The organism is Rhodopseudomonas palustris, from assembly GCF_003226555.1.
In the GTDB taxonomy this organism is placed as follows: Bacteria; Pseudomonadota; Alphaproteobacteria; order Rhizobiales; family Xanthobacteraceae; genus Rhodopseudomonas; species Rhodopseudomonas palustris_I.
This window is the reverse complement of record NZ_QKQS01000012.1, coordinates 133,491-222,867: the sequence shown is the minus strand read 5'-3', so window position 1 is coordinate 222,867 and position 89,377 is coordinate 133,491. Positions and strand designations below refer to the sequence as shown.

82 protein-coding genes and 3 pseudogenes (1 of these 85 running past the window's edge) are annotated in these 89,377 nt (G+C 64.9%); 67 read left to right on the top strand and 18 right to left on the bottom strand.

The features are described 5' to 3' along the window. Nucleotides 1–447: 447 nt before the first annotated feature. Genes DNX69_RS07685 through DNX69_RS07680 form a run of 3 tightly spaced genes read right to left on the bottom strand, consistent with a single transcriptional unit; the run spans nt 448 to nt 4,518 of the window. Entirely contained in the window at nt 448–1,461 is a 1,014-nt protein-coding gene (locus DNX69_RS07685) for a hypothetical protein (protein ID WP_110785420.1), read from the bottom strand. After that, the gene (locus tag DNX69_RS26070) at nt 1,461–3,317 is read right to left on the bottom strand and encodes a hypothetical protein (RefSeq protein WP_133255987.1); all 1,857 of its coding nucleotides are present in this window, start codon (nt 3,315–3,317) and stop codon (nt 1,461–1,463) included. Before DNX69_RS26070 ends, DNX69_RS07685 begins: the two co-directional genes overlap by 1 nt. Continuing rightward, on the bottom strand, nt 3,310–4,518 hold the full coding sequence (locus DNX69_RS07680; protein WP_110785419.1) for a metallophosphoesterase family protein: 1,209 nt from the start codon (nt 4,516–4,518) through the stop codon (nt 3,310–3,312). Before DNX69_RS07680 ends, DNX69_RS26070 begins: the two co-directional genes overlap by 8 nt. Nucleotides 4,519–5,179: 661 nt before the next feature. Here DNX69_RS07680 and DNX69_RS07675 point away from each other — a divergent pair. The 15 genes from DNX69_RS07675 to DNX69_RS07610 all read left to right on the top strand — a co-directional run bounded on the left by DNX69_RS07675 (nt 5,180) and on the right by DNX69_RS07610 (nt 20,112). Further along, entirely contained in the window at nt 5,180–6,166 is a 987-nt protein-coding gene (locus DNX69_RS07675) for a hypothetical protein (protein WP_110785437.1), read from the top strand. After that, the gene (locus DNX69_RS07670; RefSeq protein WP_110785418.1) at nt 6,108–7,340 is read left to right on the top strand and encodes a DNA-packaging protein; all 1,233 of its coding nucleotides are present in this window, start codon (nt 6,108–6,110) and stop codon (nt 7,338–7,340) included. The genes DNX69_RS07675 and DNX69_RS07670 overlap by 59 nt, the downstream gene beginning before the upstream one ends. Before the next feature lie 248 nt (nt 7,341–7,588). Further along, nucleotides 7,589–8,362, top strand: coding sequence for a helix-turn-helix domain-containing protein (locus DNX69_RS07665; RefSeq protein WP_110785417.1), 774 nt, complete (start codon nt 7,589–7,591; stop codon nt 8,360–8,362). Nucleotides 8,363–9,004: 642 nt separating this feature from the next. Further along, nucleotides 9,005–9,700: a hypothetical protein gene (locus DNX69_RS07660; protein WP_133255986.1), complete on the top strand. Its 696-nt coding sequence runs from the start codon at nt 9,005–9,007 to the stop codon at nt 9,698–9,700. Nucleotides 9,701–10,135: 435 nt separating this feature from the next. After that, the gene (locus tag DNX69_RS07655; protein WP_234826893.1) at nt 10,136–11,509 is read left to right on the top strand and encodes a phage portal protein; all 1,374 of its coding nucleotides are present in this window, start codon (nt 10,136–10,138) and stop codon (nt 11,507–11,509) included. Further along, nucleotides 11,478–13,337 carry a prohead protease/major capsid protein fusion protein gene (locus DNX69_RS07650; RefSeq protein WP_110785414.1) on the top strand — a complete coding sequence of 620 codons (1,860 nt, stop codon included), beginning with the start codon at nt 11,478–11,480 and terminating at the stop codon, nt 13,335–13,337. The genes DNX69_RS07655 and DNX69_RS07650 overlap by 32 nt, the downstream gene beginning before the upstream one ends. A gap of 5 nt (nt 13,338–13,342) precedes the next feature. Then, nucleotides 13,343–13,567 carry a phage head-tail joining protein gene (locus DNX69_RS07645; protein ID WP_110785413.1) on the top strand — a complete coding sequence of 75 codons (225 nt, stop codon included), beginning with the start codon at nt 13,343–13,345 and terminating at the stop codon, nt 13,565–13,567. Nucleotides 13,568–13,569: 2 nt separating this feature from the next. Then, nucleotides 13,570–13,914 carry a DUF2190 family protein gene (locus DNX69_RS07640; protein ID WP_110785412.1) on the top strand — a complete coding sequence of 115 codons (345 nt, stop codon included), beginning with the start codon at nt 13,570–13,572 and terminating at the stop codon, nt 13,912–13,914. Nucleotides 13,915–13,969: 55 nt separating this feature from the next. Beyond that, a complete protein-coding gene (locus tag DNX69_RS07635) occupies nt 13,970–14,293 on the top strand; it encodes a hypothetical protein (RefSeq protein WP_234826892.1) in 324 nt (107 codons plus the stop codon). Nucleotides 14,294–14,527: 234 nt separating this feature from the next. Further along, complete coding sequence (locus DNX69_RS07630; protein WP_133255985.1) at nt 14,528–14,851, top strand: hypothetical protein; 324 nt, start codon at nt 14,528–14,530, stop codon at nt 14,849–14,851. Next, nucleotides 14,838–15,194 carry a phage tail assembly protein gene (locus DNX69_RS07625; RefSeq protein WP_110785409.1) on the top strand — a complete coding sequence of 119 codons (357 nt, stop codon included), beginning with the start codon at nt 14,838–14,840 and terminating at the stop codon, nt 15,192–15,194. Before DNX69_RS07630 ends, DNX69_RS07625 begins: the two co-directional genes overlap by 14 nt. Continuing rightward, the gene (locus DNX69_RS26290) at nt 15,191–15,337 is read left to right on the top strand and encodes a hypothetical protein (protein WP_165825208.1); all 147 of its coding nucleotides are present in this window, start codon (nt 15,191–15,193) and stop codon (nt 15,335–15,337) included. The genes DNX69_RS07625 and DNX69_RS26290 overlap by 4 nt, the downstream gene beginning before the upstream one ends. Before the next feature lie 4 nt (nt 15,338–15,341). Beyond that, complete coding sequence (locus tag DNX69_RS07620; RefSeq protein WP_110785408.1) at nt 15,342–17,696, top strand: phage tail tape measure protein; 2,355 nt, start codon at nt 15,342–15,344, stop codon at nt 17,694–17,696. Nucleotides 17,697–17,804: 108 nt separating this feature from the next. Next, on the top strand, nt 17,805–18,314 hold the full coding sequence (locus tag DNX69_RS07615) for a DNA packaging protein (protein WP_110785407.1): 510 nt from the start codon (nt 17,805–17,807) through the stop codon (nt 18,312–18,314). After that, complete coding sequence (locus DNX69_RS07610; protein WP_110785406.1) at nt 18,307–20,112, top strand: phage terminase large subunit family protein; 1,806 nt, start codon at nt 18,307–18,309, stop codon at nt 20,110–20,112. The genes DNX69_RS07615 and DNX69_RS07610 overlap by 8 nt, the downstream gene beginning before the upstream one ends. Nucleotides 20,113–20,141: 29 nt before the next feature. On the opposite strand, the gene DNX69_RS26065 is transcribed toward DNX69_RS07610, so the two are convergent. Then, nucleotides 20,142–20,381 (bottom strand): hypothetical protein, encoded by a 240-nt coding sequence (locus DNX69_RS26065; protein WP_133255984.1) that lies wholly within the window; start codon nt 20,379–20,381, stop codon nt 20,142–20,144. Between the two features lie 42 nt (nt 20,382–20,423). After that, nucleotides 20,424–20,648 carry a hypothetical protein gene (locus DNX69_RS07605; RefSeq protein WP_110785405.1) on the bottom strand — a complete coding sequence of 75 codons (225 nt, stop codon included), beginning with the start codon at nt 20,646–20,648 and terminating at the stop codon, nt 20,424–20,426. An 811-nt stretch (nt 20,649–21,459) separates the two neighbouring features. On the opposite strand from DNX69_RS07605, the gene DNX69_RS07600 reads away from it, so the two are divergent. From DNX69_RS07600 to DNX69_RS07565, 8 genes and pseudogenes are all read left to right on the top strand, one after another. Next, nucleotides 21,460–21,705 carry a hypothetical protein gene (locus DNX69_RS07600; protein WP_133255983.1) on the top strand — a complete coding sequence of 82 codons (246 nt, stop codon included), beginning with the start codon at nt 21,460–21,462 and terminating at the stop codon, nt 21,703–21,705. A gap of 150 nt (nt 21,706–21,855) precedes the next feature. Beyond that, nucleotides 21,856–22,380, top strand: a complete 525-nt coding sequence (locus tag DNX69_RS07595) for a hypothetical protein (RefSeq protein WP_110785403.1) — start codon at nt 21,856–21,858, stop codon at nt 22,378–22,380. Between the two features lie 154 nt (nt 22,381–22,534). Continuing rightward, a complete protein-coding gene (locus DNX69_RS07590) occupies nt 22,535–23,137 on the top strand; it encodes a hypothetical protein (RefSeq protein WP_110785402.1) in 603 nt (200 codons plus the stop codon). A 4-nt stretch (nt 23,138–23,141) separates the two neighbouring features. Further along, nucleotides 23,142–23,474, top strand: coding sequence for a hypothetical protein (locus DNX69_RS07585; RefSeq protein ID WP_133255982.1), 333 nt, complete (start codon nt 23,142–23,144; stop codon nt 23,472–23,474). A 9-nt stretch (nt 23,475–23,483) separates the two neighbouring features. Continuing rightward, nucleotides 23,484–23,768: a hypothetical protein gene (locus DNX69_RS07580; RefSeq protein WP_207803124.1), complete on the top strand. Its 285-nt coding sequence runs from the start codon at nt 23,484–23,486 to the stop codon at nt 23,766–23,768. Nucleotides 23,769–23,858: 90 nt separating this feature from the next. Beyond that, on the top strand, nt 23,859–24,050 hold the full coding sequence (locus tag DNX69_RS07575; protein ID WP_207803123.1) for a helix-turn-helix transcriptional regulator: 192 nt from the start codon (nt 23,859–23,861) through the stop codon (nt 24,048–24,050). Nucleotides 24,051–24,153: 103 nt separating this feature from the next. Beyond that, entirely contained in the window at nt 24,154–25,119 is a 966-nt protein-coding gene (locus DNX69_RS07570; protein ID WP_234826891.1) for a tyrosine-type recombinase/integrase, read from the top strand. 23 nt (nt 25,120–25,142) lie between these two features. Continuing rightward, nucleotides 25,143–25,280 (top strand): annotated as a pseudogene (locus DNX69_RS07565) (ATP-binding protein); the annotation flags it as partial. A 107-nt stretch (nt 25,281–25,387) separates the two neighbouring features. Here the strand turns inward: DNX69_RS07565 and DNX69_RS07560 are convergent. Both DNX69_RS07560 and DNX69_RS07555 read right to left on the bottom strand, forming a co-directional pair. Further along, nucleotides 25,388–25,696 (bottom strand): hypothetical protein, encoded by a 309-nt coding sequence (locus DNX69_RS07560; RefSeq protein WP_110785398.1) that lies wholly within the window; start codon nt 25,694–25,696, stop codon nt 25,388–25,390. 73 nt (nt 25,697–25,769) lie between these two features. Further along, entirely contained in the window at nt 25,770–26,537 is a 768-nt protein-coding gene (locus tag DNX69_RS07555) for a S1 family peptidase (RefSeq protein WP_110785397.1), read from the bottom strand. Nucleotides 26,538–26,602: 65 nt separating this feature from the next. Here DNX69_RS07555 and DNX69_RS07550 point away from each other — a divergent pair, with 65 nt between their 5' ends. From DNX69_RS07550 to DNX69_RS07495, 11 genes are all read left to right on the top strand, one after another. Beyond that, the gene (locus tag DNX69_RS07550; RefSeq protein ID WP_110785396.1) at nt 26,603–27,169 is read left to right on the top strand and encodes a head-tail connector protein; all 567 of its coding nucleotides are present in this window, start codon (nt 26,603–26,605) and stop codon (nt 27,167–27,169) included. Further along, entirely contained in the window at nt 27,166–27,486 is a 321-nt protein-coding gene (locus DNX69_RS07545) for a head-tail adaptor protein (RefSeq protein WP_110785395.1), read from the top strand. The genes DNX69_RS07550 and DNX69_RS07545 overlap by 4 nt, the downstream gene beginning before the upstream one ends. Beyond that, on the top strand, nt 27,483–27,893 hold the full coding sequence (locus tag DNX69_RS07540; RefSeq protein WP_110785394.1) for a DUF3168 domain-containing protein: 411 nt from the start codon (nt 27,483–27,485) through the stop codon (nt 27,891–27,893). Before DNX69_RS07545 ends, DNX69_RS07540 begins: the two co-directional genes overlap by 4 nt. Nucleotides 27,894–27,905: 12 nt before the next feature. After that, nucleotides 27,906–28,313: a phage major tail protein, TP901-1 family gene (locus tag DNX69_RS07535; protein ID WP_110785393.1), complete on the top strand. Its 408-nt coding sequence runs from the start codon at nt 27,906–27,908 to the stop codon at nt 28,311–28,313. Nucleotides 28,314–28,321: 8 nt separating this feature from the next. Further along, the gene (locus DNX69_RS07530) at nt 28,322–28,639 is read left to right on the top strand and encodes a gene transfer agent family protein (protein ID WP_110785392.1); all 318 of its coding nucleotides are present in this window, start codon (nt 28,322–28,324) and stop codon (nt 28,637–28,639) included. Beyond that, complete coding sequence (locus tag DNX69_RS07525; protein WP_110785391.1) at nt 28,636–28,839, top strand: rcc01693 family protein; 204 nt, start codon at nt 28,636–28,638, stop codon at nt 28,837–28,839. The genes DNX69_RS07530 and DNX69_RS07525 overlap by 4 nt, the downstream gene beginning before the upstream one ends. Further along, the gene (locus DNX69_RS07520) at nt 28,836–29,426 is read left to right on the top strand and encodes a phage tail tape measure protein (RefSeq protein WP_110785390.1); all 591 of its coding nucleotides are present in this window, start codon (nt 28,836–28,838) and stop codon (nt 29,424–29,426) included. The genes DNX69_RS07525 and DNX69_RS07520 overlap by 4 nt, the downstream gene beginning before the upstream one ends. 153 nt (nt 29,427–29,579) lie before the next feature. Then, nucleotides 29,580–30,218: a TIGR02217 family protein gene (locus DNX69_RS07510; RefSeq protein WP_110785388.1), complete on the top strand. Its 639-nt coding sequence runs from the start codon at nt 29,580–29,582 to the stop codon at nt 30,216–30,218. Nucleotides 30,219–30,415: 197 nt separating this feature from the next. Then, nucleotides 30,416–33,091, top strand: coding sequence for a DUF1522 domain-containing protein (locus DNX69_RS07505; protein WP_110785387.1), 2,676 nt, complete (start codon nt 30,416–30,418; stop codon nt 33,089–33,091). A gap of 65 nt (nt 33,092–33,156) precedes the next feature. Continuing rightward, nucleotides 33,157–33,711 carry a flagellar biosynthesis repressor FlbT gene (locus tag DNX69_RS07500; protein ID WP_110785386.1) on the top strand — a complete coding sequence of 185 codons (555 nt, stop codon included), beginning with the start codon at nt 33,157–33,159 and terminating at the stop codon, nt 33,709–33,711. Between the two features lie 139 nt (nt 33,712–33,850). Next, nucleotides 33,851–34,597, top strand: a complete 747-nt coding sequence (locus tag DNX69_RS07495; protein ID WP_110785385.1) for a response regulator transcription factor — start codon at nt 33,851–33,853, stop codon at nt 34,595–34,597. A 230-nt stretch (nt 34,598–34,827) separates the two neighbouring features. Here DNX69_RS07495 and DNX69_RS07490 read toward each other — a convergent pair whose 3' ends face one another. Then, a complete protein-coding gene (locus tag DNX69_RS07490) occupies nt 34,828–35,820 on the bottom strand; it encodes an AraC family transcriptional regulator (RefSeq protein ID WP_110785384.1) in 993 nt (330 codons plus the stop codon). A gap of 150 nt (nt 35,821–35,970) precedes the next feature. Here DNX69_RS07490 and DNX69_RS07485 point away from each other — a divergent pair, with 150 nt between their 5' ends. The 7 genes and pseudogenes from DNX69_RS07485 to DNX69_RS26585 form a co-directional block, all read left to right on the top strand. Continuing rightward, nucleotides 35,971–37,656: an AMP-binding protein gene (locus tag DNX69_RS07485; RefSeq protein WP_110785383.1), complete on the top strand. Its 1,686-nt coding sequence runs from the start codon at nt 35,971–35,973 to the stop codon at nt 37,654–37,656. Between the two features lie 18 nt (nt 37,657–37,674). Next, nucleotides 37,675–38,442, top strand: coding sequence for a 3-hydroxyacyl-CoA dehydrogenase (locus DNX69_RS07480; protein ID WP_110785382.1), 768 nt, complete (start codon nt 37,675–37,677; stop codon nt 38,440–38,442). Nucleotides 38,443–38,500: 58 nt separating this feature from the next. Then, complete coding sequence (locus DNX69_RS07475; protein WP_110785381.1) at nt 38,501–39,688, top strand: acetyl-CoA C-acetyltransferase; 1,188 nt, start codon at nt 38,501–38,503, stop codon at nt 39,686–39,688. Between the two features lie 7 nt (nt 39,689–39,695). Continuing rightward, on the top strand, nt 39,696–40,823 hold the full coding sequence (locus DNX69_RS07470; RefSeq protein WP_110785380.1) for an acyl-CoA dehydrogenase family protein: 1,128 nt from the start codon (nt 39,696–39,698) through the stop codon (nt 40,821–40,823). A gap of 126 nt (nt 40,824–40,949) precedes the next feature. After that, a complete protein-coding gene (locus tag DNX69_RS07465; RefSeq protein ID WP_110785379.1) occupies nt 40,950–41,861 on the top strand; it encodes a DUF2163 domain-containing protein in 912 nt (303 codons plus the stop codon). A 39-nt stretch (nt 41,862–41,900) separates the two neighbouring features. Next, nucleotides 41,901–42,377, top strand: a complete 477-nt coding sequence (locus DNX69_RS07460; RefSeq protein WP_110785378.1) for an NlpC/P60 family protein — start codon at nt 41,901–41,903, stop codon at nt 42,375–42,377. Continuing rightward, a pseudogene (locus tag DNX69_RS26585) lies at nt 42,332–42,457 on the top strand (GFA family protein); the annotation flags it as partial. The gene DNX69_RS07460 and the pseudogene DNX69_RS26585, both read left to right, overlap by 46 nt. A gap of 39 nt (nt 42,458–42,496) precedes the next feature. On the opposite strand, the gene DNX69_RS07450 reads toward DNX69_RS26585, so the two are convergent. Then, nucleotides 42,497–42,964, bottom strand: coding sequence for a hypothetical protein (locus DNX69_RS07450; protein ID WP_110785436.1), 468 nt, complete (start codon nt 42,962–42,964; stop codon nt 42,497–42,499). A 154-nt stretch (nt 42,965–43,118) separates the two neighbouring features. On the opposite strand from DNX69_RS07450, the gene DNX69_RS07445 reads away from it, so the two are divergent. From DNX69_RS07445 to DNX69_RS07350, 20 genes and pseudogenes are all read left to right on the top strand, one after another. Beyond that, complete coding sequence (locus DNX69_RS07445; protein ID WP_110785377.1) at nt 43,119–43,592, top strand: MarR family winged helix-turn-helix transcriptional regulator; 474 nt, start codon at nt 43,119–43,121, stop codon at nt 43,590–43,592. After that, nucleotides 43,593–44,046, top strand: a pseudogene (locus DNX69_RS07440) (hypothetical protein). A 181-nt stretch (nt 44,047–44,227) separates the two neighbouring features. Further along, the gene (locus DNX69_RS07435; protein WP_110785376.1) at nt 44,228–48,100 is read left to right on the top strand and encodes a baseplate multidomain protein megatron; all 3,873 of its coding nucleotides are present in this window, start codon (nt 44,228–44,230) and stop codon (nt 48,098–48,100) included. 10 nt (nt 48,101–48,110) lie between these two features. Next, nucleotides 48,111–49,478: a DUF2793 domain-containing protein gene (locus DNX69_RS07430; protein ID WP_110785375.1), complete on the top strand. Its 1,368-nt coding sequence runs from the start codon at nt 48,111–48,113 to the stop codon at nt 49,476–49,478. Nucleotides 49,479–49,608: 130 nt separating this feature from the next. Then, nucleotides 49,609–50,373, top strand: a complete 765-nt coding sequence (locus DNX69_RS07425; protein ID WP_110785374.1) for a glycoside hydrolase family 19 protein — start codon at nt 49,609–49,611, stop codon at nt 50,371–50,373. Nucleotides 50,374–50,375: 2 nt separating this feature from the next. Further along, a complete protein-coding gene (locus DNX69_RS07420) occupies nt 50,376–50,948 on the top strand; it encodes a 3TM-type holin (protein WP_110785373.1) in 573 nt (190 codons plus the stop codon). 118 nt (nt 50,949–51,066) lie between these two features. After that, nucleotides 51,067–51,741, top strand: a complete 675-nt coding sequence (locus DNX69_RS07415) for a response regulator transcription factor (RefSeq protein WP_110785435.1) — start codon at nt 51,067–51,069, stop codon at nt 51,739–51,741. 15 nt (nt 51,742–51,756) lie between these two features. Further along, nucleotides 51,757–53,148 carry a sensor histidine kinase gene (locus tag DNX69_RS07410; protein WP_110785372.1) on the top strand — a complete coding sequence of 464 codons (1,392 nt, stop codon included), beginning with the start codon at nt 51,757–51,759 and terminating at the stop codon, nt 53,146–53,148. Nucleotides 53,149–53,330: 182 nt separating this feature from the next. Next, complete coding sequence (locus DNX69_RS07405) at nt 53,331–53,615, top strand: hypothetical protein (RefSeq protein WP_110785371.1); 285 nt, start codon at nt 53,331–53,333, stop codon at nt 53,613–53,615. Nucleotides 53,616–53,627: 12 nt separating this feature from the next. After that, entirely contained in the window at nt 53,628–54,023 is a 396-nt protein-coding gene (locus tag DNX69_RS07400; RefSeq protein WP_110785370.1) for a hypothetical protein, read from the top strand. Between the two features lie 119 nt (nt 54,024–54,142). After that, entirely contained in the window at nt 54,143–54,607 is a 465-nt protein-coding gene (locus tag DNX69_RS07395) for an RT0821/Lpp0805 family surface protein (protein WP_110785369.1), read from the top strand. A gap of 217 nt (nt 54,608–54,824) precedes the next feature. Next, nucleotides 54,825–56,228: a hypothetical protein gene (locus DNX69_RS07390; protein ID WP_110785368.1), complete on the top strand. Its 1,404-nt coding sequence runs from the start codon at nt 54,825–54,827 to the stop codon at nt 56,226–56,228. Nucleotides 56,229–56,390: 162 nt separating this feature from the next. Next, nucleotides 56,391–57,497: a c-type cytochrome biogenesis protein CcmI gene (gene ccmI, locus DNX69_RS07385; protein ID WP_110785367.1), complete on the top strand. Its 1,107-nt coding sequence runs from the start codon at nt 56,391–56,393 to the stop codon at nt 57,495–57,497. Between the two features lie 113 nt (nt 57,498–57,610). After that, entirely contained in the window at nt 57,611–58,114 is a 504-nt protein-coding gene (ccmE, locus tag DNX69_RS07380; RefSeq protein ID WP_110785366.1) for a cytochrome c maturation protein CcmE, read from the top strand. Further along, entirely contained in the window at nt 58,111–60,093 is a 1,983-nt protein-coding gene (locus DNX69_RS07375) for a heme lyase CcmF/NrfE family subunit (protein ID WP_110785365.1), read from the top strand. The genes ccmE and DNX69_RS07375 overlap by 4 nt, the downstream gene beginning before the upstream one ends. 13 nt (nt 60,094–60,106) lie before the next feature. Further along, nucleotides 60,107–60,586, top strand: a complete 480-nt coding sequence (locus DNX69_RS07370; protein ID WP_110785434.1) for a cytochrome c-type biogenesis protein — start codon at nt 60,107–60,109, stop codon at nt 60,584–60,586. Between the two features lie 117 nt (nt 60,587–60,703). Next, on the top strand, nt 60,704–61,009 hold the full coding sequence (locus DNX69_RS07365) for a hypothetical protein (protein ID WP_110785364.1): 306 nt from the start codon (nt 60,704–60,706) through the stop codon (nt 61,007–61,009). A gap of 324 nt (nt 61,010–61,333) precedes the next feature. Further along, nucleotides 61,334–61,813 (top strand): transposase, encoded by a 480-nt coding sequence (locus tag DNX69_RS07360; protein ID WP_110785363.1) that lies wholly within the window; start codon nt 61,334–61,336, stop codon nt 61,811–61,813. Nucleotides 61,814–61,869: 56 nt separating this feature from the next. Then, nucleotides 61,870–66,312: an RHS repeat-associated core domain-containing protein gene (locus tag DNX69_RS07355; protein ID WP_110785362.1), complete on the top strand. Its 4,443-nt coding sequence runs from the start codon at nt 61,870–61,872 to the stop codon at nt 66,310–66,312. A gap of 62 nt (nt 66,313–66,374) precedes the next feature. Beyond that, nucleotides 66,375–66,890, top strand: coding sequence for a hypothetical protein (locus DNX69_RS07350; RefSeq protein WP_110785361.1), 516 nt, complete (start codon nt 66,375–66,377; stop codon nt 66,888–66,890). 527 nt (nt 66,891–67,417) lie between these two features. On the opposite strand, the gene DNX69_RS07345 is transcribed toward DNX69_RS07350, so the two are convergent. From DNX69_RS07345 to DNX69_RS07325, 5 genes are all read right to left on the bottom strand, one after another. Further along, the gene (locus DNX69_RS07345) at nt 67,418–67,693 is read right to left on the bottom strand and encodes a hypothetical protein (protein WP_110785360.1); all 276 of its coding nucleotides are present in this window, start codon (nt 67,691–67,693) and stop codon (nt 67,418–67,420) included. Nucleotides 67,694–67,769: 76 nt separating this feature from the next. Continuing rightward, nucleotides 67,770–68,792, bottom strand: a complete 1,023-nt coding sequence (locus DNX69_RS07340) for a formamidase (protein ID WP_110785359.1) — start codon at nt 68,790–68,792, stop codon at nt 67,770–67,772. Between the two features lie 117 nt (nt 68,793–68,909). Beyond that, nucleotides 68,910–70,148 carry a GTP-binding protein gene (locus tag DNX69_RS07335; RefSeq protein ID WP_110785358.1) on the bottom strand — a complete coding sequence of 413 codons (1,239 nt, stop codon included), beginning with the start codon at nt 70,146–70,148 and terminating at the stop codon, nt 68,910–68,912. Between the two features lie 270 nt (nt 70,149–70,418). Continuing rightward, nucleotides 70,419–70,907: a ferritin-like domain-containing protein gene (locus tag DNX69_RS07330; protein WP_013503258.1), complete on the bottom strand. Its 489-nt coding sequence runs from the start codon at nt 70,905–70,907 to the stop codon at nt 70,419–70,421. Between the two features lie 53 nt (nt 70,908–70,960). Continuing rightward, the gene (locus DNX69_RS07325; protein ID WP_110785357.1) at nt 70,961–71,869 is read right to left on the bottom strand and encodes a 2Fe-2S iron-sulfur cluster-binding protein; all 909 of its coding nucleotides are present in this window, start codon (nt 71,867–71,869) and stop codon (nt 70,961–70,963) included. A gap of 353 nt (nt 71,870–72,222) precedes the next feature. Here DNX69_RS07325 and DNX69_RS07320 point away from each other — a divergent pair, with 353 nt between their 5' ends. The 5 genes from DNX69_RS07320 to DNX69_RS07300 all read left to right on the top strand — a co-directional run bounded on the left by DNX69_RS07320 (nt 72,223) and on the right by DNX69_RS07300 (nt 80,934). Further along, nucleotides 72,223–73,788, top strand: a complete 1,566-nt coding sequence (locus DNX69_RS07320) for a DegQ family serine endoprotease (RefSeq protein WP_110785356.1) — start codon at nt 72,223–72,225, stop codon at nt 73,786–73,788. Nucleotides 73,789–74,068: 280 nt separating this feature from the next. Next, nucleotides 74,069–74,749 carry a response regulator transcription factor gene (locus DNX69_RS07315; RefSeq protein WP_110785355.1) on the top strand — a complete coding sequence of 227 codons (681 nt, stop codon included), beginning with the start codon at nt 74,069–74,071 and terminating at the stop codon, nt 74,747–74,749. A 256-nt stretch (nt 74,750–75,005) separates the two neighbouring features. Next, on the top strand, nt 75,006–76,292 hold the full coding sequence (locus DNX69_RS07310) for a methyl-accepting chemotaxis protein (RefSeq protein ID WP_110785354.1): 1,287 nt from the start codon (nt 75,006–75,008) through the stop codon (nt 76,290–76,292). Nucleotides 76,293–76,516: 224 nt separating this feature from the next. Continuing rightward, the gene (locus DNX69_RS07305; RefSeq protein ID WP_110785353.1) at nt 76,517–77,965 is read left to right on the top strand and encodes a sensor histidine kinase; all 1,449 of its coding nucleotides are present in this window, start codon (nt 76,517–76,519) and stop codon (nt 77,963–77,965) included. After that, nucleotides 77,962–80,934: a bifunctional [glutamine synthetase] adenylyltransferase/[glutamine synthetase]-adenylyl-L-tyrosine phosphorylase gene (locus DNX69_RS07300; protein ID WP_110785352.1), complete on the top strand. Its 2,973-nt coding sequence runs from the start codon at nt 77,962–77,964 to the stop codon at nt 80,932–80,934. The genes DNX69_RS07305 and DNX69_RS07300 overlap by 4 nt, the downstream gene beginning before the upstream one ends. Nucleotides 80,935–80,991: 57 nt before the next feature. Here the strand turns inward: DNX69_RS07300 and DNX69_RS07295 are convergent, their stop codons facing one another. Together DNX69_RS07295 and DNX69_RS07290 are read right to left on the bottom strand one after the other, a co-directional pair. Beyond that, nucleotides 80,992–81,249 (bottom strand): hypothetical protein, encoded by a 258-nt coding sequence (locus DNX69_RS07295; protein WP_110785351.1) that lies wholly within the window; start codon nt 81,247–81,249, stop codon nt 80,992–80,994. Between the two features lie 79 nt (nt 81,250–81,328). Further along, a complete protein-coding gene (locus DNX69_RS07290; RefSeq protein WP_110785350.1) occupies nt 81,329–82,351 on the bottom strand; it encodes a helix-turn-helix domain-containing protein in 1,023 nt (340 codons plus the stop codon). Nucleotides 82,352–82,824: 473 nt separating this feature from the next. On the opposite strand from DNX69_RS07290, the gene DNX69_RS07285 reads away from it, so the two are divergent. Then, complete coding sequence (locus tag DNX69_RS07285) at nt 82,825–86,229, top strand: autotransporter domain-containing protein (RefSeq protein ID WP_234826888.1); 3,405 nt, start codon at nt 82,825–82,827, stop codon at nt 86,227–86,229. Nucleotides 86,230–86,506: 277 nt separating this feature from the next. On the opposite strand, the gene DNX69_RS07280 is transcribed toward DNX69_RS07285, so the two are convergent. Together DNX69_RS07280 and DNX69_RS07275 are read right to left on the bottom strand one after the other, a co-directional pair. After that, entirely contained in the window at nt 86,507–88,816 is a 2,310-nt protein-coding gene (locus tag DNX69_RS07280) for a PAS domain-containing sensor histidine kinase (RefSeq protein WP_110785349.1), read from the bottom strand. A 214-nt stretch (nt 88,817–89,030) separates the two neighbouring features. Beyond that, on the bottom strand, nt 89,031–89,377 hold the 3' portion of the coding sequence (locus DNX69_RS07275; protein WP_110785348.1) for a cation-efflux pump. It continues 1,033 nt past the right edge of the window; only the last 347 of its 1,380 coding nucleotides appear in the window; the start codon falls outside the window, past its right edge; its stop codon occupies nt 89,031–89,033.

Genomic DNA, 89,377 nt, shown 5'->3' with positions numbered 1-89,377 from the left:
CTGCCAAAATCTGAATCTCAATAGATACTTGAGTCCTACCTCACAGGCCCGCGACCTTGTGACTCAGTACAATTAGGCGCGTAGCGCCGTAACCCACCGACAACGTCTCTACCGAGTTGCCTGAGCATCGCAGCCGCCGTCCGCTTGAGCGCTCGATCAGGAGCGGCCTTGATGTCGGCGATGAGGCCTGGCAGCTTTCGTCACTGAACAACAGGGCTGCTCGATCGGTGGTATTTGGAACGAAGGTGGAGCGCTGATAAGCTGCCGGCGAGTTTCCCCTCAGCCGAAGCGAGGGTGCGCACAGCCTATGGAGGCAGACCGCCGCCGGAGGTCGGAGCCATGAGCAAGCCGGATCTGCACGGGATGGCGACGCCCGACCTTGTGGCTCTGTTTGCCAAAGTCACGGTCGAATAGGAATGTCAGCCCATTCGAACACGCGGTCGTATATTAGAGGGTCACCAGCAGATTTTCGATGGTCACAACATCGAACTGTCCAGATGGCGGAGTTGGACTTTCCTTGTACGCCGCCGGGATACGAACGTAAAAATTTGCGTTCTTGTAGGTTATTGCTGTCAAACACAACGCCAAGCTATGAAGTTTGTTTCCCGCGCAAATAAGAGATATGTCGTGTTCATTGTTCGCCTCTACGATTTCGCGCGCAATGGTGATTACCATCTCAACGTCGCGAACAGGAGCGCGATGTATATCTGAATCGGGTATCTCGAATACAGCCTTGATTCTCTCCGTGGTCCGATCGGCGAAGCGGGTATAGCTGTCAGTAAATCCAGGGCTGGCAGAGATTATGCTGTTGTGGTCCGGGTCGTGTCTATAGATGATGGCCTTCAGCTGATCGTATTCGAATCCGGTCGAGATGATGTTGGTTTTGTAAAGGCCATTTCCAAAGGCGAGTGGGGCGAAGGGTACGTCGCTAAGCGACCACTCTCCAAGAGTGTGTTCATAATAAGTGTTCCTGTATTCGTCTTCACTAAAAATGTACTTTGGGTGAGAGTAGTAAAAATGCAGAGTACGAATCGAATCGATTCTGTCGAATAAAAAGAGAAGTGAGCACCAGAGCCGGCGCGGCATCGACGAGATGTCAATAATCCATGGTTCTTTCGAGCTGCTTATCGCTGAGGCCAAAGAGTAAGCTGTGTTGTAGTAATGGCTAAAAGTCTCTCCGATTGATCCAAATTCGACCTCGGTAAATCGAATTCTGTGCTTCTTGCAGAGGTCTTTCACTCTATTGCGTATGTTGCCAGAAACTTGTGTCTTTCCTCGGTTTTCATATCTTATGAGGATGACTCGTCGAACCTTGGTGAAGTCAATTCGGTCGAGGATTGCTTGGCTGCGAATCTCCCAGCTCGCGCTAATCAGTAAGCTACCATTGAAGTCGATAAGTGGATGTTTTTCGGTAGCTTCGCTGCTGTGTTGTGTGATTACATATTTGTGGTTGAGCAACATCAGGATTCTCGATCATCAAAAAAGGATGGGCCGAGCCCCTTCTTTGCTTGCCAATCTCGATAGACTCGATCGGCCCAAAGCCGTGGATCGGTTGTCTCGACGTCTAAGATGTGTCGAAGTTGGTGAGTCGGAATCTCGAAGATGTAATCGTACGATTCTCTGTATGAGATGTTGAATTCGGGTGCGAACTGTCGGTGCAAGCGAAAGCAATATGGCCGAGTTTTGTGGGGGAGGTCGACGTCAACGTGCCGCAAGTATCCGTCTACTTCGCCGTCCTTGATCAATTGAAATTCACGGTGAGTTGAATATTGGTCGCCCAGTAAGACACCGAATATGGATCTTTCAGGATTTCGGAGTGGTTCAGGTGTGTCTTGGTTAGTTTGAATTAAATGCGCTAAGGTTCCTATAAACCGGACAAGCTTCTCAAGAAGGAGGCCGTGTCTTTCTGTGTAGTCTCGAATTGAGATTAGCTTGCGTGTCGATGCGTCTCTGCAACCCTCATCTTGTATGTCCACCGGAAGCGGGTTCGAGCTAAAGAAGTCTAGGTTGTTCTTATCGCATTTTGTGACTTCGTAGATCGAGGACATCATTTCGAGGAAATCGCGGATGCAGCCATCACTAAGTGCTGAGACAACCCGTTCTCCAGCGTATTTTGGTTGTACACCGTAGCGTCTGCAAAGCGAGATGTAGGATGCAACATTTTTCCGTCGCAGTGCGTCGCGCGTCAGGGTGTGTTCTTCGAAGCCTCGTTCTCGAAGGTGCTGTTCATAAAAGGGAGGGGCTCCGCTTGTGTTTCCAGTCTTGTTGCCGCGGAGTGATGCTCTTTCGATGAATTTTATCGCCCGAGACTTTGTTGTATTTTGAAGACTGGAAAGGGCGAGGGTGTTTGTGTCGAAGTGAGACAGCTTCATATTTACAAGAAAGTCTGTATACACCTTTGTCGCGCGCTCCACTCGAAGGCGTATTACTTCCGTGTAAAATTTGCGGTACTTGTCAGATTCTTGATTGTCGAGATATATTACGGTCCGTTCTTCTCTGCCGAGAGTTTGGTTATTTATCGTCGTGTTCTTAGGGTCGAATTTTCCAAGGACGTATGCGATCGACCAGCATACGGGTAGGCCCTGTGGTGTTCGCACAAGTGTGTTCAGCGCTCTCTGATAGGCCGGGCCGAACACCTCTCCGTCATCAATTAGAATTCGAATGAGGGAGACGTCATTGTTCCTTCGGAGGCATTCGATGATGCCCGCCATCACGGGGTGGAATGAAATCTCCAACCGAGATTCGAAGGCGAGTGGTTCTCCAATGCCTCTCGATGCGTCGATCATCTTGATCAAACGCTGCTCGATGCTAATGAGGAGTACGTCAATGTTCTCAGCGGCTAAGAGTTTGTAGGGTGTTGTGGTTGCGGCGCATAGTTGCTCTTCATCGCGCTGGGTCAGTAGGATGCGGCTGCGTCGCGCCAAGCGTACGAGCGTATTCAGGGTTGCTCGAAGAATGAGAAGCTCGATAAATTCTGAGGTCAGCTGCTCTTTAGCGGCGACAGATTTGGAGAGAGTCTTATTTGCTCCTGGAATCATGCCCTCAAAATCCGGAATCACGCGATTGTTGAGGTTAAGGTAGACTCCGAGGGTCTTGCGCGCCAACGAGTCGTAAAGGCTTTGATTGGAGGCGGAGTCTTTCAGCTGGAATTCAGTATCGGCTATTTTGAGGCACGTAGTTTTTCCGCATCCCCGCTTTCCCGTAAAATAAAAATTACCGTGTTCGAACTGTCGCTTTGCCTCTTCAGAAACATATAGCAGAGGACGTTCCTCATCTTCGAATTTCACGGGCTTGAATGGGTTGCGAGTCTCAATCATAGGAGCACCTCACTCGCCAAGTTGAGCAGGAGTTCAGCGTTGGTCGGGTGATGGAAATAAGTCCGGCGATTTCAAGTTTGTTAATTTGATCGGAACCATGAAGTGCTATGCTGTTGTCGTAACGGTCGCCTCCGGATAGTTGTAGATCGTCTAGGTAGCGCTTGGTCGGCTCTGGTAGCATTGAAAGAACGTGGGTGCGGCCGTAAAGCTGAATGCAGGTCTCCTGCGGCCTAGCCATTGAGACTTTGTCGATGCGTTTTTGTAGTATGTTGACTGCAAGTGGAGTGTCGTCGTCGGCGGTCAGTACGCGAACTTGAATATAGCCGTCGGTGGCAAGAGGTGCTGAAACGGTAACCAAGCCAACTTGGGCGTGATTTGTGGGGTTTGCTATCACGTCAATAGAGTCGTCATGAACATGCCCGTGAATATAGACGACTGGTGGGTTGGTAGAGGCGAGTGTGTGTCGCACGAAGCCTGCGTTCAGCATTTCTGGAAAGATGGCAACCCGTGGGATTTTTTGCGGCAAGATGTTGTGATGAGCGAGTAAAATTGGCAGCTTGATACCGGCGCCATCGAGCTTCGAGACGAGCGAAGTGATCGAATCTGTCTCGAGGAAGGGGGCGTCGAAATAGTCGTAGAGCTCCTCATCTGGTACGGTGAGGTGCATTCCGCTTATGTAATTTGCCAGTGCTTGCTTTGGAGTGGATTGCCAAAGTTCGAGACAATTAGAACAGGAGTTCAGGGCGTAAATGACGGCGTTGCTGGAGTTGAGCACGTTTGGAAATTCGCGCAAGGCACTATAGGCGAGGAGAATTTTGTTCTCGGGGTCCAGTATTGCTCTTTCAAATTCTATCGATTTTTCGGAGTTCTCAGAAAAGGACTGAGGTTTTTTTAGGTCGTGATTTCCTGGGACTCCGATTAGCGGCACGTTTAGTGATTGAAGTGCGCGGCTGAAGTAGATCAGCGCGTCTTTGAAGTCCGGCAGACTGCCGCCGGTGGTGAAATCTCCTACAAATAAGATCGCATCGAAAGGTTGTTGTTTGCTTGTTTTGATGAGGTCGTCAATCAGTATGCTGAGGCGCGGTTTTCCAAGTGCTGCCACGACACCTGGAGGGGAGAAAATCTTATCGTCGAGAGCGTTAGACAATCGAGCGAGGGGGTAATGAATGTCCCCGATGACGGCCAAATTGAAAGCGTGCATTCAAGATGTTCCTGCAACCGAACGGTGAATGTATAGTGACGTTCCGAGGCGCCGACAAGCGGAATGCTGAGTTACTGTGAGGCTGTCGAGAATGATGACGCGTAGTCAGTTGATAGGCCTTCGCAAGCGGTGCACTGTCGGGCTATCCGTCGCGCGTTCGCAGCGCACGACGCGGATCAACCTGTGAAAGCTAACAACACTCGGTCGGACTGGCTGCAAAGCTTCTCGACGCCTCTCGGACCCACGGGTCTGCTGATGCGGGACAGGACGCGTCGGGCGGTTGGATACTCATTATGCCGGATCTGTCCGCACCTTGAACGAGCCTGATTAGGGCGCCCGCGTGTCGGCGACTTCGCTGTGGAAGATCCCGGCGTCGGGGTCGTATTCGACCGTGGCGATGTATCCCTTGTAGGTCATTTTGGTCATGGCTGGCGCCGAGTTCGTGCGTGCCGCTGCGGTCGCCTCGACGGCGGCGCGGCCGGGTGCAGCATGGCAACGCTTTTCGGCTGTGGCAACCGATGCTCACTTATCCGCCGGTTGGCGCTGCAAGGCGTGGATGCCCGGCACAGGGCCGGGCATGACGGCAGAGCCGGTGATCGCCGGAATGCATGGCGGCTTGCTCGGCGGCGCGAGCCGCTATCCACCGGTAGGGAGCTCTCTCATGACCGACGATCCCCCGCCACCCCGCTATTTGCCGCGCGGGCTGACACCCGAGGCGGTCGCGGAGCTGAAACGGCTGTATGAAGAGACCGACGAGCCGCTGACCGCGGTGGCGGCCCAGTTCGAGATCTGTCGGCACACGCTGCGCAAGGTGGCGGAGGCCGAGGGCTGGACGCCGCGGCTGGAGCGCCCCCGGGTCGGGCCGCGGCCGCCGCTGCCGGTCCGCCAGGCGCGCGGGTTTTCGCAGCGGGCGCTCGACGATCTGCGGCGGCGCTATGTCGAGACCGAAGAGCCGGTGCAGCGCATCATCGAGGACTACCACATTCATCGCAACACGCTGGAGCGGCTGGTGATGCAGGAGGGGTGGCCGCGCCGCAAGGATCGGCCGCCGCGCGACATGCCGGTGCTGCTGCAGATCAATCGCGAAGCGACTGCGGCGCTGCAGCAGGCCCGCGCGATCGCCGCCGGCGCGCCGCCGCCGGGGTTGCCGCCGCCCGCGGTTGACGCGAAGGCCGCGGTCGACACGGAGGCCGCGGCGCCTGCGCCCGAGAGCGAGGCCGAGATGGCGCCTGTGCCCGAGGCAGCGTCGGCGGCCGAGGCCGTGACCGAGGCATCGGCCGCAACGCCGGCCGACCAGGTGTCACCCGAAGCTGTGCTGTCGCTGGCGCGGCGGCTGGAGCGCGCGGTCGAGACCCAGCTTCGCAAGGTCGAAAACCTGCGCGAGGACACCACGCTCGGCGGCCACCGCGCGGTCGAGGCCGAGCGGATCGCCCGCACGCTGGCGGCGCTGACGCAGACGCTGTTCAAGGTCCGCCAGCTTCGCGATCCCGAACGCGCGCTCAGCGCCGCCGATGACGAGATGCCCGCCGATGCCGATGGATTCCGTCTGGAGCTTGCGCGCCGTATTGAGACGTTTGTCCGCGGCGGGGATGACCGAGCCCTTCCTGCGCCAGGCCAGCCTCCGGACGCTGGCTCGGCTGCAGGATGATTTCGCCGTCTTCGCGCATCCGCATCAGGAGTTTGCGGAACCCGGCAATGACGGCGCGCCGTGGACCACCTGGCTGATGCTCGGCGGCCGCGGCGCCGGCAAGACCCGCGCCGGCGCCGAATGGGTGCGGGCGATGGTGGCCGGCACGCCGCCTTATGCGGAGCGGCCGCACGGCCGGATCGCGCTGGTCGGCGAAAGCTGGCACGACGCCCGCGAAGTGATGGTAGAAGGCGAATCCGGCCTGCTGCGGATCACGCCGCGCCGCGAGCGCCCCGAATGGATCGCTACCCGCAAGCGGCTGGAATGGCCGAACGGCGCGGTCGGCGAGGTGTTCTCCGCCGACGATCCGGATAGCCTGCGCGGCCCGCAATTCGAAGCGGCGTGGTGCGACGAGCTGGCGAAATGGCGCTACGCCGAAGCGAGCTTCGACATGCTGCAATTCGGGCTGCGGCTCGGCTCCCGGCCGCGGCAACTGATCACCACGACGCCGCGGCCGCTGCCGCTGATCAAGCGGCTGCTCGCTGATCCGCATACCCGCGTGACGCGGGCGCCGACCCGCGCCAACGCCGCGCATCTGTCGCCGGCGTTTCTCGAAACCGTGGTGGCGCGCTATGCCGGCACACGGCAGGGCCGGCAGGAGCTCGACGGCGAACTGATCGAGGACCGCCCCGGCGCGCTGTGGTCGCGCGACAGAATCGAGCGCGCCCGCGTGCCGGCGGCGCCGCCGCTGGTGCGGATCGTGGTGGCGATCGATCCGCCGGGCTCGTCGCGGCCGGGCGCGGACGCCTGCGGCATCGTCGCGGCGGGGCGCAGCGCGGCCGGCGATTACTACGTGCTGGAGGACGTCTCCAGCGACCGGCTGTCGCCGGCGGCCTGGGCGGCGCGCGCGATCGCGCTGTATCACCGGCTCGAGGCCGATGCGATCATCGCCGAGGTCAATATGGGCGGCGAGATGGTGCGCGCGGTGCTGCACGAGACCGACGCGGCGATCCCGGTGCGCGAGGTCCGCGCCAGCCGCGCCAAATTCGTCCGCGCCGAGCCGGTCGCGGCGCTGTACGAACAGGGCCGGGTCAAGCACGTCGGCTGCTTTCCGCTGCTCGAAGACGAGATGTGCGAATTTAACAGAAGTGACCTTTCACGCGAAAGATCAGTTACTTACGCTTTACAGCGATAGGCCGGAAAACCGTGAACGCCGCGGGAACAAACCGTGTGATTGTAAATCGCCAAGGGCGCCGCTGTGAGCAAGCAACAACGCCCCTCAAACCGGTCGACTTCTTCTGCCGATCTGGAAGCCATTCGGGCTCTCCGGCGCGCTTGGATCGCCGCGAGCCCCTGGGCCCGAAAACGCTTCATAAGCGAGCTGATCGATCCTGTTTGCCTTAGCGAAGTGGAGCCGCTGACGATCGACGTCGAGGCTCCCATATGAGCTGGCAGGCGACGGCGTGGGCCGCAAAACAGGTGACTGGATCTCCGGCTCGCAAAGCGCTTTTGCTCGCGCTGGCGAACTACGCCGACGCCGCCGGCATGTCGTACCCGTCTCAAGACACGCTCGCGCGCGACACCGAACAGAGCACCGACACGGTGCAGCGGCAGATGAAGCAGCTCGCCGCGCTCGGGCTGGTGCGGATCGAAAAGCGACCCGCGGTGAAGGGGCAGTGGCCGGGGTTGGTCTATTTTCTTGCCCTACCTGTTGCGGAAATGACCGAGCCGCAAATTGCGGCCCGGTCCGCACCGCAAAGCCCTGCGGCCCGGAACGGCCGCGACCGTGCCGCAAAAGCCACCCCCGCCGTGCCGCAAAACACCCCTTCACCGTGCCGCAGCTATGTGCGGCATGAACAGAAGGAACAGATAGAACAGCGCGGGCGCGCACGCGCGAGCGCTCCAGCGCGCGCTGTGCCCGCCGAGCGGCCGCAGGCGATCGAAGGGAGCGAGCGGGAGCGCAGCGCCTTCGCTGGCCCGCTGGGGGCCGGAGGCGAGGCACTGAGACGGCGGATCGGTGATGACCGATTCGCCGCATGGTTCTCCAAAGTGACGCTGCTAAGCGATGCCGACGGCGAGATCGTGCTCTCCGCGCCGACGTCGTTCGTCCGCGACCACATCGCAGCGCAGTTCGACGCCGACCTCGACGCCGCCTGGCGCGGCGTGATGGCCGACTTCCGGAGCGTCGTGGTGGTGCAGCAGCGAGGCGAGTCATGACGGTGGGTCTGCCGGAGCTTGGGAGGTTTGCGCCACGGTGGCGCAAACCTCCGCGACTAGTGATCGCGGACGATCGGGCCATGGCGTTCCGACCGGAGGTTTGCTCCATGGTGGAGCAAACCTATCGTCGCACCGCCGCGATCACCGCCCCCGCTCCCCCGCGCAGCGGCGCGGCGACGGCGCGAACCCTCTCAGGGCGACAACGACCGCCACCAACTACCGATCGCCTGCCACATGTTGCAGATCGGCAACCGATGGTCGCGGGGGTTTGCGGTAGTACGCAACTAACTGTCTCACGGCGAATATCGTTGTGGTGCAATGGCTTCTCTCATCGTTGCGATAGTGGAGATAGTCTCTCGCGCGCGTATACGCATGAGAGGAGGCGAGGAGAGAATGATATCGCCGTTCATGGCTTCGACAACAATTTCTCATGCGCGTTACGGAAAAACTATCTCTACTCGCTCTACTATCTCCCGATCATAAGTAAGCAACTGACTTATCTATCAAACTACTTTCTTACCACAACAACAAACTATCTCCAAACTATCGCAAACTACTGCAAGAGGCTGACGAGGCCTCCCTAACAGAAGCGAATCTGATTTTGTCGATGAGCTGACAACTGGCTGCTTGGGTGGGTGTGAAATGACATTGACGACAGATGATCTGAAGGTGATCGAAGGAAGCGTGCGGGTGGCGGATCTGCGGTTGGCGCACGCGCTCGGCATTGGAAAGCCGATCGAGATTCGGAAACTGATCCACCGGCACCGCGCCGAGCTCGCCAATTACGGCCAGCTCGTTGGTGCACCGGCGCCCGGCAAACGGGCCGTTGCTGCCGAGTTCTGGTTGAATGAACAGCAAGCGTTGGTGATGTGCGTGCTCGCGAACTGCCCCGGGTCAGCAGCCACACACCGAGAGCTGACCGATCTGTTCGCTCAACACCGGATCGCTCTCTTGCGTGAATGCCGGCTGATCTTCGGCCGGCGAGCCGCGGCGAAGCTCTGGCGTCAACTCGGCTTGCCTGCGGTGGTGGAAGACGAGCCGGCGGCGAGAGCTTCGCGCGCTGCTCCCGCCAGTTCCGATCAGGTGAAGCACTTCCTCGCTGTGTCGACGGTGCGGCGACCTGGAGCGCAGGTGCAATCTTCCGTTCTATATGCGGCATATCGCGCCTGGTGCGAATCGACCTCTGCGGACGTCGTGCTTACGCAGACTATGTTTTCGCTTGTGGTCGCAAACCTCGGGTTCACGAAGCGCTGCTCCAGTGTGATGTTTTGGACCGGCCTGACCCTGGTCAACCACCTCGCCGCGGTGCCGACCGGCGAGGCCGGCCGCCTGCTGTGACTGGTGGCGGCTAGGGTCCTTCCCCGCCGCGGCCGACCGCGGGTCCGGGGAGCTGCGGGATATGAGGCGGTGCACTAAATTTTATAGCTCAAATCAAAACGCCGAACTGGCCGCTATTTGCAGATTTTGCATGGCTCGCGGCTCGGCCACTTTCCTAGTTCTGATCAGGAACTAGGAAGACCGCACCGCCGAGGTGCACGGCATTAGATCGACGAGGGTTGCACCTCGTCGGCCCTGCCGAGAGGGGGTGTGGGGGCGTTTTCTCGTTAGTTGTGGATCGGATGACATTCCGTCACCCAGCGTCACCCTTGATCACCCAACATCACCAAAACGGTCCAACTAAAACGGTTCGCAATGTGAAAAACCATTGCGGCGCAGGCATTTCTTGCGAAGGCTGTCGGCATGCTAAAACACGCCTTTCAGAAGATCGCGAACATGTTCACCCGCTCGTATGACGGCGCGGGTGGCGGACGGCGCTGGCGAGGCCGCGGCGAGATGGCGGCGCCGCTGTCGGTGATGAGCGCGGCGCGTGGTCCGCTGATGCGCCGGGCGCGCTATCTGGTGGCGAACAATGCGCTCGCCGCCTCGGGTGCGGAGGCGTGGGTATCCGGCCTCGTTGGCACGGGGATCAAGCCGCAGAGTGCACACCCGGACCCGGCGATTCGATCGAAACTTAATCTGGCGTTCGAGCTTTGGACGGATGCCGCGGACGCGGACGGGGTGAGTGATTTCTACTTTCTGCAGGCCACGATCGCCCGCAGGTTGGTGGTCGATGGCGAGGCATTCGCGGTGCTGGGCATCGCCGACGGCCGCTTGAACATCCGCCTGATCGACGCCGATCAGGTCGACCCATCGCTGAACCGCGAACTCGGCGACGGCCGGCGGATTGTTCAGGGCATCGAGTTCGACAGCGCAGGCCGCCGGGTGGCCTACCACATTTTGCCGGAACGCCCAGGCGCACCGTTCGCGGTGCTGCCGCTGACGCCGCTGCGCGTGCCGGCCGAAGATGTGATCCATGTGTTCAAGCCTGAGATCGCCGGGCAGGTCCGCGGGCTGAGCTGGTTCGCTCCGGTCGTGCTGCGGCTGTCGGATTTGGATGCCTGGCGCGACGCGCAACTCATGCGCCAGAAGATCGCGGCGCTGCTGACCGGCTTCGTCACCAGCCCGACCGGCACCCCGTCGCAGTTCGGCGACGGATCGCAAGCGCCGCCGACGATCACCGAAGGCCTGGAGCCTGGCACACTGAAAGTGCTGGCGCCCGGCGAAGACGTGAAGTTCTCGACGCCGGCCGGCATCGGTGTCGAGGTGATCGACTTCGCGAAAATCACCGAACGCGAAATCGCTGTCGGGCTTGGGCTGCCGGCCTGGATTCTGACCGGCGATTTGTCTCAGGCGAACTACGGATCACAGCGCGGCGGGCTGGTCGAATATCGCCGCCGCATTGAAGCGCTGCAGCACGGCGTGTTGTCGTTTCAGCTCATTCGCCCGGTTTGGCGGCGCTGGGCAACGTTGGAAATTCTGTCGGGCCGCGCCAGCGGCACCGTCGAGGCGGCGTTGCCGATGAAGGCGATTACCCCGCGGCAGCCCTGGATCGATCCGGCGAAAGATGTTCGCGCAGAAATCGAAGCGATCGAAGCCGGGTTGATGAGCCGCCGCGAAGCCGTCACCGCGCGCGGGTTGGACATCGAAGCCCTCGACAGCGAGATCGCCGCCGACAACGCCCGCGCCGCCGGCCTCGGGCTCGACTTCACCAGCACCACCAAACCCAACAGCACGGATGCCGCAAGTGTTGATCCGCAGCAAGCCTGAAACAGCCGAACTCCTCACGCGCGAAGCGCCGGTGCGGGCTTCATCGTGGAACGCGGAGCGGCGAACGTTCGAACTGGTGCTTTCGGCCGGAAGCTCTGTCGAGCGCTTCGATGGCGCCGGCGCCTTCGATGAAGTGCTCGATTTACGCGGCGCGATGGCACCGCCGCTGCTGCCGCTGCTGGACAATCACAATCGCTTCGCACTCGACGGCCGGCTCGGTGAAGTCAGCAACGTGAAGTTGGTGCGCGGCGAACTGATCGGCCTGGCGCGGCTGTCGCGCCATTCTCCGATGGCCCAACGCGTCGCGGCCGAACTCGGCGACGGTGTCAAGTTCGGCGTCAGCATCGGATATCGCGTGACCGCCTGGGCGGAGCGCATGAACACGAGAACCAAACGGCGCGAGAAGGTGGCGACGGCCTTCGAAGTGCTCGAAGCTTCCCTCGTCGCCATTCCGGCCGATCAGGTCGCAACTACCAGGAGCCTTCCAGTGGAACCCGAAGAGACCACCACCACCACCACAGCGGCGGCCAACGTCCCGCCGCCGCCGGCACCGACCACTACGCCGGCCACGATGACGCGAGCGCAAGTGAATGTCGAGATCCGCAGCATCGCCAGCACCGCCGGCCTCGGCGACGCCTGGGCGAATCAGCAGATCGACGCCGAGGCGACGATCGACGCGGCCCGTGCCGCGGCGTTCGCGGCGATGGCACAACGCGCGGCACCGGCGAATTCGATCCGCAACACCAGCGCGGCGATCATCACCGACCACACCGACCCGATCGCGATCCGCTCGGCAATGGCTGATGCGTTGGCGCACCGGCTCGCACCGGCCGTTTGCAAACTCGAAGGCCGCGCGGTGGAGTATCGCGGCAGCCGCGTTCTCGATCTGGTCGGCGACCTTGCGGTGGCGAACGGCGAGCGGATCAACCTCCGCGACCAGGGCGCGCTGCTCGAACGAGCTGTCGGGTCGCATTCGACCAGCGATTTTCCGCTGCTGCTGGCGGACGCCACCAACAAGGCGTTGCTCGCCAACTATGCGATCGCACAGCCGACCTATCGCAAAATCGCGGCGCGCAAACCGTTCAACGATTTCAAACCTCATTCCTTCCTTCGAGTCGGTGACTTCCCGGCGTTCCGCGAGATCGCCGAGAATGGGGAAGTGAAATATGGCACGATCAGTGAGAGTGCCGAGAAGGTGACAGCAAAAGAGTTTGGGACGGGCATCGCGATCGGCCGCCGCGCGTTGATTAACGACGACCTTTCGGCGCTGTCGGACTTCTCGGCGATGATCGCGACCCGCGCTGCGGTCGACGAAAACGCCGTGGCCTACAAGGCTCTCAAAGCCAACGCCGCCCTGTCGGACGGCGTCGCGCTGTTCCACGCCGACCACAAGAACAAGGCGGCGACCGGCACGGTTCTGGACGCCGACAATGTTTCCGCCGCGGTCGCCGCGCTGCGGGCGCAGAAGAGCCTCGACGGCATGGCGCTGAACTTGCAGCCGGCATTCCTTGTCGTCGGACCGCAGCAGGAAGTTGCAGCCCGCAAGCTGCTGGCGGCGGTCGTGGCGGCGAAATCGGCCGATGTCAATGTATGGGCCGGCTTTGCCGAGCTGGTGGTCGACGCCGAGATCACCGGAAACGCTTGGTATGTGTTCGCTGCACCGAGCGCGGCGCCGGTCCTCGTCTACGGCTATGTGGCCGGCGCCGAGGGGCCGCAGGTTCGCACCGAGCGAGACTTCGATACGCAAGCTGTAAAGGTTGCGGCCGGTCTCGACTTCGCCGCCGGCGTGGTCGACCACCGCGGCGCTTACTTCAACGCCGGCAACTGACGCCCATGAGCGCGATCGACGATCTGTTGGCACAACGGGCGGCGCTCGTCGCCGCCCGCGCCTCCGGCGAATTCCGAGTGCTATTCCATTCCGGCGGCACGCGGCGCGAAGTCGAGTACCGCAGCGTCGCCGAGATCGAACAGGCCATCGCGGCGATCGATCGCGACATCGCCACGCTGCAAGGCCGGCGCGTCACCACCATTCTGCCCTACTACAACAAGGGACTTTGACGATGAAGAACTACCTGCAATCTGGTGATGCGATCACCGTTCCTGCGCCCGCAGACGTGAAGTCCGGCAATGGCGTTGTCGTCGGCGCGCTGTTCGGCATCGCCGCCACCGATGCCGCTTCCGGCGCCGATGTGGTGCTGTCCACGACTGGCGTCTACACACTGCCGAAGGTGTCGGCGCAGGCGTGGACCCGCGGCGTCCCTGTTTTCTGGGATGCGGAGAATGGTGTCGCCACGACGGCCGCCGACGACGGCGGCACGCCGGCGACTGACTTCCTTGCGATCGGCCACGCGGTCGCGCCGGCGGCGAATCCGTCCGCGACTGGCGACGTCAGGCTGTCGATCTGATCGCGGCGGGTCGGCGGTGGCGAACTGGCGCGATAGTGAGGCGCGGATCGATCAGGTGGTCGGCCGGACCTTCGGCGAATCCGTTCGCTTGTCGTTCCTGAAAAACGGAACGGCGGACCCGGCCCGGCCGATGGTCGATATCGTCGCGGTCCTGCATTGCGGCGGCGATCACTCGGCTGTGGTCGGCAGCGGCTTCGAAACCTGGCTGTCGGCCGGCAAAGCCGAGCTGGTGATTGATCGATCGACGTACACCGGAGCGATGCCGCGAAAGCTTGACAAAGTTCGCGCGAACGATCGTGCCGGAACGCCGTGGTTTGAAGTCGCCGCCGTGTCGGATCGCTACTCCAATCTGCTGGTGCTCACACTTAATCAGGCGTGAGCGCCAAGCGCCAAATCTTCGCGGCGGGAGTGTCATGGCGACACGGCCAGTCGTTAAAGCGGAAGGTGTCCCGCCTCAGTCTTGAGCACCTTTCGGTTTGGTCAGGGGTGGGTTGGCCCCCATACAGCGCAGATCCCGCACGGGCCTCCTCCCGTGTCCTGCAAGCGCTCTCGCCGGCCGCTGTGAACAAGCAGCGGTCGGCAACTCTCTCTGCAAACCGACGGAGGTGCCGAAGTGACAATGCCGATCAATCATCTTCCGAGTGCTCAGCAACTCGCCGCCGTGATCCAAGCCGCTCAACGTGTCGCTCCGGCGGCTGCCGCCGTGGCTCGCAATCTCGACCTCCTTGCCATGCGAGCGCGGCTGACGGCGGAGATCGCCGAGCGCTACGTCGCGCCGATGCTGGCGATCGCACGGATCGCCGAACGCGCGGTCGTCACTGGCAGCGCCGCAGCGGCGATCACCGCCAGCCGGTCGATCGCCGATCGGCTGGAACGCAACACCGCCTTCATTCGCAACCTTCCAACCTACAACAAGGTGACCCATGACCACGACTGAGACCGCGACCACCGCCCCGACGACTGTTACTTTCACGCCGACCACGCCGATCAAGATCGGCGACAAAACCTATCCGACGCTCACGCTTCGGAAGATGAAGGCGAAGGATCGGGTCGCCGCTGATCTGGTGAATGGCGAGAGCCGCAAGACCTTTGCGGTCTACGCGTCGATGGCCGACGTGCCGATCCAAGTGATCGAAGAGCTCGACAATGATGACTTCGACCGTCTCGAGGAGCTGGCGGCGCCGATGGTGGGAAAGTCACTAGCGAAGCAGCGGGCCGCGGATGCGGAGATGATGCAGGGCGCGCTGACCAAGGCGCTGGCGGCCCTGATGAAGGAGTGAGCGCGAGCGTCGCGGTGGCGATGCTGGCGCGACACCTGCACACGCCGATCCCGGATGTTGAGGACATGTTCTGGGATCGGTTCACGCTCTACATCGATGCGTTGAACGTGGTGTTGCGCATCGAAGTGCCGAAACGAGGTTGAGACGATGGCGACTCTTACCAGCAAACTGATCATCGAACTACTCGACCGAGCGACCGGGCCCGCGCGGGCGATCTCCGGCGCCCTGAGCCGCATCAGTGCCGCACAGGTGCGCAATGCCGCGGCGCTGGCGTCGACGCAAACGCAACTCCTCGGCGCAGCGGCGGCCGGCTACGCTCTCGCAAAATCGATCAGCACGCCGGTTAAGGCGGCGATCGATTTCGAGAGCGCAATGGCCGACGTCAAGAAGGTGGTCGACTTCGAGACGCCGCAGTCGTTCGCTAAGATGGGTGACGATCTTCTGACGTTGTCGAAACGCATCCCGATCGTAGCGAAGGACCTCGCCGCGATCAGCGCCGCCGCCGGCGCGGCCGGTATGAAGGAAAACGAGATCCTTGCCTTCACCGAGATGGTCGCAAAGCTCGCGACAGCGTTCGATATGACCGCGGCGCAGGCCGGCGACGATATGGCGAAAATCAAGACGGGGCTCGGCTACACCGTCGAGCAAGCCAGCGCGCTCGCCGATGCGATGAACTACTTGTCTAACAATGTCGCGGCTAAAGCGCCACAACTCATCGATTATATGAAACGCGTCGGCGTGCAGGGTAAACAATATGGCTTCTCTGCCGAACAGACCGCAGCGCTCGGCGCGGCGATGATCGCGGCCGGTGCCGAATCCGAAGTCGCGGCAACCTCGTTCCGCAACGTCGGCCGCGCGCTCACCAAAGGGAACACAGTCACCAAGAACGGCGAGGCGGCGTTTAAGCAGCTCGGCCTTACTTCGATGAAGGTGACGAAGGCGATGCAAAAGGATGCGGTCGGCACATTCCGCGACGTGCTGGCGCGGATCGCGAAGCTGCCGAAGCATCTGCAGGCGAGCGTGATCTCGACGATCTTCGGCGACGAAGCGCGCGCCATCGCGCCGTTGATCGACAACGTGAAGCTGCTCGACGATGTGCTCGGGATGGTCAGTGACCGAACCAAATATCTCGGATCAGCGCAGAAAGAATTCGAGGCGCGGACGGCGACCACGGCGAATGCGGTGCAGCTCTTCAAGAACCGGCTGAACGTGATGTCGGTGACGATCGGCGCGGCGCTGCTGCCGGCGCTGAATGACACCATGAAAGCGCTGCATCCTTTCATTGAAAAGTTGTCGCAATTCGCCAAGGACCATCCCGGCCTCACCCGCGCGGTGATCGGCACCAGCGCGGCGCTGATCGGGCTGCGGATCGCCGGCATTGCAGCGAAATGGGGGTTGCTTTGGATGTGGGGCGGGGCACTGGCGACCGCGGCGGGAGCGATGCGCGGGCTTGCGGCTGCGGTGTGGGTCGCCCATGCGGCGATGCTGCCATTCGGTGCCGCGCTCCGGGCGGTGCGGAGCGCGATGATCGGCTTTGCCGCAGCGAGCGCGATCGTTGGTAGCGGCGGCGCATTGAAGATCGCAGCGGCGGCGATGCTTGGCATGCTCAATCCGATCAAGCTCGTCCGCGCGGCGCTGGTCGGGCTGCGGATTGCTTTGATCGGAACTGGAATTGGCGCTGTGCTGCTGGCTATCGGCGCCGCCGGCGCCTTCATCTATCAGAACTGGTCGGGCATCAAAGCGATGTTCTCCAGCTTCGGCAGCGCCTTCATGAAGGCCGTAGGACCCGTCATGTCGACGCTGCGGCCGTTGGTCGACGCCATAGGTTGGTTGAAGGACAAAATCACCGCTGCCCTCGACGCGCTCAATATCTCGACCGCGAGTTGGGTCGAATTCGGACGGACGCTCGGAACGGCCGTCGGCGGTGCTGTCACCGCGGTGGTGCAAAAATTCGAGGAACTTGTCGCATTTATTGCCGGCTTGCCAGGGCGGATCAGCGCGGCAGCGTCGGGGCTGTACGATGCCGGCGTCAATCTGCTTGCGCAACTGTGGGAGGGGATGAAGGCCAAATTCGCAGCGCTGCTGAATTGGGTGTCGAACATAGGACCGCGAATCCGGAGCGCGATCGGCCTCGGCGGCAGCGCGGTCGGCGCGGCGACGGCGGCAAAGCCGGCGATTGCCGGCGCCCGCGCGACCGGCGGGCCGGTGCAGGCGGGGCGGCTCTATCTGACCAGCGAACGCGGGCCGGAGCTGTTCGCGCCGAACGTCTCCGGCCATGTGTTCAGCGCGGCCGACACGTTGCGGCTGCTACGCGGTCAGGGTGGCGGTGCGGCCCCTAGCAGGAGCGGCGGCGGGGGTGGCGTTGTGATGAACAACACCTTCAACATCCAAGGGGCACCGGGGCAGTCGGCGGAGTCGATCGCGGAGCATGCGATCCGGCTGATGTCCGACAGACTTAATGCACTGTCGCGGGGCTCGTACTCAGATGGCGCCTACGCCTGATCGTTTGTTGGATTGCGCCGAGCCCGCGGATGGACCGGGGCGGCGCGACGACGGCCGGGGCGCATCCGCGTCCCGGCCGTGCTTGCAATGGTTGTGAGGTGGCGGACGATGATCAGTGCTGCGCTCGATACTGACCGGCCGATCGGGTCGCCGCGCGAGCTGAGCAAGTCCGGGTTCGCGAACTTTATCGGCGTCTCGCCCGGCCGCGTGTCGCAGATGATCCGGGACGGATTACCCGTCGAGTCGAGCGGCAAGATCGACGTGGCGCGCGGACAGATCTGGTTCCAAGAAAACGTGGATCAACGCCGCAGCGTGGCGCAGCGTCAGAGCGAATTGCCGCTCGTCAGTCGAAACAAAGAAAGCCATCGCGATCGGCTGCTGCGCGAGCAGGCGGACAACGCCGCGCTGAAGAACCAAATCCTGCGCCGCGATTACGTCAAGGCGACCGAGGTCGAGGCGCGATGGTCGGACGTGCTTCGCCGTCTGCGCTCGAAGATTCTCGCGGTGCCGTCACGGGTGCGGCAGGCGAACCCGCACCTCACGGCGCAGGATGTGACGGCGTTTGACGCCGAGCTGCGCGCGGCGCTCGAGGACTTGGCGGGGCCGGCTGATGCTTGATGCCGTCGACCGCCTCGAGGAAATCGAACGCCGCGCGCTCGCCGCGCTGCGGCCGCCGCCGAAACTGAAGCTGAGCGACTGGATCGAGCGCAACATCTACCTTCCGGACGGCGTGTCGTCGCTGCCCGGCGCGGTGCGCTTGTGGCCGTTCCAGCGCGAAATCGCCGATGCGATCGGAGATCCTGCCATTGAGCGCGTGACGCTGGTCAAGCCCGTGCGCGTCGGCTTCACCACGCTGCTCACCGGCGCGCTCGGCGCGTTCGTTGCGAACGATCCGGCGCCGATCCTCGCGCTACTGCCGACCGAGGCGGATGCTCGCGACTATATGGTGAGCGAAATCGAGCCGATCTTCTCGGCGTCGCCTGTGCTCAATGGGGTGATCGGCGAGGCCAAGGACGAATCCGGCCGCAACACGATTCTAAGCCGTCGCTTTCCCGGCGGCTCGCTGAAGATCGTCGCGGCGAAGGCGCCGCGCAACCTGCGCCGGCACACCGCGCGGGTGCTGCTGGTCGACGAAGCGGACGGCATGGAGGTGACAGCAGAAGGCCCGCCGATCGCGCTGGCGGAGAAGCGGACGCTGTCCTACGCCGACCGAAAGATCGTGATCGGTTCAACACCGACGTTTGAGGGCAGCAGCTACATCCTCAGAAACTACGCACTGAGTGATCGACGCGTGTTCGAAGTGCCGTGCCCGGAGTGCGACGGCCGCACCGAAATTAATTTGCAACATATCGAGTGGCCGACCGGCAAGCCGCATCTGGCGCAATTCGTCTGCCCGGCCTGCGGATGTGCGATCGACGAACGGCACAAGCCCGAGATGGTCGCCGCCGGCGCCTGGCGCGCGACCGCACCGGAGGTGATCGGCCACGCCGGCTTTCGATTGAATGCGCTGGTGTCGCTATTGCCGAACGCGAGTTGGGGCAAGCTCGCGGCCGAATTCGTCGCAGCCAAGGACGATCGAACCACCTTGCAAGTCTTCGTCAACACCATCTTGGCGGAAGGCTTCCGCGCCGACGGTGGAGAGGAAATCGACGACGAGGCCCTGGCAAAGCGCGCTGAGCCGTTCGGCTGCGAGGCGCTGCCCGAGGCGGTGTTGGCGATCACCGCCGGCGTCGATGTGCAGCGCGATCGGCTCGAAATCACGCTGATCGGTTGGGCGGAAGACGGCACGATGTATGTGCTGATGACCTTGGTGATCTGGGGAAAGCCGTCGGATGATTCGACCTGGGCAGAGCTCGACGAATTCTTGAAGTCTCGCTTCGCGCACCCGTTCGGCGGATCGCTCGCGATCGACGCGGTGGCGATCGATTCCGGCGACGGCGAGACGATGGACCGGGTCTATGGGTTCTGCTTTCCAAGAGCCGCGCGGAAGATCTTCGCGATCAAGGGCGACGGCGGCTTTCGACGGCCGTTTATCGAGCGCTCGACGTCGAGCAAGACCCGCGGCGGGCTGCTCTTCATCGTCGGCACCGATCCGATCAAGGACCACGTCGCTGCCAAGCTGACCGGCAGCGGCGGCGCGATCAGGTTTTCGAATACGCTGCCGGCGAGCTGGTTCGAGCAACTGTGTAGTGAGCGCGCCATCGTGCGCTATTCGAAAGGCCAGCCGGTGCGGCGCTTCGAACGGATACCCGGCCGACGCGCCGAGGCGCTGGATTGCGTCGTCTATGCGGTGGCGGTGCGCCAACTGATCAACCCGAACTGGGCTTCCCGCGCCGAGGCGCTACGAAGCCCAGAGCTGGCGCTTGCGCCGGCGCCGCGGCCGCGGGTGATCCGATCGAATTGGGTGGACCAGTAGCTACTGGCTTCGCCCGTGGGTTGCTGAAGTCAAACCGTCGGACTGAAAATGAACTCGACGGCGTCGCGTGAGGCGGCGTCAAATACCGATAATTGATAACATTGAGGATTCCCTGGAGGCGGCGTGTTCACCACTTCAAGTGCCTCTCTTCTCAGGAGCGCGATAATTTCTGGGCCTTTGTCGTCCGCACTCATCGCCGTCACGACGAGCCGCAAGGCGATCCGTAGTCCATGTACTTCGCCTTGCAGGCGAGCTTCTTCGGTGGTCATTTTGCACTCCGCACGGCCCCGCCGAGGATGTAGACGCCCTGCCTAACCGAACTCGATCGCCAGCAGATTTTCGCCGCGCGTTTTGAAGCGGTAGAATTGAAGCTGTTCACCGCAGTTGCAGATGCCAAAGATGATATGCGCGTCATCGGGGAGATCGGCGATCGCGTCGCGAACGTCTTTTGCCGTCAGAACATAACCCTCCGGAGCACCCGAAATGCTGTAGCCGCTGGCAACATGTTGACGGTTGTAGTTGACCTTTTCTGTCATAGTTACTGCCCTGTCCGATCGAGGCCTAGCCGTGAGTTTCTTGACCGCCAATAGCGTCTAATTTCATCTTCGAACCAGCCTTCAGCCTCGCTATCGGCGCTGATGCCTGATCGAAATCGTAGGTAGTGGCTGAAATGCTTGGCTTCTAGCCACGTCTTGAAAGCTAGGAAGCTCGGATAGTGTCCTGGGGCCTGCTCGTAGCCGGATTCACTCATCCAATCGAGAGCTAGGCTTCGAATCGCCTGTTCGGCATCAGCTCGCTTGTGCATGGGTCACCGCATGATCGAAGCCGAGATGTGCACCGACCCGGTAGCATCGATCTTTCCCCGAATCGGGCAACCATCATATCTGCGCGCGCGCCAAGGCGCCCCCGAGGTGGGGATGGATTTTCGTTTGATTCGGTGGCAGGATAATCGCGGAGCCTAGACAACTCCCGAAGCGGTCCCTTGCCGGGGATTGCGCTTCATCCGCGATAGGCGGGCCAAGAGCCTTGCCGGGCTCATAAACCCGCTGAAATTGATACCGCGCCCATACCGTGGGCGGCGACCGGCTCATTATGCCGGGAGTGCCACGGCTATACAAGACCTTCGGGGAAGGTCGTGGCGCAGTTCTCGCGGACTGTTGTCTAGCTCCCGGTACCAGCCCGCCGCTGGTGCCCGGCCTAGACAGCCGGTTAATCCGCGAGCCACCAATGACCCTTCATCACCCTATGTGCCCGCCGCCACGCGGGCTCCGTCTCGTCTCCGAAACCCGGATCCGACACCGCTCGCCGGTGCCGGCCGGCAGCGACCGCGCGGTGGCTGCCGCCTGCATGGCGCGCTTGCTGCGCGTGACTGCCGTGCTCGAGCAGCGCGACGGCGCCGCCTTCGACCGCGTCGAGGCCGACCGGGCGCTGGCGTTCTTCGCTGTGATCGCCGAAGGCGTCAGCGATGCCACTTCCGAAGAGGCGGCGGGGTTTCCCTTCTTCATGGATAATCCCAGCTTCGCCAGCTTCATCCTCACGGGCGACGTCGACGCGCTGATCTGCGCGGCCGCCGGCTCTCTCTCGCGACACTAAGGGGGCGTGATGGATCAGCACCGCGCCGCCACCCTCAGCATGGTTAACCATTCGTTGACGCTGCCCGCGACGGGCCGCTGCTCGTCTGCCACCAAGGCCGCGTCTGGCGCCTCTGCCGGGCCTAGTGAACGCGTATCTCGGAGATTGATCATGACGACCGCCATCGCCGCCATTGCCACAACCGCCGCACCTATTGCCACCATCGCGTCACCTTCGATCGCTAGCGACGGCCGCCGGCCGCTTGGCGCTGCCGAACTTGCGCTCGAATCGCTGTGGCTGCGGCGTCGGGAATTGACCCAGCAGATCCACGCCGCCGCCGCGATCTGGCACGCGATCGACGATGCGCCTGGCTGCACCAGGGAGGCGGCGGAAAAGGCAGTGACGGACTACGAAGACACGACACGCCCGATTCTCGAAACGATCTGGTTGATCGAAGCCGAGATCGAGCGGCTGCCCGCTTCGATCAACAAGGCCGGCGCGCTTTTGCTGCTGTCGCTCAACGAACTGGCCAGCGGCGCCGAGGAAACGCCGGATGACCTCAACCACGAAGCCGAGATGGCGATCCGCGCGCTGGAAGCCCTCGCGCCGGCGCTCGCCGGCGCCGTCGCGGAAGACGCCGCCGACGTGCTGTCGCACCGCGACCGGGCGATTTGCGAGGCGATCTACTACGCCTGATCCGTTCTGGCGGCGGCGCGGCTTGCGAGGGCCGCGTCGCCTCGGTGCTTTACGACCGTGGCGCTGCATGATAGGATTTTTGTCACATTCCAGAGTTGTGCATCGCGCGATAGAGAACCTTGACGAAGGTTGTTTATCATGCGATTGATTTGGAATGACCCTCGATGACCTCTACGAAGATTTCTGTTTCCGGCAAGCCGACGTGCTGGAGCTCGTTCCCGGCCTCAACCAGGGCATGCTGCAGAACTGGAAGGCGCGCGGTTATTTCGACGTCGATCCCGATGAGGGCGCGCAGCCTTTGGCTGATCGACGGGGCAAGCACCTCAAGGCGGTGTGGTCCGGCAGCGGCATCATCGGCATGCGGTTCGTGATGGAGCTGGGCCGGGTCGGTATCAAGCCGAGTGAGGCGTTCGGCCTGATCGATAGCTTCGTGCCTCATGTTGAGGGGTTCATGGAGCGTTTCAAGCCGTCCCTCAATGAGGCGACCGGAATCGAAGAGTACACATTCGAAAGCGACCGCCTTCAGGACTACCACCGAGTCGAGATCGTTCGGCAGAACAATGGAAAGCTGTCGGTGTCCTCTCCCGAGGCGGACGCCTCGAAGAGCCTGATGCGCAAGGCGCTGCTGTTTCACTACATCACGTCGGTCACGATCGAGAGCGACGTACTTTTCATGGTGACACTGAACGGCATCATTCGCCACACCGCAGGCCGTGATCGACAGACCGGCACTCGCACCCGCAAGGCTGAGGAGTGATCCAATGAGCGACGACAAAGGGGTTTGGCAATCGAGTCGTAGAGGTGTGCTGAAGGGGACTGCGGCGTCGGACTATCTACGCGATAACTGGCGCGTCCAATGCTCGGCGCGGAAGCTCGGGAAGCTCGCGGCAACCGGCGAAGGTCCGAAGTTCTACATCTACAACAACGAGCGGCTGTATCCATTTAGTGAGCTCGACGCTTTCGCCGAAGCCAAGCTCGGGCCGCTGTTGTCGCAAATCGATGCCGCTCCGCAGGACGTTGCCGCGACCGCAAACGTTGATGCTGCCGCGGAGAAGGAGTGCCGGCAGCGCCGCGAGAAGTGGTTCAGGCGCTGAGAGCTGTCGATGGATACGAATTGCTCCAGCACCAAAAATCTTCGCCGCGACCGCGCGGCGGCCTATCTGCGGGAGCGATACGGCCTGCGCTGCGCGGCGACGACACTGAAGAAGTACGCGAGCCGCGGGGGCGGTCCGCGCTTTCATCGGGTGAACCGCACTGCGCTGTACCCGCTCGCCGAGCTCGACAAATGGGCGGCGCAGAAACTTGGTCCGCTGCACGGCCACGCTGCCGATCGCGCGTCGAACGATTTCGACACCACCACCGGCGCCGCGGCGCCGGCGCTGAACTGATCGATCATCCCGCCAGAGGGCGAGGTCGCACTCATGACCAGTAGACCGCCGGCATATCTCTCCTGCGCCTCGCTTGCGCGCGAATTGGACGTGTCAGAAACGACAGTCTACGAGATGGTCCGTCGCGGCGTGCTGCCGCAGCCGATCAAGCTGTCGTCCGGCTGTGTGCGGTGGTGCTGGGCCGACGTGCAAATGGCGCTTGGATCTCTGTCCGGCTGCAAGACCAGCGATGCGGTTGACCCGTTCCTGATGGGGGCGCGCAATGCCACGGCCACGCAATAGGTCCGCCGTCAAATTGCCGAAGGGCGTTCACCGTGTCGTTTCGCGAGGGCGTGAGTATTTCTACTATCAAGTAGGCCGCGGGACCGATCACGCCGGCCCGCGCGTGTCGCTGCCGAACGACCCGCACTCGCCGCAGTTCTGGAACGCAATCCGTCAGGCGCAGGGCATCGGCGGCGGCGTCGATGTCGATACGTTCGGCGCGGTGCTCGACGGTTACCTCGAATACATCAACACAGCCGGCACCATCACCGCCGGCACGATCGATCAATACGAACGAGCGCTGCGCACCGCGCGGCTCGCGTGGGGCGATCTGCCGGCGCGGGGACTGCGCCCGGTGCACGTTCAAGCGGTGATGGACAATCTGGCGGCGACGCCCGGAAAGGCGAACAACTTTCTGAGCGCCATGCGTGCGCTGTCGACTTGGGCGCGGGTGCGCGATCATATCGACCACTCGTTGACTGAGGGCGTGAAGCCCTACGCCAAGAGCAGCGGGCACAAACCTTGGACGCCGGCACAGATCGAAGCGGCGATGACGCAACTAACCGGCGTGATCCGGCGCGGTGTGGTGCTCTACCTCTACACGGGCATGCGCGGCAGCGATGCTGTGAGGCTCGGCTGGACGGATGTCGAAGAGGGCGGCTTCGCACTTACCACACAGAAGAAAAAGCGCGACGTATGGTGCCCGATCGTGCCCGAGCTGGCGGCGGAAATGGCAACGTGGACGAAGCGGCCGGGGCCGTTCCTGTTGCAAGAGGGTGGCCGGGCGAGCGGCGAGCGATACACCCGCAAGCTGTTCTCCACCCACTTTGCGGAGGCGCGGGACAAGATCCCCGAGCTGGCGGGCGTTACGCTGCATGGCTTGCGTTGTACAGCGGTGATCCGTCTGCGGCGCGCCGGACTGTCGACGGGGCAGATCGGCGACATCGTCGGAATGTCGTTGCCGATGATCGAGCGCTACTGCCGCTTCGCCGATCGCAAGACCAGCGGACAGGCCGCCCTGCTGACGCTGACCAGAACGGCCAGCGAACAGAATTGTAAAACACCGCAAAACCGTAAAACAAAAACCTAGCCGGATCATCGGGTTAGAGGTCGCAAGATGAAATGTGCGACTTCGCTCCCACCGGGCTGTCCTCCGGCCACTCGCCGGACCGGGTCGACGCATTGGTGTGGGCGATCACCGCGCTGATCGGCGGCGCCCATGCGGGAGGCCCAAGGATGCGGGTGTTGTAGTGGCGAATCCGTAGGATGGGTTGAGCGCAGCGAAACCCATCATGGCTGTGCTCCGTTGCCGATGGGTTTCGCTGACGCTCAACCCATCCTACGCGAGCGTCGCGCGCTCAGCAGTAGCCGTACCAGCCGCAGGCGTAGGGCAGGCGGCCGAAGATCAGGTTCGGATCGGTGCCGTAATAGCTCTGATACAGATATGACCGCGGCTTGCCGTAGTAACCGTGCACGATCGGCGGCACGTCGACCTCCGGCGCATACACCGGCGAGCCGCTTTCCATTTCCAGCGATGGGCGCACCCGCGGCCTCGGTTGCGGCTCGGCGAAGATCCTGCCGATCTTGCTGTGCATCGGCAGATCGGCGGCGCGCGCCGGCTGGGCCAACGGCAACGCGATCAGCAGTAGCAGCACGACACGCAACATGGCGGCACTCCGGGGTGAGGAGCCGCCAGGGTGGGCGATTATGGTTAATAAAGATTAACCAACGTGCGAGCCGCTACCGCGCCATTGCCGAGCCCCAGCTTTGCGCGGTGCGGGCGATCCAGTCGCGGTACAGCGTCAGCGGGGTGACGCCGGTGAGGCCGCCGCAGCCGGCGGTGTTGCCGGGGCCGGTCGACCACGACACCACGCCGACCACCACCAGCCGGTCGTTCTGCGCCTGCAGCGCCGGGCCGCCGGAATCGCCGGTGCAGGCACCTAAGCCGGCGCGGCCGCCGGTGGCGGCGGGATCAATCAGGCGGATCTGCAGGCGGCCGGGGCGGCCGGTCGCGGTCAGCGTCGCGCTGCGCGCGGTGCCGCCGCTCTTGCCGTCGCCGCGCCGGGTGACGCCGATGCCGGCGATCGTGAAATCCTGGCCGGCGGCGAGCGGATCCTCCGGCGCCGCGATCGGCAGCGGCGCCTTGCCGGGCAGCGGCGCGGCGAGCTTGAGCAGCGCGACGTCGGCGCTGGCGCGATGGCCGAGGATCGCGCGCATGTCGAACTCCGGATGCGCGGCGACGCGGGCGACGTCGCGCAGGCTGGGCTGCCGCTGGGCGTCGTACTGCACCACCTTGTAGTCGGCGCCGGGGCCGACGCAGTGCGCGGCGCTCAGCACCAGATCGGGCGCGATCAGCGTCCCCGAACAGAAATTGCCGCGCGAGCCGACGATGGTGACCAAAGCGCGGCCGAGCGCGCCGGTCGCCTCCGGGGCGCCGCCGACCAGCGCCGCCGCCGGTGAGGCCAGCGCGGCGACGAGCAGAGCGCCGAATGTGAGCGTGCGGATCATGGCGGCGCGTTTCGCCCGCCGCCGCGGCGCTGTCAATCACTGATCATCACCTACGAGGAACCGCCATGCCGATGCTGCTGCTGGCCGGGCCGGCCGCCGAGCCGTGGACCGTCACTGATCTGAAGAGTTTCCTGCGCGTCGAGCACGACGCCGACGACGCGGTGATTGCTTCGCTGCTGACGGCGGCGCGCGCCCAGATCGAGGCCTGGACGGGCCGGATGCTGCTGGCGCAGCGCTGGCGGCTGGTGCGCGATGCCTGGCCGCGCGACGGCCGTATCGTGCTGCGCGGCGGGCCGCTGCGGTCGCTGATCGCGGTGCGGACCTACGACGCGCGCGGCGTCGCGCACGATGTCGATCCCGCCAGCTTCGTGCTCGACCTCGCCGGCGGCGTGATCGCGCCGCCGCCCGGGGCGCTGCCGGAGCCGGGGCGCGCCGTCGCCGGCATCGAGCTCGACCTCGAACTCGGCTACGGCACCGCGCCCGACGATGTGCCGGCGCCGCTGCGCCACGCGGTGCGCACCCTGGTGGCGCAGTGGTACGACAATCGTGGCGGCGCGGCTGATACCAGCGCCGCGCTGCTGCCCGGTAGCGTCGCGACGCTGATCGCCGGCTACCGCGCGGTGACGCTGTGATCGACCCCGGCCGCTTGAGCCGCCGGCTGACGCTGCTGGCGCCGGTCGAGACCGACGACGGGCAGGGCGGCGTGGTGCGGAGTTTTGCGGCGCAGGCGGTGCTGTGGGCCAGCGTGGTGCCGCTCGCGGCGCGCGAAGGCGTCGCGGCCGATACTGATCGCGCTGCGCTGCGGGTGAAGATCACGCTGCGCTCCGGGGTGACGCTGTCGCGCGCCCACCGGCTCGCCGACGGCGACAGCGTGTATCGCATCATCGCCTGGCGCAGCCGCGAGCGCGGCGCGCTGCTCGAGATCGACGCCGAGACGGAGCAGACATGACCCCTGCCAGCGTAGCGCTGCGCGCGGCGATCCACCGCGCGCTCACCACCGATCCTGCGCTGCTCGCCGCGCTCGGCGGGCCGCGGATCTACGACGCGCCGCCGCGCGAGGCGGCGTTTCCGTTCGTCACCTTGGGCGAAGCGCGGATCAGCGATGTCTCCGCCGACGACGCGCCGACCCAGGAGCATCAATTGACGCTGCACGCCTGGTCGCGGCAAGGCGGCCACAAGGAGGCGCATGTCATCACCGGCGCGTTGCTGCAGGCGCTGGATGATGTGCCGCTGGCCCCGTCCGGCCATCGCCTCGTCAATCTGCGGTTCGCGCTCGCCGACATCCGCCGCGAGCCCGACGGCCGGACCTATCACGCCTTGGTGCGATTTCGCGCCGTCACCGAACCAGTTAGTTAGCAGGAGCCGCGCATGGGCGCACAAAAGGGCAAGGATCTGCTGCTCAAGATCCACGACGGCACCAACTACGTCACCGTCGCCGGCTTGCGCAGCCGCAAGATCGCGTTCAACGCCGAGCTCGTCGACATCACCCACGCCGAATCCGCCGATCGCTGGCGCGAGCTGCTGGCCGGCGCCGGGGTGCGCCGCGCCTCGATCTCCGGCCGCGGCCTGTTCAAGGATGCAAGCTCCGACGCGCTGGTGCGAACTGCTTTCTTCAACGGCCTGATCAGCGACTGCCAGGTGGTGGTGCCGGATTTCGGCAGCATCACCGGGCCGTTCCAAATCGCCAGCCTCGAATTCGCCGGCGAGCACAACGGCGAAGTCACCTTCGACCTGACGCTGGAGAGCGCCGGCGCGCTCGGCTTCGTCGCCTTGTGAGGGATGCCATGGCCAACAGACATCGCGGCGAAATCGAAGCCGAACTCGGCGGCCAGACCCGCACGCTGGTGCTGACGCTCGGCGCGCTCGCCGAACTCGAAGCCGCGTTCGCCGCCACCGATCTCGTCGCACTCGCACAGCGCTTCGGCAGCGGGCATCTGTCGGCGCGCGATCTGGTCCGGATCATCGCTGCGGGTTTGCGCGGCGCCGGCGAGGCGGTGCGCGACGACGAGGTCGCGGCGATGACGGTCGCGGGCGGCGCCGCCGGCTACGCCAGCATCGCCGCGGAGCTGCTGGCGGCGACCTTCGGCGAGGCCGCGGCGTGACGCCGTTTCCGTGGGCGGAGGCGATGCAGTTCGGCCTCGGCGTGCTGCGGCTGCCGCCCGATCAGTTCTGGCGCATGACGCCGCGCGAACTCGCCGCCGCGATCGCCGGCCTGCGCGGCGGTGGTATCTCGTCGCTCGGCCGCGCCGCGTTCGACGAGCTGATGCGGTGCTATCCGGATCACGAGGAGCCTGCGCAATGACGGGCGATAGCTATGAGAGTTGCGACTGCGGCTGCGTCGAGGAGACGACGCAGCAGGTCGATCAGCTCACCACCAAGACCCAGGCGCTCAGCAGCGAAGCCAAGGGTTTCGCGCGGGCGATGACCTCGGCGTTCTCGCAATCGATCACCGGCGGCAAGCAGTTCGAGGACGTGCTGAAGTCGCTGGCGCTCAAGGTCTCGGACCTGGCGGTGAAGGCGGCGCTGAAGCCGCTGACCACCAGCCTCGCCAGCGGTTTCGACAGCCTGTTCTCAGGATTGTTCGGCGGCACGACCGCCAAGAATGCGGGCGGCGCGATCAAGCCGTTCGCAGCCGGCGGCGTGATCGGCACGCCGACCTACTTCCCGATGCTCGGCGGCGGCGTCGGTCTTGCCGGCGAGGCCGGGCCAGAGGCGATCCTGCCGCTGGCGCGCGGTGCCGATGGCCGGCTCGGCGTCGCCTCCAGCGGCGGCGCCACCACGGTCAACATCCAGATCGCCACGCCCGACGCCGACAGCTTCCGTCGCTCCGAGAGCTATCTGACCGGCCAGATCGCCCGCGCCGTCGCGCGCGGGCAGCGGGGTCTGTAGTTCGCCGCCTTGCATCCACGTCATTGCGAGCCGAAGGCGAAGCAATCCAGCTCCGCGCAACTGAGCTGGATTGCTTCGCCGCGGAGCCTGTGCCCGGACGGCGCGTCGCGCCGATCCGGGTGCTCCTCGCAATGACGATGAAGGACTCATCGCATGACCCCATTCCACGAAGTGCTGTTTCCGCTCGATGTCGCGCTGAAAAGCGCCGGCGGGCCGGAGCGGCGCACCGAGATCGTCGGCTTCGGCTCGGGCCGCGAACAGCGCAACGCGCGCTGGGCGGATTCGCGGCGGCGCTACGATGCCGGCTACGGCGTCAAGAGCTTCGAGGCTTTGCAGCAGGTGGTGGCGTTCTTCGAGGAGCGCCGCGGCCCGCTCACCGGCTTCCGCTGGCGCGACCGGCTGGATTGCAGCTCGGCCGCACCCGGCGCGCCGGTGTCGGCGCTGGACCAGGGTATCGGCATCGGCGACGGTGCGCGCGCGAGCTATCAGCTCGTCAAGACCTACGGCGCCGGCTTCGCGCCCTATGTGCGGACGATCAGTAAGCCGGTTGCCGGCAGCGTGCGCGTCGCGGTCGGCGGCGTCGAGGCCGCGGCCGCTGCGTTCGCTTGCGATCCAACGACCGGCCTCGTCACCTTCGCGCCCGGCCATCTGCCGCCCTCCGGCGCGGCCGTGACCGCGGGTTTTCAGTTCGACGTGCCGGTGCGGTTCGACACCGATTACCTCGAAGTCGATCTCTCGGCGTTTGCGGCCGGCGCGATTCCAAAAATCCCGCTGATCGAGATCAAGGTCTGAGCGCGCGGCCTTCTCGCTCCCGGGGGGCGCATCGGGCGTGAACGAAACCTTGCTCGGTGGACGTCCGATCGGGCGAAGGCGACGTCCGGTCGGACGTCGGCCGGTTCAACGATCCTTTGCGCGACGAAACTGAAAATGGCCAGCCGACAGAAAAGTTCGGCTCAACGACACGTCATTGCCCAGAAAGGCAAAAGTCCATGTCAGGTATCGTTCTCTCGAACGCCGTTCGCCAGAATCTCTCGTCGCTCCAGGCTACGGCTGATCTGCTCGCCACCACCCAAAGCCGCCTGTCGTCCGGCAAGAAGGTGAACTCGGCGCTCGACAATCCGACCAACTTCTTCACCGCCGCTTCGCTCGACAGCCGCGCCAGCGACATCAACAACCTGCTCGACGGCATCGGCAACGGCGTGCAGATCCTGCAGGCCGCCAACACCGGCATCACCTCGCTGAACAAGCTGGTGGACAGCGCCAAGTCGATCGCCAACCAGGCTCTGCAGACCGTGGCGGGCTATTCCGCCAAGTCGAACGTGTCGGCGACCATCTCCGGCGCCACTGCCGACGATCTGCGCGGCACCCAGAGCTTCAGCAACGCCGCCGCCAGCAGCAACGTGATCTTCGACGGCACGCAGTACGGCACCACCGCCGCTTCCGGCACTGATACGCTCGGCGGCAACATCGTCAGCATCGCGGCCTCGGCCGCCGTCACCGTCGTCGGCGCTGCCGACAACACCGCTCTCGGTGGAGCGCTGACCGTCGGCACCGGTGGCGGCGCCGCCACGACGACGTCCAAGATCAGCGATCTGACCAACGGCATCACCGCCACTGCGACCGGTCCGGCCTCCGGTGACTCGATCACCGTCAACGGCAAGACCATCACCTTCACCACCGCCGGCTCGGCGAAGGCGGATTCCGAAGGCAACTACACGATCGGTCTCGATCAGGACCTGGCGGCCCTGACCAAGACCATCGATGCGATGAACAACAATACGACCAACGCGTCGACTGTGACCGGCGGTAAGCTGGAGCTGCACTCGGGCACCAACAGCCCGCTGACCATCAGCGACAACGCCGGCGGCGCGGTGCTGGCCAAGCTCGGGCTGGGCAACTCGACCGAATTCAAGGTCGACACTGCTGCGGCCACCAGCTCGGCGAATATCACCGGCTCGACCCAGCTGTTCAACACCCACGGCGGTTTGTCTTCCACCGCGATCTCCGATGGCACCACGCTGTCGGTGAACGGCAAGACCATCACCTTCAAGACCTCGGACGCGCCGCAGGGCAACGACATCGCGTCGGGCACCGGTGTTCTCGGCCGGATCGGCACTGACGGCAACGGCAACTCGACGATCTATCTCGGCAATCAGAGCAACTTCACCAACGCCACCGTCGGTGACGTGCTGACCGCGATCGATCTCGCCAACGGTGTCAAGTCGGCTTCGATCTCGAATGGTGTGGCGACGATCTCGACCAGCGCCGGTCAGACGGCGTCGTCCGTTGCCGGCGGCATCGTCACGGTTCAGAGCTCGTCGGGTGCCGACCTGAATCTGACCGGTCCGACCGACCTGCTCAAGAATCTCGGCCTGACCACCTCGACCGGCGCCGGCCCGCTGACCTTGACCAAGCAGCGCACCACCGACGGTACGACTCTGGGAACGCTGATCCAGGACGGCTCGACGCTGAATGTGAACGGCAAGACCATCACCTTCAAGAACGCCGCGGTGCCGACGGCGTCCGCGTCGCACACCGGCATCTCCGGTAACGTCGAAACCGACGGTAACGGCAACTCGACGGTGTACCTGCAGAAGGGCACGCTCGACGACGTGATGAAGGCGATCGACCTTGCCACCGGTGTTCGCAAGGCCACGCTCGGCAACGCCGGGGCGGTGATCTCGACCACCAGCGGTACGGCCAACTCGTCGATGTCCACCGGCATGCTGAAGATCTCGACCGGTCTTCAGTCGGATCTCAGCATCACCGGCACCGGCAATGCCATGTCGGCGCTCGGCCTCACCGGCCCGAGCGGCACCGACAGCTCGTTCTCCGCAGCGCGCGGTGCGAGCGCCGGCAGCCTGAACGGCAAGTCGTTGACCTTCACCTCCTTCAACGGCGGTGCGGGCGTCAATGTCACCTTCGGCGACGGCACCAACGGCACCGTCAAGTCGCTGGCCCAGCTCAATGTCGCGCTGGCCGCCAACAACATGTCGGCGTCGATCGACAACGCCACCGGCAAGCTGACGATCTCGACCTCCAACGACTACGCCTCCCACACTATGGGCGGCAACGAAGGCGGCGTGCTCGGCGGAACGGCGCTGACGAGCCTGACCTTCACCACGCCCCAGGCGCCGGTGGCGGACGTCAATGCCCAGAACACCCGCGCGGGTCTGGTCAAGCAGTTCAACGACATCCTGAACCAGATCAAGACCACGGCTCAGGACGCTTCGTTCAACGGCGTCAACCTGCTGAACGGCGACAACCTGAAGCTGGTGTTCAACGAAACCGGCAAGTCGACGATCTCGATCCAGGGCGTCACCTTCGATCCGACCGGCCTCGGCCTGTCTGATCTGGCCTCTGGCGTCGACTTCATCGACAACAAGGCGACCAACGCGGTTCTCGACAAGCTGAGCGCCGCCTCGACCACGCTGCGGTCGCAGGCCTCGGCGTTCGGTTCGAACCTGTCGGTGGTGCAGGCCCGTCAGGACTTCTCGAAGAGCCTGATCAACGTGCTGCAGACCGGTTCGGCGAACCTGACTCTGGCCGACACCAACGAGGAAGCGGCGAACAGCCAGGCGCTGACCACCCGTCAGTCGATCGCGGTGTCCGCGCTGTCGCTGGCCAACCAGTCGCAGCAGGGCGTCCTGCAGTTGCTGCGTTAACGACACCGAAGGAGCCGGCGGCGGCGACGCCGCCGGCTCCTTCTCCCTGATCCTGGAGAGACCAGATGCCGTTCACCGAGATGACCGCAACGCACGCCGCCAAGACGCAGCGACGGAAGCCGTCATCCGGGCTGAAGATCACGCTGAAGCCGTTCGAGCGGATCGAGATCGGCGCTCTGACGTTGATCAATGGCTGGACGGAATCGTCGACCTTCTCGATCGAAGGTCTCGCGCCGGTCCTGCGCCAAGCGAATACCATTCTCGAAGATCGCGCCGACACCAGCCTGCGCCAAGTCTATCTGCGTTTGCAGAAGCTTTATTTGCGGCGGGACGGAGCGACGATCGAAAGCTACACCGAAGCGACCGAGCGCCTGCTCGAAGAGATGCCCGCTGCTGCAGCCGCCGTCGAAAAGGCCAACAAGGCGATCGGCGAAGATCGGCTCTACGCCGCGTTGAAAATCTATCGCGATCTGCTCGACGAGACCGACGAGGGATGGTCCGAACAGGCGTCCGAACCCGCTCTGATCAAACAGGGCGATCGTCAAACGCCGCCGTCCGTCGAGTTCGTGCGCGATCGCCGGAAATATCGCGCGGGCCACGCCCGCAACAGCTCCGTCTGAGGGCATCATGGTCCGTCACCGAAATTGGGGGTGGCGACTCTTCGAAGCTCGATCTAGGGTCCCGTAAAATTACGGGGCCAGGCCTCTCGCCCGTCCCTCGCAGGGACGATTTGACGTACTGTTTCAGACACTTGCGGTCATGCTGCGCGCGAATCTATCGAAGATCGTCAAGGGCGTGGGAATCAGCGCCCTGGTGATCGATCGGAACGGCAAGATTCTGGAATCCAGCGATGAGCCGGCGACCTCCGGTTCGGCGCAAGCCAAGCCCAAGCTCGGCAGCAGCTATTTCGACGCCTGCATTCGTCCCGATCGGCATTCGCTGGAATTGCTGCGCGGCTTCAAGAGTCTCGCCGAGAAGAGCATCGACTTTTTCTCGACCGTGAGCTGGCGCGAGGAAGCCGGCGAACGAAAGCACTTCCTGATCGTCGCGACGCCGTCCGAAGACAATCCCGACACCATCGTGGTGTTGCATATCGATCTTTCGGTGCTGCTCGGCGGCCGGCAGGAACTGTCCGCGCTGATGATCGGGCAGGGGGCGGCCGCGACCGCACAGGTCGATTCCGCGATGATCGGCGCCGTCCGCGGCGCGATCGTCGAAGCGCTTGCATCGTCGCAGGATCGCTCCCCGACGCTGACGATCGCCAAGCCGCAGGTGGACGAGCAGAACGTTTTCAGCGAGCTGACGCCGTCACAATTGGAACTGCTGCCTTATCTGGTGAGCGGGAAAAGCAATCGGCAGATTGCCAAGGAGCGGGACATGAGCGTGTTCACGGTCAAGTCTCAGGTGGCCGGCATCATCCAGAAGCTGAACGTCGCCAATCGCACCCAGGCGGCGCTGGTGGCGATGCGCAACAGCGAAGCTTTGGGAATTCCCTCGGGAGCCTAGAGCAGTTCATCGTTTGATTGAAACGATCCGACCTTTCCGAAGGCACTGAGTCCTCATCCTGAGGAGTCCGGCGAAGCCGGGCGTCTCGAAGGATGGGGCCACGCATTCCCTGCGTCACATGGTTCGAGACGGCGCTACGCGCCTCCTCACCATGAGGCTCTGCCCGTTGCAGGCTCTCCGAAGCGCGGCTTCGATTTTATCGAAAACAGGATTGCTTTATGCGCGAGGCCTCAGCCCCCGATCGCCTCGCGGCGGAATGCGCCGGGACTTTTCGCCATCCATTTCCGGAACGCGCGGTGGAATGCGCTGGGCTCGGCGAAACCGAGATCGGCCGCGATGTCGCCGACCGGCTTCTGGTTCTCCGCCAGCCAGCGGATCGCGAGCGCACGGCGGATCTCGTCCTTGATCGATTGATAGGTCTGCCCTTCGGCGCTGAGGCGGCGGCGCAGCGTCGAGGCTGGGATCTTCATCTGCTTGGCCAGCGTCTCGAAATTCGGCCACGCGGTCGGTGGCCTCGCTCGCAATGTCGTGCGGATCGCCGCGGTCAAGGTCGCGTCGTGGCGGTAGCGGACCAGAATGTTCGCCGGCGCGCGGCGCAGAAACTCTTTCAGCGCGCGTTCGGTGCGATTGGTGCGCAGCTCGAGAAACGCGGCATCGAACACCAGCGCGCTCTCCGGCTGACCGAACCGCACCGGCGCGCCGAAGAACGAGCGATAGTCGGCGGCAAAGGCCGGCGGGCCGCAGGCGAAATCCACCCGGCGCAGCGGCAACCGCCGGCCGACCAGCCAGCAGGCGATGCCGTGCACCATGATCCAGAACGTGCGATAGGCGAAAGCCGAGCGCGGCGCGGTCTCGTCCCGCAGCACGATGCGGGCGAGGCCGTCTTCGATCCGCAATTCGCCGCTGGGATCGTCCAGTGCGATCTTCAGGAAACGTAGCCCGCGGTTCAGTGCCTGCTGCAGCGTTCCGGCGTGGAGCACCGCGTGGCCGAGCAGCGTGAACGAGCCCGGCCGCATCGGCCGCCCGCCGAGGCCGAAGAACTCATCGTCCATCGCCGCGGCCACCGCCAGCCACAGCGCGCCGAATTCGGCGGCCGAGACGCGCTCGCGCACCACCTCCGGCAGGCCCGCAGAAGCGAACACCGGTCCGGGTGCGATGCCGGCCCGGCGCAGGCAATCGGCGACCTCTTCGACGAACAAAGGCGCAATCGTCCGCCGCTCCAATCGTCCGCTCCTTCCTCGAAAGTGGCAAAACCGATCACAAATCTAGGTCAATTTGGTCCTAGAAAGCCACAGGGCTCCGCCGCTTAATCCGGCCCGTGAATCCACTCGCGTCGGACCCTCGTGCCAAACGAGGGCAGGGGAAGAAACACCATGAGCAACGCCCATCCTGCGGTCGCAGCCATCGAAGATTATGCCGACGTCCTGGCGCGGTTTCGCCGCGAGGACCTCGAAGCGCTGTTCGACGGCGATTTCGCGACCGGCATCAATGTCTGCGTCGAATGCTGCGACCGTCATGTCGCGGGCGGCGGCACGGCGCTGGATTGGGAGAGCCAGGACGGCCGCACCGCCTCCTTCAGCTTTGCCCAGATGAAGGACTATGCGGCGCGGGTGGCCAATCTGCTGGTCGCGCAGGGCGTGAAGCCCGGCGACGTGGTGGCCGGCATGTTGCCGCGCACGCCCGAGCTGCTGGCGCTGATCCTCGGCACCTGGCGTGCCGGCGCGGTGTATCAGCCGCTGTTTACCGCGTTCGGTCCCAAGGCGATCGAGCACCGCGTCAAGATGAGTGCCGCCAAGCTGGTGGTCACCGATCTCGCCAACCGCGCCAAGCTCGCCGACGTCGCCGATTGCCCGACGGTGGCGATCGTGCTCCGGCCCGGCGAGACCGCGCCGCTCGGTGATCTCGATTTCCATGCCGAGATCGCGGCGCAATCGACCGAGTTCGCGCCGGTGCTGCGCAAGGGCACCGACCTGTTCCTGATGATGTCGACCTCCGGCACCACCGGCCTGCCGAAGGGCGTGCCGGTGCCGATCAACGCGCTGCCGGCGTTCTATTCGTACATCCGCGATGCGGTCGATCTGCGCCCCGATGACATCTTCTGGAACATCGCCGACCCGGGCTGGGCCTATGGCTTGTACTACGCGGTCACCGGCCCGCTGCTGCACGGCCATGCCACCACGTTCTACGACGGTCCGTTCACCGCCGAGAGCACCTACGGCCTGATCAAGCGCCGCGGCATCACCAATCTGGCCGGCGCACCGACCGCCTATCGGCTGCTGATCGCAGCGGGTCCGGAAGCCGCAGCGGCGGTGAAGGGCCAGCTTCGCGTCGTCAGCAGCGCCGGCGAGCCGCTCAATCCGGAAGTGATCCGCTGGTTCGCCGAGCATCTCGCCACGCCGATCCACGATCACTACGGCCAGACCGAACTCGGCATGGTGGTCAACAATCACCACCGCCTGCGCCACACCGTGCATCCGGGCTCCGCCGGCCTGGCGATGCCGGGCTTCCGCGTCGCAGTGCTCGACGAGCAGAGCAACGAACTGCCGCCGAACGTCCCGGGCGTGCTGAGCGTCGATCTGAAGCGTTCGCCGCTGATGTGGTTCTCCGGCTATTGGCAGCAGGAGACGCCGGCGATCGAAGGCGGTTACTACCGCACTGGCGACACCGTCGAGCTGGAGCCGGATGGCTCGATCAGCTTCGTCGGCCGCGCCGACGACGTCATCACCTCGTCGGGCTATCGCATCGGTCCGTTCGACGTCGAGAGCGCGCTGATCGAGCACGCCGCGGTGATCGAGGCGGCGGTGATCGGCAAGCCCGATCCCGAGCGCACCGAGATCGTCAAAGCCTATGTGGTGCTCGCCAAGGATGTCGCGCCGAGCGAGGCGCTGGCCGAGGAGCTTCGGCAATACGTCAAGAAGCGGCTGTCCGCGCACGCCTATCCGCGCGAGATCGAATTCCTGGAGCAACTGCCGAAGACGCCGAGCGGCAAGCTGCAGCGCTTCATCCTGCGCAAGCGCGATTCCGAGCCCGCCCCGGCCACCTCGTCTGCCGCAGTTTGAAACACGGATCGTATCGCCATGAATATCAATGATCGCGTCTTCCTCGTCACCGGCGCCGCGTCCGGTCTCGGTGCCGCCACCGCCCGCATGCTGGTCGCCGGCGGCGCCAAAGTGGTCGGCCTCGATCTCAACGCCGAGGCCGGCGCCAAGCTCGAGCAGGACCTCGGGGCGAGCTTCCGCTTTCTCGCCACCGACGTCACCAAGGCCGAGGACGCCGAGGCAGCGGTGAAGCTGGCGCTGGACGTGTTCGGCCACGTCAACGGACTGGTGAACTGCGCCGGCGTGGCGCCGGGCGAAAAGGTGCTCGGCCGCAACGGCCCGCACAAGCTCGACAGTTTCGCCCGGGCGATTACCATCAACCTGATCGGCAGCTTCAACATGATCCGGCTCGCCGCCGAGGCGATGAGCAAGGAGCAGCCCGACGCCGAGGGCGAACGCGGGGTGATCATCAACACCGCCTCGGTCGCGGCGTTCGACGGCCAGATCGGGCAGGCGGCGTATTCGGCCTCCAAGGGCGGCGTCGCCGCGATGACGCTGCCGATCGCGCGCGAACTGGCGCAGCACGGCATTCGCGTGGTGACGATCGCGCCCGGCATCTTCGAAACGCCGATGATGGCCGGGATGCCGCAGCCGGTGCAGGATGCGCTCGGCAAGAGCGTGCCGTTCCCGCCGCGGCTCGGCCGGCCGGCCGAATATGCCGCGCTGGTGAAGGCGATCTGCGAGAATACGATGCTGAACGGCGAGGTGATCCGCCTCGACGGTGCACTGCGGATGGCGCCGCGCTGAGGCGCGGCGATATCTCTACTCATTCGATCAAACAAACCAAAATCCAGGGAGAACTCCCATGACCCACGATCCTATCGTTATCGTCGGCTCCGCGCGGACTCCGATGGGCGGCTTTCAGGGCGAACTGAAGGACGCCACCGCATCCCAGCTCGGCTCTGCCGCGATCTCGGCCGCGGTGGAGCGCGCCGGCCTGAAGCCGGATGCGATCGACGAAGTGGTGTTCGGCTGCGTGCTGCCGGCCGGCCAGGGCCAGGCCCCGGCGCGGCAGGCTTCGCTCGGCGCCGGGCTGCCGCTGTCGGTGGGCTGCACCACCGTGAACAAGATGTGCGGCTCCGGCATGAAGGCGGCGATGCTGGCGCATGATCTCTTGATCGCCGGCAGCGCCACCGTGGCGGTCGCCGGCGGCATGGAGAGCATGACCAATGCGCCGTATCTGCTCGACCGCGCCCGCGGCGGCTACCGGATGGGCCACGGCCGGGTGCTCGACCACATGTTCCTCGACGGCCTGGAAGACGCCTACGACAAGGGCCGGCTGATGGGCACCTTCGCGGAGGACTGTGCGCAAAGCTATCAGTTCACCCGCGAGACCCAGGACAATTTCGCCATCACCTCGCTGACCCGCGCCCAGGCCGCGATCAAGGACGGCTCGTTCGCCCGCGAAATCACGCCGGTGACGATCAAGGCCGGCAAGTCGGACATCACCGTCACTACCGACGAGCAGCCGCTGAAGGCCAAGCTCGACAAGATCCCGACGCTGAAGCCGGCCTTCCGCGACGGCGGCACCGTGACGGCGGCGAACTCGTCGTCGATTTCCGACGGAGCCGCGGCGCTGGTGCTGATGCGCCGCTCCGAAGCCGACAAGCGCGGCCTGAAGCCGCTCGCGGCGATCGTCGGCCATTCCACCCACGCGCATGAGCCGGCGCTGTTCGCCACCGCGCCGATCGGCGCGATCCGCAAGCTCAGCGAACGCACGGGTTGGAATCTCGCCGACGTCGATCTGTTCGAAGTCAACGAAGCGTTCGCGGTGGTGGCGCTGGCGGCGATGCACGACCTCGGCCTGCCGCACGACAAGGTCAACGTCCATGGCGGCGCCTGCGCGCTCGGCCACCCGATCGGCGCTTCCGGCGCGCGCGTGCTGGTGACGCTGCTGGCCGCACTGGAGAAGTATGACCTCAAGCGCGGCATCGCCTCGCTGTGCATCGGCGGCGGCGAAGCCACCGCCGTCGCGGTCGAGCGGTTGTCGTGAGCGCATCATGATCCTCAACGAGTTGCAGACCCAGATCCGCGACACCGCGCGCGACTTCGCCCGCGAGCGTCTCGCTCCGACCGCGGCGGCGCGCGATGCCGCGCATGCGTTTCCGCGCGCCGAACTCACCGAGATGGGCCAGCTCGGCTTTCTCGGCATGCTGGTGCCGGAAGCCTATGGCGGCTCCGACACCGGCATGGTGGCCTACACCCTGGCGCTGGAAGAGATCGCCGCCGGTGACGGCGCGTGCTCGACCATCGTCAGCGTGCATTCCTCGGTTGGCTGCATGCCGATCCTGAAATTCGGCACCGAGGAGCAGAAGCAGCGCTTCCTGCCCAAGCTCGCCAGCGGCGAGTGGATCGGCGGCTTTGCGCTGACCGAGCCGCAGGCGGGCTCCGACGCCTCGAACCTGCGCACCACCGCGCGCCGCGACGGCGATGCCTACGTCATCAACGGCGCCAAGCAGTTCATCACCTCGGGGCAGAACGGCCAGCTGATCATCCTGTTTGCCGTTACCGATCCGTCGGCCGGCAAGAAGGGCATCACCGCCTTCATCGTGCCGACCGATACGCCCGGCTATGAGGTGGTGCGGGTCGAGGACAAGCTCGGCCAACATTCGTCCGACACCTGCCAGCTCGCCTTTAACGACATGCGGATTCCCGCCGATCTGCGGCTCGGCGCCGAAGGCGAGGGGCTGAAGATCGCGCTGTCGAATCTCGAAGGCGGCCGGATCGGCATCGCCTCGCAGGCGGTCGGCATGGCGCGCGCCGCGTTCGAGGCGGCCCGCGATTACGCGCGCGACCGCGTCACCTTCGGCAAGCCGATCATCGAGCACCAGGCGGTGGCGTTCCGGCTTGCCGACATGGCGACCCGCATCGCCGCCGCGCGGCAGATGGTGCTGCACGCCGCCAGCCTGCGCGAAGCCGGGCTGCCGTGCCTGACCGAAGCCTCGATGGCCAAGCTGCTCGCCTCCGAGACCGCCGAGGCGGTGTGTTCGTCGGCGATCCAGACGCTCGGCGGCTACGGTTACTTGAAGGACTTCCCGGTCGAGCGGATCTATCGCGACGTTCGCGTCTGCCAGATCTACGAAGGCACCAGCGACGTCCAGCGCATCGTGATCGCACGCAACCTCTGATCTGACCGACATCCCCGGTCCCGGCGCGGCGCTCGTCGCCGTCGCCGGTCCGCTCATGCGACATCGTCCGCGGGGCATCGCATTGCCCCGGCGGATGCGTTGTCGCGCGCCATCGAGGAGCTCCCCATGCGCAGCATTCCGGATGCGTTGCAGGCGAGGCTCGACGGCGGCGTCACCACGCTGGCGCAATGCTGGATCGTGCGGCGGCGCGACGGCGTCGTGCTCGGCTTCACCGATCACGACCGCGATCTCGTCATCGAAGGTGTGAGCTGCCGCGCCGGCACCGGGTTCTCGGCGTCGGAGGCGTCGCAGCGGTTCGATCTGTCGGTTGATGGCGCGGAGATTTCCGGGGCGCTCGACGACGATCTGCTGCGCGAGGCCGATCTTGCCGCCGGACGCTTTGACGCCGCCGCGATCGAGAGCTGGCTGGTGGATTGGAGCGAGCCCGAGCTGCGGGTGCTGACCGCGCGCGGCACGCTCGGCGAAGTGCGGCGCGAGGGCCGTGCCTTCACGGCGGAGCTGCGCGGGCTCGCCGATCTGTTGTCGCAGGAGACCGGCCGGCTCTACACCGCGAGCTGCAATGCCGATCTCGGCGACGCGCGCTGCCGCGTTGATCTCGGCAGTCCGGCGCGGCGCGGCGAGGGCCTCGTCGTTGCGGCGCCGGGGACGTCGACCATCACGGTCTCCGGCCTCGACGGCTTTGCGCCCGGCCTGTTCACCGCCGGCCGGCTGAGCTGGCGCAGCGGCGCCAATCAAGGCGCCGCGGTCGAGATCAAGCAGCACCGCCTCGTCGGCGGCGAGGTGCGGCTGTCGCTGTGGCAGGCGACGGCCGAGCCGATCGCGCCCGGCGACGGCTTCGTGGTCACCGCCGGCTGCGACAAGCTGTTTGCGACCTGCCGCGACCGCTTTGCTAACAGCGACAATTTCCGCGGCTTCCCGCAGATCCCGGGCAACGATTTCGTCGTCAGCTATCCGGTGCCGGGCGCGCCCGGCAACACCGGCGAGCCGATCGGCCCGGTACTACGCGGCGATCTGTGACCGCGTCACGATCTCATCACTCAATCGAGCGAGGGCACGATGGATCAGCTACTCGACCGCGATGCGCTGGTCGCCGAAGCGCGGAGCTGGATCGGCACGCGCTATCGGCATCAGGCGTCGGTGAAGGTCATCGGCTGCGATTGCCTCGGCCTGGTGCGCGGGGTGTGGCGCAATTGCCTGGGCGAGGAGCCGGAAGCGCCGCCGCCTTACGCGCCGGATTGGGCCGAAGCCGGCGGCGACGAGACCCTGGCGGCCGCGGCGCTGCGCCATCTCGTGCCGGTGCCGTGCGATGCATTCGGCAAAGGCGACGTATTGCTGTTCCGCTGGCGCGACGGCTGCGTCGCCAAGCACGCCGCCATTGCAAGCTCTACCACGACGATGATCCACGCCCACGATGGCGCCGCGGTGTGCGAAGTCGAGATCACGCCATGGTGGCGCCGCCGGCTCGCTTATGCGTTCACGTTTCCCGGTGTGGGAGGTCCAAGAGCCCGTTCGATTTCACCGAGGTGCCGGTGATAGATGGCATCGACCATACCAACGACATTGGCCAGCCGACGCGGCGCGCCGGCAAGCTGCGCTTCATCGCTTCGGAGTGACGGCGCGCGCGCAAGGTCAGCAAGTCGGGCCGATCAGCTTCAGGCGTGCGCCTTGGCGTTGGCGGCCTTGGTCTCGGCGATCATGCGTTTGATGGCGTCGACGGTTTCGGGCGGCAGGTGCCCCGCGGCACCGAGCGCGACGTACAGCGCATTCAGCGTGTTGCGGCGGGCCTCCGGCGGGATCACCATCTTGGCGCGCGGGCCTTCGGCGAGGCCGTACAGCGCCTGCACGGCGAGATCGAGATCGTAGCCCCACACCCAGCACCACAGCCGGACCGCGGTCGACCAGCCGCGCTGATAGGCGCGCAGCGCGGTGCCGGCTTCGAACAGCGCCTTGACGGCGGCGTCGCGGGTCTCCTCGGGCGCGCCGGCCTCGACGCCGGAGTAGCGCTCGGCGACGTCGAGCACTTCGATCCGCTTGGCCTGCAGCGCCACCACCGGCTTGCCGATGAAATACACCGCGCCATAGGCGACGATCGCTACGACTACGCTCGCTAGAAAGTCCATCGTCTCATCCTGACCGGCCGGTTCGCCCAAGCCGGTACGATGCAAATGCCGCGAACTCCGTCAACGCCGCCGGCATTGAACTTCCGTCGCGTCCGCCCGGCAGGGGGCGGCTAAGCATCTTGACAGTAAGCTGTCAAAATGACAGGGTGCTGTCATGACGCAGGCGACAGAAACCCCGTTCGACCATCCCGCCAACGCTCTCGTGCTGGAAGTCTTCCGGCTCAACGGTGCGCTGATCAGGTTCGGCGATGCGCTGGTGAAGCCGCTCGGGCTGACCAGCGCGCGCTGGCAGGTGCTGGGCTCGGTCGCCCACGGCCGCGGCACGTTCTCGGTGGCGCGGCTCGCCGACAACATGGGCCTGGCCCGGCAATCGGTGCAGCGGATCGTCGACGAGCTGGCCGAAGCCGGGCTGGTCGGCTTCGCGCCGAACCCGGCGCACAAGCGCGCCAAGCTGGTGGTGCTGACGCCGCGCGGCGAGCGCGTGTTCAAGCAGGCGAGCGAGCTGTGGGCACCGGTCGCCGACGCGATGATCGCGGGCAGTGATCCGCGCCAGCTTCGTAAGACCAGGGAAATGCTGACCGCGCTTCGCGATCGGCTCGACAGTCAGTTCAGTGACAGGAGCTCGTAAATGATCAAGAGGCTGCACCCGATTGCGGGTATCATCGCGTTTCTCACCATCCTCGTGTTCTGGACCTCGACTCTCGTGGTCGAACTCGGCGGCGACGAGGCGCAGATCGCCGCCGTCAAGCTGCGCATCCTGTGGGGCCTCGCGGTGCTGATCCCGGCGATCGCGCTCGCTGGCGCCAGCGGCTTCAAGCTCGGCGGCAAGTCCCCGCACCCGGTCGTCGCCGCCAAGCGCTGGCGGATGCCGTTCATCGCCGTCAACGGCATCGCCGTGCTGGTGCCGTGCGCGATCCTGCTGCAGCAGCGGCGCCGCCGCCGGTCAGTTCGACCAGATCTTCACGGTGGTGCAGGCGGTGGAGCTGATCGCCGGCGCGATCAACCTGACGCTGATCGGCCTCAGCATTCGCGATGGCTTCCGGCTGACGCGGCGGTTCGGCCTGTCGGCTGCGGCGCGGTGAACGATCGCTGACTACCTGCGGTGACGTCGAGGCCGTGATGCCTGTTAGTTCGAACATATCGTTCGTCTTCGCACCCTGAACCTGATTGAGAATTCTGACGCCCGGGCCGGACACTTCCGCCCGGGCGTTTCGCGTCCGGCCGATGGCCGTCGCGTTCACCAATCGCCGAAGGCGTGCTCCCATGGCAGCTCTCGTTCTTTCCGTCGCCGGCGCTGCGGCCGGCGCGCTGTTCGGTCCTGTCGGCGCGATTGCCGGGCGGATCGCAGGAGCGCTGATCGGCAATGCGCTCGATCAGTCGCTGTTCGGCGGCAGCACCGATACGTCGCGCACGGTCGAAGGGCCGCGGCTCGCCGATCTCGACCTGATGGCCTCGACCGAAGGCGCGCCGATCCCCCGGGTGTATGGCCGCGCCCGGCTCGCCGGCCAGGTGATCTGGGCGACCGCGCTCGAGGAGGTGATCAGCGTCGAGCAAAGCACCACCGGCGGCGGAGGCGGCGGCAAGGGCTTTGGCGGCGGCGGGGGCGGGCAGACCACGACCACCACCACGACCTACAGTTACTTCGCCAATTTCGCGGTCGGGCTGTGCGAAGGGCCGATCGGCCGGGTGGCGCGGATCTGGGCCGACGGCAAGCCGCTCGATCTGACCGGCCTCAACGTTCGCGTCCATCGCGGCACAGAGGATCAGGCGCCGGACGGGCTGATCGTCGCCAAGGAAGGCGCCGGCAATGCGCCGGCCTATCGCGGGCTCGCTTACGTGGTGTTCGAGCGGTTGCCGCTGGCCGATTTCGGCAACCGTCTGCCGCAATTGTCGTTCGAGATCGTGCGGCCGATCGGCCTGCTCGAACAGATCACCCGCGCGGTAACGCTGATCCCCGGCACCACCGAATTCGGCTACGAGCCGGCGACGCGGGTGCAAGTGCTCGGCGCCGGCAGTGCGGCACCGGAGAACCGCCATGTCGCTTATGCGGCGTCCGATGTGCTCGGCTCGCTCGACGATCTGCAGGGCGTTTGTCCGGGACTACAGCGCGTCGCGCTGGTGGTCGCGTGGTTCGGCACCGATCTGCGGGCGCAGGCCTGCACGGTCGAGCCCGGCGTCGAGCGCCGCGACAAGAAGCTCGATCAGGGCTCCTGGTCGGTGGCCGGCGCGACGCGGGCCAGCGCACGGCTGATCTCGCAGGTCGATGGACGGCCGGCCTATGGCGGCACGCCGTCCGACGACACCGTGGTGCATCTGATCGGCGAACTGAAAGCGCGCGGCCTGAAGATCACGTTCTATCCGTTCGTGGTGATGGACGTGCCGGCCGGCAACGGCCTTCCCAATCCGTGGACCGGCGCGGCGCCGCAGCCGCCTTATCCCTGGCGCGGCCGCATCAGTTGCGATCCGGCGCCGGGCGTGCCGGGCTCGCCGCAGGGCACGGCGACGGCTGCCGCGCAGGTCGCGCAATTCTTCGCCGGCGGCACCTGGAATTATCGCCGCATGATCCTGCACTACGCGCAGCTCTGCGCCGGTGCCGGCGGCGTCGATGCGTTCCTGATCGGCTCGGAGCTGCGGTCGCTGACGCGGGTACGCTCGGCGCCCGGCGTGTACCCGGCGGTGCAGCAGCTCGTCGCGCTTGCCGCTGACGTCAAGGCGATCGTCGGCGGCGGCACGCTGGTCACGTATGGAGCGGATTGGACCGAATACGGCGCCGACGTGGTGACGCCGGACGCATCCGAGATCCGGTTTCCGCTCGACCCGCTGTGGGCCTCGCCCGCGATCGGCGCGATCGGTATCGATTACTACGCGCCGCTGGCCGACTGGCGTGACGATGCCGGCCATCTGGATTCGGCGATTGCCGCCACCACCTACGATCGCGGCTATCTCGCCGCCAATGTCGAAGCCGGGGAGGGCTACGACTGGTACTACCCGGACGCGGCGGCACGCACCGGGCAGGCGCGGGTGCCGATCACCGACGGGCTCGGCAAGCCGTGGATCCACCGCGTCAAGGATATCCGCAGCTTCTGGTCGCAGCCGCATGTCGAGCGGGTCGGCGGCAGTGAGCTCGCGTCGCCGACCGGCTGGGTGCCGATGAGCAAGCCGGTGTGGCTGACCGAGGTCGGCTGCCCGGCCGTCGACAAGGGCGCCAATCAGCCGAGCGTGTTTCCCGATCTGAAATCTAGCGAGAACTTCGCGCCGTATTTCTCCAGCGGCGAGCGCGACGATCTGATCCAGCGCCGTTATCTCGAATGCCTGATCACGGCGTTCAGCGCCGAGGCCCGCAATCCTGTGTCGCCGCTGTATGGCGGCCGGATGATCGACCTGTCGGTGATCCATTTGTGGACCTGGGATGCGCGGCCCTATCCGGTGTTTCCGGCTGCGAGCGATGTGTGGAACGACGCGCCGAACTGGACCAGCGGGCACTGGCTCACCGGCCGGCTCGGCGGCGCACCGCTGGATGCGCTGATCGCCGCGCTGCTCGCCGATGCCGGTGTCAGTGGCGTCGACAGCAGCGATCTGCGCGAGGGCTGCGACGGCTATGTGGTCGACCGGCCGATGGCACCGCGGGCGATGATCGAGCCGCTGGCGCTGGCTTACAGTTTCAATGCCGCCGCGGCCGATGGCGTGTTGCGCTTCGTGCAGCGCGGCGGCGCGCCGGTGATCGAACTGACCGAGGACGATCTGGTGCTACCCGACAAGGGCGCGCCGTGGCGGCTGACGCGGGCGCAGGAGACCGAGCTGCCGCGCGAAACCGCGATCGCCTATAGTGATGCGTTGGCCGATTATCGCCGCGCCGCCGCTAGCTCGCGCCGGCTCGTCGGCGGCGCGGCGCGGATGGTGAAGGCCGATCTGGCGGTCGTCACCAACGACGCTGCGGCGACCCGGCGCGCCGAGATCGTGCTGCAGGATCTGTGGGCCGGCCGCGAGCGTGCCAGCCTCGCGCTCGGCCGGCAGCATCTGCGGCTGGCGCCCGGCGATGTCGTGGCGCTGTCGCTCGCTGGCCGGCGGCGGCTGTTCGAGATCGACGAGGTGGTCGACACCGACATGCGGCAGGTCACGGCGCGCAGCATCGATCCCGACGTGTTCGCGCTGCCGCAGCGGACGCCGCGGCCGGCCACAGCGGCCATTCCGCCGGCGCTCGGTCCGGCCGAGGTCATCGCGCTCGATCTGCCGGTGATCGATGCCGCGGCGCCGGACGTGCTGACACGGCTCGCGGTGTTCGCCAATCCGTGGCCTGTGGCGGAGACGATCTACGTCTCCGCCGATGGCGCCAGCTATCAGCCGCTGGCGAGCGCGCCGGCGCGCACCATCATCGGCACCACGCTCGATCCGCTGCCGCGCGGGCCGCTGGCGCGGTGGGATCGCGTCACGACCTTCCGCGTGCAGATCGCCGGCGGTGCGCTGGCGTCGCTGTCGGCGCTGCGGGTGCTGGCCGGCGGCAACGCCGCGGCGGTGCAGACGTCCGACGGCGATTGGGAGATCCTGCAATTCGCCCACGCCGAACTGATCGACGGCAACATTTATCGCTTGTCGCATCTCTTGCGCGGGCAGGCCGGCAGCGACAGCGTGATGCGCGATCATGTCGCCGCCGGCGCGCGGTTCGTGCTGCTCGATACCCATCTGGTGCCGATCGCGCGCGGGCTGTCGGCGCTCGGCCGCAGCCTGCGCCTGCGTATCGTCGCGGCGGGACGCAGTCATGACGATCCGAGCGCGGTCGACCTGACGGTGACGCTGGGCCCGACTGCGCTGCGGCCGCTGGCGCCAGTACATCTGACCGCGCGCCGCGTTGCGGACGGCGTCCGCATCGGCTGGATCCGCCGCACCCGGATCGACGGCGACGGCTGGGGCGTCGAAGTGCCGCTCGGCGAAGACAACGAGGCCTATGCGGTCGATATCCTCGGGCCTAGCGGCGCAGTCGTGCGGTCGATGCAAAGCGCGGTGCCGATGGCGCTGTACGCCGCCGCCGACGAGCTCGCCGATTTCGGCGCGCCGCAAGCCGCGCTCACGCTCCGGGTCGCGCAACTCTCAGCGACCGTCGGCCCGGGTTTCGCCGCTACCGCTACTGTCGTGCTGTGAGGATTTGATCATGACCACTGCCAATCTCGGCCTGCCTCTGATCGAGGCGAGCCAGGCGCAGAAGCACGTCACCCACAACGAGGCGCTGTTCAGCCTCGACGGCCTGGTGCAGCTCGCGGTGCTGTCGTCGGCGCTGAGCGTGCCGCCCCCGTCGCCAAGCGAGGGGCAGCGCTGGATCGTGGCGGCCAGCGCCGGCGGCGCGTGGGCGGGCAAGAGCGGGCAGGTCGCCGCGTACTACGACGGCGACTGGCGGTTCTTTGCGCCGAGCCCAGGCTGGCTCGCCTATGATCTGTCGACGCAGACGCTGCTGGCATGGAGCGGCGCGGCGTGGGTGAACGCGCTGGCGGCGTTCCAGAACCTGCCACTGCTCGGCGTCAACACCACGGCGGATTCCAGTCGGCGCTTGTCGGTGAAGTCCGACAACGTACTGCTGTCCAACGACGACGTTACGCCCGGCAGCGGCCATATGCGCGTGATCATTAACAAGAGCGCCGCCGCGAAAGACGCCGGCCTGATCCTGCAGGACAATTGGAGCACGCGGGCGTTGTTCGGGCTGTTCGGCAGCGACGACTTCGTCGTCAAGCTGACGCCGGATGCGGCGAATTACTATGCTGGCCTGCGCGGATGGGCGGCGCTGCACGGCCGGCTCGATCTGAAGGACGCGCGGCGCCGGCAGCCGATGCAATGGTCGCCGCGGCCGGGCAGTACCACGCTCGATATGGTCGGTCTCGGCGCCACGCTCACCGGCACGGCGACCGCGGTCGGTCCCTCGGCCGGCAATCTGTTCCTGTCGTCGCCGCGGCTCGATCTCGTATCCTCTGCGAGTGCCGGCGCGTCAGCCGGCGCTTGCGGATCGGCACTGACGCTATGGCGCGGCAATGCCACGAGCCTTGGCGGGTTCTATCTGCTGATGCGGTTCGGCATCGAGTGGTTTCAGACCAACTGCCGGCTGTTCGCCGGGCTGTATGGCTCGGCGAGCCCGATCGGCAATGCCAATCCGAGCACACTGCTCAACCTGATCGGCGTCGGCTTCGACTCCGGGGATACGACGCTGTCGCTGCTTACGAACGATGGCAGCGGTGCGGCGACCAAGACCAGCCTCGGTGGCGGCTTCCCGACCACGGGCGGGCAGGATCTTTACGAGCTGTTACTATCCGCGGAGCCGAACGGCGGCGAGATCCGCTGCCGCGTCGAGCGGCTGAATTCCGGCGATGTCGCAAGCGGCGTGGTGACCAGCGATCTGCCGGTCGCCACTCAATTCCTCACTCCGCATCTGTGGATGAACAACGGCAGCACCGCCGCTTCGGTCAACGTCGCGCTGTTTCAGATGTACGCCGAGTCGGCGGCGCTGCTCGGCTCGCGCGGCGCGATTGGGTAGTTACGCGGCATCTCAACTCCGCGTCATTGCGAGGAGCGAAGCGACGAAGCAATCCAGCGCCGTGCACTGCGCTGCTGGATTGCTTCGCTTCGCTCGCAATGACGGTTGTTTCGACTTCACGAGGGCGACCATGAAAATCGACGAATCCCTGCTGCGGCGGATGTGGCCGCAGGGCGATCGGCGCGTGGCTAGACTGATTGCCGGCACCGCCGCGGCCTCCGAGAGCGTATTCGCGCGGTTCGGTATCGATACGCCGGATCTGGCCGCGCATGTGATGGCGCAACTCAGCCACGAATGCGGGGCGGGGCGCGACGTGGTCGAGAACCTGAACTACACCGCGGCGCGGATGATGCAGGTTTGGCCGTCGCGGTTTCCGACGCGGGCGAGTGCGGAGCCGTATGCGCACAATCCGCGGGCGCTCGCCAACAAGGTCTACAACGGCCGGATGGGCAATCGCGCCGGCTCCGACAACGGCTGGACGTATCGCGGGCGCGGCGCGGCTCAGACCACCGGCCGCGAGGGCTACGCGCGGCTCGCCGCGCTTACCGGTCTCGACGTGGTGAACGAGCCGGATCTGCTGCTCGATCCGCGCTACTTTCTGCTGTGCGGCGTCGCCGATTTTGTCGCCTGCGGCTGCCTGCCGTTCGCGCGGGCCGACGATGTGGTCGGCGTCACCCGGCGGCTCAATGGCGGCACCATCGGGCTCGCCGAGCGCAAGGCGTGGCTGACCAAATGGCGGGCGGAGTTGTCCGCGACGCCAGCGGTGATCGCATCGCCGCCGCTCGCGCCCGACCTGCCCGCGGATGCGCCGCCGCGACCGCAACCCACGCCGCCTTCATCGTCTCGGTGGAGCCAACTCATCGCCGCGCTGGTCGCGGCTTTCAGGAGGGACTGATCATGGATTGGGCCGATCTCGCCAAACAGGTGATTGCGCTCGGCGCTCCGGTGCTCGGCAGCGCGCTCGGCGGGCCGCTCGGCGGCGCGGCCGGCAAGATTCTGTCGGAGGCGCTGGGCGCGCCGTCGCCGACGCCGGACGCGGTGCAGGCATCGCTGCCGACGGCTGTCCCTGACCAGATCGCCGAGGCCGAGCTGCGCTGGTGCGAGGCGATCCGCGCCGAGGCGGAGACCCAGCGGATCGCCATCTCCGAGACCCAGGCGACGATCCGCGCCGAACTGGTCGCGAGCGATCCGGTGCAGCGCTGGTGGCGGCCGGCCTACGCGTTCGAGCTGACCGCCGAATGCGCCGCGCTGTGGGCGGTGCTGGTGCACGAATTCTGGACCGGGGATGTCGCCACCATCAACGCGCTGATCGGCGCCACCGCGCTCTTGGTCGCCTATTGGGGTTTCCGATTCGGCGTGCTAGGCGTCTACGTCAGCGGCCGGACCCGTGAAAAGGTTTGCGCTGCCACCGGGCAGGACAGCCCGAGCGTGATCGACAGGCTGGCCAAAGCGGTCGTGAAGAAAAAGTAATCCGGCGCGTGCGCCATCGTTCACGGCGCATTCACCCCGCCGCCGCTCATCTTCATGCCTTCATGCCGTCACCCTGTCAGCGTTCGCCTGCCAGTGGATCAAACGACCGGAGTTGAAGGTGCGTCTGCTCGTCGTCGAAGATGACCCCGATCTCAATCGCCAGCTCACCACCGCGCTGACCGACGCCGGCTACGTCGTCGATCGCGCCTTCGACGGCGAGGAGGGGCACTTCCTCGGCGACACCGAACCCTACGACGCGGTGGTGCTCGATATCGGCCTGCCGAAGATGGACGGCATCTCGGTGCTGGAGGCATGGCGGCGGAATCAACGCGCGATGCCGGTGCTGATCCTCACCGCGCGGGACCGCTGGAGCGACAAGGTGCAGGGCTTCGACGCCGGCGCCGACGACTACGTCGCCAAGCCGTTTCACCTCGAAGAGGTGCTGGCGCGGATCCGGGCGCTGCTGCGGCGGAGTGCCGGCCACGCGCAATCCGAACTGACCTGCGGCCCGGTGGTGCTCGACACCCGCACCGGCCGGGTCAGCGTCAGCGGCAATCCGGTGAAGCTGACCAGCCACGAATATCGGCTGCTGGCTTATCTGATGCACCACTCCGGCCGGGTGGTGTCGCGCACCGAGTTGGTCGAGCACCTGTACGATCAGGACTTCGACCGCGACAGCAACACCATCGAAGTGTTCGTCGGCCGCATCCGCAAGAAGCTCGGCGTCGACATCATCCAGACCGTGCGCGGGCTCGGCTATCTGCTGTCGCCGCCGGCGGCGGACGCGCATTAGCGCGCCGGCGTCGCGGTGACCGCCAAACCCTCCCGCCGCGGCAGCTCACTCGCCACCCGGCTGTTTCTGTCGGCGACCGCCTGGGTGGTGGTGATCCTGGCGATCACCGGCATCGTGCTGTCGTCGGTGTATCGCGGCGCCTCCGAACGCGCGTTCGACCGCCGGCTCAATCTCTATCTGCGCACCATCATCGCCGAGGTCGCGACTCCGGACGCCACCCAGGAATCGTTTCAGTCGATCGGCGAGCCGCTGTTCGATCTGCCGCTGTCCGGCTGGTACTGGCAGGTGGTCCGCACCGACGGCGACAAGCCGGAGACCCGCGCCTCGCGGTCGCTGTGGGACCGCAAGCTGCCCAGGCTCGAGGATCAGGGCATCGAGCTCGGCCCGTCCGGCGTGCGGCACGGCTATGTCGCCGGGCCGGAAGGCCAGACGCTGCGGATGGTCGAGCGGCCGGTCGACCTCGGCCTCGACGGCAAGTTCGTGGTCACCGTCGCCGGCGACGCCACCGAGATCTTCGAAGAGACCCGCACTTTCGACTACTATCTGGCCGGCACCTTCCTGGCGCTGTCGATCGGGCTGGTGCTGACCACGATCTTCCAGGTCCGGTTCGGCCTTGCACCGCTGAAGCGGATCTCGGACTCGATCGCCGATGTCCGCTCCGGACGCGCCGAGCGGCTGGAAGGCCAGTTCCCGGTCGAGATCGCGCCGCTGGCGCGCGAGACCAACGCGCTGATCGAGGCCAATCGCGAGATCGTCGAGCGCGCCCGCACCCATGTCGGCAATCTTGCGCATGCGATCAAGACGCCGCTGTCGGTGCTGGTCAACGAGGCCAGCGCCCGGCCGGGCGATCCCTTGGCGGCGAAGGTGATGGAGCAGGCCGAGCTGATGCGCAGCCAGGTCACCCATCATCTGGAGCGCGCCCGGATCGCGGCGCGGCTCACCGTGGTCGGCACCGTCACCGAGGTCGAGCCGGTGATCGAGGCGCTGCGCCGGACCATGGAGAAGATCCACCGCGACCGCGGCATCCAGGTCCGCGCCGAGGTCGCCTCCGGGCTCAAGTTCCGCGGCGAGCGCCAGGACCTCGAGGAGATGGTCGGCAATCTGGTCGATAATGCCTGCAAATGGGCAGGGGGACGGGTGTTCATTGCCGTCAGCAGCGAGAAGGCCGACGAGCCCGGGGCGCCGCCGAAGCTGCGGATCGTGGTCGACGACGACGGCATCGGGCTGTCCGCCGAGCAGCGCGCGATCGTCGCCCGGCGCGGCAAGCGGCTCGACGAGAGCAAGCCCGGCTCCGGCCTTGGCCTGGCCATTGTGGTTGATCTTGCAGCGCTTTACGGCGGCGAGCTGAAGCTCGACAACGCCCCGATCGGCGGCCTGCGCGCCGAGCTGATCCTGCCTGCGGCATGAGCAACCCAGATCGCGCCGAAACCTTTCGATCCGCCTGACGTTAGTCCGCAAACTAGGTTGTAACCAAGTCGTATTGACAACCTGTGGGCGATTTTGGAACTGTGCGACTCAAGAACGCCGTCACCTGCTGCGGTGGTGACGTAAGGTTCCGTTATCGATTTTGCCTCAGACAGGAGCTGTCAATGCACGCGGTTGCATTAAGCAGGACTGCCGAAATGATAAACGATCCTGTTGAGGACGGTGCCGGCTCTGACTCTGCCCGGGCGGCAGCCGAGACCGTGCGCGCGAAGCTCGCCGATCTGGGAGCAACCCCGCCCCAACAGTCGGCGCTCGTCGATGCCATCGACCTGATCCTGAAAGGTCAAGTTCCTCGGGCGGAAGCTGCGCTCGCTACAGCGGGATTCTCGGAACGGTTTATCCAAACCATTTTGCCGAAACTGCGCGCTGGTCTTGTTCCGACGGCGTAAGCAGAGGCCGGTATGGGTGACCGTTCGGGTTCTTCTGCCGGTTCGGACGCTGAAGAGCAGCTTCTGAAGAATCTGATCCAGAATCTTCCCACCCTCACGCAAGAGGTGCGGAGGGAGTTCGATGAGCGAAGACGATTAGAAGCAGAGCAAAAAAAAAAGGAACTGGAAGTCGGATGGGTTGGCCGCATTATCGGCGACCACGTTAACGCACCCACGCGTATCGCATTTTTTGTCATTGTGATCAGTGCTTTGATCGTCGTTCTCGCAGTTGTGCTGGCGACGGTTTCCGATAAAGAGCTGGCGATCTTGGATAAGGTCACCACCGCGGCCTTCGCACTGATGAGCGGCGCACTCGGATACGTTTTTGGCAAAGGCAATTCTGAGTCCCGCAACCCTCCGCGCCGATAAAGGGCTTCGCTGCCTGCGGCATAACGAGTCGGCGTCTGCCACAGCGCTGCCAAGATTTGCATCTTGTTTTCCTTAACGGTTATGGATGTAGGCTGTTGGCCTTCGGGGAGCCGTTGGGGATGACCATGACGTCTTGGGGGGTGAAGCCGCTGTTGCTGCTCGCCGGCGCGCTGGCGCTGGCCGGGTGCGATCGCACGTCCGGGCTGGTGGCCCGGGTGGATTCCTTCACCAGCACCGCAACCTCGGATTTCGGCCGCAACGACGGCAGCGCCGCGGTCGATGCCGCCGCGATGGGCGGCCTGATCGGGCCGAAAATCGGCGCGCTGCTCAATGCCGAAGACCGCCGGCTGGCCTATGCGGCAGAGCTGGAGGCGCTCGAACGCGGCGAATCCGGTGCGCCGGTTTCTTGGAAAAACGCCGCCTCCGGCCGCTACGGCAATGTCGTGCCGGGGCCGGCTTATTTGAAGCAGGGCTCGACCTGCCGCGGCTTCTCCCATGCGGTGACGATCGGTCAGCAGATCGAGATCTCGCGCGGCACCGCCTGCCGCGCCGACGACAGCGCGCCGTGGACGGCGCAGGGCTGATGTAACGCCCGTCCCATGCTGGAAGTCTATCGTTTCCAGTGTGTTATCGACCGCATCTACAGTTGCGGCAGAACCTGAATTCGGCCGTTTCAGCGGTCTCCTCAACCCCTTCTTAATCTCGCCGTGGCTATCTCTGGAGACAGCGTCGCGGCGTGACGCGCACCATTGATCTGGTGCGCGATCATAAGCGTGCGACAGCCCGCAACCCATTAGGCGCATGAGCCAGACATCCACCGAACGGCTGAGAGACTATCTCTCCCAGCTCCCGCCGCAGTCCCAAGCGCTGCTCATGCGGGAATTCGAGCGCGCGCTCGAACGCGGTGACGATGTCGCGGTGGCCAGTTTCGTGCTGGAGGAGTTGCGCAAGATCGTCCGCGGTTCCGACGACGATACCCGGCCGCGAACCGATGATCCGGCCCGGCTGATGTTCCGGGTGATGGAACCGTTCCTGATCGACGCCAAGGAGACCCCGCGGCCAGGGCAGATCCGGCGCTCGTCGCTGACCTCGGTGTGGCAGTGGCTCGAGCGCGAGGGCATGCCCGACCAGATCCGAGAGTTCGAGGCTGCGCTGATCAGCCTGCGCCATGCGCCGGCTTCCCAAATCGAGCAGCACGTCCGCAAGCTGCAGCAGAGCGCGGCGGCCGCGATCGATCGGCTGACCAATCCCGAACCGGGCGTCGATCGCCAGCGCGCGATGTCGCGGGTCGGACCGCCGTCGGCGGTCGAGGATCTGGTACCGATCGGATCTGTGCTGAAGAACCGCGAGGCGATCGACACCTTCAACGGCAAGCTCTCCAGCAACCTGCGGGTGTTCGGCGACAGCCAGGTCAATTCGATGATCGCCGCGCTCAACGTGCCGGCGCTGCAGACGCCGATCCTGCTGCCATTCGCCCTGACGCTGATCCTCGGTCACCTCAACCAGCCGTGGCAGATCGTCCGGCTGGCGATCAAGGTCGCGGGCTCCGACGACGAGATCAAGGTCGCAGCCACGCCCTATGCGGTCGCCGTCACCATGGCGATCCAGGATCTGGCCCGGCTCACCGTCGACATGCGCGAGGACATTCGCCGCGGTCATTACGGCAACGTCGCCGAAAACCTCAAAGTGATTCACGACGGCGTCCGCGGCCTGCGCACCGAGCTCGACATCCGTAGCGATTCGACCTGGGGCAAGCAGCTGGCGACGATCCGTGTCGAGATCTCCAACGCGGTGAAATCGGAGATCGAGAGCGTTCCGGGCCGAGTCCGCCGGCTGCTGCGCCAGCGCCCGGACAAGGACATCACCGCGGGCGCCAGGCTGGACCAGATCGAGGTCGACGAAACCGCGGCGCTGATCGATTTCGTCGCGGTGTGCCGGACTTATGCCAGCGAGCTGGCGATCAATGAAGTGACGCTGCGGACCTATTCCGAGCTGCAGCAATACGTCGAAAAATCCACCGAAGCGCTGGTGCAGTCGCTGCGCGGCTCCGATCCGCGGGTCAAGCCGTTCCGCCACGAGCAGGCCGAGGCCGCGGTTCGGTTCTGCGAGGTGCTGTTCGGTCACGATTACGCCTCGCTGATGAGTCGCGCGGTCGAAAACGCCATGGTGGTGGTGGAACGCAAGCCGGCGGCGCGGGCGGGCTAGGCTCCCCTTTGATTCAAATCAAGTTTCGTCCCCTGCGGCGCCTTATCCGGTGCCGCAAATGTCAATTGCGGCTATCGTCCGACCATGGTGTAACCCGCCCGGGTTTTCGACCCGCCGGGCCGGTGCCGCGGCCCTTTAGTCCTCACCCGGAATCTCGCTCGAATGGCGCTCTGGTTTGTGTTCGCGATGATGACGGCCGTGGCGGTGTTCGCCGTGCTGTGGCCGCTCGGACGTAACGTCCAGGCGCAGCGCGAGGGCAGCGAGGCCACGGTCTACAAGGATCAGCTCGCCGAGGTCGACCGCGATGCCGCGACCGGGCTGATCGGGGCGTCCGAAGCCGCCGCCGCCAAGGTGGAGATCGGTCGCCGGTTGCTTGCCAGCGCCGAGGCCGAACGCAGCGCCCCGACCAGCGCGAGGCGCGGGCCGCGTCGCGCGGTGGCGCTGCTGGCGCTGCTCGGGCTGCCGGTGCTGGCTTTGGCGGTCTATCTGCCGCTCGGCTCGCCGATGCTGCCCGACGACCCATTGGCGGAGCGCGCGAAGGTGCCGGCGAACTCGCAGCCGCTCGACAATCTGGTGGCGCAGGTCGAGTCGCATCTGGAGAAGAATCCGACCGACGGTCGCGGCTGGACCGTGCTGGCCCCGGTGCTGGCCAAGACCGGCCGGTTCGACGATGCGGCACGCGCCTATCGCAATGCGATCACTTATGCCGGCGAGACCGCCGATCGCCGCGCCGATCTCGGCGAGGTGCTCACCTCGGCGGCGGGCGGCGTCGTCACGGCCGATGCCAAGACCGAATTCGAGCGCGCCGTCGCGCTCAAGCCCGACGAACCCAAGGCGCGTTACTACCTCGGCCTTGCAGCCGAGCAGGACGGTCGGCCGAAGGACGCCGCGACGATCTGGCGCGCGATGCTGGAGAAGGCGCCGGCCGACGCGCCGTGGCGGCCTATGCTGCAGGCCGAGCTCGCGCGGCTCGACGGCACTGCCAAGCAGCCGGCCTTGCCGGAAGGCGCCGCCGCTGCCGTGCAAAACATGAGCGAAGCCGACCGCGCCGCGATGATCCAGGGCATGGTCGCCAAGCTCGCCGCCAAGCTGAAGCAGAACGGCGACGACGTCGACGGCTGGCTGCGGCTGGTACGCGCCTATATGGTGCTCGGCGAAACCGACAAGGCCAAGAACGCGCAGTCCGAAGCGCGCCAGGCGATGGCCGACAAGCCCGACCGACTGAAGCAACTCAACGACGGCTTCAAGGGCCTCGGGCTCGACGGCTGACGTTGCGGCACGAACGATGCGGGTTTTCGACATCTTCGTCAGCCACAGAATTCGAGCGACGCTGCGACGCGTCGCTGTGAGGATCCGGTAGAGGACGCCGAGGCGAACTGACCATGACGCGTAAACAGCGGCGACTGGCGATGATCGGGGGCGCGGGCGTAGTGCTCGTGGTGGCTGTTGGGCTGGTGCTCAACGCGATGCGCGACTCCATCGTGTTCTTCTCGACGCCGAAGATGGTGGCCGAGCAGCACATCGCGGCCGGCAAGCGGTTCCGGCTCGGCGGCGTGGTCGAGCCCGGCTCGCTGCAGCGAGGCGAGCAGCTTCGGGTGTCGTTCAAGGTCACCGACGGCAACGCCACGCTGCCGGTCGCCTACAAGGGAATCCTGCCCGACCTGTTCCGCGAAGGGCAGGGCGTGATCGCCGAAGGCTCGCTCGACAAAGCCGGCGTGTTCGAAGCCGACACCGTGCTCGCCAAGCACGACGAGAAGTACATGCCGAAGGAAGTCGCCGACGCCCTGAAGAAGGACGGTCACTGGAAGGACGACTACGGCAACAAGCCGGCTGGTTCAACGACGTCCGGCCAGACCTCGGCGAGCGCGGCGGAGAACGGCAAATGATCGCCGAAGCCGGACACTATGCCCTCGTCCTGGCGCTCGCTCTGGCGCTGATCCAGTCCACCGTGCCGCTGCTCGGCGCCCGGCTCAATGACGGCGCGCTGATGAACGTCGCGCGCTCGACCGCGCTGGTGCAGCTGTTGTTCGCCGGGCTGTCGTTCACCGCGCTGGTGTGGCTGCACGTCACTTCCGACTTCTCGGTGGCGAACGTCTACGAGAACTCCCATTCGATGAAGCCGCTGCTCTACAAGATCACCGGCGTGTGGGGAAACCACGAAGGCTCGATGCTGCTGTGGGTGGCGATCCTGGCGCTGTTCGGCGGCCTGGTCGCGGCGTTCGGCAACAACCTGCCGCTGTCGCTGCGCGCCCATGTGCTGGCGGTGCAGGGCTGGATCGCGACCGCGTTCTATCTGTTCATCCTGATCACTTCGAACCCGTTCGCGCGGCTCGCCAATGCGCCGGCGGAAGGCCGCGATCTCAACCCGGTGCTGCAGGACATCGGCCTCGCGGTGCATCCGCCGATGCTGTATCTCGGCTATGTCGGGTTCTCGATTTCATTTTCGTTCGCCGCCGCCGCGCTGATGGAAGGCCGGCTCGACGCCGCCTGGGCGCGCTGGGTGCGGCCGTGGACGCTGGTCGCCTGGATCTTCCTCACCCTCGGCATCGCGATGGGCTCGTACTGGGCCTACTACGAACTCGGCTGGGGCGGCTGGTGGTTCTGGGACCCGGTCGAGAACGCCTCGCTGATGCCGTGGCTCGCCGGCACCGCGCTGTTGCATTCGGCGCTGGTGATGGAGAAGCGCAACGCGCTGAAGGTCTGGACCATCCTGCTGTCGATCCTGACGTTCTCGCTGTCGCTGCTCGGCACCTTCCTGGTCCGGTCCGGCGTGCTCACTTCGGTGCACGCCTTCGCCACCGATCCGTCGCGCGGCGTGTTCATCCTGATGATCCTGTGCATCTTCATCGGCGGCAGCCTGACGCTGTTCGCCTGGCGGGCGTCGTCGCTGAAGCAGGGCGGTCTGTTCGCGCCGATCTCGCGCGAAGGCGCACTGGTGCTGAATAATCTGTTCCTCACCACCGCCTGCGCCACGGTGTTCGTCGGCACGCTGTATCCGCTGGCGCTGGAAGTGCTGACCGGCGACAAGATCTCGGTCGGCGCGCCGTTCTTCAATCTCACCTTCGGCCCGCTGATGGTGCCGCTGCTGGTCGCGGTGCCGTTCGGGCCTTTGCTGGCGTGGAAGCGCGGCGATCTGATCGGTGCCTCGCAGCGGCTGATCGCCGCCGGCGTGGTGGCGCTGCTGGCGGTCGCCTTGGTGTACGCCTGGACCCGCGGCGGCGCGGTGCTGGCGCCGCTGGCGATCGGGCTGGCGATCTTCGTGATCGTCGGCGCGCTGGTCGACATCGCCGAGCGCGTCGCGCTGTTCCGCGCTCCGCTGGCGATCTCGCTGCGCCGCGCCTCCGGCCTGCCGCGTTCGGCCTGGGGCACGATGTTCGCCCATGCCGCCCTCGGCGTGGCGCTGATCGGCATCGTCTGCGAGACCACCTGGAACAGCGAATACATCGCCGCGATGAAGCCGGGCGACAGCACCAAGCTCGCCGGTTACGAGTTCAAGTTCGAAGGCGCCACACAGCGCCAGGGGCCGAACTACCGCGAACTGCTGACGCAGTTCACCGTCACCGAGAACGGCCGGCTGATCGGCGGAATGGCGCCGTCGAAGCGCAGCTTCACCACCCGCGGCTCCTCGACCACCGAGGCGGCGCTGCTGACCCGCGGCTTCAGCCAGCTCTACGTCTCGCTCGGCGATCTCAACGATCAGGGCGCGGTGACGGTGCGGATCTATCACAAGCCGATGGTGCTGTTGATCTGGCTCGGCCCGATCCTGATGGCGCTCGGCGGCCTGCTGTCGCTGTCCGATCGCCGGCTCCGCGTCGGCGCGCCGAAGCCCGCCAAAGCGCCGCGCGTGCTGCAGCCGGCGGAGTAGGGTGGAGAAACCGATGCGGAAACTACTTGCCGCCCTGTTGATCGTTTGCGCAACCGTCATTGCCGCCCCGCTGGCGCATGCGGTGCAGCCCGACGAGGTCATGGCCGATCCGGCGAAGGAAGCGCGGGCGCGCGAACTGTCGCGCGAGCTGCGCTGCATGGTGTGCCAGAACCAGTCGATCGACGATTCCGACGCGACGCTGGCCAAGGATCTGCGCCTCTTGGTGCGCGAGCGGATCGCGGCCGGCGACAGCAACAAGCAGGTGATCGATTATCTCGTCTCGCGCTACGGCGAATTCGTGTTGCTGAAGCCGCGGTTCGAGCTGCACACGCTGCTGCTGTGGCTGCTGCCGCCGCTGGTTCTGTTCGGCGGCGGCTTCGGGCTGTGGCTGCACACCCGCCGCCGCGGCCGCGACGCCGCGCGCGGCAGCGAAGCGCCGAAGCCGCTCAGCGCCGACGAGCAGGCGCGGCTGGACAAGCTGCTGACAGAGTAAAGTATTGACGATTCAACCAGTGCGGACAACTCTTCCCTTCAACATACTGAAGGGAATTGATTTGGATGCGATCAACTGCGTCGATGTCATCGAACAGACGATGTCATCGACCAATCGTTGATTGCTGGAAACTCGGCACTGAGGGAGCAATTCTCGTCGGATGTGCTTTTCATACAAGCTTCGATGCGGCAGTCGGTCGACGATGCTGCAAAAGATGAAATCGAAGGAATTCAAACTATAAAGGGTGCCAAGAAGAAACTGACAGTTCTGGTGGAAATCAACAGCCGCTCTGTCGAGGCTGTCGAGAGGATAGTTTCAGTTTCGCGCAAGCATTACGACAATTTAGAGTATGTAGTTCATGACTATGCATCCTCGGCCGGTGTCATTCTCGTCAGGTCGGCAGACGAGGTTCTTATCAGATGAGCGAGCGGCGGGCGCGCTGTTTGAGTCCACAACCTAGCTCCGCCGACCGTCAGTTGCTCAACCGGCGCATACGCACTAACCACAGCTCGACACTCGCAGCTAGAGCATCTTTCCCAAAGCCCGAGTCGAGGGGATTCCTTTAGGCTGGAAAAGCTGATTCCGTTGGCGATGGCCAAACGGGAGGCCGCGATGGGCAAGCCTTACAGCGTTGATCCGCGCATGCCAGCGAGCAGCAGCGCGACGATGTGAACGCGGCACGAGAGGCGTGGTTCTTCTAGAGCCGAGCTGACTTCGACCCGCAGCATCTGATCTTCATCGACGAAAGTGGTCTGTCGACCAAGATGGCGCGCCTTCGCCGGTGGGCACCGAAAGGCGCGCTGCCGCGTCGCCGTCCCGCACGGCCAGTGGAAGCCCATCACCTTCGTAGGCGGACTGACGCTGGGCGGCATCGTCGCCCCGATGCTGCTCGACGGACCGATGAACGGGGAATGCTCCCGTACCTGGATCGAACCGATGCTGGCGCCGACGCTCGAACCAAGTGACGTCGTGATGATGGACAACCTGCCGGGTCACAAGGTCATCGGCGTCAGACAAGCCATCGAACAACGCGGCGCCGCTCTGCTCTATCTGCGCCTTACTCGCCCGATCTCAACCCGATCTAAAACGGCTTCGCCAAGTTCAAGGCGCTCGTCCGCAAGAATGCACCGCGGACTTATCGAAGCCGATACCGCAGGAGCCATCTCGCAGTTCACGCCGACCGAATGTGCGAACTTCTTCGCCCATGCCAGCTACGGCTCGAACTAACGGGAAGCGGCTCTAGATGAAAGAATGCGACTACAGCAGGTGGAGGATAGGATTCTATGACGAACATTTTGCAGACGTCTGTAGCCCGCCTACGAATTCGCCGGATCGTTCTTCCGCATAGGATCGCGTTAAGGTGTTTGTCCTTCGCGCTCGGGAGCCTGATTGTGGTGGCGCCATTGCTCCAGCTTCCGGCCCGCGCGGCGGCGACCGGCACGAAGGGGTGGTGTACGACCATTGGAGACGCAGGAAGGACAGCCTGCGTCAGCTCTCCGATGGAAGCGTGCCAAATTCAGCATCAGATTTACAATCCAACGGCCAACTTTCATGGCTACTCGGATACGGAATATTGGTGGTCGAAACATTGCGAATGGGACTGGTACTTTAGTCCGGCTCCAGCTCCAGTGTCCTATGAATGCGAGTCGGGATTTAAGAGGTCGTTACCGGGTGTCTGTGTTCGTGAGGAGGATTACCAACCCACTCCTGACAGGGATGCGTGTGGCGGGTACAACAATGGCGGGAATATTTCGGCTAGTACCGGTCATCCAGTCGATATCACAAGCGGAAACAAGATCTTCACGGTTCTGGACTTCGAGACGGCAGACCGATCGCTGTCGTTGACACGATTGTATAATAGCCGCCCCCATATGGGTGCGATCAACGGAACGATTTCGGCGAACCCGCTTGGACTCGGATTCAATTGGCGGTTTGCCTTTCAGCATGAACTCCATCTCAACGTCGCCTATACGGATAATGTCGAGATTGAGACCGCTGGGGGCGGCTCTTATCCGTTTCTCCGAAAGAGCGCGACAGGCGCGTTCGAGGCGCAGCATTGGGGCTATGGGACCTACGCGCAAACGGATTACTCGTTGGAGTTCGTTGGCACATGGCCGTCAAGCTGGAGCAGTGTGATATCAGCGTCGACTCAGTGGCGAGTAAAAGACCGAGATGACAATATCTGGGTCTTTCAGACCTTCCTGCAACCCGGTTCGAACAAATACGTCATTGGTCGACCAATCAGCGTGACCAAGCGCGGCGGTCACGTCACGACGTTTGCATACGGCACATATGGTGAGCTCGTCAGCGTCACCGATCCGTATGGCAAGGTGCTCGAGTTCGCGTGGAACTATAAGCCTGCGAGCGCACCTGGCGGAGTTGCGCCGATCGCTATCAACCGCGTCACGTTGCCCGATGGAACGCACCTCGATTACACCTATGACTCGATCTCGACGTCTGGTGAATTCTCCAATCGCCTCGTGAAAGCTGAACACCAGAGTGCGGCGAACGTCGTGTTGGATGCATCCACGTATCTCTACGAGAATGCTGACTATCCGTTTGCGGTGACAGGAATTCAAGACGTCGGCGGTACGCGTCGCTGGACCGTTGAATATGATGCGAGTGGGCGTGCCACCACGAGCACCGGTCCGGATGAAACGGACAAGACGACGTTGGCCTACGGATCAGCGGTCGCGCCCTCGATGTCGCGGACGGTCACCAACGCGCTCGGAAAGAGCGCGACTTACAACTATCATTTTGGGGCGTGGACCGTCTATCAGACCGGGGTCAACGGCAACGCGAGTGCCAATTGCCCGGCCAGCGCAAGATCCTTCACATACAATTCGAGCCGGTATTTCATTGCGACGAGTACGGACGAAGAAGGTCGAGTAACGTCTTATACCAGGGATGCCAAGGGGCGGCCAACAGCGATCGTCGAGGGCTACGGGACACCAAGCGCCAAGACCACAGGCATCACTTGGCATACGACGCTCAATGTCCCGGCTCAAATCGTTCAATCGGGACTGACAACCGATTATTCCTGGAATACGTCGGGACAGCTGACGCAGATCACGGAGACCGATACGACCTCACAGACTGTTCCGTATTCGACCAACGGCCAGACCCGTGTGACCACGTTCACCTACGATCCGCACGGAGCGCTCTTAACTGTCGATGGGCCGCTGGCAGGGACCGGAGACACGACGACTTACACGTATTCGACATCCGGTTATCTCGCCACCGTCACGAACGAGGTGGGGCACGTTACGACGGTCAGCTCGGTCGATGGTCGTGGACTGCCGACCACGGTTGTCGATCCGAACAACGTTCAGACCGGGTTGACCTACGATTCGGAAGGGCGGCTCAAGACGATGACGGTCGACGTCGGCGGCCTCGCGGCTGTCACGGCAATCGACTACAATGTCGTCGGCGACATCACCAAGATTGCGCGTCCGAACGGTGCCTTTCTGCAGTACACGTATGATTCGGGGCGTCGCGTCATCAAGGTCGAGGACAACAACGGGTCGTATGCCGAGTACGACCGTGACAAGCTCGGCAACGTCACGGCGCGTCGGATCAAGGACTCGGGGGGCACGCTTCAATTCTCCCAGACCGCCGTGTTCGACGAGTTGGGGCGGCTGCTCAGATTCATCGGAGCGTCGAACCAGACGTGGACGCACGGCTACGACAAGACCGGCAATCGCGTGTCGGTTACGGACCCCCGGTCCAACATCTTCGGCTGGAGCTACGACTCGGTCAATCGGTTGATCAGCACGTCCGACGAGGACAGCAACGTCGTCACGCTCACGCGCAACGGCAAGGACGAGATCACCAATTACAGGGATCCACGGTCGCTCAATACGACCTTTGTCCGTAGCGGGTTCGGCGACGTCATCCAGCGGGTGAGCCCGGACTCTGGGACGACGGTGTATGTCTACAATGCTCTTGGCAAGCCGACCCAGATCACGGACGGGCGCGGTGTCGTCGCCAACCTGACTTACGACGACGCAGGCCGGCTGCTGACCAAGCAATATCCGGCTGCAACGGGCGAGAATGTCACATACACCTGGGACGCCACCGCCAGCGGCAACAAGGGCAAGGGGCGCGTCACCGCGATCCAGGATGCCAGCGGCAGTATCGCGTGGATCTACAACGCCCTGGGGCAGGTCACCCAGGAGCGCAAGACCACGGGCACCGTCGTCTACACTGTCGGATACACTTACGACCTCGACGGCAATGTGACGGAGATCACGTATCCCTCCGGCCGCACCGTTAGCTACAGCCGGGATGCAACCGGGCTGGTCACGGGCGTCACGACCAAGGCGTCCCCGTCGAGTTCGCTGGTGACGCTCGCGTCGAACGTGGCGTATCAGCCGTTCGGGCCGTTGCAGAGCCTGACCTACGGTAACGGTCTGGTCCTGTGGAAGACGTTTACCAAGGACTACAACCCCAACACCTTGATCGTCGAACAGGGCTCGAATTCGGTGATCAACCGGTCCTACACCTATTGGAACGGCGACTTCAGCATCACCAATATCTGGGACAGCAAGGATACGGTCCGCACCGAGAATTACGTCTATACACCCAATCAACGGCTCCAGAACACCTACGCGGATTGGGGCGAGCTGACCTATTGGCAGGATGGCGTCGGCAACCGGACGGCGGACATCTTCAACGACGGCAGCACGACGACGACCAAGACGCTGCAGTATCCCTACAACACCAACCGGATCGCTGGCGTCGCCCAGGGCTCGACGACGCTGCGCACCATCACCCATGACGGCGCCGGCAACATCGTCACCGACGTCCGGGGCTCCACCTCGTACACCTATCGCTACAACAACCGCGGCCGGCTCGACCGGCTGACGGTCGGCACGACGGTCAAGGCCGACTATGCCTATGACGGGCTGGAACGGATGGCGGTGCGGACGACGCAGAACATGACGCCGTCCGCCACCACGCACTATGTCTACGACCGTGCTGGGCGGCTGCTGGCCGAGGCCAGCGGCACCGGCACCACCCAGCGCGAATATGTCTGGATCGACGATCTGCCACTGGCGCTGTTCGCCGACCTCGACACCGGCACGCCGAAGCAGTGGTTCGTTCACCCAGACCACCTCAACCGCCCGACCAAGATGACCGACGCCAGCCAGGCGGTGGTGTGGGACGCCTATTACTGGCCCTACGGCGAGATCCGCACGATCACCGGCAGCGCCAGCAACAATCTGCGCTTCCCGGGGCAGTACTACCTGGTGGAGTCCGGGCTGCACTACAATTGGCATCGGCATTATGACCCGACGCTGGGGAGATATACGCAGCCGGATTCGCTGAGAGATGTGCTCACTGCACGTCCGGGCAACTTGGGTGGATCGCAATTACTTGGAGAAGTAGGCGAAGGTGGGTCGCGGCTCGCTTTAGCTATACTGCCGGTCGGTAACGTTATGGATAAAAGTGGAGCTGAGCTGCCAGAATTTGTGGACGGTCCGAGCGTGTATCAATATGCCACATCGATGCCGACAATGTGGGTGGATCCAGATGGCACAAGATTGTCAAGACAGGCGGTGGCGAAATTTATCGAAGCGTGTTTTGTTGCGTGGCAAGTATTGACAGGCCAAAAAGTCACTACGCGGCGGCCACCGCCGCCACCGCCGATCGTCAGAGAAGTGAAGCCGCGACCGCCAGTTCCGCCGAAGAAGCAGGAAGGCTCAAATGGCGGACTACCGTAGTTCAAAGAGTCTCAGAAAGCTAGATCGTTTGGGTTGGCTGATGTCTTTACGAGGGTGATTGTATGAATGCGCAGAAAATGAATCTGCCTGAAATTCAGAGTCTCATGGAGAGCGCTCGGGCAGGAGATCCTCGCGCCGCCATATCGTTAGCTTGGGAGTACTTTCTGGGAGAAAGAGTGTCTCGTGATATTGGAAAATGCTATTCTCTGCTTGAGCAGGCGGAAGAGGTCGAGCCTGAGCGTGCACGATTCTATGCCGCCAAAATAGCGATCCTCCTTAAGCAAAGAAATGTGTACGAGAAGATTTTGGCGGATTGCGATAACGGATATGCGCCTTCGTGTTTTCTGATGTCGGAGGTGATTGGCCAAGGCCTGACGGAAGGCAGCAAAAAGAACCAATTGGATTATTTGAGAAGAGGAGCCGAGCTTGGGCACATCGTGTCGGAATTTTTTCTGTGGCGGTCAAGTACGTTGGGTATTCTCCGGCGCTTGGGAACAGTTCCCTATGCGCTATATCTTATAGTCAGGATATTCGTCACTAAGTACCGGGACCCACATAGTGAGAAGACTCTCACTTAAGTATTTTTGAGCTGGAGGAATTTGAAGCGGGGGGCGACGTCCTTCGACTCGGAAATGCCCTTCGCGCAAGTAAGGCGCAATAGCGAAGCGTATTGCGCCGTCTCTGCCCCGCGCGGCGGATGATGCTGCGCTGATCCGCCTGACGAGGTTGCGGTCACGTCGCAGCAGATTGGGCGCGAGGCCATCGGTGGCCTCGCGCAGTTCGGTCAGCGCGTAGGGTGCAATAGCGAAGCGTACTGCGCGGTCTGTACAGAGAGGGGAATTGGCTGACGGTGGCGCGGTGATGGGACGGCGTCGTGCGACTAGCTTGGCGACTTGTTGTCCGCCTTCATGTCTCTCTCGTTCACTGAGGCGTCTTGAATGACGGCAGCACGCAACGAGAGGGACGCTGCTGTATGCCTCCAACGACAACAGCCCGTAGGGCGCAATAGCGAAGCATATTGCGCCGTCTCTGCCCGCGCTGATCCAGTCCACGAGCGATCCCGGCCAAACGCAAGCGTGGGACGTTGTGCCGGAGTTCACGCCGATCAGTTGGTCGAATGCCGCGAGGTTTGCGTGGCCGCATCGAATGCGCTTCGCATCCGCTCGATGTGCGCCAAGGTCTGAGGCCGGATATCCTCCGGACCGCGGCAGTTCATGCACGACGCCGTGGCGGCGGCGCTGTCGAAGGCCGCGGCGAGAAAACCGGGCAGGGTGACCGCCTGCAGATGCGCGGCGATCGCGGCGATGATCAGATCCTGCGCCGCCGCATGGGCGCGTAGCAGCCGCAGCTCGTCGCGAAGCGTGTCGAGATCGTCCGGCATCGGCGTCGTCTCCTCGTTGTAGAACCCGGCCGCCGGAGCGGCCGGGTCTTCCTTGGGGTGACGAGATCGGTGGGAGCTACTCCGCCGCGATCGGCTTCGGCATCGGACCGAGCTTGACGCCGTCCGGATAATACTTCCAGCCGTCGCGGACCTTGATCTTGTCGTCCCAGGGAAGCTTGTAGTTGCCTTCGGCGAGGTCCTGCACCCAGGTCAGGTAGTTCGCCTTTTCGCCGCCCGGCTTGCCGACATAAGCGCGGCAGCCGAGATTGAAGATGTTGTTTTCCAGCGCCCAGTTCTCGCGCGACTTGTCGACCAGGCGGGGGAACAGCTCGGCGGTGACGATCTCCCAGGGATTGCGGTGGCCCTGCTGGATGACGTTGCCGTCGTAATTGCATACCGTGCCTTCGCCGAAGTAATAGAACACGCCGTCGTAGCCGGCCAGGTTCACCGAGATGGTGTACATCAGGTTCTGCCAGGCGTTGGTGCGGTTGGTCCAGATCCACTGATCGTTGACCTGGGTCGAGTAGCCGGAAATGCGGATATAGACGTTGGCGCCCTTGTAGGCGGCCTCGCGCGCCAGCTCCGGGAACATGCCGTCGTGGCAGATGCAGACCGCGAGCTTGGATCCCTTCGGACCGTCGCACACCGGCATGCCGTAATTGCCCGGCGACCACGGCTCGATCGGCACCCACGGTTGCAGCTTGCGATAGTGCAGCGCCAGTTCGCCGTCGGCGTTGATGATGATCGCGGTGTTGAACGGCGGCAACTTCGGATCGTCGTTCTTCTCCATCAGCGAGAACACGCCCCAGACCTTGTTGCGCTTGCACGCCTGCTTGAACGCGCCGATCTCCGGCGAGTCGACGGTGAGCAGCATCTCGTCATAGGTCCAGATCGCGGTGTTCAGCCCCTGCGTCGAGTATTCGGGGAAAACGATCAGATCCAGATCGGGGTAGCCGGCTTTGGTGGTGTCGACCGCGCGGCAGATCTGCTTGACCTGGGTTTGGATATCCTCCGGCCCGCTCACCACCGGCACGGGATATTGGATCATGGCGACGAGCAGAGCCTCGTCCCACGCGCTGACGCTTCCGGTACTTGCCATCACTTGGCTCCATGTAACGTTATAACGTAACGTTTATGGGGCCAAGTGAGCTGCGGGCGAATACGTCGTTCTACGTATGCGACTTCGTCATCTTCAGCAGGCCGACGCGGTCGCGGATCAAGCGGCATCGGTGACGCGGCGCCATCCCGGAAACGGATCGGGCAGGTGACGATAGCGGTTCAGGTCGTACGTCTCGGCGTCTGCGGGATCCACCAGGCAGCGCTCCAGCATGGTGGTGATGCGGTCCCGGTTCATCGTCCCGAGCATGCCGATGAACACGATCTGTTGGCGCCGGTCGCCGTAGACCGGATCGAATTTGGCCTTGGCCTCGGCCTGCACGACTGGGTCCGACGGCCAGCGCGACAGCGGCACAGCGGCCCACCAGAACCCGAGCGGTTTGGCAGTGGCCACCGCACCGGCGAGGCTGAACTCGCCGACCCAGTCGGGGCGCGTCGCCAGCCAGAAATGTCCCTTGGCACGAATGACGCCGGGCAGGGGAGTCTGCAGGAATTCGTTGAAGCGTTCCGGGATCAATGGCCGGCGCGCGTTCCAGACGAAGCTGGTGACGCCGTATTCGGCGTCTTCCGGAACGTGGTCGGCAAATCCGTACAGCTCCTTGAACCACATCGGGTGTTGATGGGCGCGCTCGAAATCGAACAGGCCGGTGTCGAAGATCTCGTCGGGTGACACCTGGCTGTAATCGGTCTCGATCAGTCGTGCGTCGGGATTGAGCGCGCGGATGATGGCACGCGCGGCCTCGCGCTGCGCCGGCGTGGCGTCCGACACCTTGTTCATGATGACGATATCGGCGAACTCGATCTGCTCGACCAGCAGGTTGACCAGGGTGCGCCCGTCGCCTTCGCCCGCGGTCTCGCCGCGATCGGCGAGAAAGTCGGTCGACGAATAGTCCTTGAGCAGGTGGACGGTGTCGACCACCGTCACCATGGCGTCGAGCCGCGCGATATCGGACAGGCTTTCGCCGTCCTCCTGGCGAAACTCGAAGGTGGCGGCGACCGGCAGCGGCTCGGACACGCCAGTGCTTTCGATCAGCAGGTAGTCGAACCGGCGTTCGTCGGCGAGGCGGCGCACTTCGTTCAGCAGATCCTCGCGCAGCGTGCAGCAGATGCAGCCATTGGTGAGTTCGACCAGTTTCTCTTCGGAGCGACTGAGCGCGGTCTCCTCGCGCACCAGATCGGCGTCGATGTTGACCTCGCTCATGTCGTTGACGATCACCGCGACCCGCCGGCCGTCGCGGTTGTTGAGCACATGATTGAGCAGGGTGGTCTTGCCGGACCCGAGGAAGCCCGACAGCACCGTGACCGGAAGGCGATCGTCTGATGTTTGCGGCTTGGACACGGCTCACCTCGTGATGTAACGTTATAACGTTGCATTTCTTAGGTTGCCGCGCCGCGAAGTGTCAAGGACAGCCGCACAACCGCGGGCGGTTGATCCCCAATTCGCTCGATTGACGGTAGCTGAGGACGCAATCCGCGAGCCGACGTCGGGGGCGCGTGGTCCGGAGCTGCGGCGCACATCCGATTGTCGCAGCATCCCGGCGGTCAGCGAGGCCGCGGGCGGCCTCGCGGCGTTTGTCGGGAACGGGCTCGGCGGCAGGGCCGTCGGGCTTCAGAACGGCACGATTTCCATCGGCAGCGGCTTGCCGGCCTTATGCAGCGCGATCCAGCGGTGCAGCTCGGCGACGTGGCCGCTTTCCTCGGCGACGAACTCCTTCGCCAGCATCTTGATCTCGGGGTTGTCGGTGGTGTCGAGAACGTTCTTGTACCAGTCGAACGCGCCGGTCTCCGCTTCCAGCGCGATCTGCAGCGCCAGATCGCGGCCGATGAACGGATCGGTACCCCAAATCGCGGCGGCTTCCGGACTTTCCAGGCCCGGCCATTTGAAATCGCCGGGCTCCATCTGCGGGATGTCGCGGAAGCCGGCGCGTGCCTGCGCGTCGGCCTGATGCATCCGCGAGTAGTCCGCGAGCTGGCGGAACAGCTTCGAGACTTCCTTGTTGCCGCAACTATCCATCGCGTCGGCGAGCTGACCGAACCGCAGCGCGGCTTCCTGTTCCAGCTTGATCGAATGCGCCAGAAACTCTTCGACTGTTTCCATCGTCGTTCCTCCTTGTTCGGCCGTCGCCGGAGCGGCGACGGCCGTCGCTGTCGTCAGGCGTTCTCCGCAGCCTTGGCGGCGTGCTTGAGCGACCATTCTTCCTGGGTGATCCAGGCCTCGAGAATACGGACGTGTTCGGCCTCTTCGCCGACGAACTCCTTGGCCGCCGCGGCGACTTCGCGGGATTTAGTGGTGGCTTCGACCGCGCGATAGAACTCGTAGCCGCGGCGCTCGCCCTGCAGCGCCGCCTTCAGCGCGCCGAGACGGGTCAGCGTGGTGTCCGACGCCCACACCGCGGCGCGTTCCGGCGTCGCATGATCGGGCCACGCGTAGTCCGGCGGCACGTTCTTGCTCACATCGATCGCGCCGGCACGCGCCTTCACTTCTGCCAGATGCAGCCGCGAGAACTCGGCGAGTTGCGCGAACAGCTTCGCCACCGGCGCGTTGCCGGCATCCGCCATCGCCTTGGCGAGACTGTCGTAGTGCAGCGCGGCGTCTTCCTCGACCTTGGCGGCGTAGCTGAAAAATTCCGGCAGGGTGTTGATCTCCATGCCGCCCTTGTAGTGCGCGGCGGCAGGCGTCACCGCCATGCGTTGCGGCTTGGTCTTGTCGCCCTCGAAGCGGACCATGATGTCTTCGTTACGGACGAAGCACTGGCAGGCGAGGCGATAGCGCGGCGGGACGTCGTTGACTTCGGCGTCGACGATTTCGTCCTTGGTGATCTTGCCGAGCTGGCGCAGCACTTCCTTTTCCTTTTCGGTCAGCGCCACCGCCGACTTCGCCTTGGGATTGAAGTGCTCGACCTGCACCAGGCAGGAGCCGCATTCGCCGTCCTGACAGTCGAACGGAATCGGGATGCTGTGCGATTTTGCCACCGCCAGAATGGTCCCGCGATCGCCCGCCACCGCATAGACGGTCACGTCCTTCGCCATGACCGGGGATGAGAAGGTAATATTCGCCACGTCGTACTCTCCTGTCATCAGGGTTGATCGACGCCGTGCCGGCGCCCTCCGGCAGCGCCTTGGCAAGAACCAGGCCACGCGTGATCACTAAGTAATTCAGTTAGTTGCAGTGGCGCAGCAGGAGCGGGGTGCGACCAAAGGCGGATCGGATTCCCGACACGAATGTACGAACGGCGACAAAATGCGCGTTTTGGTAAGGCGGGAAGCGACCATCCGTCGCGGCCGAATACCGTCAAAATTACAAAAGTTTAATTCCCTCGCCAGAGCGCCGTAAGGCGGAAAGGCCCATCTTCCGAAGCAACGATGCGGAGGTTTCGCATCCCAGTTTCAACCGACCTTCGGAGACTTTCTCAATGCACGATCGCCGTCCCGTCCAGTCCTCGCAGTCTTCGCACCGGCCGTTGTCCAGGTCGCTGCTGTCGGCGCGCAAATTCGCGCTGATGGCCTCGGTCGTCGCCGGTCTCGGGGCGGGCGCCTATGGGCTCGGCCACGGGTCGTTCGATCTGATCACGACCCCGGCGCATGCGCAGCAGGTCGGCGCCAATGTGCAGCCGGCGCAGCAGCCGGTCGGCTTCGCCGACATCGTCGACAAGGTGAAGCCCTCGGTGATTTCGGTGAAGGTCAACATCGCCGACAAGATGGCCAAGAACGAAGACCGCGAGGACTTCTCGTTCCCGCCCGGCTCGCCGATGGAACGGTTCTTCCGCCGCTTCGGCGGTGAGATGCCGCCCGGCCTGCGCGGCCATCGCGGCGGCGGCATGATCACCGGCCAAGGCTCGGGTTTCTTCATCTCCGCCGACGGCTATGCGGTGACTAACAACCATGTGGTCGAGGGCGCCGACAAGGTCGAAGTCACCACCGACGACGGCAAGACTCACAAGGCCAAGGTGATCGGCACCGATCCGCGCACGGACCTGGCGCTGATCAAGGTCGAGGGCGGTTCGAATTTCCCGTTCGCCAAGCTGTCGGACGGCAAGCCGCGGATCGGCGATTGGGTACTGGCGGTCGGCAATCCGTTCGGCCTCGGCGGAACGGTGACGGCCGGCATCGTTTCGGCGATGGGCCGCGACATCGGCAATGGTCCGTACGACGACTTCATCCAGATCGATGCGCCGGTGAACAAGGGCAATTCGGGTGGTCCGGCGTTCAACACCAACGGCGAAGTGGTCGGCGTCAACACCGCGATCTACTCGCCGTCGGGCGGCAGCATCGGCATCGCGTTCTCGATCCCGGCCAACACCGTGAAGGCGGTGGTCGAGCAGCTCAAGGACAAGGGCTCGGTCAGCCGCGGCTGGATCGGCGTCCAGGTTCAGCCGGTGACGCCGGAGATCGCCGACAGCCTGGGCCTGAAGAAGCCCGAAGGCGCGCTGGTCGCCGAGCCGCAATCGGGTAGCCCGGCAGCGAAGGCCGGCATCGAATCCGGTGACGTGATCACCGCGGTCGACGGCACCCCGGTGAAGGACGCCCGCGAGCTGGCGCGCACGATCGGCGCGTTCGCGCCGGGCCACTCGGTGAAGCTGACCGTGTTCCACAAGGGCAAGGATCGTGAGCTGACGCTGACGCTCGGCGAATTGCCGAACAAGATCGAGGCCAGCAATTCCGATCGCGGCGACAGCGGCTCCAACCAAGGGCTCGACCTGCCGAAGCTCGGGCTGACGCTGGCGCCTGCCGGCTCGGTCGCCGGCGCCGGCAAGGAAGGCGTGGTGGTGACCGACGTCGATCCGAAGAGCGCCGCCGCCGATCGCGGCTTCAAGGAAGGCGACGTCATCCTCGAAGTCGCGGGCAAGAACGTGTCGAACCCGGGTGACGTTCGTGACGCGCTCGCCTCGGCCAAGAAGGACAGCAAGAACAGCGTGCTGATGCGGATCCGCAGCGGCGGGTCGTCTCGCTTCGTGGCGGTTCCGATCGCCAAGGGCTGATCGGCCCAGCGATGACGACAGAATTGGAGAGTGTCGCCGGCAATCGTCGCCCCCAGCCGACGGCACTGTCCCGGGGACGGGTCGTAACCCGCTCGTCCCCGTCTTACACCTTCCGTTAGGAGTTCAGCCCCCCTCCGTCGGAAGGTTTAGGCGGGCGGTGGAGTCCCCCAGCTCCATCGCCCGTTCCTGTCTCGGGGACGTTCGTGCCGCCTTGCAAGGAGGCTGAAGCCGCGTCATGTTGCAACAGAGCCCACAGAGTTTGAGCAAGTCCGACAGCAATATGCGTCTGTTGATCATCGAGGACGACCGCGAATCCGCCGATTATCTGGTCAAGGCGTTTCGCGAGGTCGGCCACGTCGCCGATCTCGCCGGCGACGGCGAAGAGGGACTGGCGCTGGCCGAGAGTGGCGACTACGACGTGCTGGTGGTCGACCGGATGCTGCCGAAGCGCGACGGTCTGTCGGTGATCGGCAGCCTGCGCGAGAAAGGCAACCGCACGCCGGTGCTGATCCTGTCCGCGCTCGGCCAGGTCGACGACCGCATCAAGGGCCTGCGTGCCGGCGGCGACGACTATCTGCCGAAGCCTTATGCCTTCGCCGAACTGCTGGCGCGCGTCGAGGTGCTGTCGCGGCGCCACGGCGGCCCGGCGGAAGAGACCAGCTACCGCGTCGGCGACCTGGAGCTCGACCGGCTGTCGCACCGCGTCACCCGCGGCAGCGAGGAACTGACGCTGCAGCCGCGCGAGTTCAGGCTGCTTGAATACCTGATGAAGCACGCCGGCCAGGTGGTGACCCGCACCATGCTGCTGGAGAACGTCTGGGATTATCACTTTGATCCGCAGACCAACGTCATCGACGTCCACATCTCTCGCCTGCGATCGAAGATCGACAAGGGCTTCGATCGGCCGCTGCTGCACACCATCCGCGGCGCCGGCTACATGATCCGCGACGGGCTGCGCTGAGCCCCGCTCATCGACCGGTTGCGTCGGCGGAAAGCTCCGTGGCAAGCCAGACCAGATGCCCAAGACCAAATGCCCAAGGCGGCGCCGAGCTGCAGTTCGGCGCTGCACGCGCGGCGGTGTTCGGCTATCGCCATTGGCCGCAAGGCACTACCCTCGTAGTGTTCCTGGGTATCTAAATACGGCGCATCCCATCGTTTCTTAACTTTCACATGCGAGCTTGCCGCAAATACGATTCATTTGGGGATGCGAACGCCGCATGTTTATCGGAAGCCAGAAGAAGCAGGAACTGATTCAGAAGGCCGAATGGCTCGACACCCTGTCGTTGCATTGCGGCATCGGGCTGTGGGACGCGATCCTGCACGACGGCGATGCGATGCATCCCAAGGCGCGCTGGACGTGGTCGTCCGAATTCCGCCGGCTGTGCGGCTATAGCTCGGAAGCCGAATTTCCCAACGTTGTGCAGTCCTGGTCGGATCGCCTGCATCCCGATGACGTTGCTCCGACCTTCGCGGCCTTCACCCAGACCTGCCAGACCGGCGTCGGTTACGACGTCAAGTATCGCCTCAAGGTCAAAGACGGCTCCTATCGTTGGTTCCGAGCCACCGGCGGCGTGGTGCTCGACGAAAACCGCAAGCCGCGGCGTGCCTGCGGCTCGCTGGTCGACATCGACGATCTGGTGAAGGCGGAAGCCCAGAAGCGCGACTCGATCCATCGACTCGCCGGCGATTTCGAAAGTGCCATCGGCAAGATCGTCAGAACCGTATCGTCGGCCTCGGCCGAGCTCGAGAGTTCGGCGCGCCAGCTCGCGATCACCGCCGATACCTCACAGAATCTCGCCGGCAACGTCGCGGCGGCCTCCGAAGAAGCCACCAGCAACGTGCAGTCGGTGGCCTCGGCGACCGATCAGTTGTCGTCGTCGATCCGGGAGATCAGTCAGCAGGTGCAGGAATCGGCAAGGATCGCCGGCGATGCCGTCGGCCAGGCGCGCAACACCACCGAACGCGTCAGCGAACTGTCGAAGGCCGCGACCCGGATCGGAGACGTCGTCGAACTGATCAACACCATCGCGGGCCAGACCAATCTACTGGCGCTGAACGCGACGATCGAGGCCGCCCGTGCCGGCGAAGCCGGGCGCGGCTTCTCGGTGGTGGCGGCGGAAGTGAAGGCATTGGCCGAGCAGACCGCGAAAGCCACCGGCGAGATCGGTCAGCAGATCAGCCGGATTCAATCCGCGACCCAGGAGTCGGTCGGCGCGATCAGCGAGATCAGCGGCACCATCGAGAAGCTGTCGGAAATCTCCGCGCACATCGCTTCCGCAGTCGAGGAGCAGGGCGCCGCGACCCAGGAGATCTCGCGCAACATTCAGCAGACCGCGCAAGGCACCGAGCGCGTCTCCGCGACCATTCTGGACGTCCGGCGTGGTGCGGTCGAAACCGGCACGTCGTCGTCGCAGCTATTGTCGTCGGCGCAGTCGCTGTCGCAGGAAAGCGGCCGTCTCGAAGACGAAGTGGGCCGCTTCCTGCGCACCGTGCGCGCCTCGTAAAGCGATGCTTCGCCGCCGCTCACGGCGGCGCGGTGCTATTCCAGCTATCACTCACATCCGGGGCGCCGCCTTTGCAAAGGGTGGCGCCCCTTTTTTGTTTGCAAGGCGCGCGCTGATCGGAAAGCCTCGCTACTTGAACGATTTGTCACTTTGGATTCAGGGCCGAAATGTCTAGTTTGCGGGCATGACAGACCTTCAACAGCATCGCCGCCGGGACGTGATCCGTGACCGCCTTCGGTAAACTGATCCGAACCACCGCGTTTCGGCTGACGCTGGTCTATCTGTTCCTGTTCGGGCTTTTCGCGGCCTCGCTGGTGGCGTACTTCGCCTGGACCACGCGCACGCTGATCACCGATCAGATCACCACCACGGTCGATGCCGAGATTGCCGAGATCAACGACATCTACGGCCGCCGCGGCCTGCGTGGCGTGGTGTTCACGCTCGAGAATCGCGCGCTGCGGCCCGGCGCCAATCTCTATCTCGTCACCACGCCGGCAGGGCAGGCGGTCGCCGGCAATGTTGGCGCGCTGGCGCCGGGGGTGATGAGCAAGCTCGGCTGGAGCGAGACGTTCTATCGCCGGCTCGACGATCAGGAGCGATCCAACCATCGGGCGCTGGTCCGCGTCACCGAATTGTCCAGCGGTTTTCGTCTCCTGGTCGGCCGCGATTTGGAAGAGCGGCGGCGGCTCAACAAGGTGGTGCGCTCGGCGGCGCAATGGTCGGTGCTGATCGTCGTCGTGCTCGGCCTCGGCGGCGGCGTGTTCGCGGCACGCCGCGTGCTGCGCCGGATCGACGCGATGACCGGCACCACGCAGCGGATCATGGCCGGCGATCTGTCGGGGCGGCTGCCGGTGGGCCGCAGCGGCGACGAGCTCGACCGTCTGGCGGAAAATCTCAACGCGATGCTGGAGCGGATCGAAGCCCTGATGTCGGGCATGAAGGAAGTCTCCGACAACATCGCGCACGATCTGAAGACGCCGCTGACGCGGCTGCGCAACCGCGCCGAGGAGGCGCTGGCGCGCGCCTCCAGCGAGACCGACTATCGCGCGGCGCTGGAGCGCACGATCGAAGAATCCGACGGCCTGATCCGCACCTTCAACGCGCTGCTGATGATCGCTCGCGCCGAGGCCGGCTACGCCAGCGGCGACATGAGCGACTTCGATGTCGCCGAGATCGCGCGCGACATCCATGAACTGTACGAGCCGCTCGCTGAAGACAATGCGCTCAGCCTGCAGGTCGAAACGGTCGCCACGCCGGTGCGCGGCAATCGGGAATTGATCAGCCAGGCGCTCGCCAATCTGGTCGAGAACGCGATCAAGTACGGCAAGGCGCAGCCGCCGGCCGACGGCAGCAATGATGGTGCCCCGGCGACCGTGTTGATCGAGGCGCGGCGCGACGGCGACCAGGTGCTGCTCAGCGTCACCGACCACGGCATCGGCATTCCGGAAGGCGATCGCAAGCACGCGATCGAGCGCTTCGTCCGGCTCGAGGCCAGCCGCACGATGCCGGGCTCCGGGCTCGGTCTCAGCCTCGCTTCGGCGGTGGCGCGGCTGCACGGCGGCGAACTGCGACTTGCCGACGCGGACCCCGGTTTGCGCGCCACGCTTGCAATTCCGGCGCGCACGGGCGAAGGACAGGCCTCCGCAACGACTCTCGAACCGGCGCCGGCATGATTTCTTCCGCGATCGACGCGGACCTCGACCAGACCGCTTTGGCTGCGCGCTTTTGCGCCGGACCGTGCCTGTACGATCCCGTGCTGGCGGCGGAGCGGTGGGCCGGCTGGCTTGGCGATCTCGTGCCGGAACAGGCCGGTGCGATCACTGCGCTCGGCACAGCCTTCCCGGATCTGCAGACCGCGTTGCAGTCGATCGCGGAGGCCTCGCCGTATCTGTTCGATCTGATCCGGGCCGATCCGGTGCGGCTGCTGCGCGTGCTGCGCGGCGATCCGGAGCAGAGGCTGGCGAAGCTCCTCGAAGATGCCGAGACGCTCGTCGCGGCCGCGTCGACCGAAGACGAGGTGATGGCGGCGCTGCGCCGACTGAAGGCCGAGGCGGCACTGCTGATCGCGCTGTGCGACATCGGCGGGATCTGGCCGGTGATGCAGGTGACGCAGGCGCTCACCGATCTGGCCGGCCGCTCGGTGCAGATGGCGCTGCGCTTCCTGTTGCGCCAGGAGGCCGGCCGCGGCCGGATCGTGCCGCCCAATCCCGACTGCCCGGAGCAGGGCTCCGGCCTGATCGTGCTGGCGATGGGCAAGATGGGCGCCGGCGAATTGAACTATTCCAGCGACATCGACCTGATCGTGTTCTACGAGCTCGATGCGCCGACGCTCGCGCCCGACATCGAGCCGCAGCCGTTCTTCGTCCGCGTCACCCAGGGGCTCAGCCGGATCCTGCAGCAGCGCCGCGGCGACGGCTACGTGTTCCGCGTCGACCTGCGGCTGCGGCCCGATCCGGCCTCGACGCCGGTCGCGCTGTCGACGCTGTCGGCGCTCGATTACTACGAGCGCGAGGGGCGCACCTGGGAACGCGCCGCGATGATCAAGGCGCGGCCGTGCGCCGGCGATCTCGTCGCCGGCGAAGCGTTGCTGTCGGAGATCGCGCCGTTCGTCTGGCGTAAGCATCTGGACTTCGCCGCGCTCGCCGACGTTCACGACATGAAGCGGCAGATGCAGACCTATCGCGGCCAGACCGAGATTGCGGTCGAAGGCCACAACGTCAAGGTCGGCCGCGGCGGCATCCGCGAGATCGAGTTTTTCGCCCAGACCCAGCAACTGATCGCCGGCGGACGCCACCCCGAACTACGCGTGCGGCCGACCCTGGAAGCGCTGGAGATTCTGGCGTCGCGCAACTGGATCACCCATCAGGCGCGCGACGAGCTGGCTGAGGCGTATCTGTTCCTGCGCAAGGTCGAGCACCGGGTGCAGATGATCGCCGACGAGCAGACCCACGCGCTGCCCGACACCGTCGAGGCGATCGAACGGTTCTCGCGTTTCCTCGGCTACGACAGCCGGGAAGCCTTCGCGCGCGATCTGGTCGGCTATCTCGAGCGCGTGCAGGGGCATTACGCCAAGCTGTTCGAGGGCGATCCGACCGGCACCGCGAAGCTGCCGCCGGTCGATTACGGCGCCGGGCCCGAAGACACCCGGCTGCTCGATCACCTGCTGTCGCTCGGCTACAAGAAGCCGCTGATGATCGCCACGACGCTGCAGCAATGGATGGCCGGTGGCTACCGTGTGCTCAAGATCGAAACCACACAGCGTGCGTTCCGCGACTTCGTGCCGGCGCTGATCGAGGAATTGGCGCGCGCCGAACAGCCGGACGATGCCGTCAACGCGTTCGATCGCCTGCTGCAGGCGCTGCACCGCGGCGGCCGGCTGATCTCGCTGCTCAGCCAGAACCGCGAACTGCTGACCCTGGTGGCGCTGGTGCTCGGCGCTGCGCCGCGGCTCGGCGACATGCTGGCGCGGCAGCCGCAGATCCTCGACGGGCTGATCGATCCGCGGTTCTTCGGCGCGATGCCGGATCAGGCCGAGCTGTCGGCGCGGTTGGCGGTGACGTTGTCGGACGCCGGCTCTTACGAGGAGTTTCTCGATCGGCTGCGGCTGTTCGGGCAGGAGAGCCTGTTCTTGATCGGCACGCGGATTTTGTCCGGCACGGTCCCGACCCAGCAGGCGGCGGTGGCGTTCGCCGACGTCGCAGAGGGCATCGTCGGCACCGTACACGGCCTCGTCAGCGAGCAGTTCTCCTCGACCTACGGACGGGTCAAGGATCAGCAGACCGCGATCCTGGCGATGGGCAAGCTCGGCAGCCGCGAGATGACGGCGTCGTCCGATCTCGATCTGATCCTGATCTACGATTTCGACGACGATCAACCCGACAGCGACGGCGAACGCTCGCTGCACGGCGCGCAGTACTTCGCGCGGTTCACCCAGCGGCTGATCTCCGCTTTCACCACGCGGACCAATTACGGCGTGCTGTACGACGTCGATATGCGGCTGCGGCCGTCGGGCCGCGCCGGCCCGGTGGCGTCGCGGCTCGATGCATTCGCCGCCTACCAGGAACAGGAAGCCTGGACCTGGGAGCATCTGGCGCTGACGCGCGCGCGGGTGATTTCGGCACCGCCGGAGTTCCGCCGCAGGATCGAGCAGGTGATCCGCGCGGTGCTGACGCGGCCGCGCGATGCGGCGATCATCGCCAACGACGTCGCCGAGATGCGCCGGGCGATCGCCGAGGAGAAGGGCGAGGACGACGTCTGGGACCTGAAATACGCCGCCGGCGGCATGGTCGATATCGACTTCATCGCGCAGTATCTGCAGCTCGTGCACGCGCACGAAGCGCCGGACATCCTTCACGTCAACACGCTCGCCGCGCTCGACAACGCGACCCGGCTCGGCTTCCTGGCACAGGCCGATGCCGAGGTGTTGCGGCCCGCGGCGCGGCTGTATCAGGACCTGACGCAGATCCTGAGGCTGTGCGTCAGCGAGAAGTTCACGCCCGACACCGCCGGCGACGATCTGTTGCGGGTGCTGGTCCGGGCCGGCGACGCGCCGGACTTCTCGTCGCTGCAGGCGCGGGTGAAGGAAACCCAGACCGAGGTCCGCGCGATCTTCAACCGCCTGATCGGCGGCGAGGGCGCATAGCGAGCGGCGTCGCGATCCGCGGCGCGATGGCTGCTTGGTCGTCCAGCCGGGGTGTGATTACTTCGCTGCTTCGGCGCCGGCGGCCGGCAGCTGTTCGCAATCCATCGAATACACCAGCTTGCCGCTGGCGGTGTGGCCGATCGGCTGGCAGCCGGTCACGCTATCGCTGGCCGGCGCCGCCATGGAGCTGCGCGCTTCCGCCGGCGCCTCGTCCTGCTTGGTCATGACGATGTAGCCGATGCCGACCGCTGCACCGACGATCGCCAGTCGAAACATCCAAACCGAGATCTGGTGGAAGGCGGCACTGAAATCCAAGGCCGGGCTCCTCGCGTCAATGGCTGCCTCGCTCTTACACGCCGGCTTCGCGCGCGGACAAGCCGGATCTTTGGCTAGCTCAGCCGGTCTGCAGCAGCGGATCGCGCGCCACGGCCGTCCACCATTGCTGCACCACCGCCGGGCTGGTGAGCTGGATCGCGGCGGAGGCGTCGAGCTGGGTCTTGCGATAGGCGCTGGCGGTGACGCCGAACCGGGCGCGGAACGAGCGGCTGAAATGCGCCTCGCTCTTGAAGCCGAGATCGGCGGCGAGGCGGGACAGCCGCCGCGTCTCCAGCGGATCGGCGAGCGCCGCCTGCACCGCGAGCAGCCGGCGCTCCTGGACATAACGCATCACCCCACCGCGATCGGCGAATAGCCGGTACAGCGAGGCGCGCGACACATCGAGCTGCTGCGCCAGCCAGTCGGGCGACAGCTCCGGGAGCGCGAGATTGTCGCGGATCAGCGCTTCGCTGAGCGCCAGGATGGTCTCGTCGGCGCCGCGCTGCGGGGCGAGATCCGCCTCGGCGGTCGGCGCCAGCAGCCGGCGCAGGAAATCGGCAGTCTCCGCCACCGTCGTCGCCACGTCGGCCTCGGTGAGCTGCGCGCTGCGTTCCTGCAGCGAGCGGATGTAGGCCGCCAGCAGATCGTTGCGCAGCGGATCGAGTTTCGGCTTGAGCGCGTGCAACGGAAGCCCTGCGAGCAGCTTGCGCGGCACGATCAGGCACATCGTGTTCGATGCGAAGGCGCGGGTCGAGATCGGGCAGGCAAGATCGATCAGCGCGACCTTGCCCGGGCCGATGACGGTCTGCTGCCGCGTCACCTCGCCGTTGAATCCGCCGGAAACGTAGAGGTGCAGCAGCAGGTGATCCGGCGTTGCCGCGATGCGTTGGCTGTCGCGGACGAAATCCTGGGCGTTGAAAGCCACCTTGGCGACCACCAGGTCGCCGATGATGATGCCGGAGGCCGACCCGGTCGGCGTCTTCCGGCTCGGCCCGCAGGGCCGCGGCTCGAATAGCGGCGAGATCACCGCACGCCAGGTCGCGAACGCGTTGGCCTCGTCCAGGCCGGAGGTCACGTAATAGAGTCGGGGAAGGGACGCCATCGGGTCGATTGATCTTCAAGCCGGCTCGGTCACGCCGTCGGTATTGCGCTACGCCTTGCGGCCAAGTGCTTTCAGCTTAGCGGTTTTTTTCGAAGAAGACGATTCGTTCGGGCGCCGCCAGCAGCCGGACGCGGTAGCGATGTAATGCGCGTTCCGCGTGTGCCCGAGCTGAGGCGATTTGGTGGCGGCCGCGGTCGCTGCATTCGGTTCTGAGACGCAAGGTCAAAGGAAAGCGCCACCGTCAACCTGAATCCGGCCGCTCCACTCTGTCGCGACGCATCAGCAGCGATCTAGAACTACGCGAACACCGGGCGGCGTGTTCGTTAGTTCGCCGACCGGAGACCAACGGAAGACCGAGCATGCGCAGCCGAGGCGCCTGCCTGGACAGGAAGGGGAAGTCCGTGAGCACAGTGGGGCGTTTTCGTCATCTCTCGTCGTTGCTGTTGTGTACGACGTTTCTTGTCAGCGCTCCGATGTCGGCCGCGTTGTACGCGGCGGAGTCTCCCGCAAAGGCGAAGTCGATCGCCAAGACCGCATTGTCGTCCGAGATGAAGGCGCAGTTCGCCGAAGCGATGCGGCAGGGCGAACGCGCGCTGATCGCGCAAGCTTACGACAGCACCTATCGCGATCCCAGGCTGCGCGACGCGGTGGTGCGTCACGTCTCGACGTTGGCGCCGGCGGCGCTGCGCGATGTCACCACCGCGGCTGATCTCGGCGTGCTCACATCCGGTGAGCGGATGGTGCTCGCGCCGAATGCCGCCCAGGTGCTGGCGACCCGCACCGCTTCCGCCTCGGGACTGACGGCGTCGTCGTATCAGAACGTTGCGATGGCGACCAACAATTCGCCGAACCTGCCGAGCCCGATGCCGTCCCAGCTCGAGCAGACCTGGAACCTCGACCTGATCGGCGCGCAGGGCGCCTACAATCGCGGATTCACCGGTGCCGGCGTCACCGTGACGGTGGCGGATACCGGGTTCGACACCACCAATGCGGGCCTCGTCAACAAGCTGCGCACCGGTCTCGGCAAGAACTACGTCGTCGAGATCGGCAAGGCGTTCGATCCGAACGACCTTTCGCCCGAAAGCGCGCAGAAGACCGACATCCACGGCTCGCACGTCGCCGGCATTATCGCGGCCGAGAAGTTCGACAATGTCGACGCGCACGGCGTCGCCTACGATGCCAGCATCATTCCGCTGCGCGCGATCACCGAGAAGGGCTACACGACGTACGGGAACGTCGATGCGTCCGCGCTGGCGCTGAATTACTTCGCCGGCCTGAGCGGGACGATGGTGTACAACGCCAGCTACGGCCCGAACTCCGACGGTCTGACCAATCTGCAGCAATGGACCGTCGGCAACGTCGACGACGAAGCCAATGCCGCGTTCAATGTCCTCAAAGCCGGCAAGATCATCGTCGCCGCGGCCGGCAACGACCGGATCGACAATCCGGTCGCTGCCCGCAACGCCAACGGCATTGCGCTGATGCCGTTCTTCAATCCGGCGCATGCCGGGCTCGGTGTCTACGACGATCAGGGACAGCAGCTCGACGGAACTGCGCTGCAACATCAGCAGGGGCAGATCATCTCGGTGATGTCTGTCGGCATCACCAAGGCGGCTGCGTCCTATTCGAATCTCTGCGGCGTGACCGCGAGCTGGTGCGTGGCTGCGCCCGGCGGCGACGATGCAACGGGCGCGCTGGTGTATTCGACGGTTCCGGTGAACACCTACGGGTTCGCGCAAGGCACCTCGATGGCGGCGCCGACGGTGTCGGGCGCGATCGCGGTGCTGATCCAGGCCAATCCGAGCTACAACGCGCAGGACCTGTCGCGCCTGTTGTTTTCGACCACCGAGGATCTCGGCGCGCCCGGCGTCGATGCCGTGTTCGGCTATGGCCTGATCCGGCTCGATCGCGCCACCGACGGCCCGACCACTCTGGCGGCCAACGCCGTAGAGTCGGTGGCCGCCGACCAGACCACCTATTGGAGCCGACTGCTGACCACGCAAGGGGACTTTTCCAAGGTCGGCGCCGGCATCCTGACGATCTCCGGCCGCACCGACGCCGGCGGCAATGTGTTCGCCCAGCTCGGCACGCTCGCGGTCGACGGCACGCTGACGATGGCGGCGGGCCACCGGCTCGACGTCGCACAGCCAGCGACACTGGCCGGTTTCGGCACCGTGGCCGGCGACACCGTCATCGCCGGCACGCTGTCGCCCGGCAAGATGGCCAATATCGGGGATCTGGTGAGTAACAACGTGGTGCCAGCCGGCACCGTGCTGAACGGCAACTCGGTCGGCACGCTGACCTTCAACGGCAACGTCACGCTGACCTCGACGGCCAACACCAGGATCGACATCGACGGCTCGCTGATCGTGCCCGGCGGCCCCGGCACCTACGACAAGATCTACGTCACCGGCGCCGGCAACGTGTTCTATGCGGCCGGCACACTGACCCCGGTGTTGCGCGGCAGCGTCGGCACGGTCAGCAACTACACGCCGGCGATCGGCACCGAGTTCGCCTTTGTGCAGGCGAGCGACGGCGCCAGCACCGCGGGCAGCTTCTCCAAGCTGGAGCAGCCGACCTCGGGGCTGCCGGCCAACGGCCGCTTCGACCTGATCTACAACCCGACCTCGATCGCCCTGGTGGTGACGCCGTCGAGCTTCAGCCAGCTCGCCGAAGCCGACAGGCTGGGGCCGACACAGCAGTCGATCGCCCGCATCCTCGACAACAAGCGCACGGCCTCGGGCGTGCTGCCGAGCGCCAACCAGAAGGCGCTGTACGACGCGCTGTACAAGCTCGACACCCAGGCCGAATTCGACAAGGCGTTCGACCAGCTCGCCGGCCCCGGCCAGCCGGCGATGGCGAGCGCGCCGCTGCAGGCGTTCACCGGCTTCCTCGGGGCGATCGGCGATCGTCAGGACGCGCTGACCTCGGGCAGCGAGATCGGTCAGAACGGCACCGCGCAATCGTTCGCGCTGTCCTATGCGGGCCGCAACACGATGAGCGCCGGGACCAGTTCGGCGATGAACGCGTTCGCCAGCATCTCGCCGGCCGAGCGGGTGCAGGACGGCTGGTCGGTGTGGGGCCAGGGCTTCGGTCGCAACAGCCGGGTCGGCGACAGCGACGGTCTGTCGGGCTCGAAGGCGGTCAGCGCCGGCTTCGCGGTCGGCATCGATCGGCGACTGTCGAACAGCTTCAGCGCCGGCGGCGCGTTCGGTTATGCGCGCACCACGGCGACCAGCACCGACATGCAGGGCACGGTCGACACCTACGCGGGCGCTGCCTATGCGAGCTGGACGCCAGGGGCCGCTGTGATCGATTTCCGGATCGCGGCCGGTCCCAGCCAGATGGCCACCAGCCGCCAGATCCTGTTGTCGCCGACCAGCCTGCAGGGCAGCGCCAATGGCGTCGGCGTCGGCACCACGTTCGAAGCGGGCTACCGGTTCGCGATCGGGCACGACGTGACGCTGAAGCCGTTCGTCGGAATGACCTGGCAGGGCTTCCGCCGCGATGCCTACAGCGAAAGCCAGCTGCCGATCGGCCTCGTCTACGCGGCGCGGACCTACGACAAGCTGACCTCGACGGTCGGTGCCGCGGTGAGCGCGCGGCTGCGCACCACCGACGGCACGACGCTGGTGCCGGAGCTGAAGCTCGGCTGGGGTCACGATCTGCGCGACACCACGCTGGTGAGCGAGGCCGCGCTGCTCGACGAAGCGTTCCTGGTCGATGCGGCGCAGCCCGGCCGCGACGCCGCGCTGGTGAGCGCTAAGCTGTCCGGCTGGCGCAGCGAGACGTTCCGGATGTTCGCGGCCTATAGCGGCGAATATCGCAGCAACGCCACCAGCCACCAGGTCTCGGCCGGCGCCCGCGTCAACTGGTAAGCGCAGGTCGTAGAGCTTCACGCGAAGCCCCGGTTCTGAGCGATCAGAACCGGGGCTTGTTTTTGTGCGTGGGCTGGGGGCCGGCTGACGGCATTGACCAGAACAGCTCGGGATTCCGGGCTCGCGAGCTTTCGCTCGCGCCCCGGAATGACGAGCAGGTTGATAGCTCAGACTCACAGCGAGTCATTCCGGGGCGCGCGCAGCGCGAACCCGGAATCTCTCTTCTTCGACGGACGTACGTGTCGAAGTCGAGCAGCGCAGACGACGGTGCGAGAAATCAGGCGGCGAGGCGGCGTTGTCGGCAGGCGCGGGGCAGGCTCACCATCACCACGGTGCCTTCGCCGAGCGTCGAGCGCAGGCGCATTGCGCCGCCGTGCAGATTAACCAGCGACTTGGCGATCGCAAGACCCAGGCCGGAGCCGTGGTAGGTCTTGCTGAGCTGGCTCTCGACCTGCTCGAAGGGTTGGCCGAGCCGGCGCAGCGATTGCGGCGGAATGCCGATCCCGGTGTCGGCGATCATCAGCACGATTCGTTCGCCGGCGATCCGGCCCCGCACCGTGACGCGGCCGGCGTCGGGCGTGAACTTCACTGCGTTCGACAGCAGATTGATCAGGATCTGCTTGATGGCGCGGCGGTCGGCGACGATCGGGATCCGGTCGCCGATCTCCGAGCGCAGATCGAGGTGCTTGTGCTCGGCGCGGCCGGCCACGACTTTCAGCGACTCGCCGATGGTCTTGGCGAGGTCGAGCGGCTCCATCTCCAGCCGCATCCGTCCGGCTTCGATCTTCGACATGTCGAGGATATCGTTGATCACTTCCAGCAGGTAGTGACCGCTGGTCATGATGTCGTGGCAGTATTCCTGGTACTTCTCCGAGCCCAGCGTGCCGAACATGCCGCTGCCCATGATCTCCGAGAAGCCGATGATGGCGTTGAGCGGCGTGCGCAGTTCGTGGCTCATATTGGCCAGGAACTTCGACTTGGTCTGGTTGGCTTCTTCGGCGCGGGTTTTCTCGATCGAGTATTTGTGCGCGAGCTCTTCGAGCTCCCTGGTCTTCTTCTCGAGCTGCGCCTGGCTGAGTTTCAGATCCGCGACGGTCGCGCGCAGCCGCAGGTCGTTGTCGACCAGCTTCTGTTCGTGCGCTTTGATCCGGGTGATGTCGGTGCCGACCGCGACGTAGCCGCCGTCCTTGGTGCGGCGTTCGCTGATGTGCAGCCAGTTGCCGTCGTCGAGCTGGGCTTCGAAGGTGCGGGCGCCGGGGGCGACGCCGCCATTGTCGCATAGCCGGGTGCGGAGTTGCGGCATCCGGCCGACTTCGAGGATGGTCTCGTAGGAGGTGCCGGCCTCGACCGCCGAATCCGGCAGCTTGTGCAGCCGCTGGAAGTGCGAATTGCACAGCACCAGGCGGTTCTCCGAATCCCACAGCACGAACGCTTCGGGAATAGTCTCGATCGCGTCGCGCAGCCGCAGATCGGCCTCGACCGTACGCTCGGCGAGACTCTTCTGTTCGGTGATGTCGACGGCGATGCCGATCAGATGCTTGTCGGTGGAGTCGGCTTCCTGGGTCAGCTCGCAGCGCATCCGCAGCCAGATCCAGTGACCTTGCGCGTGCCGCATCCGGAAACTGTGGTCGATGTGATCGACACGGCCGTCCATCAGTTCGTCGGCGATCGCGAACAGGTCGATGTCGTCGCCCTCGACCAACGCGTTGACCTCGCCGAAGGTCAACAGGTCGTTGCGGCTCTCGAGCCCGAGCAGCGTGAACATCGATTGCGACCAGAAGATCCGGCCGCGGCCGAGATCCCAGTCCCACAGGCCGCAGCGGCCACGGTTGAGCGCGGTGTCGATGCGGCTGCGCACCGCGTCGTTGATCAGGTCGCCTTCGCGGGCGCGGGTCGACTGCCAATGGAAGGCGAAGCCGAGAATCAGCACCACGAATCCGGTGGTCGCCGACAGCGTCACCTGCAGCGCGGTGTCGGACCTGAGGAGCGAGCCGGTGTCCTCCTGAATGACCACGACCTGGCCGGGCAGTGACTTCACCACATGCATCGTCGCCAGCGCAGAGCTGCCGCCGGGAAGCACGATCTCGGTGACGATGTTCTGCTGACCGGATTTGGTCAGTGATGCAGCGCCGAGGACTTCGAGAAACCGGTTGTCGACTCCGGCCGGGCTACCGACCGGCAGCCGCGCGAGAATCCGCTGATCGGCGCTGGTGACGATGATGTGCCGACCGGCCGCGATGCCCCACGACGGGATCAGGCCGGACAGCAGATTCTGCAGACGTTCGATCGAGGCGGGGCGATCCAGCCGAACCACGCCGATGTGCTCGAGCCGCTCGGCGAGCAGGTCGGCAAGCGCGCTGAGGTCGCGGTTCAGGGCACCGCGCTTCTGCTTGCTCTGTTCGATGATCTGAACGGCGGCGCCGAAGAAAATGGTGACGAGAAATGCGATGATCAGCAGCGGGACTGCCCGTCGCAAAATCGGCTCTGCATTGAGCAGGCGATGATACGCGGGTTTAGCGATCGACTGCGCCAATCCTTTGATCGAATCGGATTGAGCGCAGGCGTCCGCCGCCTGCACGCGCGCCATACGTGGCCCCCACCAAGTATTCGTCTGCCTCCGCTCGAAGCAGCGAGCGCCGTTCGAATCACGATTAGGATTTGAATCGACTTTTAGCGGGCTGTCGAGAGTCAACGAATCCGGCGATCGGAAAAATCCTTATCCAAAGGTGAATCGCGCCGACATTTTTTCGTGAGTCGAGTCCGAAACAAGAACGGCCGCAGCCGGTGCGGCCGTTTCGGACTCAATCGGCGTTCGGCGGCTCGGCGTGACTGATCACGCGCTTCACGCTGGGGAATTCGGCCCGCAGCCGACGCTCGATCTCGTCGACGTGATCGTGCACGGCGATCACGCTCATCGACGGATCGGCGTAACAGTGGAAGTTGACGATCTCGCCGGCCTCGGTGCCGCGGACGCGGACGCTGTGGACGTCGTGGATCGCGCCGTTGCTCGTCAGATTGTGCAATGCCGTGCGGATCTCTGCGACGCGTGCCGGCGCGGCGTCGAATCCTTGCGGCAGTTCCGGCTCCAGCGGCTCGATGTGCGTGTCCACCTCGACGTCGGTGCCGAACTCGTCGCGGATGTGATCCT

Excerpts from the sequence above, each read along its gene's own strand:
- DNX69_RS07615 (WP_110785407.1), top strand. The coding sequence starts at position 17,805 with ATGATCAGTGCTGCGCTCGATACTGACCGGCCGATCGGGTCGCCGCGC.
- DNX69_RS07665 (WP_110785417.1), top strand. The coding sequence starts at position 7,589 with ATGAGCTGGCAGGCGACGGCGTGGGCCGCAAAACAGGTGACTGGATCT.
- DNX69_RS07320 (WP_110785356.1), top strand. The coding sequence starts at position 72,223 with ATGCACGATCGCCGTCCCGTCCAGTCCTCGCAGTCTTCGCACCGGCCG.
- DNX69_RS07660 (WP_133255986.1), top strand. The coding sequence starts at position 9,005 with ATGACATTGACGACAGATGATCTGAAGGTGATCGAAGGAAGCGTGCGG.
- DNX69_RS07580 (WP_207803124.1), top strand. The coding sequence starts at position 23,484 with ATGGATACGAATTGCTCCAGCACCAAAAATCTTCGCCGCGACCGCGCG.
- DNX69_RS07600 (WP_133255983.1), top strand. The coding sequence starts at position 21,460 with ATGGCGCGCTTGCTGCGCGTGACTGCCGTGCTCGAGCAGCGCGACGGC.
- DNX69_RS07655 (WP_234826893.1), top strand. The coding sequence starts at position 10,136 with ATGTTCACCCGCTCGTATGACGGCGCGGGTGGCGGACGGCGCTGGCGA.
- DNX69_RS07505 (WP_110785387.1), top strand. The coding sequence starts at position 30,416 with ATGTCAGGTATCGTTCTCTCGAACGCCGTTCGCCAGAATCTCTCGTCG.
- DNX69_RS07625 (WP_110785409.1), top strand. The coding sequence starts at position 14,838 with ATGACCACGACTGAGACCGCGACCACCGCCCCGACGACTGTTACTTTC.
- DNX69_RS07590 (WP_110785402.1), top strand. The coding sequence starts at position 22,535 with ATGACCCTCGATGACCTCTACGAAGATTTCTGTTTCCGGCAAGCCGAC.
- DNX69_RS07535 (WP_110785393.1), top strand. The coding sequence starts at position 27,906 with ATGGGCGCACAAAAGGGCAAGGATCTGCTGCTCAAGATCCACGACGGC.
- DNX69_RS07405 (WP_110785371.1), top strand. The coding sequence starts at position 53,331 with ATGCACGCGGTTGCATTAAGCAGGACTGCCGAAATGATAAACGATCCT.
- DNX69_RS07390 (WP_110785368.1), top strand. The coding sequence starts at position 54,825 with ATGAGCCAGACATCCACCGAACGGCTGAGAGACTATCTCTCCCAGCTC.
- DNX69_RS07500 (WP_110785386.1), top strand. The coding sequence starts at position 33,157 with ATGCCGTTCACCGAGATGACCGCAACGCACGCCGCCAAGACGCAGCGA.
- DNX69_RS07280 (WP_110785349.1), bottom strand. The coding sequence starts at position 88,816 with ATGGCGCGCGTGCAGGCGGCGGACGCCTGCGCTCAATCCGATTCGATC.
- DNX69_RS26065 (WP_133255984.1), bottom strand. The coding sequence starts at position 20,381 with ATGACCACCGAAGAAGCTCGCCTGCAAGGCGAAGTACATGGACTACGG.
- DNX69_RS07470 (WP_110785380.1), top strand. The coding sequence starts at position 39,696 with ATGATCCTCAACGAGTTGCAGACCCAGATCCGCGACACCGCGCGCGAC.
- DNX69_RS07650 (WP_110785414.1), top strand. The coding sequence starts at position 11,478 with ATGCCGCAAGTGTTGATCCGCAGCAAGCCTGAAACAGCCGAACTCCTC.
- DNX69_RS07395 (WP_110785369.1), top strand. The coding sequence starts at position 54,143 with ATGACCATGACGTCTTGGGGGGTGAAGCCGCTGTTGCTGCTCGCCGGC.
- DNX69_RS07400 (WP_110785370.1), top strand. The coding sequence starts at position 53,628 with ATGGGTGACCGTTCGGGTTCTTCTGCCGGTTCGGACGCTGAAGAGCAG.
- ccmE (WP_110785366.1), top strand. The coding sequence starts at position 57,611 with ATGACGCGTAAACAGCGGCGACTGGCGATGATCGGGGGCGCGGGCGTA.
- DNX69_RS07345 (WP_110785360.1), bottom strand. The coding sequence starts at position 67,693 with ATGCCGGACGATCTCGACACGCTTCGCGACGAGCTGCGGCTGCTACGC.
- DNX69_RS07370 (WP_110785434.1), top strand. The coding sequence starts at position 60,107 with ATGCGGAAACTACTTGCCGCCCTGTTGATCGTTTGCGCAACCGTCATT.
- DNX69_RS07610 (WP_110785406.1), top strand. The coding sequence starts at position 18,307 with ATGCTTGATGCCGTCGACCGCCTCGAGGAAATCGAACGCCGCGCGCTC.
- DNX69_RS07605 (WP_110785405.1), bottom strand. The coding sequence starts at position 20,648 with ATGACAGAAAAGGTCAACTACAACCGTCAACATGTTGCCAGCGGCTAC.
- DNX69_RS07670 (WP_110785418.1), top strand. The coding sequence starts at position 6,108 with ATGACCGAGCCCTTCCTGCGCCAGGCCAGCCTCCGGACGCTGGCTCGG.
- DNX69_RS07285 (WP_234826888.1), top strand. The coding sequence starts at position 82,825 with ATGTCGGCCGCGTTGTACGCGGCGGAGTCTCCCGCAAAGGCGAAGTCG.
- DNX69_RS07435 (WP_110785376.1), top strand. The coding sequence starts at position 44,228 with ATGGCAGCTCTCGTTCTTTCCGTCGCCGGCGCTGCGGCCGGCGCGCTG.
- DNX69_RS07595 (WP_110785403.1), top strand. The coding sequence starts at position 21,856 with ATGACGACCGCCATCGCCGCCATTGCCACAACCGCCGCACCTATTGCC.
- DNX69_RS07310 (WP_110785354.1), top strand. The coding sequence starts at position 75,006 with ATGTTTATCGGAAGCCAGAAGAAGCAGGAACTGATTCAGAAGGCCGAA.
- DNX69_RS26070 (WP_133255987.1), bottom strand. The coding sequence starts at position 3,317 with ATGATTGAGACTCGCAACCCATTCAAGCCCGTGAAATTCGAAGATGAG.
- DNX69_RS07290 (WP_110785350.1), bottom strand. The coding sequence starts at position 82,351 with ATGGCGTCCCTTCCCCGACTCTATTACGTGACCTCCGGCCTGGACGAG.
- DNX69_RS07495 (WP_110785385.1), top strand. The coding sequence starts at position 33,851 with ATGCTGCGCGCGAATCTATCGAAGATCGTCAAGGGCGTGGGAATCAGC.
- DNX69_RS07475 (WP_110785381.1), top strand. The coding sequence starts at position 38,501 with ATGACCCACGATCCTATCGTTATCGTCGGCTCCGCGCGGACTCCGATG.
- DNX69_RS07685 (WP_110785420.1), bottom strand. The coding sequence starts at position 1,461 with ATGTTGCTCAACCACAAATATGTAATCACACAACACAGCAGCGAAGCT.
- DNX69_RS07460 (WP_110785378.1), top strand. The coding sequence starts at position 41,901 with ATGGATCAGCTACTCGACCGCGATGCGCTGGTCGCCGAAGCGCGGAGC.
- DNX69_RS07465 (WP_110785379.1), top strand. The coding sequence starts at position 40,950 with ATGCGCAGCATTCCGGATGCGTTGCAGGCGAGGCTCGACGGCGGCGTC.
- DNX69_RS07585 (WP_133255982.1), top strand. The coding sequence starts at position 23,142 with ATGAGCGACGACAAAGGGGTTTGGCAATCGAGTCGTAGAGGTGTGCTG.
- DNX69_RS07560 (WP_110785398.1), bottom strand. The coding sequence starts at position 25,696 with ATGTTGCGTGTCGTGCTGCTACTGCTGATCGCGTTGCCGTTGGCCCAG.
- DNX69_RS07675 (WP_110785437.1), top strand. The coding sequence starts at position 5,180 with ATGACCGACGATCCCCCGCCACCCCGCTATTTGCCGCGCGGGCTGACA.
- DNX69_RS07425 (WP_110785374.1), top strand. The coding sequence starts at position 49,609 with ATGAAAATCGACGAATCCCTGCTGCGGCGGATGTGGCCGCAGGGCGAT.
- DNX69_RS07520 (WP_110785390.1), top strand. The coding sequence starts at position 28,836 with ATGACGGGCGATAGCTATGAGAGTTGCGACTGCGGCTGCGTCGAGGAG.
- DNX69_RS07485 (WP_110785383.1), top strand. The coding sequence starts at position 35,971 with ATGAGCAACGCCCATCCTGCGGTCGCAGCCATCGAAGATTATGCCGAC.
- DNX69_RS07480 (WP_110785382.1), top strand. The coding sequence starts at position 37,675 with ATGAATATCAATGATCGCGTCTTCCTCGTCACCGGCGCCGCGTCCGGT.
- DNX69_RS07300 (WP_110785352.1), top strand. The coding sequence starts at position 77,962 with ATGATTTCTTCCGCGATCGACGCGGACCTCGACCAGACCGCTTTGGCT.
- DNX69_RS07350 (WP_110785361.1), top strand. The coding sequence starts at position 66,375 with ATGAATGCGCAGAAAATGAATCTGCCTGAAATTCAGAGTCTCATGGAG.
- DNX69_RS07375 (WP_110785365.1), top strand. The coding sequence starts at position 58,111 with ATGATCGCCGAAGCCGGACACTATGCCCTCGTCCTGGCGCTCGCTCTG.
- DNX69_RS07680 (WP_110785419.1), bottom strand. The coding sequence starts at position 4,518 with ATGCACGCTTTCAATTTGGCCGTCATCGGGGACATTCATTACCCCCTC.
- DNX69_RS07340 (WP_110785359.1), bottom strand. The coding sequence starts at position 68,792 with ATGGCAAGTACCGGAAGCGTCAGCGCGTGGGACGAGGCTCTGCTCGTC.
- DNX69_RS07540 (WP_110785394.1), top strand. The coding sequence starts at position 27,483 with ATGACCCCTGCCAGCGTAGCGCTGCGCGCGGCGATCCACCGCGCGCTC.
- DNX69_RS07640 (WP_110785412.1), top strand. The coding sequence starts at position 13,570 with ATGAAGAACTACCTGCAATCTGGTGATGCGATCACCGTTCCTGCGCCC.
- DNX69_RS07420 (WP_110785373.1), top strand. The coding sequence starts at position 50,376 with ATGGATTGGGCCGATCTCGCCAAACAGGTGATTGCGCTCGGCGCTCCG.
- DNX69_RS07510 (WP_110785388.1), top strand. The coding sequence starts at position 29,580 with ATGACCCCATTCCACGAAGTGCTGTTTCCGCTCGATGTCGCGCTGAAA.
- DNX69_RS07445 (WP_110785377.1), top strand. The coding sequence starts at position 43,119 with ATGACGCAGGCGACAGAAACCCCGTTCGACCATCCCGCCAACGCTCTC.
- ccmI (WP_110785367.1), top strand. The coding sequence starts at position 56,391 with ATGGCGCTCTGGTTTGTGTTCGCGATGATGACGGCCGTGGCGGTGTTC.
- DNX69_RS07530 (WP_110785392.1), top strand. The coding sequence starts at position 28,322 with ATGGCCAACAGACATCGCGGCGAAATCGAAGCCGAACTCGGCGGCCAG.
- DNX69_RS07645 (WP_110785413.1), top strand. The coding sequence starts at position 13,343 with ATGAGCGCGATCGACGATCTGTTGGCACAACGGGCGGCGCTCGTCGCC.
- DNX69_RS07450 (WP_110785436.1), bottom strand. The coding sequence starts at position 42,964 with ATGGACTTTCTAGCGAGCGTAGTCGTAGCGATCGTCGCCTATGGCGCG.
- DNX69_RS07550 (WP_110785396.1), top strand. The coding sequence starts at position 26,603 with ATGCCGATGCTGCTGCTGGCCGGGCCGGCCGCCGAGCCGTGGACCGTC.
- DNX69_RS07330 (WP_013503258.1), bottom strand. The coding sequence starts at position 70,907 with ATGGAAACAGTCGAAGAGTTTCTGGCGCATTCGATCAAGCTGGAACAG.
- DNX69_RS07355 (WP_110785362.1), top strand. The coding sequence starts at position 61,870 with ATGACGAACATTTTGCAGACGTCTGTAGCCCGCCTACGAATTCGCCGG.
- DNX69_RS07430 (WP_110785375.1), top strand. The coding sequence starts at position 48,111 with ATGACCACTGCCAATCTCGGCCTGCCTCTGATCGAGGCGAGCCAGGCG.
- DNX69_RS07555 (WP_110785397.1), bottom strand. The coding sequence starts at position 26,537 with ATGATCCGCACGCTCACATTCGGCGCTCTGCTCGTCGCCGCGCTGGCC.
- DNX69_RS07315 (WP_110785355.1), top strand. The coding sequence starts at position 74,069 with ATGCGTCTGTTGATCATCGAGGACGACCGCGAATCCGCCGATTATCTG.
- DNX69_RS07620 (WP_110785408.1), top strand. The coding sequence starts at position 15,342 with ATGGCGACTCTTACCAGCAAACTGATCATCGAACTACTCGACCGAGCG.